This is a genomic window from Arthrobacter burdickii (assembly GCF_030433645.1).
Taxonomy (GTDB): domain Bacteria; phylum Actinomycetota; class Actinomycetes; order Actinomycetales; family Micrococcaceae; genus Arthrobacter_D; species Arthrobacter_D burdickii.
This window is the reverse complement of record NZ_JAROCG010000001.1, coordinates 2899428-3013396: the sequence shown is the minus strand read 5'-3', so window position 1 is coordinate 3013396 and position 113969 is coordinate 2899428. Positions and strand designations below refer to the sequence as shown.

The window sequence follows — 113969 nt, the reverse complement described above, 5'->3', positions numbered from 1 at the left end:
CGCCGCTCCCTCCACCGAGTACCAGGATGTCGAATTCTTGCGCAGTTGCCGATCCGGCCACTTGAACGCTCCCTCGCGTGGTCTGTTGACGCGCAGGGCGCGTCGGTTGATAAATCGATTGCTGATGCGGTCGCGGTGCGGTCGCAGGTGCTTGCTGGAATCTCGTTTTTCACCCTATCCCCAGAAGAAGCCTGCATCCACTTGAAGTGGATGTGGGACGCGCCATAGCACCCGGATGTGCTCAGTCTCACGCGGGGCCCTGCGGGACGCGGAACGGCCGGGGCGGAGGCAGCGGGGGAGGGGCGGAGTCGAGGGGAGCCGCGGGATGAAGGGGCGGGACGAAGGGTCGGCACGAAAGAGCAAGGGGCGCCGTGCCGGGTGGCACGGCGCCCCGTGCCCGGAGAACCTAGGCCGTGCGGGCCAGGACGTCCTCGACGTAGGCCAGCAGCGTGCGGACGCCGACGCCGGTTCCGGCCTTCGGCGTGTAGCCGTAGGGACCGCCCTCGTTGAAGGCCGGTCCGGCGATGTCGAGGTGGGCCCACGGGATCTTCTCGCCGTCGACCTGGCCGACGAATTCGCGGAGGAACACGGCGGCGGTCATCATGCCGCCGTGCCGTTCGCCGATGTTCGCGATATCGGCGACCTGGGAGTCGAGGCTCGGGCGGAGCTCCTCCGGCAGGGGCATGGGCCAGAACTGCTCGCCCGCGCGGTCGGCTGCGGCCTTGACGGCGTCGCGCACCCCGTCGTCGCCCATGACACCCGAGACGCGCGTGCCCAGGGCGACCATCTGGGCGCCCGTGAGGGTCGCGATGTCGATGATGGCGTCCGGCGATTCCTCGCTTGCGGCGGCGAGGCCGTCCGCCATCACCAGGCGGCCTTCGGCGTCGGTGTTGAGGACCTCGACAGTGCGTCCGCCGTAGATGGTGAGGACGTCCTCGGGGCGCTGCGCGGTGCCCGACGGCATGTTCTCGGCGAGGCAGAGCCACGCCGTGACCCTGGCGGGAAGGCCGAGTTCGGCGACGGCGAGGAGCGTGGTCAGGACGACGGCGGCGCCCGCCATGTCGAGCTTCATGGTCTGCATGCCGGCGGCGGGCTTGAGGGAGAGGCCGCCGGAGTCGAAGGTGATGCCCTTGCCCACGAGGGCGAGGTGGACGGCGGACCTGGCGGGCGTGTACTCGACCTTCACCATGCGCGGAGGCCGGGAGGATCCCTTGCCGACGCCGAGGATGCCGCCGTAGCCGTCACGCTCGAGGCGCTTTTCGTCCATCACCGTCACCTTGACGGGGAGCCCGCGGGAGAGATCCTTCGCGGCCTGCGCGAAGGTCTCCGGGTACAGGTGGCTGGGCGGCTGGTTCACGAGCGAGCGCGTGGCGTTGACGTTCTTCCCCAGGATGACGGCGCGCCGGAAGGCCGGTGCGAGGTCGGCGTCGTCGGCCGCGGACGTGTGGACGACGACGTTGCGGACGGCGGCCTTCTCCTTGGCCGGTGCGACGGTGCCATCGGCCCGAATGCCCGACTTGTGGCCCTCGTAGCTGTACGCGCCGAAGGCGGCACCCTCGGCGACCGCCGTGGCTGATGCGACCGAGGCGGCCGGGAAGGCGAGCACGACGGTCTCGAGGCCGGTCAGCTGGCGCACTGCGGCACCGGCAGCGCGGCGCAGGGTCTCCGGGTCGAGGACATCCCCGTCCGGCGCCGCTCCCACGCCGGAGAGCACGAGGGAGTCGGCTCCGGTCTCGGGCAGCCCCGGCAGGCGGCGCACTTCGTCGGCGGCACCGGTGATCCCGAGCACCTGGAGCGAATCCCCCAGGGCGCGTGCGGCCTTCGCCGGCAGCGGACTGTCGAGGAGGACCGGTCCGTCCGTCCCCTTGGCGACCGCGATCACGAGCGCGTCGCTCGGAATCTTCTTGAGGTCCTTCCCGGAAGCTGTCAGGTGTAGTTCGGTCGTCTTGATCACAGAATCTGTCTCCTCGTGTCCGGATGGGTTGTCCAGGTGCAGCAGTATTCGTGGTCCCGGTAGCTGGTGGTCCGGGAACCGTCCTGACGATCGTAGTCTCTGCCCTGCCGCCGACGGCGCGCGGCCGGGCCGTGCGGGTGCCATGCCGGAACAGGGCTGGTGCAAGGTCGGAGCAGTGCCGGTGTCCCACGGAACAGGGCTGGTGCCGGACCCGCAGGGGCCGGAGTACGGCTGCCGAACGGTGGGAGCGCCCGGAATGAAGCGGGCCCGGGCGGTGTTGATACCAGCAGACCCGACCGCGAGGAGAGAGCCATGCTGGATCCACGAACCCTGTACAACACGGACGCCGAGGTGTTCGGCGACCCGGAGACCAAGGGGCTTCCCCTGCTCGTGAGCCTCACCGGCTTCATGGACGCCGGGCACGTCGTCTCCCAGGTGAGCGAGGAACTGCTGGAGATCCTCGACCACGACCTGGTTGCCGAGTTCGACGCCGACCAGCTCATGGACTACCGCGGACGGCGCCCGAAGATCACCTTCTCCGAGGACCACCTCACGGACTACCAGCCGCACCGGCTCGAGCTGCACCGGCTGTACGACGGCCTGGGCGAGCCTTTCCTGCTCCTGACCGGCGTCGAGCCCGACCTGCAGTGGGAGCGCTTCGCGAGCGCCGTCGTCGGACTCGTGGAGAACCTCGAGGTGCCCCTCATCTCGTGGATCCACGCCATCCCGATGCCGGTGCCGCACACCCGTCCGATCGGTGTGACGCTCCACGGCAACCGCTCCGACCTGATCGACGGCATGAACGCCTGGCGGCCGACCGCCGAACTGCAGGCGTCCATCGGCCACGTGCTGGAACTTCGGCTCATCGAGGCCGGGCACGACGTCGTGGGCCACGTCATCCACGTTCCCCACTACCTCTCGGAGGCCGAGTACCCGCCCGCCGCGGTGGCCGGGCTGGAGTACCTGGGGGCCACGGCGCGCCTGGTGCTGCCGACGGACCGGCTGCGCGAGACGGGACGCGACGTCGAGCGCCAGATCGCACGGCAGGTCGGCAACTCGGCGGAGGTGCAGTCCGTCGTCGCCTCGCTGGAGAAGCGGTACGACGAGTACGCGGAGGGAGCCGAACGCAGGTCACTGCTGGTCAAGGAGAACAGCGAACTGGCCAGCGCCGAGGAGCTGGGTGCCGCGGTCGAGGCGTACCTGGCGAGCCCGCAGGCGGAGGAGGAGTCCACCCTGCTGTGGGACACGGAGTTCCTCGGCACGAGCCCGATCGACTACGGCAGCCGCAGCGACCGCGAGGAGCCCACGACGCCCGAGGGACACGACGACGACGGACCGTCCGGGCCGGAGCCGCGCTCCCTGGCCTAGTGCACCCGGACCCGTAGCCAGGACGCACTCCCCAGGACGCGCTCCCGCCGCGTAGAGCGAGCAGGCAGTATCGAGCCCGCCCACCGCACCGGTGGGCGGGCTTTCGCATAACCGGGCTTTCCCGTAACCGGGCTTTCCCGTAACCGGGCTTTCCCGTAACCGGGCTTTCCCGTAACCGGGCTTTCCCGTAACCGGGCTTTCCCGTAACCGGGCTTTCCCGTAACCGGGCTTTCCCGTAACCGGGCTTTCCCGTAACCGGGCTTTCCCGTAACCGGGCTTTCCCGTAACCGGGCTTTCCCGTAACCGGGCGAAGCGGGAGCAGGGCGCCCGGTGCGCCGCGCAATAATGGGGGAGTGAATTCTTCGAGGGCGCTTCTGGTCTGGGCAGCAGGTGTGGCGGCCTATCTCGTCGCAGTCACCCAGCGGACCACCTTCGGGGTGGCCGGACTCGAGGCGACAGATCGTTTCGAAGCCTCCGCGTCGCAGTTGTCGGTCTTCACCGTGGTGCAGCTGCTCGTCTACGCGGGCCTGCAGGTGCCCGTCGGTGTCCTCGTGGACCGTTGGGGTCCCCGTGTCCTCATCGTCGCGGGCGGAGTGCTCATGGCGCTGGGCCAGGCACAGTTGGCCTTCGCGGACTCCGTCGCTGCCGGCATCGTCGGGCGCCTGTTCGTGGGCGCCGGCGACGCCACCACCTTCATCAGTGTCATTCGGCTGCTGCCCGCCTGGTTCGAGCCCCGGCGGATCCCGGTCCTCACCCAGTGGACGGGCATCATCGGCCAGCTGGGCCAGGTGGTCTCCGTCCTGCCGTTCGTGGCACTGCTGTCGACGTTCGGGTGGCAGACAGCCTTCCTCTCGGCCGCGGCCTTCTCCGCGCTCGCCGTCGTCCTCTCCGTCACCGTGATCCGCGACTCGCCGCACGCCAGCGAGCGCTCTCCGCAGACGCTCAGGCAGACCGGCATCTCGCTCGCGGAGGCGTGGAGGCAACCGGGTACGCGCCTGGGGCTGTGGTCGCACTTCACCGTCCAGTTCCCCGGGACCGTCTTCGTCCTCATGTGGGGGTACCCCTACCTTGTGCGCGCCGAGAAGGTCGGGGAGGGCGTTGCCTCCGCCCTCATGACGCTGTTCGTCGCCGTGGGTATCGCCTGCGGGCCGCTCCTCGGACGCTACGTGGGCAGGCACCCCCTGCGGCGGTCCACGATGGTGCTCGCGATCGTCGCCCTGATGGCCGGAGTCTGGCTCACAGTGCTGCTCTACCCCGGACCGGCGCCCCTGCCTCTCCTGGCGCTGCTGGTGATCGCCCTGGCGATCGGCGGGCCCGGCTCCATGATCGCCTTCGACTTCGCCCGCACCTTCAATCCCGCAGGCAGGATGGGAACGGCGACCGGCATCGTCAACATCGGCGGATTCATGGCGTCACTCCTGTCCATGTTCGTCATCGGGATCATTCTCGACGTCCTCCTCGGAACCGGTTTCTCGCAGGGCGACCTCTACGCCCTCCCGTCCTTCCGGCTGGCGATGTCCGTGCAACTCGTCATCCTCGCGGCCGGGACCGCCGCCCTGCTCATCGCGCGGCGGCGGGTGCGGCGGCAGATGGCCCAGCAGGGCGTGGTCGTCCCGCCCATCCGCGACGCCCTCGCCCGCGAGCGCCGGCGCCGCCGCGACCAGAAGGCCGCACGGAAGCCCCAGGGCGGCTGAACTCGTCCCTGGGCCTGCCGGCGACCACTTGTCCACATAGGGCCCGAAGGCCGACCGCGCGCAACCCAGGACCAGCAGGCTGGCGGTATGTCTTCTCCCATGAGCCCCGCGCCGGGCCGGTCCCCGTCCTTCGCCGTCACCTCGCCGGCGGACATCCTGTCCTATGTACCCCATGCGCTCGGCTTCATGCCCGACGAGAGCCTTGTGGTGCTCACGACCACGGGCAGGAGGCTGGGGGCGACCCTGCGGGTGGACCTGCCCGCGGACGAAGCGGATCCCCTCGCGTTCGCGGAGGGTGTGCTTTCCTTCCTGGAGGGCGACACCGGCGCCGACGGAACACTCCTGGTGATCTATACGAAGGAAAGCTGGCAGCGCCTGGAGCCTCCGCCGCGTAACGGACTCGTGGGGACCATCGACGCCGTGCTCCTGGCCGCCGGGTTGCCGGTCCGAGCAGGGTGGTGCGTCTCGCCGACCGGGTGGCGCGACTTCTTCTGTACCGACGAGGAATGCTGCCCGTGGCCCGGGCAGCCGCTGGACGCCGTCCTCTCGAGCCCCCTCGCGGCCGAGTTGATCTTCGGTGGAAGCGCATTCGATGCATCCCCCTCCGAGGCCGTCCTCCGGATGGCGCCCGCCGTCGGGGGAGAGGAAGCCGCAGTGGCGCCAGGGATACCGGCCGTCGAGGACGCCCAGGCACACTACGCCGCCTGTTGCGCCGGCCGATGGACCGCACCGGCTCAGTTCCGGGCGACCTCCGCCGTGTGGGATGCCGTGATCCTGCGGCAGGAGGTGTTCGAGGTGGAGGCCGAGCCCGGGATCGCAGGGTTCCTCCTGGCCAGTATCGAGTCCCGGGCGGTCCGCGACTTCCTCCTGGTGAGTGCGTGCCTCGGGTCTTCCGCAGCACTGGAGGGGGCGGCTGCCTGCGGGCTTCTGGGCTCGGCTGATGCCGCTGCCGTGCCGTCGGGTAGCGCGGCCGCACCTGCCGGATGGATCCTCCCCGACGCGCGGCGTGCAGGGGCACTCCGGACCGCGCTGGCAGGAGTAGCAACGTCGATGGGTGACCCGGCCACCACGACGACGACTGCGGCGTCCAGGGCGCCGGCGACAGGGGCAGTCGCCGCACTGCTCTATGCCGACGTTCTCGCCGGCCGGCACACCGGTGCCGTGGCGTGGAGCCGTGTCGACGCGATGGCATGCATCCTGGCGCGGCTCGCCGCGGTGTCCGACGGCGAATCCCGTGCGGCTGCCCTCACCATGTCCGCCTGGTTCGAATACGCGCGAGGACGCGGTTCCAGGGCGGCGGTCTACCTGGAGGCTGCCGAGCGTGCGGTACCCGGTTACCGGCTGGCCCGCCTGCTGCATGAACTCCTCCGCCGCGGAGGCCTGCCCGCCTGGGCCCGGAAGCGGTCGACCGCGTGGACGCCGGGCCCGCCCCCTGCACCACCGGGCACAGCGTGACGGGAGATCCGGGCCTTCCCTGCGGCAGGGAGGAGGAGCAACGACGCTCGTCGCGCATTTCCGGCGTGCGCCCACCACGTGAGACAATCGAGGTTGAGACCCGGTTGGGTCCGTGCATCAGAGAATCACCGAGCATTCCAGAACGGGCGTCGCAGGCGAGCGATTTCCGGGGGAATAGCAAGGGCGGCAGGACCGTTCCCTAGGGAGTCGGTTCGGCCGGATTCGTCTGGAGATCAGCGCGGACTTGACAGGGTCATAGTGGTGTTGTCCCTCTGGTTGCACCACACACCGCCGTACGAAAGGTTCTCTGTGCCGGTCAAGAAGACAGCAGTACCCGCGTCGACAGACGCTGGTACCACCACTACCAAGCGCCGGGTAGCGGCCAAGAAGCCTGCCACCAAGGCCGCCTCGTCCGCTGCGGCAGCAAAGGCCTCGACCTCGGACGCACAGGCTGCAGTGGACGCGCTCGATGGAGCGGACCCCGCCCTGGATGTCGCCGTCGACGTCGACCCCGAGGACCTCAAGCCCGAAGCGGCGGAGGTCGGCACGACGACAGGCTTCGTCTACTCGGATGCCGATGACGACGACGCCCCGGCGCAGCAGGTCGTCTCGGCAGGCGCCACCGCCGACCCCGTCAAGGACTACCTCAAGCAGATCGGCAAGGTCGCACTGCTCAACGCCGAGCAGGAAGTGGACCTGGCTCTCCGCATCGAGGCCGGCCTCTTCGCGGAAGAGAAGATCGCCGCCGACCCGGACATGGATCCGAAGCTGAAGCGTGAGCTCGAATTCGTCATCCACGACGGCAAGCGGGCGAAGAACCACCTGCTCGAGGCGAACCTCCGCCTCGTGGTGTCCCTGGCCAAGCGGTACACCGGGCGCGGCATGCTCTTCCTCGACCTGATCCAGGAAGGCAACCTCGGCCTCATCCGTGCCGTCGAGAAGTTCGACTACACCAAGGGCTTCAAGTTCTCGACCTACGCCACCTGGTGGATCCGCCAGGCCATCACGCGTGCCATGGCGGACCAGGCCCGGACCATCCGCATCCCGGTCCACATGGTGGAGGTCATTAACAAGCTGGCCCGCGTGCAGCGCCAGATGCTGCAGGACCTCGGCCGCGAGCCCACCCCCGAGGAGCTCGCCCTCGAACTCGACATGACCCCCGAGAAGGTCGTCGAGGTGCAGAAGTACGGCCGCGAGCCCATCTCCCTCCACACCCCCCTGGGCGAGGACGGCGACTCGGAGTTCGGCGACCTCATCGAGGACTCCGAGGCGGTCGTGCCGGCGGATGCCGTGAGCTTCACTCTCCTGCAGGAGCAGCTGCACTCGGTCCTGGACACCCTGTCGGAGCGTGAGGCGGGCGTCGTGGCCATGCGCTTCGGCCTGACCGATGGCCAGCCGAAGACGCTGGACGAGATCGGCAAGGTCTACGGCGTGACGCGTGAGCGCATCCGCCAGATCGAATCGAAGACGATGTCCAAGCTGCGTCACCCGTCGCGTTCGCAGGTGCTGCGGGACTACCTCGACTGATTCGGCAGGATCCGTGAAAAGGGCCCTTTCCTCCGGGAAGGGCCCTTTTCCGTGGCCGGAGGGGTTCGAGCAGGCGTGGCGCGGAGCGCTCGGAGCGGCCCGGGCATGATCGGCGCCGGGCGCGACGCCGCGGCAGGAATGGAAAGCCCCGGACGCAGGAAGGGCCCCCTCCTGCTGGAGGGGGCCCTTCCTTGTGCTTCAGCGCCTGTACACGGAGCGCTTGTTCGTCAGGTAGTGGGTGCGTCTATCGACGGTCAGTCGCCGACGACGGCCGGCTTCTCGTGAAGCCGCTTCGTCTCGTCCTGCCACTCAGAGGTGAGCGGCTTCAGGTTTGCTTCGACGGCGCGCGCGTGGTGGCCGCAGAACAGAAGCTCTCCACCGGAGGACTGAAGGACTGCTCGAACGTAGGCCTGGGCGCCGCATCGGTCACAGCGGTCCAGGGCAGTGAGTTCGCGAGTTGCTACTGCAGTGGTCATGAATGCCTCCTCATGTGGATCGTGTACTCATATAACCACTATTCGTTGCCGGGCCTTCGCAGGTTGGGCCTCCTTTCGCTCCCGGCGTACCAGGGGTATGCGTTCTCCTCGGAGTGGGGGAATGCGCGTCAGGACGCGCCGTCCGCTCGATGTCAGTCGTGCGTAATAAACTGAAGGCACTCTTTCCCCGCCATCACCCTCCTGACGCCTGTCCTGGATCGTGCCGTTCCGCCAAGGAGACCATCCCACCGTGACACCCCCCACTTCGGACTACACAGCCCGGCACCTCTCCGTCCTCGAGGGCCTCGAAGCAGTCCGCAAGCGTCCCGGAATGTACATCGGGTCCACGGATTCACGCGGCCTGATGCACTGCCTCTGGGAGATCATCGACAACTCCGTCGACGAGGCGCTGGCGGGATACGGCCAGAGCATCACGGTGATCCTGCACGCCGACGGCTCCGTGGAGATCCACGACGACGGCCGCGGCATCCCTGTGGACATCGAACCCAAGACGGGCCTGAGCGGCGTCGAGGTCGTCTTCACGAAGCTCCATGCCGGAGGCAAGTTCGGCGGCGGATCCTACACGGCATCCGGCGGCCTCCACGGCGTCGGAGCGAGTGTCGTCAACGCCCTGTCCTCCCGGCTGGACGTCTTCGTCGACCGCGGCAGCAAGACCTATGCGATGTCCTTCCGGCGCGGTGAGCCGGGGATCTTCAAGGATGCCCGGACGCCGTCGCCCACGTCCGTCTTCGAACCCTTCCTCGACGGCTCGCGCCTCGAGGTCGTGGGAACGGCCAAGCGCGGCGTCACGGGCACGCGCATCCGGTACTGGGCCGACCGCCAGATCTTCACCCCCGACGCGACCTTCTCCTACGAGGAGCTGCAGACGCGCGCGCGGCAGACCTCGTTCCTGGTGCCGGGCCTCCGCATCGCGCTGAGGGACGAGCGGAAGCTCCCGGGCACGCCGGGCGAGTCGGGTCCGGTGGAGGAGGTCTTCCAGCACGACGGCGGCATCTCCGAGTACGCCGAGTTCCTGGCACTCGACGCGCCGGTCACGGACGTGTGGCGCTTCCAGGGATCGGGACGCTTCAAGGAGTCCGTGCCCGTGCTCGACGAGCGTGGACACAGCCAGATGGCGGAGGTGGAGCGTGACTGCGACGTCGACATCGCCCTGCGCTGGGGCATCGGCTACGAGACCACGGTCCGGAGCTACGTGAACATCATCGCCACCCCCAAGGGCGGCACGCACCAAAGCGGCTTCGAGCAGGCGCTGCTGAAGACCTTCCGGAAGGTCATCGAGGCCAACGCCCGCAAACTGAAGGCCGGTACCGACAAGATCGAGAAGGACGACGTCTTCGCCGGCCTGACCGCCGTTCTGACGGTGCGCCTCGCCGAGCCCCAGTTCGAGGGCCAGACCAAGGAGATCCTCGGAACGTCCGCCGTCAAGGCCATCGTGGCGCGCGTGGTCGAGAAGGAACTGCAGGCCCGCCTGTCCTCCTCGGCGCGCAACGACAAGGCACAGTCGGCGCTGCTGCTCGAGAAGGTCGTCGCCGAGATGAAGTCCCGGATCTCGGCCCGGGTCCACAAGGAGACCCAGCGGCGCAAGAACGCCCTCGAGACCTCGACCATGCCGGCCAAGCTCGCGGACTGCAGGATCGACGACCAGGAGCGGTCCGAGCTCTTCATCGTCGAGGGCGACAGCGCGCTCGGCACCGCCAAGCTTGCGCGGTCCTCCGACTACCAGGCGCTGCTTCCCATCCGGGGGAAGATCCTCAACGTGCAGAAGGCATCGGTGGGGGACATGCTGTCCAACGCGGAGTGCGCCGCCCTCATCCAGGTCGTCGGCGCCGGCTCGGGGCGGAGCTTCCAGCTCGATGCGCGGCGGTACGGCAAGGTGATCCTGATGACGGATGCGGATGTCGACGGCGCCCACATCCGCACACTGCTCCTGACGCTGTTCTTCCGGTACATGCGTCCGCTGGTCGAGGCCGGGCGGGTCTACGCCGCCGTCCCGCCCCTGCACCGTGTGGAGGTGATCAACGGTGGTTCGAAGGCCAACGAGATGATCTACACGTATTCGGAAGCGGAACTCACACGCCTCCTGGCCGCCATGGAGAAGAAGGGCAAGCGGTACAAGTCACCTATTCAGCGCTACAAGGGCCTCGGCGAGATGGACGCGGGACAACTCGCGGAGACCACCATGGATCCGCGGCATCGCACCCTGCGGCGCGTGCGGATCCAGGAGGCCGAATCGGCCGAGCGGGTGTTCAACCTGCTGATGGGAAGCGACGTCGCTCCCCGCAAGGACTTCATCGTCGCGGGAGCCTCATCCCTGGACCGAGACCGCATCGACGCCTGATCAAATTCGCCTGATGATCCCTGATCGACCCGTGATCGACCCGTGATCGACTCCTGAGCGACGACGCCGGGCCGGTGGGAAAGCCTCACTGCCTTGGCGGAGCGCTTCCTGGAGATTCCCGTCCGTACCTTCGGCGCTCCGTACCTTCAGCGATGCGCACCGCCATGGCCGGCCCCGAGACCGAGGGCCGGCGTGGCAGTCCGTCACGGAACTTCTGAGCCGGGGGGCGGGGGGAAAGGGGACCTGTGCCCATTGCACGCTACTCCCGGGCTGGGAAAATCGGCCTTGAGCCCGGCCCTCACCAGCTGGCCGTAGGACTGGACGCGGCCGCCTTCAGGGCCCTCGAGTTTGGGCGTGTCATTCAGGCCCGAGTACGAACAGACGGAGTTGGCGTGAGCCGGGCCTCGCTCCACCTGGCCCGCCGCGAATGCCGGGGATGTACTCAGACCTGCCAGTGCCAGGGCGCAGACTGCAGCGCCGAGTAGTGATGTCTTGCGCATGTAGTGCCTCGATCTCTAGAAGTGCTCTTGCTTCCAGGTTGCCGACGCACGCGCGCGGTAGTGGTTGCAAACCACGACACTGCCCAGCGCAGGTCTGCTCCCTACGAACCCACCGAGGCCCGTGCCGCGAAGTCTACGCATGAGGCTGCACAGGTGGAAGAGGGGTGAGAAGGGGGTTTTTGCCCCCTCCGACCACCCGACGCCCACGATCGACGAGGAAAGGGCGGCGCCTGGCCTCCGAAAGGGAGGGCGGTCAGCCGAGGAGTTCGGGAGCCACCAGCAGGACGGGCGGAACCACCAGCAGCAGGCCCGCGGCGGACAGGGCTGCGGCCTGCTGGATCCTGCTGAGGGGCGGCAGGGGAGTGAGTAGCCGCCGCAGCCGGTGGGCTGTCGACTGCGCATCCGTGGTGCCGCCGGTCACGGCCGTCGTCCCGGGTGCCGAGCCCGGTCGGCCCTCCTCGCCGAGCGGATCCTCGAGCGCGTCCTGCGCCGAGGAGGACGTCGGCAGGGCACCGGAGCCGACGATGGCGATGGCCCGTACGAGCGTCGGCTCGTCCACGGTACGGAGGGCCTCGTCGTCGGCCAGCATCTCGATGAGTTCGCTCACCGCCCGCTGTGCCAGCTGCGACGTCGGCAGCCACGGCAGGGCCGACCGCCACGCGGCGAACGCCCACAGCAGCAGGTGGTGGCGTTGGTGCAGGTGCGCGCTCTCGTGGAGGAGGACCGCGTCGAGCTCGGCACGGGACAGGAGGCCCATGAGGCCGTCGGACATGACGGTGACCGACCGGGCCCCGCCGGGGAGGCAGTAGGCCACGGGCGCGGGATGACTGATCACGAGCGTCGCGGGCTGATCGGCGGCGGGAGAGCTCAGCAGGTTGAGCATGTCCCGGTGACGTCTGCGCTGTCGTCGGATCCGGATGAAGGTCAGGACCAGGGTGAAGACGAGGTGCCCGAACAACAGGGTGGCAGCACTGATCGCGAAGACGTGGATCACGCCGAGCGTCTGGGCCGACTCGTCATCGATCAGGATGTTGAAGAACCCCGCCGATGCCGACACGAGGTTGTCGCCCAGCGGCTGGAGGCCCCAGACGAGCATCGCCCCGATCATGGACAGGCCGCCGGCGAGCGCGATCGACTGCCAGAGCACCATGGCGGTGAAGGGTGCGCGTGCGGGCCAGGAGGCGCGTGACAGGGCGATCGGGGCGGGCCACGCGAGGATGATCGCGAGTGCCGCGAGCAGGTACGAGGCCCAGAACACGGACGGGTCAGCTGCCGCCGAGCAGCTTGCGGAGGGTCTCTGCTTCTGCCTCGGAGACGCTGCCGATGAAGCGGGCCAGGACGGCTTCGCGGTCCGGCGCCGTCACGAGTACTTCGTGCATGAGTTCGGCCGTGTGGTCCTCGCGGCTCGTGACGGACCTGTACCGGTGCGGGCGGCTGTCGCGCTCCCGCTCCACCAGGCCCTTCTTCTCCAGGCGCGACAGCACCGTGAGTACCGTGGTGACGGCGAGTTCCCGTCCCACTTCTCCCGTCGGCGCCTCGGCGATGGCGTCGCGCAGTTCGTTTGCCGTCAATGCCTCCGGCGCAGCCCACAGCAGGTCCATCACTGTGCGTTCGAGGTCTCCGAGCGTTGCCATGTTCTTCCTTCAATCAAAACGCGATCCCGGTCCGTCTCGGACCCGGATCCGCTCCCCACCGGGAGCTAGAAGCGTGGTGCATCTAACGTACAACGTCGCGGTCAACATTTCTACTCCACGTAGAAATGAGGGCGGATTTGTTCTACGATGTGTAGAAGAAGTTCTTCTACGGCGTGTAGAAGTCTCGCCGTCGCCGACGCCAGGCGCTGCTGAAAGGGCCCGATGGAAGCCTTGGAAATTGCCAGGTGGCAATTCGGAATCACGACTGTCTACCACTTCCTCATGGTCCCCCTGACCATCGGGCTGGGGCTCCTGGTCGCCGGGATGCAGACCGTGTGGCACCGCACCGGCAAGGAGCACTACCTCCGCATGACGAAGTTCTGGGGGAAGCTCTTCCTCATCAACTTCATCATGGGCGTGGCTACGGGACTGGTGCAGGAGTTCCAGTTCGGTATGGCGTGGAGCGAGTACAGCCGCTTCGTGGGCGACGTGTTCGGGGCGCCCCTGGCCATGGAGGCGCTGCTCGCCTTCTTCGTCGAGTCGACCTTCCTCGGCCTATGGATCTTCGGGTGGGGCCGGTTGCCCCGGCTCATCCACCTGCTGTGCCTCTGGGCGGCCGTCCTGGCCTCGGTCCTCTCCGCCTACTTCATCCTCGTGGCCAACTCCTGGATGCAGCACCCCGTGGGCGTCGAGATGGTCGACGGCCGGCCCGTGATGGTGGATGCGTGGGCGGTCTTCACCAACAACACGGCCCTCGTCGCCTTCCCACACACCGTCTTCGGCGCCCTTGCGGTCGCAGGGGCCTTCCTTCTCGGCATCAGCTGGTACCACCTGTGGAAGCGGCGCCGCGACGGCCTCGACACCCTCGGCGAGGACGGGACCGTCGTCGTCGGCGACCCGGGCGGTGCCCGGGGTGCGGTGGACCACAGGGTATGGCTCCGCTCGGCCCGGGCCGGCGCCGTCGTCGCCATGATCGCCTTCGCGGGCACCGGGATCACGGGCGACCTGCAGGGCAAGCTCATGTTCGACCAGCAGCCCATGAAGATGGCCGCCGCGGAGGCCGCCTGCCACGACGGCACGGGCTTCTCGATCCTGTCCGTCGGTAACCTCGGTGCGCAGAGCTGCGACGACATCACCGCGGTCATCGAGGTTCCCGGGGTGCTGTCCTTCCTCGCCAACGGCGACTTCACCACCGAGGTCAAGGGCGTCAACACCCTTCTGCCCGAGTACCAGGAGAAGTACGGCACCACGCTCCCGGACGACCCGATGTACGGCGAGCGTGCCGGTACCGCGATCGACTACCTGCCCGTCATGGAGGTCACCTACTGGGGCTTCCGCATCATGATCGGTTTCGGCGCGATCGCAGCAGCGGCCGCCGCCGCAGCCCTCTGGGTCCTCCGCCGGGGGACCGTGCCGGAGTCCCGGTGGCTCATGAGGCTCGCGGTGTTCGGCATCCTCGCTCCCTTCGGGGCGAACTCGGCGGGCTGGATCTTCACCGAGATGGGACGGCAGCCGTTCGTCGTCGCGCCCAACCCGGATCCCTCCGGTATCGACAGCGTGTTCATGTTCACCGCGGCAGCCGTATCACCCGGCGTGTCGCTGGCCGAACTGGTCGCCTCACTCGTCGCCCTGACGGCCGTGTATGCCGTCCTCCTCGTGGTCGAGGTCCGGCTCCTCTTCACCTACGTGCGCGGCGGCACGGCGTCGGCCATGCCCGAGTTGGCGCACGCCGCCGGCCCGCACGACGAGGCGTCGCACCCCGACAGGAAGGACGACGGCGATGTGCTGGCCTTTGCCTACTGACCCGGCCGCCGGCGCAACCGCCGCAACCGTTCCTGCTCCCGCATCCCCGACGTCCCCGAACGCCTGGAAGGTTCTCCGATGACCGAGGCACTGCCTACCGTCTGGTTCGTCCTGATCGCCGTGCTGTGGGCCGGCTATCTCTTCCTCGAAGGCTTCGACCTCGGAGTGGGGATGCTGATGAAGCTGATGGCCCGCAACGACACCCAGCGCCGCGTCCTCCTCAACACGGTCGGCCCCGTGTGGGACGGCAACGAGGTGTGGCTCGTGACGGCCATCGGCGCGATGTTCGCCGCATTCCCGCACTGGTACGCCTCCCTCCTATCGGCGCTGTACCTGCCCTTCCTGCTCGTGCTCCTCGGCCTGATCTTCCGGGCTGTCGCCTTCGAATACCGCGGCAAGCGGGACAGCGACGCCTGGCGCGACCGCTGGGACTGGGCGATCGCCCTCGGCTCCTTCACGGCTGCCGCGGGCATCGGTGCGGCCCTCGCGCTGACGACGACGGGACTGCCGCTCGACGCCGACGGCAACCGCGTGGGCGGAACCTTCGCCTGGGCCACCGGCTCCGCGCTCCTCGGAGCGGCCGGCGTCGTCCTGTTCTGCCTCGTCCATGCTGCGGCCTTCGTCGCGCTCAAGACCGAGGGGGGAGTACGGGTGCAGGCGGACCGCCTGTTCCGCCGCCTGCTGCCGGTCGCGATGATCCCGTTCCTGGGGTGGGCGCTCCTCGTCCAGCTCGACACCGGGTCGGCGGTGACCTGGCTCGTCGTCGTGCTCGCCGTCGGATCCCTGGCAGCCGCCTACCGCTCCTCCGTCGCGGGCCGCGACGGGCGCGCGTTCGCCGCTCTGGGAGTCGGGATGCTCGCGCTCGTGGGATCGATCTTCGGTGCGGTGTTCCCCGTGGTCCTGCCCTCGACCCTCGACCCGGCATTCGACCTGACGGTGCAGAACGCATCCTCCTCGCCCTATACGCTCGGTCTGATGAGCGTGGTCGCGTGCTTCGGGGTTCCGCTCGTCCTTGCCTACCAGGCCTGGACGTACTGGGTCTTCCGGCAGCGTGTCTCCGAGGCGAGCATTCCCGCGGCGCACCCCGTGACAGCCCTGTGAGCGGAGCCACCAGGACGCCCGTGCCCGACCTCCCGAGCCCCATTCAGGCCGTCGCCGGGACCAGCGGACCAGGCGCCGGGACCAGCGGACACGAGGCCGGACAGGAGGCCGGACAGGAGGCCCGACCGGAGGCCCGCCGGGTGTCGCCGATGGCCGTGCTGAGGTCCGGGGGGCCGGCGGGAGCCGCTGGTTCGGCGTCGGCGGTCTACCTTCTCGGAGTCCTCGCCGCCGCCCGGGCCGGAGGGCTGGTGCTCCTGGCCCAGGCCCTCGCGCTCGGGATCGCGTCCGTCGCCGCCGGAACCCTGGACGTCCGCGCCGTCCTGCTGCAGGGAGTCCTCGGTGCCGCGTTGCGGACCGTCGCGGCGTGGGGCCAGGACGCCACCGCCGCCCGCCTCGCGCTCGGAGTCAAGGAGCGGCTGCGCGAGGCCGCCCTGCTCCGTGTGCTCGATGACGGCGGCACCACGCAGGCAGCGCCGGCCGGCAGCGGGCAGGGTTCCCTCGCCGTGCTCCTCACCCGGGGGATCGACGGCCTCGACAAGTACTACACGCAGTACCTCCCTGCGCTCATCACCTGCGCGGTGGTCCCGCTCCTCGTCGGTGCGCGGATCCTGGCAGCCGACTGGATCAGCGCCCTCATCATCGTCCTCACGGTGCCACTCGTGCCCGTCTTCATGGCACTGATCGGCCTGCACACCCAGGAACGCACGCAGGAGGCCGCAGCCGCCCTGGGGCGCCTGTCCGACCACCTGCTCGAACTCGCGAAGGGTCTGCCCGTCCTCGTGGGACTGGGCCGCGCCGCCGAGCAGACTCGCGCACTGCGCGACATCGCCGGCACCTACACATCGCGCACGATGACGACGCTCCGCACGGTCTTCCTCTCCTCGCTCGCGCTCGAACTCATCAGCACGATCTCGGTCGCCGTCGTCGCGGTGTTCGCGGGCGTGCGCCTCATCCACGGGGATCTCGGCCTGGAGACGGCTCTTGTCGCGCTGATCCTGGCACCCGAGTGCTATGGGCCTCTGCGCGACGTCGGCGCCGCCCACCACGCCAGCGAGGACGGCGAGGAGGCCGGCGCCCGGGTCCACGCCGTCATCGACGCCCCTGCCCGCCCGGCGGCACTCCCCGCTGAACAGCTCCCGGCCGTCCCGGGCAGCATCCGCATCGAGCGGCTCTCGGCCCGCTACGACGGCGTGCTCGCGCCCGTCTTCGAGGACGTCTCCTTCGTGCTCGAACCCGGCTCCGTCACCGCCCTCCGGGGCCCGAGCGGCTCCGGCAAGTCCACCCTCGTGCGGGCGCTCGCCGGGGGAGCGGCCGTCCCGGCAGGGCTCCGACTGGAGGGACGCGTCACCGGGCTCGATGACGGCATCGCCTGGGTCCCGCAGCACCCGCAGCTCCTGATGGGGACGGTCCGCGACGAGCTCGCCCTGTACGGCGGGCTGCCCGCGGATTCCCCGGCCATCGAGGAACACCTGGCCGCCGTCGGCGGTGCGGCCCTAGCATTCCGGCGCAGCGCGGAGTTGAGCCCTGGTGAGTTGCGGCGGGTCGCCGTCGCGCGCGCACTGCTCAGCGCCCAGGACCCGTCGGTCCGGCTCCTGCTGATGGACGAGCCGACGGCGCACGTGGACGCCGAGGCATCCCGTGCCATCCGCGAGGCCATCCTCTCGCGCCGGCCCGGCCTCACCGTCCTCCTGATCGCGCACGACGACGGGACGGCGGGCGTCGCGTCCGCCGAGATCCGCCTTGGGAACGGTTCCGCCGGACAGGCGGCCCCGCGCCTTCCTGCCCCGCAGGCTTCCCCGTCCATCGTCGCGGCACAGCCGGTGTCGCCCGACCAGCCCGCGCCGCACCGGCGCTCCCGCGACACGACCTCATGGCTCTGCTCGGCCAGGGAGGTGCTGGCCCTCGTCCGACCCTGGGACCGGCGATTCCTCGCGGCGGCCGCCCTGGGCCTCGGTGCCTCGGTGTTCGCCGTCGCGCTCACCGCACTGAGCGGGTGGCTGATCGTCCGGGCCGCCGAGCAGCCGCCGATCCTGTACCTCCTCACCGCCATCGTCGGGGTGCGCTTCTTCGGCATCGGGCGTTCCCTCCTGCGGTACGAGGAGCGCCTCTGGCTGCATCGGGCCGTGTTCTCCCGGGCCGACGACACCCGGCTGAGGCTCTGGACCGGGCTCCTCCAGGCTGGCCGCTCCTGGCGCACGATCGCCCGCGGATCCGGCGGGATCGAGCGGCTCGTCGGAGATGTCGACGAACTGCGCGACCTGTCGTCACGCGCCGTCCTGCCGGTCGTCACGGCCGTCCTCACGGGAGTGGCGGCGCTGGCCACCACCGCCGTGCTGCACCCCGCGTCCCTCGGATGGCAGCTCGTGTCCGTCGGCGGTGCGCTCGTGCTGGCCCCGGCTTTGGCCGTGGCGCGTGAGCAGGCCGCCGGGGCTGCCGGCGTGCAGGTGCGCGCGGAGGCCCTCGAACGGGTCACCAGCCTCCTGAGGGCAGCGCCCGACCTGAGGGTGAACGGCGCCCACCGCACAGCACTCGACGCGACGCGGCGCCTGGACGGCCGCGCCGCAGCGGCTTCCCGCCGTTCGGCGGCCGCTGCCGGCGCCTCGACCGCGGTCATCGTCGCTGTCTGCTGCGCCGCGTCGCTCGGGATCCTTCTCGGTGCCACGGGCCTGCCCGCCGATCTCACGGCCGTGCTGGTGCTCATGCAGCTCGCCCTGATCGAACCGTTCGTCGCGGGGACGTCGGCTGTCCAGCACTGGGGTCCGCTGTCGGCCGTGGCCCGTCGCATCACGCCCTGGCTCGGCGCGTCCGACGACGGGCAGGCGGGCGGGCAGGCGGGCGGCAGGAGTGGTGCGGCGCACACCGCACCGCCGGTGCGGACGGTCTCCCTCGAGGACGCCAGCGTCGGCTACGAGCCGGGCCGCCCCGTGGTGAGCGACGTCGCCCTCGAACTCCGCCCAGGACGCTGGACCGGACTCACCGGACCCTCGGGCAGTGGCAAGTCGACCCTGATCGGGGCCCTGCTGGGGTTCCTTCCGCTTGACAGCGGCAGGCTCGTCGTGGACGGACAGCCTGCCACCCCCGGCGAGGCGCCGCGCATCGCCTGGTGCCCCCAGGAAAGCCATCTCTTCAATTCCAGCCTGCGCTCGAACCTGCAGCTCGCGCGCCCGTCCGGGAACCCTGCGACGGACGAGGAACTGCACGCGGCGATCCGCGCCGTCGGGCTGGCGGACATGGTGGCGGGCCTCGCGGAGGGGCTGGACGCACAGGCGGGAGCAGGCGGCTCGCGTCTGTCCGGCGGCCAGCGCCAGCGGCTCGCGGTGGCTCGGGCCCTGCTGACCCGGTCCGGCGTCGTCCTCCTCGATGAGCCGACGGCCCACCTCGATGCCGACGGCGCCCGCTCGCTGCTGGCCGACCTCCGGAGTGGACTCCCCGGCACGGCGGTCCTCCTCGTGACCCACGACCGCAACGAGGCGGCTCTGTGCGACGAGGTGGTGGCGCTGGGTGCCCGGACTTCCGCGTCCCTGCCGATCGAAGCAGTGCAGCGGCCCTGAGGGCACGCCGTCCGACCCGCGGACGGATTCACGCCCCTGCGCCCGCCCTGCCCTACGCTGGCGTCATGAGTACGCGCGAGATCCCCGGACAGGACGCCGACGCCGGCATGCAGCCGCCCGCGGCGCCAGCCCTTCCCGAGATCCTGCAGTGGCGGCCGCTGGGTTACGCGGACATCGAATCCTGGCTGGCGCTGATCCGGCGCATCGCCGCGGTGGACGAGCCGGACTGGGTGGAGCAGCGAGCCGACCTCGAGCAGGCCCTGAGGGCGTCGAAAAACGACCCCCGCCGCGACACCATCGCCGGCTTCGACGGTGACGGCGTGCCACGGGCCTTCGGGCGTCTCTCCATGAACCCCGGCTCCTCGCTCGTGCATGGAGCCGGCGGTGTCGACCCGGCGTGGCGAGGCCGTGGCGTCGGCCGGGCCGTCCTCGCCTGGCAGACCTGGCGCGCCGGCATGCGCCTGCGGGAGACGGGCCAGGCGACGGGAGTCTTCCGGAACTACGTCGAGGAACGCAACAGCTCGCACCTGGCACTGCTCCGGGCGAGCGGCAGCACGATCGTCCGGTACTTCACCGAGATGACCAGGCCGCTCGACCAGCCGATCCCCGACCTGCCGTTCCCTGCGGAACTGGAACTCGTGAGCTTCGCGGAAGGCGCAGGCCGGAACATCGCCGAACTCGTCCGGCTCGCGCACAACGACGCCTTCCAGGACCACTGGGGCAGCGAACCCCGTGACCAGGAGTCGTGGCAGTTCACCGTCAGCCACCCCGAGTTCCGGCCGGACTGGAGCCTGGCGCTCGTCGACCCGGCGAAGGGCGAGGTCGCGGCGTACCAGCTGGCGAGTTACGACCCCGACTCGAAGGAACTCCTCGGCCACTCCGAGGGATACACGGACCTGCTGGGAGTCCGGAGGGCGTGGCGCGGTCGCGGACTCGCACCGGCCCTCCTCGCCGAGGCGATGAGGCGCTACCGGGCCGCGGGCATGGACAACGCGGGGCTCGGCGTCGACACCGAGAATCCTTCCGGTGCCCTCGGGCTCTACGAGCGGATGGGCTACGTGCCCACCCAGCGTTCCATCGTCTTCGACCTCCCGCTTCCGGGCTGATCCAGCCGGACCTCCCGCTCGCGGGCCCTGAAACGGACTCCTCCGGAACCTGCTAGGAGACCGCGTAGTCAAGCAGGAGGCCGTCGACTGCGTCCGGGGCGAAGACCTTGCGCATCACCAAGGTGGTCAGTCCCTGCAACGCGGCATCGTCGCCTCCTGCTCCGCCTTCGACGGTCAGTCCGCGGGCAATCCTGTCGACGACATCGGCGAGCACCTGGTCGCGGACCTGCTCGACGAACGAGGGAAGGACGCCGATCGTCCCGCCCAGCACGAGGCGGTCGGGATTGATCGTTGTGACGGTCGTTGCCAGGGCCCGGCCGAGGACGAGGGCGGCCACCGTCAGGGCCTGGGCCACCTCGGGCACATTCCTGCTGGCGGCCTCGCTGATGCCCTGAAGGGTCGAATATCCGGAGGCGGCAAGCTGACCGACCAGCGAGCGCCCCGAGCTGAACGTCGCAAGACACCCGTGCCGACCGCAGCTGCACACCGGTCCATCGGAGGCGACGCGGATATGCCCGATGTCCCCCGCTGCCCCGTGGGCGCCGTGAAGGATCGAACCGTCAACGACGATGCCGCACCCGATGCCGGTCGCGATCTTGATATAGACGATTGTTTCGTTGTCCGTCCGGCGTTCGCCCAGCGCGGCGGCACGCGCGTCGTTCTCCACGACGAGGGGCACGGGCCAACGCCCGGACATGGCCGCGACGACCGCGTCCGGAGGCCAATCGGGGATGGTCGTGGAGTGGACGACATGGCCGGTAGCTGCCTCGACCGAGGAGGGGAGGCTCACCCCGACGCCCGTCAGCACCTCGTCCGGCTCCTGACCCAGCAGTTCGGTGCCGAGTGCCAGGAGAGGTGCAAGGACGGTGCTGGCCGGCTCCGTAATCCGGTGCGAGATCGTCCGGCTGCGCAGCTGGCACCCTTCGGTGTTAGTCACGCTGACAGTGGCATGGGTCTGCCCGAGGGCGAAGGCGAGGACGACCCGTCCTCGATCATCGAACCGGATCTTGCGTGAGCGCCGGCCTCCGGTCGCCTCCAGGGCTTCGGCTTCGTAGACGAACCGGTGCCGCACCAGGGCCTCCAACCGCTCGTACAACGTAGCCCGGGACATCCCGGTCTCGGTCAGCAGCTGCTGGCGTGAGAGGCCGCCCGTGGATCGGATCAGGTCAAGGAGGCTTCCGTGGGAAGCAACTCCACTGAGCCCTGCGGGCACCCGCTCACTTGCCATTCGATCCTCCCGTGCCGGTACGGTCGTCAACCCTACCCCAGTGCCCCGAGCGCCCGGTGCCCACTTGCGGGGATAGGGACGGTCCTCAGATCCGGGTTCTCCCGTCGGTCCCGTCCGCCGCACCGATCCATTCGAGCGCCGCGGCAGCGGTCCATGCTTGCGCAAAGCTGCCGAGCGGCCGACCGGTGAGCGGGTCGTAGTATTCGGCGAACTTCAGGTCGGAGAGCTGCTCCAGCGAGGCAGACCGCAGCTCACTGGACAGGGCCTCCTGCCCGTCGCGCATACTGGCCCACCCGAACAGCAGGTTGAGGAAGGGCCAGACAGGCCCTCGCCAGTAGGTACGCGGACGGAACGCTGGGCTGGTGGGTGAGGTGGACGGCGGCAGGGGGAAACGCAGATCGGGATGTCCCATCCACTGCGGCCCCCGAAGGAGCTGCCGCTGCCGATCCAGGAGGATACGATCCCCGCCGGCCACCAGCGGAGCGAAGCCTGAAACCGTGTCTGTCGAAATCCATTCTTCTGCCAGCACGTCGTAGTCCCGTGCCAGACCTGTGCCCGGGTCGACCGTCGAGGCGACACCGTCCCGGAAACGCACTGCGAGCTGCCGGAGTTCGGCAGCCTCGTCATGGCGGCCGAGTTCTTCGCCGAGCCCGGCGAGCACGTCACTGGAGGCAGCAAGGATTCCGGAGAAGAACACGTCGCGGACGCGGAACCCGATGACCTCCTGGACCGCCCTGTCCTCGAAGCCGACCGAGGCCATCTGTTGCACCAGCCAGAGGTACTTCGTGTATTCCTCATCATCCGGGCGTTCGCTGGCGTCCGTCACATGCTGGGTGTCCCGGCGGGTGAAGGGCTCAACCGCTCCCGGGACGACGCGGGAGTAAGGCCCGTCCCAGCGCGGTGAGTTGTCGAAACCGGACTCCCACCCGTGGTGGATCTCCACAAGACCCACGCGGTCCGGGTCACGCACCGTAGCCAACCACCGGTGCCAGGCGAGCCAGCCGTCGAAGGACTCGGCGAGGAAGGACTCGGCAGCCTCCCTGTCGCTGCCCCCGTTTTCGCGGGCACGGTCGAGGATGTGGAGCAGGGCGATCGCGTGGACTGGCGGCTGGCAGATCCCGCTGCTCTTGATACCGGCAGGCAGGGCCGCTGCGCCGGCGGTACCCCAGCGCTCGAAGCCGGGGAAGTAGCCCGTGTCGTCATCCGTGAAGACGATATGCGGGATCATCCCCGTGGTCCATTGGGCAGCTAGGAGGGTTCGCAGTTCGGTGATAGCCCGGGGGACATCGAACCGCGCCAGACCGATGGCGACGAATGCGGCGTCCCAGCTCCACATGTGGGGATACAGATTGGGCGCAGCTGTTGTCATGGTGCCCAGATCGTTGAGGCGAAGGACCTCGATGGCCGAGGCACGCAGCTGCTCTGTGCTGAGTGTCTCCGGGCTCATCGAGCGACCAGCGCCATCGCAGTCTCGCGGTCGTAGAAGCGCATGCTGTTGGGCGAGAATGTCAGCCAGATTCGCGAGTCGGGAGTGGCGCGGAAGGTGGGCGGCGCCTGGACCTTGATGGTCTGACCTTCCACCTCCACCGTCAGCAGGATCGAGGACCCCATGGGTTCCACGACGAGCACCGTTCCCGGGACGTCGCCCGAGGAGCGCTGGGTATCAACAGCGACGTTCTCCGCCCGGACCCCCAGGACGACATCGGCGCTCGAGAAGGACCTCAGCAGGGATGGCGCGCGAAGTCGCTGGTCGCCCACCAACAGCACGTCGCCGTCCCCGGAGACCGCGGCGTTGATGAAGTTCATGGGCGGAGAGCCGATGAAACCTCCTACGAACCGATCTGCGGGAGCGTCATATACGTCCAGCGGATCGCCGAGTTGGGCGATCCGTCCCTTCCGCATGACGGCGACGCGGTCGCCGAGGGAGAGTGCCTCGCTCTGGTCGTGGGTCACGTACACGGTGGTGGTGCCGAGGTCCTTGACGATCTTCTTCAGCTCGGATCGGAAGTTCAGGCGCAGCAGCGCATCGAGGTTGGAGAGCGGTTCGTCCATCAGTAGGACGTCGGCGTCCATCACGATGGCGCGGGCGACGGCGACACGCTGGCGTTGGCCGCCGGAGAGCTGGGCGGGTAGCCGGTCCAGATAGGGGCCGAGCTGCAGCAGGTCGGCGGCCCATTCGACCTTGCGGTCGATCTCCTCCTTGGGTTTCTTGGCCATCGCAAGGCCGAAGCCTATGTTGTAGCGGACCTTGCGGTGCGGGAAGACGGCGTAGGACTGGAACACCATCGACATGTTCCGCTTGTTCGGTGGGAGGTAGGTCACGTCCCTGCCGCCGACGGCGACCGATCCGCCGTCGGGCAGTTCGAGACCTGCCAGCATGCGCAGGAGGGTGGTTTTGCCGCAGCCCGAGGGGCCGAGCAGGACGGTGAAGTCGCCGTCCTTGATGTCGAGCGACACATCGTCGGTCGCCCGCTCGGTGCCGCCGGGATAGGTCTTGACGAGGTGGGAGATGGTGATGTCCGCCATGATCGGCTCCTTCGAAGGGTGTGGGAAAGCTGGAGAGGGGGGTGCCGGGCCTAGCGGATCGTCGAGCCCCACATGTTGGTGAGGTAGCGGCGCATGAACGCGATGAAGAGGATCGACGGGATCACCAGTGCGAAACCGCCCGCGAACCGGTAGGCAAGGGGGGAGTCGGACAAGGAGGTGAGGACCTGGGCAGGGAGGGTGCGGTGGTCGAGCGTGAGGATCGACGCGCCGAGCACCTCGTTCCAGGACATGACGAAGGTGAAGATGGAGGCCGCGGCGAGACCCGGAAGGGCCATCGGCATGACCACCTTCAAGAAAGCTCCCGCCGGGGTGCAGCCGAAGACGCGGGCTGCCTCTTCGACGTCGAGGGGGACGCTGAGGAAGACGCTCGCGGAGATGAGGATCGTCGTCGGCAGCGCCAGCGCCGTGTGGAGCAGGATCACGGCGTACGTCGTGTCGTACAGGTCGACTGTGAGGAAGAGCCGGGCCAGGGGGACCGAGAGCACCACGATGGGCAGTGCGCGGGTGAACAGCAGGAACAGTTGGTACGGCTCCTTGGCGGGGAAGGCGAACCGTGCCAGGGCGTACCCTGCCGGAACTCCTATCAGGGCCGAGATCAGCAGCGTCCCGAGGCCGACGAGCAGCGAGTTGCCGAAGGCTCCGATGATTCCGGTCGAGCCGAGGAACGCGCCGAGGGTTTCGAAGGACAGGTTCGTGGGAAGCAGGCTCAGCGGGAATTCGTTGAGCGATTCCCGCGTGGAGAGTGCGGCGAGGGAGATCAGGTAGATCGGAACCAGCATGAACAGCGAGATGAGGATACAGGCCACCTGGAGCAGGGCCCGGTTCCGGCGCTGCCGTTTCAGCGGTGCTTCGTCGACCGCAGGTTGTGCCGGGGGCGTGTCGAGTATGCGTGTCGTTGTCATCGGGTGCCTTCCTGCCCTTTGTCGCGGAGAGCCCGCAGGTAAAAAATGGAGATGAGCATCGACGCTACGAGGATGACCAGTGCCAGTGCCGCCGCTACGTTGGGGTTTTGCAGCCCCGTGTACCAGCGGTAGGTCTCGCCCACGACGAGGGGGAAGTTCTGCCCAGTCAGTGCCTGAGCGACGGCGAATGTCTGGAACGCGAGGATCGTCCTCAGGATCAGGGCGACCTGGAGGCTGGGCTTGAGCAGGGGGAGGGTGACGTGGCGCAGGCGCTGCCAGAACCCGGCTCCGAAGACCTGGGCGGCTTCGTCGTAGTCCTTGGGGATTCCCTGGAGCCCGGAGACGACGATGACGAGCACCAGCGACGTCGACCTCCATACCTCGGCGACGAGGACGCAGAGGAACAGGGTAGTGGGGTTGTCGTAGGCCAGCCAGGGGATGGTGTCGATCCCGAGGGAGGCGAGGACCGAGTTGAGGTAGCCGCGGTCATTGAAGATGGAAAGCCAGACGAGGCCTGCAGCCAGGTCGCTCAGGGCCAGGGGGATGGCCCACACGAAGAAGTGGACCTTGTCCAGGCGTGGGCTCGACCGCAGGAGTAGCGCCATTGTGATGGCGAAGGCGAACTGAAGCGGGATCATCACCGCGATCAGCAGGAGCGTGTTGCGGACGGCGGGCCAGAAATAGGGATCCTGGACCATGCGGGTGACGAATTCGAGCGTGAACCCGTCATCACTGCGAAAGGCCTGGAGCACCCCCTGGATGACGGGCCAGCCCAGGAGAAGCGCCATGAAGACGATCGACGGGGCGATGAGCAGGACCGCCGGGGGAATGCGGCGGGGTCGGACGGGTGTGTCCAGCTGAGCTGGAGCCGGAGGTAAATCGACGGTCATTACGCTACCTCGCACTTTTCGCCGGGTGAGACGGGATCGGGGGCCCAGCACGGGACATTGAGTTCCTGCAGGATGGTGTTGAGCTGGCTGGCCTGGTCATCCAGCGTTGACTGGACTGCCGAGCCGTTGAGGCAGATCTCCTGGAAGCAGTTCTTGAATATCTGTGACACCTCGCCCTCCTTGGGGCCGAGGCCCACCGGCGGAAGAGCAAGGAGCGCGTCGGCGGACCGCTGCTGGAGCCGGACCGCTGCGGCTTCGAGCGCGATTGCGCCCGCGAGGTCCGTCGGAAGTTCCGTCTGGACAACGGGGAAGAAGGCATTGCTGCGCAGCGTCTCGATCTGGGTCGTCGGTTCGGCGAGCCCCCGAATGGCCTGTTCCGCCCGCTCGCGCTCCAGTCCGTTCTTCGGAAGCGCGACACCGGCGACGATCAGCATGTATCCACGACCCTTGGGCCCGCGCGGCGCGGGAACCATCAGCCACTCGTCCGGATTGTCGGCGGGGGCTCCGATGAGGCGGGCGACGTGGTCCCAGGCCACAAGTACCTCTCCGCGTGCCAGAGGCTCCTGCATCGCATCGAAGTTGGTGGAGGCCGGAGCCGTGGCGTCCCACAGGTCCTTCATGTACTCCCAGGCCATCACCGCGTCCTGATTGCGGAACGTGGTGATCTGGCCGCCGGTGAAGCTCGGCAGGAGGAACCCCTGGTAGAAGCGGTGGTGAAGCCCCTTGGGGCCGGCGGGCATCCCGAAGACGGGACGCCCGGCGCCCGTCTTGGCCGCCTGTGCCCATGCCAGGAAGCCCTCGTAGGTGAGGTCATTGACGTCGACGCCGCTGGGAAGCCATTCCAGGGCCTTCTTGTTGACCGCCACGACGTATGTCGCCTGCATCCAGGGGACGTACTTCGAGGTGGTGCCGCCGACCTTGGTGAGGTCGAGGATGTCCTGCGTGAAGCCGCTGCCGGAAAGGTCCCGCAGGATCTGGTCGACGTCTTCAAGGGAGTCGGCGAGGGGAGCCAGTTCCCCGTGGAGTCCGCCCAGCAAGGCTGTCTTCACGCTGCCGGCCTCGGTCTGAGTCTGGACGGTCGAGGTGAAGACGCCGGGGTCGACTGAGTTGTAGGCCACAGGAACACTCAGGGTCTTTTTCAGGACGCCTTCATAGCGTTGCTTCTCTTCGACCGGGGTGAATTGGGTTGAGAGGAATCCCACCGTTCCTTTACCTGCCGCGGCGCCGCTGGTATCGAACCCCGCGCAGGAAGAGAGGAAGGGAACGGAAAGCGCGGCACCCAGTCCTCCCAGGAGGGCGCTGCGCCGCGAGACGGAGCGCTGCGAGAGGAGAGGAGGTGTGTTTTTCACGGGTGTCTCCGATCAAGAGTGCGTCATTGCATCTTCTGTCTAATGCTCAGACGAAAGTCCCATCGTGTCAAGGGACCGACTCCCGGTGGTGGTACCACGCGCCCGACCTGGAGCAGGGGGCCTGAACCTCGAACGACCTCCCGCTCGCGGGCTGATCCAGCCGCCGAAACGGGACCTACGAGGCCAGCCGCTCGGGTGCGCCGGGGTTCGATGTCACCGGCACGGTTTCCCGGCGGGGCTGGTTGATCTCGGCCCACACCGCATCGAGGGAGAGTCCGAGCACGTCGGCGATCGCGGCGATGGTCGGGAAGGCGGGGGTCGCCACGCGCCCCGACTCGATCTTCCGGAGGGTCTCCGGTGAGACCTGGGCGTCGAGCGCTGTCCCGAGCATCGAGCGCTCCCCGCGGGCTCGCCGCAGCAGGGCGCCGAGGCGCTGTCCGCGCTCGACCTCGTCCGGAGTGAGCGGCAATCTGACCATGGCTCCGATTCTAGTACCGGGATAATATGGCCGGTATAGTTATTGGTCGCGTACGAAGGGCGCCGCACATGATCGAGATCCTGAACTCCTCCGAGCTGGCCCGGGCTCGGGATGCGGGCGCCCTGGTTGCCCACATCCTGCAGACCCTGAAGAGCCGCACCACGGTCGGTACGAGTCTCCTGGACATCGACGCATGGGCCGGGACCCTGATCGTGGAGGCCGGAGCGCAGTCCTGCTATGTCGACTACGAGCCGTCCTTCGGACGCGGGCCGTTCGGCCACTACATCTGCACGTCCGTCAACGACGCGGTGCTCCACGGCCTGCCACACGACTATTCGCTCGCCGACGGCGACCTGCTGACGCTCGACCTCGCCGTCTCGCTCCGCGGGATCGCTGCGGACTCCGCCATCAGCTTCGTGGTCGGTGCATCGAAGCCCGCGGAGAGCATGGCGATGATCGGCGCGACCGAACGGGCGCTGGCCGCAGGAATAGCCGCTGCACGACCCGGAGCCCGCATCGGCGATCTCTCCTCCGCCATCGGCGCGGTCCTCAGCGAGGCGGGGTACCCGATCAACACCGACTTCGGGGGTCATGGCATCGGATCGACGATGCACCAGGACCCGCACATCCCCAATACCGGACGGCCCGGCCGGGGCTACATCCTGCGCCCCGGGCTGCTGCTCGCACTGGAGCCGTGGATCATGGCGGACACGGCGAAACTGGTCACCGACGCCGACGGGTGGACGCTGCGCAGCGCGACAGGCAGCCGGTCGGCGCACAGCGAGCACACCATCGCCATCACCGACGAGGGAGCCGAGATCCTCACCCTGCCGCGACCGTAGCCGGATATCACGCACCGCTGCAGTGGCCACGCCGGCCGGCCCCGCACGATCGGCCTCGCGCTCGACAAGGAACCCGCTCCACCCGGACCCGATCTGTCTGGGGGCCCGGTATGCTCGGTCCGCCTAGAGCAGCGTCCCCTGCGCGTCGTCGTCCCCGGCGCCCTGCGCCTGACCCGAGATCGGCGCGTCAGGGCCCTGACCATCGGGCAGCGGACCGCCCGCCGCGGGAACCGACGGGCGGGACGCCTCGATGAGGCCGAGCAGGCTGGGCCCCACGGCGTCGATCTGCTGCGTCAGGGCAACACCGGAGCCGTCGCGCCGACCGTGCTCCGTGGGCAACGCCCGGGCGACCCCGTTCGCGGAAGCGGCACGCGCGGGACCATGGCCGGCCCACGCCAGCGAGAGCGCCTCCTCCCCGCGGAGGAAGCGGTGCGCCCGCACTCCCGCCGTGGCGCGTCCCTTCACCGGGTACTCGGAGAATTCCGTGACCTTCGCCGATCCCGCCGTCGTTCCGGGGAGTGCGTCTCCGGCTGCGGCCACCGTCACCACCACGCCCTGGTCGTCGTTCCGTGCGACGGCACCGAAGTGCAGCACGGCATCCCCGGCGGCGAGCTTGATGCCGGCCATGCCGCCCGCGGTGCGCCCCTGGGGCCGTACCGCCGAGGCCGGGAAGCGCAGCAGCTGTGCGAGGCGCGTGATGAAGACGAGGTCGTCGTCGTCCGCAGCGGAGGCGATGCCCACCACCGAGTCCTTCGGCTTGAGCGAGATGACCTCCCAGTCGTCCCGGTTCAGCGGATAGTCCGGCTGGACGCGCTTGACCACGCCCTGCGCGGTCCCTACCGCGACCACGCCGTTGAGCGGCGCCAGCCCCACGAGGGATTCGCCGCGTTCGAGCGTGATGAACTCCGACGACGGCACCCCACCCGCGAGGTTCGGCACACCGGCGGTGGGCGGGAGTGCGGGCATGTCCATCACCTGGAGGCGGATCATCCGGCCTGCGGAGGTCACTGCCCCGACCTCGCCGCGCGCCGTCGAGGGCAGCACGGAGCGGAACGCGTCGTGCTTGATGCGCTGCCCGTCGCCGAGCGGTTGGCGGTCCGAGGTACGCGCGAGCTGTCCGGACGCGGAGAGCAGCACCCAGCAGGGGTCGTCGGCGATCTCGAGCGGCACGATCGCCTTGGCGCCCTTGCCGGCCGGAGCGGGAAGTACGGAACCCTTGAGCGGCGCCGCGGCCTCCGACTCGAGCAGCACCGTGCGCCGGGGCGTGGCGAACTGCTCGGACAGTTCGGCGAGCTCGTCGGACACGAGGGTGCGGAGTCGCTCCTCGGACCCGAGGATCGCCTCGAGCTCCGCGATGTCGAGACGGAGCTGCTCCTGCTCCTTCTCCAGCTCGATCCGCGAGTACCGGGTCAGCTGGCGCAGCCTCAGTTCGAGGATGTAGTTGGCCTGGATCTCGGACAGGTCGTAGATGGACATGAGGCGCTCGCGTGCCGCGGACGCCTCGTCCGAGGAGCGGATGATCTGGATGACCTCGTCGATGTCGACGATCGCGATGAGCAGGCCCTCCACGAGGTGCAGGCGGTCCCGCTTGCGCTGCAGCCGGAAGGAGGTGCGGCGGCGCACCACCAGGATGCGGTGAGTGATGTAGACCTGCAGCAGCTCCACGAGCCCGAGTGTCCGGGGCTGTCCGTCGACGAGGGCCACGTTGTTGATGCCGAAGGAGTCCTCCATCGGCGTGAAGCGGTACAGCTGCGCGAGGACCGCGTTGGGGTTGAAGCCGTTCTTCAGCTCGATCACGAGCCGCAGGCCGTGCGTGCGGTCGGTCAGGTCGACGATGTCGGAGATGCCCTGCAGCTTCTTGGAGGTGACGGCGTCCTTGATCCGCTCGATGACCTTCTCGGGCCCCACGGTGTAGGGCAGTTCGGTGACCACGAGCCCCGTGCGCCGCGCCGACAGCTGCTCGACGGTCACGGTGGCGCGGGTCTTGAAGGACCCGCGGCCCGTGGCGTAGGCATCACGGACGCCCTCGAGCCCCACGATCTTGCCGCCGCTGGGAAGGTCCGGCCCGGGAACGAAGCGCATCAGGTCCTCGAGCGACGCATCGGGGTGCGCGATCAGATGCCGCGCGGCGGCGACGACCTCGCCCAGGTTGTGCGGGGCCATGTTCGTCGCCATGCCGACGGCGATCCCGCTGGCACCGTTGACCAGCAGGTTCGGGAAGGCGGCCGGCAGCACTTCCGGCTGCGTGAGCTGGTTGTCGTAGTTCGGGACGAAGTCGACGACGTCCTCGTCGAGGTGGTTCGTCATCGTCAGGGCGGCCGCGGCCAGGCGGGCCTCGGTGTAGCGTGCGGCCGCCGGTCCGTCGTCGAGCGAACCGAAGTTGCCGTGGCCGTCGATCAGGGGGAGCCGCAGGGAGAAGTCCTGGGCCATGCGCACCATGGCGTCGTAGATGGCGCTGTCCCCGTGCGGGTGCAGCTTGCCCATGACCTCGCCGACGACGCGCGCCGACTTCACGTGGCCGCGGTCGGGGCGCAGGCCCATGTCCGTCATCATGTACAGGATGCGGCGCTGGACGGGTTTCAGCCCGTCGCGTGCGTCGGGCAGCGCACGAGAGTAGATCACGGAGTACGCGTACTCCAGGAAGGACTCCTCCATCTCGGCTTCGACATCGATGTCGATGATCTTCTCGGTGAAATCCTCCGGCGGAGCGGAGCTCTGGCGCCTGGCCATATGCGTGGCGGTTCCTCAACAACTCGGGTGTGCGAAATCGGTGGTCGGCGGGCATCCGTGGTCCGCGGGGGCTGTTCCGGCAGCGGTCCGGCCCACGCCCGGGGGATGCCGACTACCCTGAGTCTATGGTGGCCGACGGACAATACCCGGAATATTGGGAAGCTGATGTCGTCCTGCGCGACGGCGGGACGGCGCACCTGAGGCCCATCTCGCCGTCCGACGCGGACGCGGTGCAGGCGTTCCACGTCCGCCAGTCCAAGAATTCGATCTACCTCCGGTTCTTCACCTACAAGGCATCCCTGAGCGACAAGGAGCTCAAGCGCTTCACCGAGGTGGACCACCGGGACCGCGTCGCCTTCGTCATCACCCGCGGTGCCGACATCATCGGCATCGGCCGCTACGACCGCCTCGACGATCCGCTCGAGGCCGAGGTGGCCTTCAACGTCTCGGACTACCACCAGGGCCGCGGGGTCGGTTCCATCCTGCTCGAGCACCTCGCCGCCGCCGCCCGCGAGAACGGCATCCGGCGCTTCGCGGCGGAGGTCCTCCCCGAGAACCGTAAGATGATCACCGTCTTCGCCGAAGCGGGGTACGAGGTGCAGCGGCATTTCGACGACGGCGTCGTCATGCTGAGCTTCGACATCGACCCCACCCGGAAGTCCCAGGCCGTCATGGAGGCCCGCGAGCACCGCGCCGAGGCGAGGAGCATGGCCGAGCTCCTGACGCCGTCGTCGGTCGCGGTGATCGGTGCGAGCCGCGAGGAGGGCGCTGTCGGGTATGCCCTGCTCGAACACGTGATCGACGGCGGGTTCACCGGAAGGGTCTACGCGGTCAATCCCGAAGCCTTCGAGCTGCACGGCATGGTCTCCCACGCCTCGGTCGCCGAGGTGCCGGAGCCCGTGGACCTGGCGGTCATCGCCGTACCGCACGAGCAGGTGGACGCCGTCGTGGACGAGTGCGCCCGCGCCGGAGTCCGTGGCCTGCTCGTGGCGACGGCCGGTTACGCGGACGACGACGAGGGGCTCACCCGCCAGCGCGCCCTCGTGCACAAGGCTCGGGCCCACGGCATGCGGGTGGTCGGCCCGGCCTCCCTGGGGCTCGTCAACACCGATCCCGAGGTCCGGCTCAACGCCTCGATGGCCCCCGACCTCCCGCAGCGCGGCGCCCTCTCGCTGTTCAGCCAGTCCGCGGGCCTCGGCGTGCTCCTGTACGCCAGCGCGCGGCGGCGGGGGCTCGGGGTGTCCTCGGTGATCTCCGCGGGGAACCGCGCCGACGTGTCCGGCAACGACGCCATGCAGTTCTGGGAGGACGATCCGAGCACGCGCGCTGTGGGCCTGTACTTCGAGTCGATCGGCAACCCGAGGAAGTTCTCCCGCATCGCCCGCCGCCTCGCGAGGACCAAGCCCGTCATCGTGGCGAAGTCCGACGTCACGGGGCTGCAGCTTCCGCCGGGACACGCCGTGCGGACCTCCCAGGCCCCGGCGGGGGCGCTCGACTCGATGCTGCGGCAGTCCGGCGTGATGCGGGTCGAGACGACGGAACAGCTGATGGACATCGCGCAGATCGTCGCGAGCCAGCCGCTGCCCCGGGGATCCGGCGTGGCCGTCTTCAGCAACTCCTCGGCCCTCGGCAAGGTGGTCGCGGACGGCGTCGTGTCGCAGGGGATGACGGTCGCGCGGCTGGAGACAAGACTGCAGCTCGACACCGGGCAGTCCGTCGCGCTGCCCGCCCTGGCCTCGGCGGTGGCCGACGCCCTGCGCGACGAGTCCGTCCACGCGGCGATCGTCACCACGCTTCCCGCCCGCGGCCTCACGGCAGAGGCCGTCGCGGCCCGTCTGCAGCAGTGCGCCGAGGACGCCGGAAAACCGGTCATCGCCTCGTTCACCGGCATCCTCGATGTGCGCCTGCAGCTCGACGGGCTGGTCACAGCGGCACCGTCGGCCTCGCGGGCACCCGCGGACCGGGCAGCGGACGACGGAGCCGATCCGGTCCGGGTGCCCCTCGAGGGCGCGGGCGCTGCGTCCCCGCCCGCGCAGGGTCCCGGCGCCGCCGCTGCGGTCGAGGCCGCTCCGCTGCCCCTGCAGCGCGGACTGCCGTGCTTCCCCAGCCCCGGGGCCGCGCTGGCCGCCCTCGGCGCCGTCGTGCGGTACTCGCTATGGCGTTCCCGTGACCACGGCGAGTTCCTGGACCCGGACGGCGTCGACGTCGACGAGGCCACGCGCGTCCTGGCCGGCGTCCGGGCACGGGTCGCCGACGTCGAACTCACGCGCCTCTCCCCGGACGAGTGCGCGGCCCTCCTGGGTGCCTACGGCATCGGGCTGCTGCCGTCGGCGCGGTTCGCATCCGCCGACGAAGCGGTGGAGGCAGCGGACCGCCTCGGCTGGCCGGTGGCACTCAAGACGATGGACGAGCACCTCAGGCATCGACTCGACCTCGGCGGGGTGCGGCTGGCCATCGACGACGCCGAGTCCCTGCGGCGCACCATCACCCAGATGGAGAGCGCCCTCGCGCCCTTCGGCAGCTTCGGCATGGAGGTGCAGTCGATGGCGCCCTCCGGCCAGGCGTGCAGCCTCCGCGCCATCGAGGACCCGCTCATGGGTCCGGTGGTGTCCTTCGGGCTCGCCGGCGACGCCGTCAACCTGCTGGACGACTGGGCCCACGCCGTGCCTCCGCTCAGCACGGGGGACATCGCGGATCTCGTCCGGGCGCCCCGGGCGTCCCGCAAGCTCTTCGGCTACCAGGGACTGCCGCCCGCCGACGTCGCCGCGATCGAGGACCTCGTGGCGCGCGTCGCCCTCATGAAGGACAACCACCCCGAGATCGCCCTGCTCGACCTCAACCCGGTCCTCGTCGCGACGACGGGCCTCTCGGTACTGAGCGCCGCCATCGACGTCGGCAACCCCCAGCGGCGCACCGACAGCGCACGCCGCGCCATGCGCGACTGACGCCCGCGGGTTAGGCACAACACGGCTCGGTGGGGGAAACTGGGGGCATGACCCCATCGCTTTCCGCCCCGTGGCGTGACCTCGATGCATCGCTCGAGCGGGCAGGCTTCTACCCACGGCTCGTCGCCGACGTCGTCCACGACGCCCTCGACGGGCGCGAGCCGCTGTCCCACGTCGCCCACCTGGAGACGCACTTCGAACGCACCGAGGTGCACCGGCACATCACCGTGCTCGTCCTCACCGAGGACATGCTGGTCATCACGCACGTGGACGACCAGCAGCTCGACGACGCGGGCGAGCAGGTCATGGCGCAGGTCTCGACCGAATCCGTTCCCGTCAGCCAGATCCGCTCGGTCGTGCTCAGCTACCTGTACGCACAGCCGCAGGACTACAAGCCCAGCGACCAGGTCCGCGAGATGACGCTCGCCATCGCCTGGTCGGGCGGGCAACGCCTCGACATCGGTCCTGCCAGCTGCGGCGACCCCCAGTGCGACGCCGACCACGGATTCACGGGCACGGTCGCGCAGGAGGACATCGTCCTGCGCGTCAGCGCCGAAGCCGACGGCGTCCAGGCGGTGCAGAACGCCAAGGGGTTCGCGCGTGCGCTGCGGAAGGTCAACACGGCGAGCCCGGTCGCCGGCGGGTACATCGCGGCGCCCGACGCCGTGCGGCGCCAGCCCGGCTTCGGCGGCCGGTTCAACCGGGCCCACCAGCGGTAGCGGTTGATGCCCCTCCCGCATCGAGAGCCCCTGCCCTCGCCCCCTGCCTACGGCGCCTCCACCCTGGCCGAGGTCATGACCAGTGCCGCCGCGGCACTCGGCGTCGACGGTTTTCGCAACGCGCTCGCGCTGCCCTCCTCGAAGCGGATCGCCGTCGTCATGGTGGACGGTCTCGGCATGGCGCTGCTCAGGAAGTACGCAGCCCACGCGCCCTTCCTGCGCGAGAGCCTGGACTCCGCGCGCGTGCTCTCCTCCGCGTTCCCGTCCACCACGGCGGCGTCGCTCGCCAGCCTGGGCACGGGCCTCCCCCCGGGGCAGCACGGCCTGGTGGGGTACGACGTCCTTGACCCCGCGCAGGGGAGGGTGGTCAACATGCTGGGGGGCTGGGACGACGGCGTCGACCCCCGTGCCTGGCAACCCCACGCCACCGTCTTCGAACGGGTGGCGGCGCACCTGCCGGTCGTGACGGTCAGCCAGCCCCGCTTCGCCGACTCACCCATGACGCGGGCGGCGCTGCGTGGAGGGACGTTCGTCGGAGCGGACACCATCCACGCACAGATCGAGGCGGCCGCGGAACACCTGGCGAAGGCGCCGCGCACGCTCATGTACTTCTACCTCAACGACCTGGACAAGGCGGGCCACCGGCACGGCGTCGACTCCCGGGAGTGGCTGCGGAGGCTGGAGGACCTGGACGCCGCGCTGAAGCTCCTCGCCCGCCGGGTGCCGCCCGACACGCTGCTGCTGCTGACCGCCGACCACGGGATGGTGGACGTCCCTCCCTCCCAGCGCATCGACTATTCGGAGCGCCCGGAGCTCGTCGAGGGCGTGGCCCACACGGGCGGCGAAGCCCGCATGCTCCACCTCTACCTCGACCCGGCGCTCACCAGCAGGAACCGCGACGCGCTGGCGCTGCGCTGGCACGAGGCTTTCGGGTCCCGCGCGTGGGTGCTGACCCGGGACGAGGCCATCGCAGGGGGATACTTCGGCGCCGTGGCGGATTCCGTGGTGCCGCGCATCGGGGACCTCCTCGTCCTGGCACGCGAGGGCATCGCCCTCATCGACGGGCGGCGCGTGCAGCCCGGCGCGTTCGAGATGGTGGGGCAGCACGGCTCGCTGACGCGGGCGGAGCGCGAGATCCCGCTGTTGACACTCAATAAACCTGCCGGCGGCGGTTCGCGCCGGGGGAGTAGCAAGGGGGCCGGCCGTGGCTGAGCTGTTGTTCTTCTCGGGCACCATGGACTGCGGGAAATCCACGCTCGCGCTCCAGATGGACCACAACCACAAGGCGCGCGGTCGCCGGGGAGTGTTGTTCAGTTCCCATGACCGTGCCGGCGAATCGATGATCTCGAGCCGCCTCGGCCTGCAGGTGCCGGCCGTGGAGGTCTTCCCGGAGACCGACTTCTGGGTCGAGCTGACCCTGCGGCAGACCATGGGGGCGCGGATCGACTACGTGATCTGCGACGAGGCCCAGTTCTACACGGTGGACCAGATCGACCAGCTCGCGCGCGTCGTCGACGAGATGGACATCGACGTCTTCAGCTTCGGCATTACCTCGGATTTCCGTACGCGCCTCTTCCCCGGGTCGCAGCGGCTCATCGAGCTCGCGGACCGTGTCCAGGTCCTGCAGGTCGAGGCGCTGTGCTGGTGCGGCAAGCGCGCCACGCACAACGCGCGCACGGTCGACGGCGTCATGGTGGTCGAGGGCGACCAGATGGTCGTGGGGGACGTCGACCAGCCCCTCGACCAGACCCTCGACCGACCCTTCGACCTGGATGCCGGTCCTGCGACCGGACACCAAGCGGGTGCGGGCCCGGCACCGACCGTCGGCTACGAGACCCTCTGCCGGCGGCACCACATGCGCCGGCAGACGTCACGGACGTCGCCGTCGCTCTTCTCCAACGAGGCGCCGCTGCCCTTCGACGCGAGTCCGGCCGGGCAGCTCGGGACCAGGGGAAACCAACTGCAGGACGCGGAGCCCGGCGTCCGCTCCTGAGCTCAGCCCACCAGTCAGGCGACGCGGTTGTCAGGGGGCGCGGTCCGGTGGCGCGGGCATCAGCCAGCGTCCGTTAGCGCGGGCGTGAGGCACCGGCAGGCGTGAGGCAGCGCCGCGTCCGCCAGACGGTTCCGCCGCCTGCCGGGCAGGTCCGTAGCCCGCTATTCGCCCTTGCGTCCGAAGACGATGTCGTCCCAGCTCGGGACGCTGGACCGCTTCGGCTTGACGCGGCGCTCCGGGCTGGCCTCAGCGCCCTTGCCGGTCTCGGTGCCGGAATCAGCACCCGTGTCCCTGCTGGAACTACCGCTCGTGTCCTTGCCGGAGTTCCTGCCCGCTGGGCGGCTCCCGCCGCCGGATACCCCGGCGTCGGCTCCTTGCCGTGCTGCCGCGGGGGGCTGCAGCCTGCGGGTGGGCTGCGCGAAGATGCTGATCTCGCGCGTCTCCGTGCTGACGCCGTCGTACAGCCTCGGCGTTCCGTCGTCGTGGTGGGTCTCATCAGGGGCGGCGCCCTCGAGCACGTCACCATCGGCTCCAGCGTCGAGCCCGCCGTCGCTGTCGTCGTTGCCGCTGTCGTCGTCCCTGCCGGCGCTTCCGATTGCCGAGGAAGGGGCGAGCGCCAAACCATGGACCGGGTCGTCCTGGTCCTCCGCTCCGTCCTGGCCCGTGGCGTCCTCGTCCCGGGGGTGCGCGGCAGGAATCCCGCCCCGCGACAACAGCGCCGCAAGGGCGTCGTCGCCTTCCTCGTCGGCGCCGAGGCGCTGTCCGCGCCGCGACCGGAGGACGTCCAGCAGGCCGTCCTGGTCGGCAGGAGTCCCGTCCGGCGCCTCGGCCGCCTTCTCCGCCTCGAAATCGAAGACGCGGTCGGCGACCGCGCTGAGCCGGCGGGACGGCAGGGGGGTGTCGAGCGGCTCGAGTTCGCTGAGCACCTGCGCCCACCGGTTGCCGTTGGTGACGGTCTTGCGGGTCGGGTTGTAGGTCCACTGGGCGGGCGGCTGCTCGCCCAGATCCACCTTGGAGCCTTCCGGCAGGTCGAAGGACGCCTCGACGTGCCATGAGCCGTCGGGACGGCGCCACGAGTCCCACTCGAGGGATCCGAGGTCCACCCCGTAGCTCTGCACCCGGAACGCGACCATGTCCCCGAGCAGTGCGGGGCTGTCACCGAAGGCGGATCGGTAGCCGTCGTGGCTCGGCAGGGGCGACGCCACCTCGACGCGCTGCGCGAGGTAGGCCACGTAGTCGCGCTCGGCGCGGACGGGACCCTCGTAGCGCTGCACGTGCGCCAGGTCGAGGCCGGATTCGGCAGCGACCTGTTCCGCCGTCGCACCGGAGCGGATGCGTGCCTGGATATCCCGGGGCGTCAGGTGGACCGGAGGTTTCGGGGGTTTCCGGCGAGGTTCCTCCGGGACTGCGGGGGCCGGCGCTTCCGGGCCGGCCGTGGTGCTCGCGGCCCGCAGTTCGTCGTCGATGGGCAGCCGGTAGGACGTGCCCTGCTCGCCGCTCAACAGCAGATGCTCGCCATCCACACCCACCAGGCGTAACTCCTGCATCTATTCCTCCAGCCGACAATGATTCCTAGGTGAAACTCTGCCACTGAATGGCACCCATTCCTACTACGAGGGAAGGTGTGGCGGCCGTCGCCGTGGCAGCGGGCACAAATTCCGGGCTCCCGGCGTTATGGGAGCCGTGGAGGCACCTTGCAGGATGCCCGCACATGTGGCCGAATAGATGGCCGGAGATCAGGGAGTGGAAGAGAACAGGTATGGCGACAGACTACGACGCGCCGCGCACGGCGGCGGGTGACGAGGGCGACACCCAGGTCGACGAGTTCAAGAGGCACCTTCCGGTCCTCCAGACGGCACTGATCGACGAGGACGAACTGGCAGCGGCCGACTCGTTCGACCTGCCGGGGGCGGATCTCTCCAGCGAGGAGATCTCGGTGGAGATCCTGGCGGCCCAGGCGGATGAGTTCACCTGCGCCTCGTGCTTCCTCGTACGCCACCGCTCGCAGATCGCCCTCGACAGGGGCGGGCAGCTGTACTGCATGGACTGCGAGGGCTGAGGGCCGAAACGCCGGGTGCCGTCCGATCCGGGGCGCCGGGGCGGCCGTCCGCGCGGCGTCAGGCCGCGAGTGCTGCGGCGAGCCGCTCAGGGTGCCGTGACGAGACCAGCCAGTAGGGCGTGCGGTCTTCGGGGTCCGTGACCTCGACGCGGACCACGGGCGAGATCCAGCCGCGGATGCAGAGGTAGGCGAGGCCGTTCAGTCCGGGGCCGCGCTGCTGGGTGGCATCCTCCCCGGTGAACCATTCGACGGACCCCAGGTACGCGCGTTCGATCGTCGCGCGGCCCACGGTCAGGGTTGTCGCGGTCACCGCGATGCGTGGCGTGGACAGGACCAGCAGCGTGAAGACGATCACCGCGACGACGGCGGCTGCCCCGTACCCGACGGCCATCGAGATCGGCGCGAACATCACGATCACCGCGGAGGAGAATCCCGCCGCAATGAGCCAGACCCAGAACGACGGCCAGAGGCGCTCCTCGTATAGGACGGCCTGGTCGGGTGTGTTCTGGGGGGCTTCCCCTGGAGCGCTGGACATGGAACCAGCATTCCACCATTTGCGGACCGTCTCATCCCGGAGGAGGCCGGAACGGGCCGGTCGAGGCCGGTCGAGGCCGGGTGGGACTGTCAGGTAGGGCACGGGCAAAGGCGCTAAAGTGGGGGGCTGGTAACCGGATAGCTTGCGTGGGAGATGCGGTCAATGGGTACACAGCAGGACCTCCCGGTCCAGATCTTGATGCTCGACGACGGTCTCGAGCCGCCCGCCTACGCCACCGAGGGTGACGCCGGTGCGGACCTGCGGACCGCCGTCGACCTCGTCCTCGGGCCCGGCGAGCGGGCACTCGTCCCCACGGGAGTGGCGATGGCCCTGCCGCACGGCTATGTGGGCCTCGTCCATCCGCGGTCGGGGCTCGCCGCGCGCCACGGCGTGACGATCGTCAACGCGCCGGGCACCGTCGACGCCGGCTACCGGGGCGAGATCAAGGTATGCCTCCTCAACACGGACCGGCACGAGGCCGCCACGTTCGCGCGGGGCGACCGGATCGCGCAGCTGGTCATCCAGCGCGTGGAGCGCGCCGCATTCGCCGTGGTGGACCACCTGCCGGAGAGCGTCAGGGGTACGGGCGGTTTCGGCTCGACCGGCGGGTTCGGCCCACTCGATGCCACGCCCGCGGCCACCGCAGCCGGCGGCTGACCCGCCCGGCGCTGCACGGCGCCACACGACTTTCCCCCTCAGGGATCGCAGAAACGTCAGACACCTCGGACACGCCAGAAGGAAAGGGACCCGCCATGGCTTTTGGGCGCCTCAGGAAGAAGAAGCAGGACGACGCCGACGCGTCGGTGCAGCAGGAACCGGAGGAAGCGGCAGGACCGGTCGACGGAGCCGTCGAATCCCCGGAGACTGAATCCCCGGAGACGCCGGCTCCCGCCGAAGCGGTGGCCGGCGGCCCTGCAACGGACAGCGCCGGAGAGGCCCCGGCCGTACCGTCCGGCCACGTGTCCAGCACCGACTACGACCGGGCCGGGCTGGGACCGTTCGACGTGTCGGAGAAGGACACCGACACCGGCTACATCGACCTCGGAGCCCTCCGCATCCACGCCGCCGAAGGACTGCAGCTGCGCCTCGAGGTCGAGGAACGCACCAAGCGCGTCATCGCCGTGACCCTGGATCTCGGCGGTTCCACGCTGCAGCTCCAGGCTTTCGCTGCGCCGAAGACCGAAGGACTCTGGGACGAGATCAGGGAGCAGATCGGCGCCTCCGTGGGGTCGCAGGGCGGAACGGTCGAGGAACGCCCGGGTCGCCTCGGCACCGAACTCCTCGCCAAGCTGCCCGCACAGACGCCCGACGGCCAGGCCGGGTTCCGGGTGGCCCGCTTCGTGGGGGTCAACGGACCGCGGTGGTTCCTCCGCGGCGTCTTCGGCGGCCCGGCCGCCCTGGAGCAGGGCGCTGCGGCGGCCGTCGAGAAGCTCTTCCGCAGCGTCGTCGTCGTCCGCGGAGACCACCCCCTCCCGCCGCGCGAACTGCTGCCGCTCCGGTTGCCGAAGGATGCGACCGCAGGCACGCCCTCCGCTCCCGCTCCCGTCCGTCCGGACCTGAACCCGCTGGAGCGCGGTCCCGAGATCACCGAGACCCGCTAGTCCGCCATGCCCGCCCGGCAGCACGCACCAGGTTCTGCCGACCCCTCGGGGCCGGCAGGCCGGTCCGTACCCGCGGCAGCCGCAGGACTGCCGGCCGGCCTGCCCGCCGGCAGTCCTGCCGCACTGCCCGAGCGCGGCAGGATCAAGGCACGCGGCGTCATCGACAGGATCACCATCGCGCCCGTGACGTCCTCGCCGTCCTTCACGGTCCTCGCGAGGATCGACTGGAACGGTGCGAAGGAGAGCGTACGCATCGTCTGGATGGGTCAGCGCCGCGTCCCCGGCATCGAAGCCGGCGTTTCCCTACGGTTCGAGGGCATGCTGAGCCGGGTCGATGGCACACCCACCGTCTACAACCCCCGCTACGAGATCATCGGCCGTCCCGAGGAGTACTAATGAGGAACCCCACATGAGCCACCCGGCGAACGACCCCGGTGCCCGCCCCGAGCCCGAGGACGACGGCGTCGGCCGCCCGGCCGCCGGCAAGGCGGCCCCGACGGCGGCGGACCTGGCGACGCAGTACGCTGCGAAGTCCGGTGTGCGGCGCAACGACGCCGGCCAGATCGACGTCCTGTCCTCGATCGGCGGCGTCCAGGGGCTGGCGGAGAGCATCGCGCCCGGGCTCGTCTTCACGATCCTCTTCACCATCACCACGGACCTTCAGGTGTCGCTCGTGGCGGCGCTGGCGGTGTCCGCAGTCTTCACCGTCATCCGGCTCGTCTCCCGGACGCCGGTCACCCAGGCCCTCGCCGGGCTCGTGGGCGTCGCCTTCTGCGCCTTCGTCGCGCTGCGGACGGGAAACGCGGAGGACTTCTTCCTCCCCGGCTTCTTCATCAACGGCGGCTACATCATCGCGATGACCGCATCAGTGGTCTTCCGCTGGCCCTTCGCCGGGCTGCTCTTCGGCTTCCTCCGGAACGAGGGCATCGAATGGCGCCGGGACGCCGCCCGCGTCCGCGCGTACTCGATCGCCACCTGGATCATCGTCTCGGTGCTGGCCCTGCGACTCGTGGTGCAGGTACCCCTCTACCTCATGGAGAACGTCGCGGCCCTCGGCTCGACGCGCGTGGCCATGGGGCTGCCGCTCTACGCGCTCGGCATGTGGCTCGCGTGGATCGTCTCGCGCCCGCGCGGCTAGCCGTCGGTGCCGTCGTTGCGGGCCGACAGCGCGACCCGCAGCTCGTCCTCGGCCGCGATCGCCGCGAGGAAGAACATCTCGTCGCCGCCTTCGACGACGTCGTCGGGACTCGGCGTGATGGGGGAGTCGTCCCGGAGCACGGCCACCACCGCGCAGTCCTCGGGCAGACGGATCGCCCCGATTGTCCCGCCGACGAGCGGTGAGTCCTGGGGCACGGTGAACTCGACGATCGAGGAGACTCCCGTCTGCAGCGTCAGCAGGCGCACCAGGTCGCCGATCTCCACGGCCTCCTCCACGAGGGCCGTCATGAGCCGCGGCGTATTGACGGCGACGTCCACGCCCCAGGAGTCGTCGAACATCCAGTCGTTCTTCGGATTGTTCACGCGACCGACGGTGCGGCCCACGCCGAACTCGCTCTTGGCGAGCAGCGAGACCACGAGGTTGACCTTGTCGTCGCCCGTCGCCGACACCACGACGTCGGCCTCGTCCAGGCGCGCGTCCTTGAGCGTCGTCAGCTCGCACGCATCGCCGATCAGCCATTTGGCTCCCTTGAGCCCGCTGCGCCCGATGACCTCGGGCTTCTCGTCGATGAGCAGGATCTCGTGCTTGTTGCCGAGCAGTTCCCGCGCGATCGAGGAGCCCACGCTCCCGGCACCTGCGATGACAACCCTCATTGGACTTCCTCTTTCGGTGCGGCGGCGAGGATGCGCCCGATCTCGTCGGTCGCCGTCGTCTTCATCATGGCGTGCAGGATATCCCCCTGCTGGTAGCTCGTCTCCGCCGTCGGCAGGATGCCTTCGCCGAAGCGGGTGAGGTACGCGATCCGGACGCCGCTCGCGGCCTCGATGCTTCGAAGGGACCTGCCGAGCCAGGCGTCGCTCAAGGCCAGTTCGCCGAGGATGAGCCGCCCGGAGGTCTCGCGGAAGTCGCCGTTGATGGCCTGCTCGGGCAGGATCCTGCGCAGCACCTGGTCGGCGCTCCAGCGCACGGCTGCGACGGTGGGGATGCCGAGTCGCTGGTAGATCTCGGCGCGTCCCGGGTCGTAGATGCGGGCGACGACGTGGGGCACGTGGAAGGTCTCACGAGCGACGCGGGTCGCGAGGATGTTGGAGTTGTCCCCGCTCGAGACGGCGGCGAAGGCGTAGGCGTTCCCGATCTCCGCGTATTTGAGCGTCTCGCGGTCGAAGCCCACACCGGTGACCTTGCGTCCGCCGAAGGAGGAGCGCAGGCGGCGGAAGGCGCGGTCGTCCTGGTCGATGATCGCCACCGAGTGGCCGGAATCGTCGAGCGTGTGCGCAAGGCTGACCCCCACCCTGCCGCATCCCATGATCACAAAATGAGCCACCGAGGGCACCCCTGATTCCTGCTGTAGATCCTGCTGTCCCGAGCCGTACCAGCATCAAGCCTAGTGGCTGGCGGGAGGCGTGGACGCGCTAGTCTGAGGGCTGTGCTGACTTTTCTCGAGGCCGTCAAGCGGGTGCTGGTGGGCAAGCCCTTCGCCAGCGACAGGCTGAGGAACAGGAGCCTGCAGAAGCGCCTCGCCCTGCCCGTCCTCTCCGCGAGCGCGCTCTCCTCGGTGGCGTACGCCCCGGACGAGATCCTGCTGACCCTCGCCCTGGCGGGAGTGGCGTCCGTCGCGATCTCGCCCTGGGTCGGACTCGCCGTCATCGCCGTGCTCCTCGTCGTCGTCGCGTCCTACCGGCAGGCCGTGCACGCGTACCCGTCCGGCGGCGGCGACTACGAGATCGCCAAGCGGAACATCGGCCCGATCGCAGGCACCACCGTGGCCTCGGCGCTCATGATCGACTACCTTCTCACCGTGGCCGTCTCGGTCTCCGCCGCTGCGCAGTATCTCGTCTCGCTCGCGCCGGCGCTGGAGGACGTGCGCATCGCCCTCGCCGTCGTGGGTGTCGTAGTGCTCGTGCTGCTGAACCTGCGCGGCATCACGCGTGGCGTCCGGGCCCGCGCCGTCGTCACCTACGCCTTCCTCGCCGGGATCCTCGTCCTGTGTGCCACCGGGACCGTCCAGGCCCTCACGGGGACGCTCGCGCAGGCGCCGAGTGCGCAGTTCGAGATCGTCCCGGACGCGGCCCTCGATGCCGGGCTGGTCGGGTTGGCCGGCGCACTCCTCATCCTCCGGGCGTTCTCGGCGGGCGCCGCGGCGCTGACCGGCCTGGAGGGGCCGGCGTCCAATGTGCCGCGCTTCGAGGCACCGCAGGGCCGGAACGCCGCGACGACGCTCCTGATCCTCGGCGTCGTCTCCTCGGCCATGCTCGCTGGCGTTCTCTACCTCGCGAACGCGACCCGTGTGCACGTGGTGCAGGACCCCGCCGCGCAGCTGCTGCTCGATGGTCGCCCCGTCCCCGACGACTACATCCAGGCGCCCGTGGTCAGCCAGCTGGCGAGGACCGTCTTCGACGTCGGCTCTCCCGCGTTCTACCTCGTGGTCGCGGCGACGGCGCTCATGCTGATGCTCGCCGGTCACGCCGCCTTCAACGCGTTCCCCGTGCTCGCATCCATCCTCGCCACCGACGGCTACCTGCCGCGCCAGCTCCGCACCCGCGGAGACCGGCTGACCTTCAGCAACGGGATCCTCGCCCTCGGCCTCGGAGCCGTCGTGCTCATCCTAGTGTTCCGCGCGGACGTCACCGCGCTCGTGCAGCTGTACATCGTGGGGGTCTTCGTGTCCTTCACCGGCGGCCAGCTCGGGCTGATCCGGCACTGGAACCGGATCCTCCACAGCACGGTCGGCAAGCAGGACCGCTGGAGGATCCACAAGTCCCGGGCCATCAACTCGCTCGGCTTCGGCCTCACCGCCGCGGTCCTCGTCGTCATCCTTGTCACGAAGTTCGGGCACGGCGCCTGGATCGCGGTCCTCGCGATGGCGATCCTGTTCGCCGTCATGCGCAGCATCAAGAAGCACTACGACACGGTGGCCGAGGAACTCGCGATCGACGACGCCGTCCGGCTGCGTGCCCTCCCCTCACGCGTGCACGCCGTGATCCTCGTCTCACATGTCCGGAAGCCGGTCCTGAGGGCACTGGCCTTCGCGCGCGCCTCGCGCCCGTCGCGCCTGGATGCCATCACGGTCGACGTCGACCCGGAGCAGACCCGCCAGACGCTCGCGGACTGGGAGAAGCACGAGATCCCGGTGCCGATCACCGTCCTCGCCTCTCCCTACCGCGACACGATCACCCCGATCCTCGAATACATCCGGACGATCCGCAGGGACGCTCCCCGGGACCTCATCGTGGTCTACATCCCCGAGTACGTGGTGGGAAAATGGTGGGAGCAACTGGTCCACAACCAGACCGCCCTCCGCATCAAGACACGCCTGCACTTCGTGCCCGGGGTGATGGTCGCCAGCGTGCCGTGGCAGCTCGCGTCCTCCGACGCGGCCCAGATCTACCAGGACCTGAAGTAGGAAGACACCCATGACCGACGCCGTACCAGCCGCCGCCCCCTCGACCACAGGGGCGGACGGGCCTGCAGCACCCGGCCCCGGCAGCACGGCCGAGCTGACCATCGGACGGCCGGCGCACGGCGGCCACTTCGTCGCCCGGCACGAGGGGCGCGTGGTCTTCGTCCGGCACGCACTGCCGGGCGAGGTGGTCCGGGTGCGCTTCACCGAGACGGACGACGACGCGAGCTTCTGGCGGGCCGACGCCGTCGAGGTGCTGCAGGCCTCGCCGCACCGCGTAACCCACCCGTGGCCCGTCGCCGACGCCCTCAAGGCCGCGGCCAGGGGCCGCGCGACAGTCGGTGGAGCCGAGTTCGGGCACATCGACCTTGCCGAGCAGCGCAGGCTCAAGGCGCAGATCTTCGAGGAGCAGCTGTCCCGCCTGGCGAAGACCGACCGGGCGGTGACCGTCGAAGCCGCGCCCGGTGAGGCGGCGGACGGGCTGGCCTGGCGCACCCGGGCGGCCTTCGCCGTCGACGCCGCCGGGCGCCTCGCGATGCACCTGCACCGCTCGCACGAGGTCGTCCCGGTCCGGGACATGCCGCTGGCCGTCGCGGCGATCAACGACCTCCGACTGTGGACGCTGGAACTCACCGGCATCGAACGGGTCGACGTCGCCGTGCCCTCGGGCGGAGGAGAGCCCCTCGTGCTGCTCGTCCCGGCCGCGGGCACGACGCCGCGCCGCGTCGCATCCGTCGCGTCCTCCATCGACAGCGCCTCGGTGGGCGTGCTCGATGCGGAGTCCGGCCAGGTCCAGCGGCTGAAGGGCCGGACATGGCTCCAGGAGAGCGTTCTCGGCATCGACTACCGCGTGACCGGAGCAGGCTTCTGGCAGATCCACCGGGGCGCGCCGGAGGCCCTGGTCACGGCCGTGCTCGACGGGGTGCAGCCCGCGGCGGGGGAGCGCATCGCGGACCTCTATGCCGGAGTGGGCCTGTTCACCGTGCCGCTCGCACGCGCCGTCGGACCGGACGGCGCGGTGCTGTCGGTGGAGGGTTCACCCGGGACCAGCCGGGACGCCCGGCGCAACCTCCACGGGCAGGACCACGTGTCCATCGTGCAGGGCCGGGTGGACGCCGTGCTCGGCCGATGGACCGAACCGCTCGACGTCGTCCTGCTCGATCCGCCGCGGGCGGGCGCAGGCAGGAAGGTCGTCCGGCAGATCGTGCAGGCCCGTCCCCGCGCCGTCGGCTACGTGTCCTGCGATCCGGCGTCGTTCGCCCGCGACCTCGGCTACTTCCTCGGCGCCGGGTGGTCGCTCGACGCGCTGCGCGTCTTCGACCTGTACCCGCACACGCACCATATGGAGTCCTTCGCGCGGCTCCTGCCGCCTCCGGCCTGAGCGCGCAACGGGTTCGGACTCCGCGGGAGCAAGCTGTCGATGGCACCGCTCCGAATCCCCGACGTTAGAGTTAACGGGATCGAGGGCGACGACCCGCCACACCGAACGAACCGAGGAGGCGCCGATGGGACTCTTGGAGACGATCCACGGCCCACAGGACCTGAGCAAGCTCAGCCATGCGCAGCTGACATCACTCGCGAAGGAGATCCGCGCCTTCCTGGTCAGTAACGTCTCACGCACGGGCGGGCACCTGGGTCCCAATCTCGGGGTGGTCGAGCTGACCCTCGGCATCCATCGCGTCTTCGACTCCCCGCGCGACAGCATCATCTTCGACACCGGCCACCAGTCCTACGTCCACAAGCTCGTCACCGGACGGCAGGACTTCAGCACGCTGCGCCAGCAGGGCGGGCTGTCCGGCTACCCGTCGCGGGCGGAGTCCGTGCACGACGTCGTCGAGAGTTCCCACGCCTCGTCCTCGCTCTCCTGGGCGGACGGCATCTCCCGGGCGCGCGTGCTGGGCGGCGAAGGTGACCGCTACACCGTCGTCCTGGTGGGCGACGGTGCGCTCACCGGGGGCATGGCCTGGGAGGCGCTGAACAACATCGCCGCGGACAAGCGGCGCAGGGTCGTGATCGTGGTCAACGACAACGGCCGCTCGTACGCGCCCACCATCGGCGGCGTCGCCGACTACCTCGCCTCGCTGCGTCCCACCCTCGACTCCGTGCGCACCCATCGCGTCTACGAGCGCACCCTCGACTGGTTCAAGCAGCGCATGCAGACCGGTGGCCCCGTGGGCGAGTTCAGCTACAAGAGCCTCCATGCCATGAAGAAGGGCATCAAGGACTGGTGGGCACCCCAGGGTCTCTTCGAGGACCTCGGCATGAAGTACGTCGGCCCCGTGGACGGCCACGACCAGTCCGCCGTCGAACAGGCGCTCCACCTCGCCAAGAACTACGAGGGCCCCGTGATCGTGCACGCGATCACGGAGAAGGGCCACGGCTACGCGCCCGCCCGTGCGCACGAGGCCGACCAGTTCCACGCCGTCGGCATCATCGACCCGGAGACGGGCGAGCCGGTGGACGCCGCGGGCCAGCAGTCCTGGACGTCCGTGTTCGCCAACGAGATCGCGGACATCGCGGACGAGCGGCCGGACATCGTCGGCATCACCGGGGCCATGCTGATCCCCGTCGGGCTGCACCGCTTCGCCGCACGGCATCCGGAGCGCGTGTTCGACGTCGGCATCGCCGAGCAGCACGCCCTCACGAGCGCCGCCGGCATGGCGTACGGCGGGCTGCACCCCGTCGTCGCCCTCTACGCGACCTTCCTGAACCGCGCGTTCGATCAGCTCCTGATGGACGTCGCCCTGCACAAGGCCGGCGTGACGATCGTCCTCGACCGGTCAGGGGTCACCGGGCCCGACGGCGCGAGCCACCACGGTATGTGGGACCTCGCGATGCTGCAGGCCGTTCCGGGGCTCCATCTCGCTGCGCCGCGCGACGCCACCCGGCTGCGGGAGGAACTGCGGGAAGCCGTCGCCATCTCGGACGCGCCGAGCGTCGTGCGCTACTCCAAGGGCTCCGTCGGGGCGGAGGTCGAGGCCGTCGAACGCCTGCAGGACGGGGTCGACGTCCTCTCCCGCAGGCCCGCCGGCTCACGCTCCAACGACGTCCTGATCATCAGCGTAGGCGCCATGAGCGAGCTGGCACTCGACGTGTCCAACCGGCTCGGCGCGCAGGGCATCAGCTCCACGGTCATCGATCCCCGCTGGCTCCTGCCGGTCCGCCGCTCGGTGATCGACCTCGCCTCCGAGCACCGCATCGTGATCGTCATCGAGGACGGGGTGCGCGCCGGTGGCGTCGGGTCGAGGATCCGGCAGGAGATGCGTTCGGCGGGTGTGGACACCGCCCTCAACGAGGTGGGTCTCCCCGTCGAGTTCCTCGACCACGGCTCACGGAGCCAGGTCCTCGAGCGGGTCGGCCTGACCGCCCAGAAGATCACGCACGACGTCGTTGCACAGGTCCTCGGAACGAAGGTGCCCGTCGCACGGCCCCTCGCCGGCGACCAGGCGCCCGCGACCGGTCAGCTCCCCAAGCTCTAGTCCCGAGCTGCCGTCCCGGGCCGTGGTCCCGAGCTGCCGTCCCGGGCCCTGGTCCCGAGCCTCCGTACCCGGCGGAGGCTCGGGTCCGGGCGCGTCCGGGGGCCTCTCCCGGGCGGGTCAGGTGCGGGTCGGGGGCCCCTTTCGAAGGGTGGTGTGAGACAATGGCGAAGGCTGGCGGGGGAACCACATTCCCACGCCGGTCCAGTGACAGGCTTCCGTTCCGAGAGCGATGCTTCCGTCCTACCGAGTCCGCCCCGTCGGCGGAAGTAGGCGGAATCCGCTGGCGGGACCCACCGTCGACAAGGGCGGCTGAGTTGGAAAAGCGCCACTGGTCTCCGAGTGATTCCGCACCCCAATGACGGTGTGACCCCGGACGACATGACAACGACTTCCGGTCAGCCGCCGGGCGAAGGGCCCGCGGCGGTCCGACATACCGCCCTGGAGGGCGCTGGAATGTGGCCGGTGCCGCAGGGGCTTGGAGCAGGCACCTATGGATCAGTCAGAACAGCTGGGGAACGAACAGAACGTAACGGAAGCATCAGCTGCCGGGCAGGACGCCCCGGAGCAGGCCGCACCGGTGAAGGCGCCGAGGAAGCGCCGCACCGCCAGCGCACCGGCCGGGGCGCCTCCCAAGGTGCCGGAGCCGTCACCCGAGGCGGCAGCGGCCGCCGAGCCCGTCCGCAAGAGGGCCACCCGGGTCCGTAAGCCGGTCGTCGTCACCGACGAGACCGCCGCCGAGGCTCCCACCCCATCCGGGTCCGACGACCTGCCGAAGGACAGCACGGCCGGTTCGCCGACCGCGTCCGACGCCGCGCCCGCCGCGCCCGCCCGCGCTCCCCGCACCCGCCGTCGTGCCGCGACGGCCGAAGCGGGCCCCGCCCGCCCGGTGGAGCAGCCAGCCCCCACGGAGACCACCGCCACCGATGCGCTCGCCCCCGCTACCGCATCCGCTCCGGACGAGGCGGCGTCCGGGACGGCCCCCGCCGAAGCACAGGCAGCACCAGCAGACGGCGCCGGGACTGCGGCCGGCACCGAGGCCGACTCGCCCGCCGAGGAGAAGCCGGCCCGCGCACGCCGTACCACCAGGACCCGCAGCCGCCGGGCCTCCGAGCCCGTGCAGGTCGACGAGCCCGTGCAGGTCGACGAGCCCGTACAGGCAGACGACGCGGAAGCAGCAGACGCGGTCGCAGCGACGACCCCCGCCGCAGGTTCCACCTCAGCTGCGGCCAAGGAGCCCCAGGAATCGCCCGGCGCCACGCCCGAGGACTCGGCGCAGGAGGACGAGCCGGCGGCCGAGAACCGGTTCGACCCCTTCGCCATCCCCGAATCACCGCTGTCCCTGCTCTTCCACGCCCCGGACCTCAGCACCGTCTCCGTGCCGTCCGTCAAGATCACCCCGCCCAGCGAGGAGGACAGCGAAGACGAGGATTCCGAGGAGTCCGGCCGCCGTTCACGCCGCAGCCGCCGCAGCCGGAACCGCACCCGGAGTGACGCCGCCCCGGCCGAGGCCGACACGGACGACGCCGGGACGGAGGACTCCGACGACCGGTCCAGCTCCAACGGACCCGAGGAGGGCGCAGGTGTCACCTCGCGCCGTCGTCGCCGTCGTCGCCGTGGCGACCAGGACCTCGAGCTGACCGGCGGCGAGGACGACGATCCGCCCAACACCGTCACGCGGGTCCGGGCTCCCCGGCAGGCCAGCGAGCCCGTCTCCGACCGCGTGACCAGCGTCCGCGGATCCACGCGCCTCGAGGCCAAGAAGCAGCGCCGTCGTGAGTCCCGCGACACGGGCCGTCGCCGCCAGGTCATCACCGAGGCCGAGTTCCTTGCACGCCGCGAATCCGTGGACCGCCAGATGATCGTGCGACAGCGCGACGACAGGATCCAGATCGGCGTGCTCGAGGACGGCATCCTGGCCGAGCACTTCGTCTCCAAGACGCAGCAGGACTCGCTGATCGGCAACGTGTACATCGGCAAGGTCCAGAACGTGCTGCCGAGCATGGAAGCCGCCTTCGTCGACATCGGACGCGGCCGCAACGCCGTCCTCTACGCAGGCGAGGTCAACTGGGACGCCGCCGGCCTGGACGGCCAGCCGCGCCGCATCGAACTCGCCCTGCAGTCCGGTGATCCCGTCCTGGTCCAGGTCACCAAGGATCCCGTGGGCCACAAGGGTGCGCGGCTCACGAGCCAGATCTCCCTGCCCGGCCGCTACCTCGTGTACGTCCCGGGCGGATCCATGACCGGCATCTCACGCAAACTGCCCGACGTCGAGCGCAACCGCCTCAAGCGCATCCTCAAGGACAGGCTCCCGGAGAACGCCGGCGTGATCGTACGGACAGCGGCCGAAGGCGCCAGCGAGGAAGAGCTGACGCACGACATCAACCGCCTGCGTGCCCAGTGGGAGGAGATCGAGCGCAAGGCCGGCTCCACGAAGACCCTCGCACCCGAGCTGCTGTACGGCGAGCCCGACCTCACCATCAAGGTGGTGCGTGACGTGTTCAACGAGGACTTCTCGAAGCTCGTCGTCTCGGGCGAGGAGGCCTGGGACACCATCGAGGCGTACGTCATGTACGTGGCACCGGACCTCGTCGGCAGGCTCGAGAAGTGGACGAGCGAGGAGGACATCTTCGCCGCCTCACGCATCGACGAGCAGATCTCGAAGGCCCTGGAGCGCAAGGTGTTCCTGCCGTCGGGCGGCTCGCTCGTGATCGACCGCACCGAGGCCATGACCGTGGTCGACGTCAACACGGGCAAGTTCACCGGCAGCGGCGGCAACCTCGAGGAGACCGTCACGAAGAACAACCTCGAGGCGGCCGAGGAGGTCGTGCGCCAGCTGAGGCTCCGCGACATCGGCGGGATCATCGTGATCGACTTCATCGACATGGTGCTCGAGGCGAACCGCGACCTCGTGCTGCGCCGTCTCGTCGAATGCCTCGGCCGTGACAGGACCAAGCACCAGGTCGCCGAGGTGACCTCGCTGGGGCTCGTCCAGATGACCCGCAAGCGCATGGGCACGGGTCTGCTCGAGGTCTTCGGAGAGGACTGCGAGCACTGCGCGGGCCGCGGCGTGGTCACCCACATGGAGCCCGTGGAGCACCGCAGCCACACGGCCGCGCCGGACACCCAGCAGCCGGCGCGCCAGGACAAGGTGTCCCGGAGCGAGCGCAAGCGGAACCGGGGCCGCGGCCAGCAGCAGGACGAGAACGTGGTCCAGCCGGTGGCTCCTGTCGCGGACAGCCCTGATCGCGCGGCGAAGGCGGAGGCCGCGCGCGCCGCCCTTGCCAGCATCGCTGCCGCCACGCACCACCACGAGGAGGAGCACCCGGCAGCGGTCGCCGACATCCAGGTGACGGAGGCGGTCCTGACGATCAACGGTGAGACGGTGACGCTGCCTCGCGCGGACAACCGCCGCCCGGCCGTCCAGGAGAGCCCGGAGGCACCGGCAACCCGCCTGACGCTCGACAGCCTGAGCGAGGCCTTCAACAGGAGGCCCGCGGGTGACGATGCTGCAGTCGGGGGAGCCGACGGATCGCAGGCGCCCGAGGGCGGCAGTGAGGGCGGCAGCGCAGACAGCGCAGACAGTGCGCCGGAGACACCCGTTCACACCGAGGTCCCCGTCGCGGAGGCACCGGCCCGGCGCACCCGCCCGCGCCGTCGTGTCGCCCGCAGCGCGCAGGGCGCAGCGGACACCACGATCGAGACGCAGTCCGCCGAGTCCGCCGCGCAGCCCTCCGGCACGCGGCACGTCGCCAAGGCGCAGGCGCCCGTACGGAGGCCGGAGGCCTCGGCGTCCGAGCCGCTCATCTTCGGCGTAGGGGTACCCGCCTCGGAGCTGTAGCAGCGAGGTGGCCGGTCCGTCCGGCGCACGGAAGGCCGGAGTCCCAGCGGACTCCGGCCTTCCGTGTTCCCGGGGACGACCGGCTGCCTGCGTCCGCCCCTGTCCGGACCTACCGGCTGCGATAGGCTTGACCGCGACACGGGGTGCCCTGCCGGATGCAGGGCTGAGATCAAACCCGTCGAACCTGATCTAGTGGGCGCCTGCGCCCGAGGCCTAGCGGAGGGATGTCACCCATGCGTACTGCGGTCACCACACCCACGTCCGGAATTCCCAACATCCTCAGCATCGCCGGCTCGGATCCGAGCGGTGGAGCCGGGATCCAGGCTGACATCAAGAGCATCAGCGCCAATGGCGGCTACGCGATGGCCGTCGTGACGGCCCTGACGGCGCAGAACACCCGGGGCGTCACCGGCGTGCACACCCCACCTGCGGAGTTCCTCCTGCAGCAGCTCGACGCCGTCGCCGAGGACGTGTCCATCAGTGCCGTGAAGATCGGGATGCTCGGCTCCGCCGACATGGCGCGCTGCGTCGCCCGATGGCTCGACGACGTCCGCCCGCCCGTCGTGGTGCTCGACCCGGTCATGGTGGCCACGAGTGGGGCCCGGCTTCTCGACGACGACGCAGTCCGCGCCGTCATCGACGTCGCCCGTCGCGCATCGCTCGTCACTCCCAATATCGCGGAACTCGCCGTACTCATCGGAGCCGAGCCGGCGACCTCCTGGGCGGAGGCCCTCGCCCAGGGGAGCGCCCTTGCAGCACAACTCGGTACGCGTGTCCTGGTGAAGGGCGGGCACCTGCCGGGGGAGCGGTGTCCCGACGCCCTCATCTCCCCGCAGGGAGGTCCCGAGGGCGCACTGATCCTCGACGGGCGGCGCGTGGCGACGGTGAACACGCACGGCACGGGCTGCTCGCTGTCATCGGCGATCGCCAGCCGGTACGCCGCCACCGCCGACTGGCCCACCGCCGTCCGCGAAGCGAAATCCTGGCTCGAGGGGGCGCTCGAGGCCGCGGATCTCCTGGACGTGGGAGCAGGCAGGGGGCCCGTCCACCACTTCCACTCCGCAGTCGACCCGCGCATGCACCAGCGCTTCACCGACTTCGCCTGGCGGGACACCACGGCGGTCCGGAACGAGATCCTCGCGCTTCCCTTCGTCGCCGGTCTGACTGAGGGGACCCTGCCCGCGGATGATTTCGCGTACTACCTGCAGCAGGACGCGCTCTACCTCCGCGAGTACTCCGGCGTGCTCGCCCGCGCCGCCGCCCTGGCTCCTTCCGAGGACGAGCAGCTGTTCTGGCTGTCGGCGGCGACGTCGTGCCTGCAGACCGAAGCGGAACTGCACCGCACCTGGCTGGCGAGGGAAGCCGGGAAGCGCTTCGGGGAGGGCGAGGCGGGCCCCGTCACGCGGGCGTACTGCGACCACCTCGCGGCGGCCGCCGGACGCGGCTCGTACGCGGAACTCGTGGCCGCCGCGCTGCCGTGCTTCTGGCTCTACGCCACCGTCGGGGACTACGTGCAGGAGCAGGTGGGCGATGGCGTCCCGTCCGGCTCCCACCCCTACGCGGACTGGATCGCCACCTACGCCGATCCTGGCTTCGCCGCAGCCACCGCGCGTGCGCAGCAGATCGCAGACGATGCGCACCGGCGTGCCTCGTCCGCGGAGCGGAACGCGATGCTCACGGCGTTCAGGTGGTCCACCACGTACGAACGGGACTTCTTCGACGCTCCGCGTGTCCACGGCGCTGGGCGGCACAGGCCCGCTGATTTGCAGGAAGATGCTGTTCTGGCGTAATCTAGACCCTCGGTGCACTCGCCTGTTAACCGGCATGTCCGGCAGCAACGGTGCGGGATTTCCGGCACGAAGAGCAACCTCCAGGTTTGCTGCCGAGGTGCACCCAGGTTTTTTCATCAGAAGTCAAGATTGTCGAGAGAAGTGAGTTCCCAAGTGGTGTACGCGATTGTCCGCGCAGGCGGCCGCCAAGAAAAGGTTTCTGTAGGAGACCTCGTTACCCTTGACCGCGTCACCGGTCAGGCAGGAAGCACGTTCAAGCTTCCCGCCCTCCTTCTGGTAGACGGCGCCAAGATCACCTCTGCAGCGGAGGACCTCGCGAAGGTCACCGTCACTGCCGAGATCGTCGAGAATCTTCGTGGACCGAAGATTGTCATCCAGAAGTTCAAGAACAAGACCGGCTACAAGAAGCGCCAGGGTCACCGTTCGGAACTGACCCGCGTCAAAATCACAGGCATCGCGTAGTCCCTTCGGGCTATCGATCGGTCACGTACGAAACTTCAGCGAAGGCAGGCATAACTCATGGCACATAAGAAGGGCGCAAGCTCCACTCGCAACGGCCGCGACTCGAACGCACAGTTCCTCGGCGTCAAGCGCTTCGGCGGCCAGGTCGTCAAGGCCGGCGAGATCATCGTCCGCCAGCGCGGCACCCACTTCCACCCGGGCGCCAATGTCGGCCGCGGCGGCGACGACACCCTGTTCGCACTCGAGGCAGGAGCCGTTGAATTCGGCACCCGTCGCGGACGCAAGGTCGTCAACATCGTAGGTGCGGCAGCAGAGTAAATCTGCCTGCACACGATGCACAAGCATTCGGGTGGGGTGAGCCTCTACGGCTCGCCCCACCTTCTTTTAAGCCGGTTAGACTCGGCACAGTGAAGCATTTGTAGAAGGAGACCAACGTGGCGAGCTTCGTTGACCGCGTAGTCCTGCACGTATCCGGAGGCACCGGTGGCCACGGCTGCGTCTCCGTCCACCGCGAGAAGTTCAAGCCCCTCGGCGGGCCCGACGGCGGCAACGGCGGCGACGGCGGCAACGTCATCCTCCGCGTCGACCACCAGACCACCACCCTCCTCGACTACCACCACGCCCCCCACCGGCATGCCACGAACGGCGGCAACGGCATGGGTGACTGGCGCGGCGGCAAGAGCGGGGAGACCCTGATCCTTCCCGTCCCGGACGGCACCGTCGTCAAGACGAAGGACGGCGAGGTCCTCGCCGACCTCGTCGGCGAGGGAACCGAATTCGTCGCGGCCGCCGGTGGCCAGGGCGGCCTCGGCAACGCCGCACTGTCCTCCCAGAAGCGCAAGGCTCCGGGCTTCGCCCTGCTCGGCATCCCGGGCGACGAGCGGGATGTCGTCCTCGAACTCAAGTCCATCGCGGACATCGCCCTCGTGGGGTTCCCCTCCGCCGGCAAGTCCAGCCTCATCGCCGCGATGTCGGCTGCCCGCCCGAAGATCGCCGACTACCCCTTCACCACCCTCGTGCCGAACCTGGGCGTCGTCGAAGCGGGTTCCACGCGGTTCACCATCGCGGACGTTCCCGGCCTCATCGAGGGTGCGAGCGAGGGCAAGGGCCTCGGCCACCACTTCCTGCGCCACGTGGAGCGCTGTGCCGCCCTCGTGCACGTGCTGGACTGCGCTGCCCTCGAGACCGACCGCGATCCGTTGAAGGACCTCGGCATCATCGAGCGCGAGCTCGAGAAGTACTCGGTCGACATGAGCTACGCCGGACCCGACGGCGACGTCGTCCCCCTGAACGAGCGCCCCCGCCTCGTCGCCCTCAACAAGGTGGACGTGCCGGACGGACGGGACATGGCGGACTTCGTCCGTCCCGAACTCGAAGCGCGCGGCTACCGTGTGTTCGAGGTGTCGGCCTCCAGCCACGAGGGGCTGCGCCAGCTGGGCTTCGCCATGGCGGAGATCGTCGAGAACGCGCGCAAGGCCGTCGCCAGCGCGCCCCCGAAGGTCGCTCCGCCGGTGCTGCGCCCCCGCGGCGTCAACGCCGCACCGTTCCGGATCCGCCTCGAGGAGAAGGACGCCCTGCCCCTCTTCCGCGTGCTCGGCGAGAAGCCGGAGCGCTGGGTCAAGCAGACCGACTTCACGAACGACGAGGCCGTCGGGTACCTCGCGGACCGCCTGGCCAAGGTCGGTGTCGAGGAGGAACTCTTCAAGGTCGGCGCCAAGCCCGGGGACACCGTGGTGATCGGCGAGGGCGACGGCGTCGTGTTCGACTGGGAACCGACGATGATGGGCGGCGCGGAGCTGCTCGCCGGGCCGCGAGGCTCCGACCTGCGCCTGGCGGAGTACGTCCGGCCCACGCGCGAGCAGAAGCGCGAGGAGTACCAGGAGCGCAAGGACGCGAAGGCTGCGGCCCGGGCCGACCTCGAGGCCGACCGCAAGGCCGGCGTCTGGACCGAGTCCGTGCAGAACCGCAAGCAGCCCGCTCCTGCCCAGCAGGAAGCAGACGCCGAGTCCCGGGACTAGGCGCGCGTGGCCCAGGAACAGTCGCAGCATCCGCTGGCGTCCCGTGCCGGCCTGCCCGCCGCGGGAAGGATCGTCGTCAAGGTCGGTTCGTCGTCCCTGACGTCGGTCTCCGGGGGGATCTCGAGTGAGGCCCTCGTCGGACTCGCCGATGTCCTCGCGGAGCGGCGGCTGGCCGGGACGGAGGTGATCCTGGTGTCCTCCGGCGCGATCGCCGCGGGGCTCGCGCCCCTGGGCCTTGCACGGCGGCCTGCGCAGCTGTCCACGCAGCAGGCGGCCGCGAGCGTGGGGCAGGGCCTGCTCATGGCCCAGTACTCGCAGGCCTTCGCCGCCCACGGTGTCACGGTGAGCCAGATCCTGCTGACCGCGGAGGACCTCGTCCGGCGATCCCACTACGCCAACGCCCACCGCGCGATGGAACGGCTCCTGAACTTCGGCGTCGTGCCCATCGTCAACGAGAACGACACGGTCGCCAGCCATGAGATCCGCTTCGGCGACAACGACCGGCTGGCCGCCCTCGTCGCCCACCTCGTCAAGGCGGAGGCACTCGTGCTCCTGTCCGACGTCGACGCCCTCTACGACGGACCGCCGAGCGCGGGGGCGAGCCGGATACCGCTCGTCACCTCACCCGCGGACCTCGAAGGGGTCACGATCGGGCGGGCGGGCAAGGCGGGTGTCGGCACGGGTGGCATGGTCACGAAGGTCGAGGCCGCCACCATCGCGGCGTCCTCCGGAATCCCGGCCCTCGTCACGTCGACGGCGAACGCCGCCGCCGCGCTGCGCGGGGAGGATGTCGGCACCTGGTTCACCGCGACCGGCAAGCGGCAGCCCATCCGCCTGCTCTGGCTTGCGCACCTCGCCCGGGTCCTCGGTACCCTCGTGCTCGACGACGGCGCCGTGCACGCCGTGGGAGAGCGGCGGCGTTCCCTGTTGCCGGCGGGAGTCGTCGGACTGTCGGGCGTCTTCGAGGCGGGCGATCCGGTGCAGCTCGTGAGCGGTGACGGAACCGTCGTGGCGCGGGGTCTCGTCAACTACAGCTCCGCGGAGCTTCCCCGGATGCTCGGACGCTCCACGCATGACCTCGCGGAGGAACTGGGCGCCGAGTACGAGCGCTCGGTGGTGCATGTGAACGACCTCGTGGTGCTGCAGGCCGCCGCAGCGTCATGAAGGACCGCGCCTGAGGCCCGGCGCCCAGCATCTCGCTAGAATGCTGGGATGACCGACCTCAAGGCTGAGACGACCACCGAGACGACTCCTGCCCGGAACGGCGCTGCTCCGGCGTTGTCCCCGGAGCAGCTCACGGAGGCCGTCCACGCGATCACGGACAGGGCGCGCGCCGCGTCCCGCATCCTCGGCAGGGCCAACCGCGCCCGCAAGGACCGCCTGCTCCTCGCCATCGCCGACGCACTGGTGGCCCGGCGCGACGTCGTCCTCGCCGCCAACCGGACCGACGTCGACCGCGGCCGCGCCGCCGGGACCTCCGACTACCTGCTGGACCGCCTGAGCCTCGACTCGGAGCGCGTCGACCGGCTCGCGGAAGCACTGGCGCAACTGGCCGCGCTCCCTGATCCCGTCGGCACCGCCGTGCGTGCCGAGACGCTTCCCAACGGACTCCGGATGCGGCAGGTCCGTGTGCCCCTCGGCGTCGTCGCGGCGATCTACGAGGCGCGCCCGAACGTCACGGTCGATATCGCCGGCCTCGCACTCAAGAGCGGCAACGCCGTCATCCTCCGGGGAGGCAGTGCGGCAGCCGCCACGAACGCCGCCCTCGTAGGCATCATCCGCGACACGCTGGACGCGCACGGACTGCCCGACGACGCCGTCCTCACCATCGACGAGTTCGGCCGGGAGGGTGCCCAGGTGCTCATGGCGGCCCGTGGGCGGATCGACGTCCTGATCCCGCGCGGCGGGCGTGACCTCATCCAGTCCGTCGTGACCACCGCACGGGTTCCCGTGATCGAGACGGGGGAGGGGAACGTGCACATCCTCCTCGACGAGAGCGCCGACGAGGAGATGGCCATCGACATCCTCCTCAACGCCAAGACCCAGCGTCCGAGCGTCTGCAACACGGTGGAGACGCTCCTCGTGCATGCCGACTCCCAGGCTGCCCGCGGTGTCCTCGCGGCGCTCGTCAGGGCCGGTGTGACACTCCACGTCGACGACCGGTCGCGCGCCCTCCTGCCCGAGGGCGCGGACGCGCTGCCCGCCACCGACGACGACTGGGGCCGCGAGTACATGCAGCTCGACCTCGCGGTGCGGACCGTCGACAGCGTCGAGGAGGCGCTTCGGCACATCCGCCGGTGGAGCACCGGCCACAGCGAGGCCATCATCACGAACAGCCTGGCGTCGTCGGAGGAGTTCGTGGCAGGAGTCGACTCCGCCGCCGTCCTGGTGAACGCCTCCACCCGGTTCGTCGACGGCGGCGAACTCGGTCTCGGTGCCGAGGTCGGGATCTCCACGCAGAAGATGCACGCGCGGGGACCGATGGGGCTGGCGGAGCTCACGACGACCAAATGGATCGTGCAGGGTGAGGGGCAGATCCGCCGCTGACCCCGGCCGGCAGGCTGGGAAGCGCGCGTCCCTTTGCGCGTACCATTGGAAGAAATGCCCGCGCCGGGCCGAGACGGACCGGCGGAACCTGACCTGACAGAGGAACCACGATGCTCTACTCCCTCGGCAGCGCGCTGCTGGCGAACGAAGCCCTGGAACACACCGAGCTGCCCATGCCGGCCATCGCGTACGCGCTCATCGCCATGGGAGCCCTGCTCACGCTCATGATCGTGACCCTGTCGTTCTCCAACGTGCGCAACCGCCACGAGGCCGTCGAAGAGCACATCGACCCGCACAAGCAGCACGTCAACAACCACGACCACGGCGAAGCGAACCGACACTAGCAGTACTGGTGGCGGACAGGATCGAGCGGGACGTAATGGGTGGCCTGCGGCATCGTGACGGATCGCCGTGGCGCCTCGGGGTCATGGGCGGTACCTTCGACCCGATCCACCACGGCCACCTCGTGGCAGCGAGTGAGGTCGCGTCGGTGTTCGATCTCGACGAGGTCGTCTTCGTCCCGACGGGCCAGCCCTGGCAGAAGGCGGACAAGGACGTCACGGCGGCCGAGCACCGGTACCTGATGACGGTCATCGCGACGGCGTCGAACCCGAGCTTCACGGTCAGCCGGGTGGACATCGAGCGCCCGGGCCCGACGTTCACGATCGACACCCTGCGCGACCTGAAGGTGCAGCGGCCCGACGCCCAGCTGTTCTTCATCACCGGTGCGGACGCCATGGCGCAGATCCTGACGTGGAAGAACGCGGAGGAACTCTGGTCCCTGGCGCACTTCATCGGGGTGACGCGGCCGGGGCACGAACTGAACGGCCGCGGGCGGGACGTCAGCCTGCTGGAGGTACCGGCAATGGCCATCTCCAGCACCGACTGCCGGCGCCGCGTGGGTGAGGGCAAGCCCGTCTGGTACCTCGTGCCGGACGGGGTCGTCCAGTACATCGCCAAGCACCGGCTGTACCGGGTGCGGCCGGAGGACGATCTGTCCTCGCGCGTCGAGGACGGGAACGTCCTGTCGACGGAAGGGGAGCACGGGGGAAACCCCAGCTCCGTACAACAACCAACTGGGTGAATCAGCAATGGGCAAGGCAGACGACAACGCACGGACTCCCGTGCCTTCGGACCGCGGCGACCGGGATCGAACGGGTCCGGTCGAAGGGGCGGTCCGCGTGGAGACCCCTACCCGCCGCCAGTTGCGGCTGCAGCAGCCGCAGGGCCGGGCAGCCGCACCACCGGCCGGTTCGCTCGGCGAGCCGCTGCCCGGCGGGCGCAGGGACCGTCGGCGCCAGCTGACGACGCAGCTGGCAGCTGTCGGAGCGGCAGCGACGCCATCCACAGGCGCCGTAGCCGAGACGAACGCAGGCGCCGTAGCCGAGACGAACGCAGGCGCCGTAGCCGAGACGAACGCAGGCGCCGCAATCGCGACGAACGCAGGCGCGACGGCCGAGACGAACGCAGGCGCGACGGCCGAGACGAACGCAGCGCGTACAGCCCATGACATGAGCATCGAAGAGGCCCTCGCGGCACGCACGGCGCTCGTGGGGGATGCAGGCGAACAGGCCGACGGCACGCCCAGAGATGGTGCCTTCGCTGTGGATCCGGCAGTGCTGGCGCAGCAAAAGGCGCTGGCCGAGCGGGCTGCTGCGCTCACCGCCCGCGCACGGCGTACACAGGAAGTGTCGGAGCAGCACCAGGAGCGGACGCCGGCGCCGCACAACCCGGCTGCGCCGGACAACCTGTCGATCGTCGCGCCGCCGGAGTTCGTCCAGCCTCCGGGTGCGATGTATGCCGTGCTGCGGGCGCCGTCGACCTCGCTCATACCCGTCGTCCTGCCGCAGGCCCAGCAGAGTTCGCCGGGGAGTGAGACCGAGGGCACGCCTCTGGGGGCACGGGATGCGTTCGGCCTGGAACCGCTCGACGCCATGACGGCTGGGCTCGGACGGCTCCGCCGCCTGCGCTACATCCAGTATTCGTTGCTCGGTGTGGGCGCGGCCGCGCTCGTAACCGGGATAATAATGACAGTCAGCTCCCTCAATGGGTGAAAATGCTGGCACCACACAAGGAGATCAGTGAGCGCTACCGAACAGTCCATTGGAATTGCCCGCACCGCGGCGCACGCCGCAGTGGACAAGATCGCCCAGGACATCGTCGCCATCGACGTGAGTGACCGCCTCGCCATCACGGACATCTTCGTGATCGCGTCCGCACCGAGCGAGCGGCAGGTCAACGCGATCGTCGACGGCATCGAGGAGGAACTGTCGAAGCAGGGCCTGAAGCCCGTGCGGCGCGAAGGTCGCAGTGAGGGCCGCTGGGTCCTCCTCGACTACGCCGAAGTGATCGTCCACGTCCAGCACGAAGAAGACCGCGTGTTCTACGCCCTCGACCGACTCTGGAAGGACTGCCCGTCCGTGGACCTCCAGCTCGAGGGCGCGCTGCAGACCTCACCTCGGACCGCAGCGTCCGACGACGTCGCGGAGTGACGCGGTACCCCCACGCCGACCCCGCTGCCCGCCGCATCATCTTCTGGCGCCACGGCCGCACGGAGTGGAACCGCTCCGGGCTGTTCCAGGGCCAGGAGGACATCGACCTCGATGAGACGGGCCGCGAGCAGGCGGTGCGGGCAGCGGAGGTGCTGGCGACGAAGCAGCCGTCGATCATCGTCTCCTCCGACCTGCGCCGTGCCGCTGATACGGCGGCGGCGCTGGGTGACCTCAGCGGCGTCGAGGTGTCCTTCGACGCACGGCTGCGCGAGACCGATGCGGGTGCGTGGCAGGGCCTGTCCTTCGCCGACATCGACGAGAAGTACGCCGACGACAACGCGGCCTGGCGCGGGGGAGACCCCGAGGTGCGGGCGGGCGGTGCCGAGAACCGGCTGGAGGTCGGTGAGCGCATGCTTGCGGCCGTGACCGACGCCGTCGCCCGTATCGAGCCGTCGGAGACCCTCGTGGTCGTCAGTCACGGTGGATCGATCAGGGCGGCCCTGGCGGCCCTCATGGGGTTGCCCCCGCAGCGCTGGGGTGCCCTCGCCGGCCTCTCGAACTGCCACTGGTCGGAAGTGCACGAGGTGGTGGGCAGGGCCGAGGCTCTCTTCTCCTGGCAACTGACCGAGCACAACGTCGGTCTGGGCTCGCTGCCGGTGGAGCCGCTGGAAGGGTGAGGGGACCGGGCGCCCGATTTGGCGAAGCTCCCAGAATTTACTACACTGATCAAGTTGCTTCGGCGGGGTGAAGAGCCCGGGAAGCTACGAAGTACGGGGCTATGGCGCAGCTGGTAGCGCACCTGCATGGCATGCAGGGGGTCAGGGGTTCGAATCCCCTTAGCTCCACAGTGTAAGGCCCGGGAAACCGGGCCTTTTCTGTTTCCTGTTCACAAAGCGCCAGGAGCTGTTCACAAAAGCGGGCCGGAAGGTCAGCGTGAACTCCTATCGTTGACCGCATGGCCAGCATCGTCGAACGCCCGCGCAAGAGCGGCGAGATCACCTACACCGTCCGGTGGCGGGACCCAATCACACGCAAGCAGGACTCCACGACGACTACCGACAAGAGCCACGCAAATACTTTGAAGCGGCTTCTCGACGCCAACGGGCAGTCCTTCGACACTGCCCACCGGATCCTCCTCGAGCAGAGCTCACTCGCGCCCACCCTGACGTCTGTCATCGAACGCCACGTCGGCCTGCTCACGAACATCAGTGTCGGCACAGAGAACAAGTACCGGACCTACCTGCGGCTCTACCTCGACGCCAAGCTAGGTGGCCGACCCGTGGACAGCATCGAGTACGATGACGTCGTCGCCTGGATCAAGTGGATGCAGTGGGAGGGGAAATCCGCGAAGACCATCGCGAACGTTCACGGGCTCTTGTCGGCGGCCATGAGTACTGCAGTCCGGTTGAAGCTGCGTCCGGAGAACCCGTGCAAGAGCATCATTCTCCCGAAGGCGGACCACATTGTTGAACCCGTGACGTTCCTGACGCACGAGGAGTTCAGGCTGCTCATGCGCTTCGCGCATCCGCATTACGTGCCGCTGTTCCAGTTCCTCGTCGGTACAGGGCTGCGTATGGGCGAGGCGACCGCGCTTGTCGCCTCAGACTTCGACCTGATCGGCTCGACGCCATCAGTGCGTGTGTCGAAGGCTTGGAAGCAGGACGGAGCTGGCGGGTATTACGTCGGGCCGCCGAAGACCCGTCGCTCGAGGCGAACCGTCGCCCTTGCCCCGGACACTGTCGCCGTGGTGTCGCCGTTGGTGAAACGCGCCCAGCTGACGAAGGGAGAGGTGTTCACGTCCCCGATGGGAAAGACGATGCGTTCCGGTACCGTGTACCGCCGGGCCTGGCACCCCGCGATCATTGCCGCGCAGGCTCACGGGCTCGAGAAGCAGCCCCGCCTCCATGACCTCCGGCACACCCACGCGTCGTGGATGCTGAACGCGGGCACCGATATTTTCAAGCTGTCACGGCGGCTGGGGCACGAGTCGACCACGACCACCACGGATCTATACAGCCATCTGCTACCAGAGGCGCTGGAGTCCACAGCCGTGAGCGCTCAACGAGCAATTGCGGGCGTGTAGACGCCCGCATGTAGCCCCGGAGCGGCTGACTCGGATGAGGGACTACTCCGCGGGGAGGTCCTCCATGTTCAGCTTCCCGCGCTGCTTCTCCGCCTGCTCGTACATACGGGCGATGTACTCCTCAAGCTTCACGCGCTCGACAATCCACTGTCCGCGGCCGCTCACCTAAATCGCAGGCAGGTCACCGGACTTCACCAGCGCGTACATCTGCGACTGGCTCACAGCGAGCTCTGCGGCGACATCGGGCAGGGTCATGAAACGGGGTTGATCGGGCATGAGTTGATCCTAGTAGCCGATAACTGGCTCTGATCGCAACGGCCTCACGCACTACCGCCAAGGCATGCTGTAGACATGACCCATGACACCAGTTACAGCCGATGTAGAGCGCGCCAAAGATCTGATGCAGCGTCTTGGCTCGGTTCTTCGTGTTCGCTCGAAGGAGTATCCGCAGCTTCGCGACCGCTTCGCTCGGATCGAGGAGACGGCGCAGGTGTGGACGGCATCGCTTCACATTGGACACCCATGGTCCGACGATAACTCGGTTCCCATCTTTTGGGATGATTCTGACAGAGTCTCCTTTGAAAAGAGTTATGAAACACTAGTTAACTTCGCTAAAAATCCGAGCGAAAATAGCCCTACCCACGCCTACCAAAACCTCGATTCTCTCCTCGACGAATACCTAACTCGCTTGAGTGACAGTCTTGACTCCATCCCCATACGAGGACTCTCAATTAAGGACATAGAGGCGAGAGAAGACTTGTATTCGAGCATCGCCCTCCAACGAGGGCGCCTCGCGAACCTGCGAGGTTCCGACCAACTAGCGGTGTTGCTGGCCGAAGCGAGGCGGTCAGCGGAGGAAGCGAAGTCTGCGAATGCGGAGACGAATGCATCAAAGTTGGACGCGCAAAAGGCCGCTAGCGTCGCCTCAGAGGCGTCCCTGTCCGGACATTTTGCAAGCTTGGCTACTGAAGAGTTTGCTGCAGCCGGAAAATACCGCGTAGCGACGATCTGTGCCATCGGCGTCGGTATTGTCGTTGGTGGAATAGTTCACTTCGCAGTCGGAATTTCTGATCTTCCATCGGCGATATACAACCTCGGTCTTGTCGCCGCCGTTTTCGCCTTAGCGGGGTATTTAGGTCGGCAATCAGCAAGTCATAGGAATGTAGCTCTCTGGGCTAAAACAATTCAGGTGCAACTGCTGACTTTCGATGCATTCCTTGGTCCGATTACGAATGAAGATTCCGCCGACGAGGTGCGGCGTTCGTTCGCGTCACGCGTTTTCGGGGCAGTGCCATCGGGAGGAAAGGAAGAGGGGGATGCAATCCCCTCGACTGTGGTCGAACAGTTGCTCTCCCTCGCAACCAAAGCCTCCGCCCCAAAATAGACGCCTTCATTCGTGAGGCCGCCGGTCCTCGAGCTTCCGCCGGCGGACCTTGTCCGATGCCACCCACGCTTCACGTGCCATCGAGTACTCAACCCATTGCACCTGCACGAGCTCGCGAGTCCACGCCATGGCGAAGCCCTTGACGGTCTGCACGACGCTCTCGGGGTAGGCGAGCTCCGCCCACACGGGTGGAGCCTTCTCCGTCGTCCAGTGCACACCCTCCGTGGGCTCCGGCAGGGACTCCGGCGAAACGAAGCGGTCCCGCGACGGGGGTATCCCATGCCAGCCAGGGCGCGGCGCTCTCTCCATGCCCGCCACCGTAGCGGGCGGCGACGACAACTGGGCCGGGCGTGGCAGCTGGGGTGGCGATACGCAGGACCCTTGCTCGCATGCCCTTACGGTGGCTCTATGCTTCCATCACCGGCTGACGCAATCGGCCGGCTTCGGTCTCCCGCTCCCATTGATTGGTCTCACTATGAAGGAATTTGCCGCCCTCGCTCAGGCACGCCTCGCGTCCTCGGAGCGAGACGAACTCGATCACAAGACAGGGCTCCTGCTGTTGCTGTCCGTTCCTCGCGCCACGGGAGAAGACGGCTGGCAAAACCAGCAATAAGATCCGTCAACGACAAAAGCACCCCCGCCACGTAAATGGCGGGGGCGCTTTCGCACGGAGCGGGATCGATGACGAGCCCAACTCTTACGGTGCAGGGAGGTCGGGCTAAAGTCATTGCAGGTCTCAACCATGGGGGAACAACAAGTGGATAGCACGACGGCGAAGCCGGTCAATCTCAGAAGCCTGACGGGCTTACGTTTCTACGCGGCTTTTATCGTCGTGATCTACCACGTATGGCGAATCTACGACGGTGCAGCGTGGATCGGGCCGCTCGCCGGCTACGGGTACACCGGCGTTACGTTCTTCTTCATCCTCTCGGGCTTCGTCCTGTGCTGGTCCCATAAACCAGGCATCACTACTGGCGCGTTCTACTGGCACCGGTTTGCCCGTGTGTGGCCGCTGCACGCACTCACCACGCTGTTCGCCATCATCCTGGGACTAGCAGCCGGCACGACACTGTCGTGGAAGTCCCTGCCTTTCGTCCTCACCCTCACCCACGCATGGCTGCCAGGAGAGGACCGCTTCGCCTTCAACGGGCCATCGTGGTCCCTGTCCAACGAGATGTTCTTCTACGCCTTGTTCCCCCTGATCTTCCTGCTGCTGGCGAAACAGGGTAAGCCCCTCGTCTGGGCTGGCGTGACGTTCACGGCGACGGCACTGGTTGGCCTCGCCGCCATGGGGGTCATCCTGCGCTACTCACCCGGGAACATTGGTTTCGCCCTCTACACAATGCCCGCCTTCCGCCTAGCCGAGTTCATTATGGGCATCTGTCTTGCCCTCGCCATGCAGCGAGGCTGGCGACCACGATTCGGGCTACACCACGCGGTTGCAGCCGCCATCACCGTCTATGCCCTCCTCGCGGTCACGACCGGCCTGCACTCGGGCAACCCACTGGAGCTCCCCAACTTCGTCGGCAACCTCGTGATGGGTGTGCCGTTTGCCATGATCATTACCGCTGGCGCGGCCGGGGATCTTCGCGGGAATGGCGGACTCGTGCGCTCCCCGCTGATGCTCAAACTCGGGAGTTGGTCATTCGCCCTGTACCTCATACACGAACTCGTCCTCCGTGCCACTGAGCCGCTGGCGGACACCTTGTCGGCGGTCCCCACCGTGCTGCTTGCAATCGCGGCGGTCGCACTGTCCATCCTTATCGCGGGTGGACTCTACAACTACTTCGAACGGCCGGTCGAAAAGCAACTCCGAGCACGCCTCAAGAATCGATCTGGCGTCACCCAGTCTGCGTAACCACCAGGGCTAAAGGGCGCTGATTGGCGTTATCCGACGAGGTCGCTGGGCGGGTCGTAGAGGACAGGCTGGGCTCGGTGCTTGCCCTCGGGGTCCTGCTGCGTGGGCCCGGCCGCAACTGCCGCCTGCTCTGCGGCTGAGGCTTGCTCGAGCTTGGCGTCCTGAACTGCCTGTTGGGCCCGGACCTGCTCGGCGAAGTTCTGTCGGAGCGGGTCCATCTTGTAGTAGGCGGTGACGGCCATCGCGATCAGCGTGACGAAGGCGTGGAGGATACCCGCCCACTGGCCAGCCCAGTCGAAATGCTCGACCGTGACCAGGCTTAGCGCGCCCGCGGCGGCGAACACCACGAAGCCGATGATGAGCGGCCACGTGAACTTTGGGGAGAGCTGTCTGGGGTCTGCGGATGCTGCCATGGGTCTACTTCCTTATTGCGAGGTAGGTGGGGATCTGCTGGAGGGTGAAGGTGGCGAAGTCTTCGAGGACAGCGCGAGTCTCATCGATGGGTAGGGACGCTGCTCCTCGAGTTGCGGCGACCATGCGGCCAATAAGGTCGAGGTCCACGTGCGTGCCGCAGGCGGTGCTCATGACCTCGCTGTGTCGGCGGAGCCGCAGCTGGCGGCCGGCCACGGCTTCGAGTTCCACGATGACCTGGGCGAGGGTGGCGAGGGTTTCGGGGTCCATCGCCCCGTACACCTCGACGCCCCACTGGCCGTTCGCTTTAGGGCCGCTGTGGTACGCCCGGTCCGTGAGAGCCACGTACCCGTCCACGGACCGCTTCTCCACGCTTATCTGCACGGAGGCGACTCGGTCGTCTTCCTGCCCGAATGTGTTCCGGAGCGACTCCTGGTGCACGGTGAATCGGTTGGTGACCGGATCATCGGAGGGCTCGTTGGCGCGGAACTGGTGGATGAACAGGGAGTCGATGATCGGGTCGAGGTTGCCACGCTCGAACTTGTTCGGGGCCGCCGGGTAGATCCCGGTCATGGAGGGGATCTGCTTCGGAAACGTGTATGCCTCCGTGGTGGATGGCGCGGGAGCCGGGCTAGGAACTGGCGCCGGCTTCGGTGTGGGCGCAAGTGCCTTGTGTTCGACGAGCCCCGCGGTGGACTGGGAGGTGAAAATGCCCGCCCATGCTTCGCCGATGCTGTCCTTGAACCACACGTCCGTGGTGATGCCGCCGAGGGTGAGTTTCTCGCCGCGCACCCAGTGGGTGAAGTTCTCGATCGTGTTCCCAGGGATGGTGCGGACGACCTTCGCCGACCGGGACGCGGAGGCACGCTGCGCGCCCCCGCCCGCCCCTGCGAGGCGCTGGTTCGGCTTGAGCGCCGGAGCTGCGGGCTTCGCTGGAGCGGGTGGGGGTGGTGTGAGGTTGGGCAAACCAGTGATCGCCTGGCTGGTGAAGCCGCCGGCCCACACCTTGCCCTTGGCGTCCAGGTACCAGATGTTCGAGCGGACGCCCCCGAGGTTGACCTCCTGCCCGATGACGTAGCCGGTGAACGTCTCGACGGTGTTCGCCTGGATTAGGCGGACCTGCTTGGACGACGTCAATGCGTCAGCCCGCTGCACGACGTTCGCGGGGCCGACCTTACGCTGGTTCGGCTTGAGGGCCCCGAGTGCGGCCGCCGCGATCGCCGCGACCTTGTCCTCGTGCGCGACCTGCAGTGCCGGGTTGTAGCGACCGAACGGAGCGATACCAGGGGAGGGCGCTAGGAACGTCTCGATGTGGGCGTGGGGGCCGGTGCTGTTGCCCGTGCTGCCGGTCTTACCTGCAGCGTCACCGCGTTTGATGCGTTGCCCAGCGTTGAGGTGGGTGCTATCCATATGGGCGATCATGGAGCGCCAGCCGTCGTGCTGAGCGATGACGACGATGCCGCTGGCGGGGCTGTTGCGGATCATCATCATCTCGTCGGCGAGCTTGCCGCCGAGCTTCGAACCCCAGTCAGCGAAAAGCACCACACCGTCCGCGATGAATCGAGCAGTCGTGCCGATGGCACAGGCTACGTCATAGCCGAGGTGGCCCCACGGTTGCCAGGCGAACTGGGGGTTCGCGCCGAACAACTGACTCTTGGGTCCGTCTACGAATTCCATGAGCGCCCCTTCCGGGCATAAGAAAAGCCCCGCGGTTGGCGGGGCTTTAGGGGTACAGGTGTGGCGGTTCGCCGATGTCGGTGTCTTTCAACCGGTGCCCTGCGTCGATGTCCCACGTGCGGTGTCGGGCGATCAGGTCGTCGCGGGTACGGATTTCCCGGCGGAGACCGTTGTTCTCGTCCCGCAGTTCGCGGGTGGTGATGCGCTCGGCCCGGAGATCTTCCTCGGCGATGCGCTTGCCCTCGGTCAGTTCTTCCCAATCTTGCTCGCGGGTGGCGAGCTCGTTGGCGGCCTTCTGCTGCGCGATGGTGTCCTTACGGCCGCGCTTGGCTTGGATAATGCTCCAAACCAAGGCGGCGAGACCCGTGAGGGACACGATGAGGGCGGCAATGTCGATCTGCATGTGTGTCCCCTATTTGTCGCGCCGTGTCAGATCGGCCGTCACCTTCTGGATGAGTGGTTCGAATGGGTTGCGGAGCGGCTGGCGAAGCATGGTTGCGTCCTTCAGGAACACCGCGGTCCAGATGACGGCTCCGGTGTAGCCGGCGGAGGTGCCGCCGTAAATGGACGCGAAGAACCCACCAGCCCAGCACGCCGTTGTGACGACGGAGAACAGAAGACCGGCCCTGGCGGCTGTTTCCTTGCCGACGATTGCTGCGAAGAGGCAGGCGGCACCCGTGACCAGGAAGAGGTATCCCCACAACACGATCGCGGGGCCAAGGGGAATGCCTGCGAGGGCATCAATGACCCCTTGGTAGGAGCCGGATGAAAACGACGCGGGGTCGAAGACGCATAGTAGGCCGATGATGATGTGCCGCCCCGCTGCGACGAGAAGGTAGAACCTCGCTCGTCGCGACATGAACTGCTCGTTGATCAGATCAGCTCGCGACATACGGGCCTCCGGTGCGGTTGCTTCATGGTGGCTCTCTCTCGACGGTTAGGCTTGGGGCAGTCTTGGTCTCACTACCTAGGGGTGTTCATGCGCAGCAGTGCCAGCGTGAAAGCGCTAGTCGTTGCTGGGTTAGTGCTCGTCGCAACTTCCGCCGTGTTGTCGCTGGCCGTCGACTGGGCAGGCGTTGTGCCCCGTCCCGTTACGGGCGCGGGCATGCTCGGAGCCGTACTGCTGCTAGCAGCGCTGCTCGTGTCCGCCAACGCTGGGGTGCGACGCCGTGACAAGGATGCACAGCTGCATGGCGAGTTCTTCTATGACGAGGCCGAATCAGGCACGTGCCCCATGTGTTGCCACGGAAACGTGCCAGAGCGAGGCAAGTCCTGCAACGAACGCGACGACATGTACCCGGACATGGCGTGCGGCTGCAAGCATCGGTTCCACCTGGCCGCGTGACGATCGTCGCCGTCCGAGCAAGGCGAGTTATTCCGTCAGCAGGAAGTCATCCCACCGAGCAGGGTTCGCAAGGGTAGCGAGCCGGGTGTGCACACCGACCCTTGTCCCCGTGGCGTACGTCGTGTCCGTGACGTCGTGGCTCACGACCCCGTCAACTGAGCAAATGATGCGGGACCCGGTGAATTCGACCCGCAACTTTTCACCCGAGGTGAATGCCCGAGCCGTGCCCGTCTGAGCGATGACGGTGTAGTTGCTGCCGGCCCGCTTGGCTAGGACGTGGTCGGTGCCTCGGGCGTAGTACACGTAGCCGGTACCGTCAGCGAGTCCACGGAAGTAGAGCCCGGCCAAGCTTGCGGCGCCGATCGCCAGCACTTTCGCAGAGACAACACCGTTGAGCTTTCCGGGGTCGATCGTGCAGTCCGCGGGGCTGAAGGTGGTGGTGTCTCCGGAGTCCAACGCTGCTCCTTTGACGTTCCACGCGCCGGCACGGTAGTTCCACGCATACCCTCCAATATCCGTATTGGGGAGAGTAGCGGAGTCTGCACCGTTGAACAGCGCTTTGGCGATGGTGAGCCTTGTTACGGGCGCCGCGGTGTCGGTTGTCTTGAACTCACTCTTGATGAAGTTTCCCAATGGACTGTCTCCTAGTACCCGGTGTCGGCAATGGACCATTGCCCGAAGGTGAGGACGCGGATGTGCCCGGCGTCCTGTTCTGCTTTGAGGAAGTCCAGGAGGTCTGTGAGCTCAGCGGTGGTGATGAGTGTGGAGCCCCCGTCAATGGACTTCGGGTGATGCCGGAGGATGATTCCCCGATGCGCGGTCGCTGCTGCTGTGATCTGTGTCTTGATCGTGGCAACTGAGCTGGCTGCGTCGAGCCAGACCCCGTAGGCGCCTTGGACAATGTTTCCGTCCCGGGGGATTTGTGGCTGGTTGACGGCTCGCATCGTTCCCGTAGCGGCGGCGTGGTGCTGGTAGATGAGCTTGCCCGACTCGGTGTCAGTCCAGTTCGCCGTGGTGGCTCCGTTGTTGAACCCGGGGTACTCGATGGCGGGCTGCACCCAGGTCAGGATCCGTTTTGACGGGAGCGCGGCCTGCAGCTCCTTGAGCCCGTTGACGATGTCGTCCTGTGCTTCGGCCTCCGTGAGCGTTCCTGCCCGGTGGGTGGCGCCGTGGTTCGCGATTTCGACCTTGTCGGCCACGGTCCAAGCGTCGATTTCCGCGAACGTCGTCTCCCGGTTCTCGAACGTGTTCGCAGCTCCGGCCGCATACATCCGCGAGTTGATGGCCAGCGTGGAAGCCAGCCCTCGGGCGCGCAGCAGGGGTAGGACGATGTTCTTGAAGTTGTAGAGGCCGTGATCGAAGATCATGCACACCGGGGCGGCGCCGGCGGTCCGGATTGTCCCGCCATGGAGGAGGCGCAGCTCGTTTTCCAGCATGGCGTGCCTGTTCGTCGGCGCGCCCGTCGGGGTCGTCGGGGTGGAGGGTGACCCAGTAGGGAGCGCCAGTGACTTTTGGAGCCGGTCAAGAGCGTAGGGGGTGGGGCCTCCAGACTCGTCGTGCGTCAGCCATGTAAGCCGGTTGTCTTTGTCGAGGAAGCCCCCTGTTGCGGTCTCCGTCTCAATCGTGGGGAGCCCGAGTTTCTGCTTCGCGTAGGGGGTCGGGCCCCCAGACTCGTCGTGCGTCAGCCATGTAAGCCGGTTGTCCTGGTCCACGATCCCGCCCACGGCGTCCTTCGACGGCTCCGCAGTGGACACCCGCGCCAGCGGCGCTGCCGCAATCGCGTCGCCGGCTTTCTTAACGCTCTGGTTCAGGATCTCCACGCCGAGAACGTTGATGGACGTTCTGAGCGTCGCAAACCATCGGGCGAAACCCTCACCAGCTGGGACGTTGAAACGCGACGTCGCATCAGGAACCGTGACTTCTGGTAGCGGTTGCGTCATTGTGGTGCCCCCTTCAAGGGTTGAGCGTCGAACTGGGCGAGCGTTTCGTTCGCTCGAGCAGTATCAAGGGCGGAGAGGAGTTGACCGGCCCAGACGGTGTCGAGATCGCCGAGCGTCGTCGACACGAGGGTGTAGTCGAGGACCCGGAACGAGCACGACTGTTCCCACTGAAGCGGGCCGGAGCGGAAGGTGTCGTCGATGCCGACAACGAGGCACCGGAATTCGATTCCGGTCACGTCCGGGTCGGAAAGGGTAACGATGTCGCCGCGCTCAAGCCGTGCGTCGGGAACGATCGACACCCCGTTCAGGACCGGGCGGGGCGTGGTGGTCTCCGACGCGAGCAGGTCCGCTATGGCTTGGCATGCGCCAGGGTCCTGCACCCACCAGCCGACGTCGTGCGTGAGTACCGGAGCGTCCCACACGCCGGCTGTCGCCTTGTACGTTCGGTCGGTCCACATCACTTTGGCGAAGGACCTGATGACGGGGAAGTTCATGCCGCCCAGGTTCGCCGCCCACCCTCCACCACTGGGGCTTTGGTGTTCGCTCGGGATCTTCAAGCTGAACTCGTACTGATCCCACGCTGCAGCGCTGACCGCGTACACAGTGGTGGTCAGCTTGTAGGTGCGGTGGTCGATGAACTGGAGTGTGGCGCCAGCCCAGGCGCGATCGTACCCTTCAACAGCAGAGTAGGTTCCTTCTGACTGGTCGCCCTTTTCCATGAAGTAGTAGAGGGCGACGTCGGACCCGCGCATGTCGTGCGCATCGGCGTAGTCGTTGTTGAACGAGGCGTCGACCATGATCCAGTCCTCGTCGGCGTCCGGATGGAGGAGTTCCTCGAAGACCTCTGTCCCGTTGGCGTCAGCCTTGCTGTAGTTGCTCCGCCACACTTCCTGACGGGGGTACTTGAACTGGTTGATGGCTTCGGCCTGCCGGCTTGTCACCTCGACCATCGACGCTACGGCCGCGAAGTCCTCCTCCCAGGGCAGGGACTTCAGGTGATCCTTTGAGGTGAGCGTGGTGGCAGGGCTGCCCGAGAGGAGCTTGTTCCTGTTCACCCAGTGCAGGTACCCGTCGCCATCGATCCATAGTGCTGCGAGTTCGGCGGTGGACTGCTCGTCGAGGAGTTTCCTCGCGGGCACGTCCTGGATGGGCGGCGAGGCCCGCAGGGAGGCGTAGTGCGCTGGCGGGGTAATGAACGCGGACCGGGTGTAGCTGACCGCGGACCACGCCGTGGAGGGGAAGCTGACCTGCGCCCCGCCGATCATTGCGTTGGGTTCCTCGGACACGACCCACACCTCGCCCAGCGGGCTGGTGGCGCCCGCGGGCATGGCGGTAGTGGCGCTGACCTCCCGGCCTGTCGAGTCCCGAAGGATGAGGGTGACGGAGCTGCCGCTGGGGACCACACGGAGCGTGTGCACGCCGCCCTCGGGTAGCACCGCTATTTCGCAGACGACAGAGCCGTTGACCATTCCGTAGGCGCGGCTGCCGTTGTAGTTGAGGCGGATTTCGCTTTCGCCCCACCGGGCTGCCACGTATGTGCGCCCGATGAACGGCGGGGCCGTGGCCAAGGCGCTGATTTCCATGGGCACGTCGAGCCCGCTGTTGCTCCACGGCGTGTAGGTGAGCAGGCAGTCCGAGACTGCCATGCCCCATGGGGATTCGTGCCAGCGTGCGTTGGCGTTATTCCTGTCGGTGAACCTCAGTCCCGTGAACAGGGTGCCGCGCTCGGGCCACGCGGATCCCATGAGCGGCGCGGAGAACACGCACCCGCTGGTCATCCCAGGGGTGGAGTTGAAGCCGCCCGCCCGGGCTGCCTTGTCGGTGAAGAACGTGGGGTAGAGCCCGACGCCGCGCCATGGGCCACCCTCGGTGAGAGGCGGCATGTTGTTGAGCAACGGCGGCAGGTTGACGGTCCGCGAGAGCCTCGCGATCGGGTCGACGAGCTTCGACGACGTCGGCTCCTGCGGGTCTCCGCTGCTGCCCGAGATGAACCCCGTCAGCTGCTTCGCGAGCAGGTCACCGGTCGCGGTCCGGTACCCGGCGTACACGCCGACCGCGCCGCGGACCTTCGGTGGCCAGTTCCCGATGCGTCCGAACGCTGTGGGCTGCGCCTCGGCGACGTCGGACCGCGCCGACCACGTTACGGAACCGGTCGTCTGAGTGATGCCACCGACACCGCGGACCTGTGCGTGCATCGAGGAGGGAAGCTCACGGCTCAGGGACAGGGACTCGACTTCCCGGTCGAGCCCGCCGTGCACGACGCGCACCACGGGTTCGAGCACATCAGTGTTCGTGGGCCAGCCGGGGATGCTACGCATTGCCTACCTCTTCGAGTACGAATGATGCGGAGGACCGGCGCAAGTAGGCTTCGTCGCGGACCGCGAGCTGCACGGCCTCGGACAGCCCCCGGGCGACGACCTTTGGGGCGCCCCCTCCGGCAGCCCATGCGGCCATGTCAGGTGTCCATGTCACTGCGGGCTGGGCGGCCCGCAGTGCGCCAGTGACCCGAAGAACGGCGTCAACCGATTCCGCCGGGGGGGTGCCTGTCACGGACCGGCGGGGCAAGGGTCCGCCGACAGCTGCAGCGTGGCTGGCCGACGCGGTGCTGAGGGTGGCGCCGGTCGCGTTGCGGAAGTCGAGGTGGATAGAGCACCCGGAGGAGCCAGCACCCCAGACACTGCCCGTGACCGGGACGCCGGCCACCACAGGGACCGCAGGGAGCCGCAGTTCGGCGCCCGTGTCACTAAGCACCGAGTACGACGGGCGGGTCCCACCCTCGAGCGTCACCGTTCCGCCGGACACGCCGGCCCCGGACCAGGAACCGGGCAGGAGCATCGACGCCGCGGGTGGGAGCAGGTTGGTGACCTGCGCCCACGGGCCCACGTACACCCACGGCGGCGGTCCGTACAGTCCATGCATCAGCCCCATGAGCTGCCCGAGCTCCGCGGGTGTGGCGGTGCCGATGCCGACCTGCCATGCCCGCGGTGCCCGCCGCCCGTGCTGGGCCTTCTGCACGCCCGCTAGCGTCCGAGTCAGCGACACGGAGTCTTCCCGTGTTATTTGCTCATCGGAGGGGCACTTGAACGCCACGAGGTTGCCCGCAGGCCCGAGGTAAGCAGTCACAGGGCAGCTCCTAGCTGTATTCGATGGTGGCGCGGACGGTCGCTTCGTGGAGCTTGCGGCCGTCGATGGTCAGCCGGACAGGGACGACGGCGTGGGTGGGAAGTGACGCGGCGACTGCTGCCGCCGTGTCTGCCGTACTCGGGCCCGCGTAGCTCATCGACGGGGCGTACTCCCGCCCTGACGTCCTGCCCCCGCCGACTAGGGCGGGAAGGCTGGCGAGGCGCGGGTCATCACGATTCACTGCGGCGATGAGGTTGTGGTGCTTGTCCGAGGACTTCGCGTTCACGATCCACTCGCCGCCGTCCAGCCACGACACCGGCTGCCCGGTCTTCGAGCTGATGCCGAGAATGCCGTCCTCGCGCTCCGTGCCGGGCCCGGTGGACGGCAGCTTCCCGCCGCCGGCGTGCCGGGGAATCCGGCCACCGTGGGCCCGGCTGAGGCCGACCTGGCCCAGCCCGACGCGTCCGCCGGCGTCCGTGTCGATCGTGGATGGGGAGCCCACAACCGAGTACACGGTCACGATGTCGACCTGCTTGTACCCGGGGATGCCGTTGACCGCTGCCGCCGTCTGGTTCGCCATGTCGCGGGCGTAGGCGTCCATGAACGAGGACACCGAAGCGCCGGGCGGGATCTTGAGGATCTGCGCCGTCGTGCTGTCGGCCTCGTTCCGGGCAGCGGACGACATGAAACTGTCGATCGCCTCGGACTCAGGGATCCCTAGGGCCGCCGCACGCGTGCGCAGCGCCTCCTTAAACGCCGCGTCGGACATCCACGAGTCGATCGTTGCCTGGTCGGGCACGTCGTCGACGGCCTGCTTCGTCATCCCCGCGGTCTCGAACGCAGCCGCGTCCATCGAAGACTCGACGTAGACGCTCTTCGGGATCTCACCGATGGCCTCACCCGTTGTGTCGGCCCGCATTTCTGCGGCTTCCGACATCCATGTCTCGATGGATACCCCGGGTGGGATGCCCATCAGTTCGCGGGTCAGGGCGATTGCCTGGTCCTTGCCGAGGCCGAGGCCCATGGCCGTCTGCACGCCAGCGTCGTACGTCGACTGCAGCTGCTGATTCACATCAGCAGCCGACTTCGACAAGTCACCGGAGAACGTCGATGCGACGTTCAGGCCCTCCGTGACGATGCCCGACAGGACGTCGTTCGCGTTCTTGCCGGCGGTCGTCATCTCGTTGAAGTCGGTGCCGGTCGCGTTGAGCACGGCGCCGAGCTCGCCCTGCGAGTTCAGGATATCCTGCACAGCCGTGCCCATGCCGCGGAGGGACTCTTCCCACCCGAAGACGGCCTCCCGGCTGGACATGGTTGCGAGGCCCATCGAGAACAGCATGTCCGTGAACTTTTGCAGGTCGATGATGGTGCCCTCAGCGGAGAGCCCGATCTCGGCGAGTGCGTCGACCATTTCCTCCGACGCTGCGGCTGCCTCTTGGGCGGCTGCCGCCTCGAGGTCGAGGGAAGCCGCCGTGCCCTCAGCTCCGGCCGCCGCACCCTCCTGCTGTGCTGCAGTTGATGCGAGGGCGTCCGCGTACTGCGGGAAAAGGGCGGCGACTTCCTCAGTCATCGCCCCCTGCGAGAGCATCTGGTCCTCGAGCTTCTTGAACGCGGCAGCCGCCCCGTCCATATCTCCGGATGAGACAAGGTCGGAGAGGGCTGTGTCGACGCGGTCGAATGCCTCCTCCTGGACGGCGAGGGACCCCTTGATTCCGGTTGTCGCCGTGACCAGGCGCTGACCCCAGTCGTCGAACTTTTGAGTTGCGGTCGGGTTGAACATCCGGTCGATCGCCGACTCGAGGCCGTCGACCTCCTTGCTGATTCCATCGCCGTTCCGGTCCTTGAAGAGGTCGTCGAGGGCTGCGGAAGCGTCGGGGCTGTTGTTGGCGACCTTGGTGATGGCCAGTGCGACTTTGCCCATGCCGGTGTCGATGTCGTCCATGTAGGAGGCTTCGGCGATTTTCGCGATGGTGAACCCGAAGGATGCGATGGCGCCTGCCGCGCCTGCTGCTTTGCCAACCTTAGAGAGGCCAGAGGCCGCACCTGGGGCGCTGGTGGAGAGCTTCGTGAACGCATCGACTGTTTCCAGTGCCCGCGGGACGACGAGGAGCAGCCCGCCCGCGACCAGGGAGGCCACGCCGACGACACCGGTCAGCCCGGCGATGGCGCCCTGCACGGGGGCGGGGAGATTCCCCCACATCTCCGCCATGTCAGCGACGGACTCGGCGACCTGCTGAATGACAGGAAGCATGACCGCGCCGGCATCGATCGCGGCGTCCTTGATGCCGTTCCACGCGATCTTGACCTGCGACTCGGTGGTCGCGTACCGCTTGTTCGCTTCCTCGAGGAGGGCGGTGTTCTCTGCCCATGCGGCGTTGCCCTGTGACAGGCCGTCGGCGAGGAGGGTGCCGGAGTTGGCGAGGGCGAGCATGACCTGCGTGCTCTCGGTGCCCTTGATGCCCATGTCGGCGAGGGACGCGACGACGTTCCCGCCTTCGTCCTTCACCCGGCCGAGGCCCTGAGCCACCATGGACAGCGCCTGCACAGGGGAGGACTCGAACGCTGCCGCGAACTCGGATGCGCTGACCCCGGCGGTCTTGGCGAATGCCTCGAGCTTCGGCCCGCCGTCCTTGATCGACGTGTACATGCCGAGCAGGACGCGGGTGGCGACGCCGCCGCCGAGCTCCGCTTTGACGCCCATGGACGCGAGGGCGTTGGACAGGGCGAGGACTTCGACCTCGGACCCGCCGACGGTCGCCATGGCGCCGGCGATGCGCTGCGCCATGGACAGGATCTCGGCCTCGGTGGAGGCGCCGTTGTTGCCGAGCTCGACGAGGGTCGCTCCGAAGCGGCTGACGCCTTCCGCTCCCTCGCGCTTGAGGGTGCCCATGACGTTGCTGATCTGGGCGATCTGGGTTGCTGCTTCGTCCGCGGTGAGGTTCGTCGACTCGCCGAGGTCGATCATGGTCTTCGTGAAGCCGAGGACGTCCTCACGGGCGACGCCGAGCTGGCCTGCCGCCTCAGCAACGGCGGCGATCTCCGTGTGCGCGAGGGGCAGGGACTTCGCGAGGCCGCGGATCCCCTGCTCCAGTTCGGCCATCTGCTCGGGTGTGCCGTTGACGGTCTTCGTCACGCCGGCCCAGGATGACTCCCAGTCCATGGCGGCCTTCGCCGCGAAGCCGAGAGCCCCGACGGACACGGCACCGAACGCGGTGAGGGAGGCGCCCGCCTGGTCCCATGCCTCGCGGTTGTTCTTCGCGGACTGGGCGACCTCGTCGAGGGTTTGCCCTGCACGCTTGAACGGTCCCGCTGCTGCGGCCGCCGCCTGCCCTGCTTTCTCAGATGCCTGCGTGGCGTCGACGACGGCCCTCGAGTACCGGTCGAGCCCGGCCTCAGCGGCACCAGCCGAGGAGACGAACTTGCCGTTCGCGTCGACAAGCTTGCCCGCCGAGTCGTAGTACATGCCGTGCGCCTTCGCGGCGTCCTGCGAGGCCTGCGCTTCCTTGCCGAGCGCGGCGGCTACCTGAGCTGCAGCTGCGGCGGCTTCCTTTGCGCCCTGCTTGGACTGCTGGCCCGCTTTGTCCGCGGCCCGCCCAACGTCGTCCGTGGCCTTCTTCGCCTGACCCATCGACGACACGTAAGAGGAGACTCGTGCTGCCAGCCGGACGACGACGGAACGCTCGGCCATGGTGCCTCCGGTATGTAGTTATGCTTGCCGCATGAGTGATGGTGGGGGAATTACACGGAAGTCAGGCACACGCACGATGACGACCGGACTCGTGGTCGCGGTCGTCGCGCTGGTGCTGATCATTGCGGCCTACGGATCCGGCGGCGCACCGACGATTTACACGCTCGGCGCGTTCGCGATCGGTTTGGTCGTCGCCTTCGCAGGTTTCGGACGGCGGCTCCTAGCTGCCCTCGAAGCCCGGTAGCGGCTTGAGCGGTTTGTCCGCCGGACGCGTGTACTCGGTGTAAATCAGCTCGCCCGGCGAGGGCTTGTAGTCCTTCGCCTGCGTGATCTGATCCACGGCCTGCTTGCTGTGGCAAGTCTTCCGTTTCGCGTCGAACCAGCCGTCGTTGTCGGGGTTCTGGCAGATGTGCCGAGGCCACCCGCAGTCGCACAGCCCGTCCTCGTACAGGGTGTACGCGTACTCGAGGAGCCGGTCCTTGGCCTCGTCTCGGTAGCCGAGGTACTCGGACGGGGCTCGCGTGTAGCGGGCCGCCGTCTTCAGTGCTGCTACGACTCCGGGCCAGCGGCGGGTCCAGAGAGCTTGCGCAAAAAATCGGCGTCCACGGTGGGGACCCCGTTGGTGGCGGTGAGCTGCGCGTCGTGGATGGCGCCGATCTGCGCATCGCCGATCCTGGCGTGCAGCTGCGTGACCTGGTCGAGGGTGAGGGTGACGGGCTGGCGTTCCCCGGCGTGCTTCTTCATGCCGACGATGGACGCGGCGAGGCAGCGGAGGACGAAGCCGCTGTTTTCCTCGCCGTCGTTCTTCTGGGCGAGGTCGTGTGCTTCCCGAATTGCCTTGCGCTCGGCACCGGTGAGGGCCCGCACGTAGACGGTGATCTTCGAAGCCTCGAACTGCTTCGCGAGGGCGACCCACTGGTCCTCGAGGCGGTCCTTCGCAGGGGACGCGGCGGTGCGCTCGGCGTCCTGAACACGGACCTCGACGTCGATGCGGCGCTGCAGGTCGGCCATCTCACCGAGGAGGGCAGCGTTCGTGAAGATGTCAGCGGACTGCTCGGGCAGGTTCGCGTCGGCGAACCAGTCGGCGAAGTCGAACTCTTCGGGGGTGGTCATGGGGTTCAGCCTCCATAGGTCGGGGCAGCCTCAGGTGGGTGGTACAGCGGGCGCGTGGAGGCTTAGACACACGCGCCCGCCGGTCAAGCAGGTCAGGCCCCGGCGACAGGGACTTCGCTGACCATGTTCTGCGCGAGGAACTCGATGCGGCGCTTGATGTTGCCGTCGTTGTTCACTCGCATCGGGGCGTCGGACACGAGCTCGCCGCCGAGGTGGATCTCGTCGCCGGACGCCCAGTCCTCGGTGGAGGCCTTGTCCGTTTCGCGGAGGTAGATCCACACGGTCGTGCCGCGGGTCTTCACCGCCTGGTAGCCGAGGTCCTCGCCCGTCTTGTCCGCGCCGCCGGCCTCGAGGTACTCGCGCAGGAACGTGAGCGCGGTGTCGTAGTTCGCGGCGCCAAGTGCCTGGGAGTTGCCCATCTGGCAGGCGGCCTTCTCGTTGAACCGGTCCGAGGCCGTGTTGGTGAAGTTCGCGTCGGAGTCGAGGACGGCGCAGGAGATGTCCTGGCCGGCGTTCAGCTCGGCGGCGGTGGGGATCCGGGCCGCGGGGGCTTCGGTGAGTAGGGTGAATTTCTTGCGTCCGTCAGCTGCTACTTTCATCAGCTAACCTCCTCTGCGTTCTCCGGCCGGGCCGGTTCGGTGACGGTGGTGGTGCTGGCCGGAGTGGCCCTTCCCCGGGTTTTCGGGGGAAGCTTGTAGTTGAACGGTTCCTCCAGGTAGTGGAGGGGGACGCGGCGTTTCTTGCCGCCGCCGGGGGGTCGTGCTGTGACGAATCCGTCATCTGCCATGGGGTGCTCCTAGTTGGTGATGAGCCGCCACTGTTGGGGCAGCATGTACCGGACAGGGGTGACGCCTTCCTCGCGGACGGGCGTGGGCTGGTCGAAGCCGTCGGGGTTCTTCCGGACGGTGCCCCGGCCGATGCGCAGGTTGAGCAGCGCTGTCCGGACGTCGCGGGCGACCCCGGCGGACTGGCCGGTGCCGGGGCCGACGCAGGTCGTCTGGAAGTCGAAGACCAGCGCACCGGTGGGCGTATCGCCGCGGGCTGTGGTTTCCTGCGGGTTGTCGCCGATCCCGGCGAAGAGGACCACGTAGGGCAGGACGTACCCGGCACTGTCGGTCGCTGCGGCCTTCGTGAGCGCGCCGTCGTGCACCCGCCCGCCGAGGCCCGGGATGGCCGTGAGTGCGTCGATGACGGCCTGTTTCAGGAGTACCGGGTCAGCCACCGAACACCGCCTCCCCAAGGGAGCCCATAGCTTCCTCGAACGGGCCTTGGTTGCGGTCCGTGGCGGGGCCCATAAACGGGCGTGCCGGCATCCTGCTCGTGCCCAGTTCGTTGAAGATGGAGTAGCTCGCGTCGGGGGAGATCGTCGCCCCCAGCCCGTCGATGTAGGTGTGGATCTCGTTGATCAGGGTGCCCGTGTCGCGGACGCCCTTCTGGTCGGCGATGACCTTGGCGTCCTTTTGGATGTCGATCGCGGTCTTCGCGACGATGATCTTGGCCTTCGGCTCGGCGTTCCTCGCGGCCCGTCCGATGTCGGCGGACAACCGCCGGAGTTCGAGCCCGTCCATCGCGCACCGCCTATCAGTCGGGGTTCTGCTGGGTGAGGTTGTCGATGCAGGTGAAGTCGCGCTCCCACAGGTAGGTGCCGAACGACTCGTTGACGATGCGGAGGCGCCGGCCTTCGACGTCGATGACGTCGCCCTGCTCGCCGGAGCGGATCGGCGGCCCGTCGACGGGCGCGGTGACGAGGTACTGGTGGATGCTGGTCGGCTGCTCGCCAGCGCTTGTGACGGCTTGCCGGTTGAGCTGCTGCACCCGCACGAGGACCGGAGCCTCAGAGGTACCCCACAGGATCTCCGTGCCGTCCCAGCCCTCGGGGACCGGGTACGGGGCGGGGCCGTCGCTGATGCGCCGGAACACGGCGGGGGACTGCATGGTAGCCGCAGCCGCCGGCCGGTGCCGTTCGGCCCAGCCGGGCGGAATGACGTGGGAGTTCGGGAGCGGGCTCATGGGTACCGGTACTCCGCACCCTCGGGCTTGAACTGTGAGGCGAACGGGACGATGTCGAAGAACGCACCCTCCGCTGCGTCGGCGGCGTCGGCTTCCGCCAGGCAGTCATCTGCCAGCGCCCGGAGAGCGGCCGCCACGGCGGGCCCGTCCGTGGACAGGTCCTGCGTGCGGATCTTCTTCGAGACGAGGACCTCGGAAGCGGCGATCGTGCGGAGCGCCTTCGCTGCCGCCCGGTGCACGTTCCCCGCGTAGAGGCCGAGGAACGCGCCGATCTGGTCGTCGGTGAACAGCTGGGCGTCTCCGGTGCTGGTGTCGCTGATGAGGAGACGGACGACGTCGGTCGGGGTGAGGTCGGCCATAGTGCCTCCTAGGAAGAGTGGGGGTGCCCCCGGTGGGCGCGTACTGGGATTGATGCCAGCGAGTCAGTCGCGGTCATCCCACCGGGGGCTGGTGGTGCTAGGCGCCGGCCGAGGCCCAGACGCCGGTGGTGAAGCCTGGGTCGATGCCGTAGACGTCGCGTCCTCGGAACCAGATCGTGTCGTCGTTGAACGAGCCCGCCTCGACGGGCAGGTCACCGCCGCCGACGCTCGCGCCCTGGTCGCGCTTGACCCGGATGTCGACCGTCTCCTCACCCGAGAGGAGGGTGCGGATGATCGAGGGCAGGTCCGAGGACTTGCCCTGCACGAGCGCCCACGCCGTGTTCTGGCCGGAGCCGAGGCGCTGGCCGACGGTGCGGGACTCGAGCGGGGTGACGACGTTGCTGAACGGGTTCTGCACGCGGGTCTTCGTGACCTTGCTGCCGTCGGTGACCTGCATCTCCAGCTCGGTCGAGCGCAGGACCCGGTTGACCTCGGTGCGCAGCGCGGGGCCGTGCACGAGGACGAGGTCGGACACGTCGACGAGCTCGCCGCGGTGGTTCTCGCGGACGGCGAGTTCCTTGATCGCGGCGTCGAGGTTCTCCGGCGTGAACGCCAGCGTCTTCACGGCACCGAAGAGTGCCGTGTTCCAGCCGTTGTCCTTGACCAGGAGGTCAGCGACCTTGTTGTTCTGGCCCTTGATGGAGCCGTTGCCGAGGAACTTCGGGAAGTTCGCGAGGGCGCTGAAGTCGCGGCTGCGGCGCAGCTCCCACGTGAGGCCGTAGGACTTGCCGTGTTTGCCGTTGCCGTGCGTCAGCTCGGTCTCGGACAGCGTGCCGCCCTTGTACTCCTCGCCCTGCTTCACCGTCTCGAACGCGTCGCCGGACCACAGGTCGACGAGCTTGTGGCGGTTGAAGTCGTCGACGGTGATGTCGACGAGGAGGGGCTCGAACTCCTTGACGGCGTCCTTCTGCGCGGTGACGGCCTGCTTTGAGAAGGCCTGGCCGAGGAGGACGGGGAAGTCGGAGGTGCTCAGTGCTTCGAGCAGGGTGGCCTGCTTGAAGTAGTCGGCACCGGACTTGCCGGCCTTGAACAGGCGGGCGGCTTCGAAGACGCGCTCCTGGTGGGTGGGTGCCTTGCGGAACCCTTCGTTGACGAGTGTGTCCATGGTGGTCTCCTTACACGCCAGCGGCGGTCTGGGTGGTGTAGCCGATCGGGGCTACTTCGAGTGGGCCGGTGCCGGTTCCCTTGGTCCCCAGCGCGGTGCCGAAGAGGTAGTTGCCGGTCGCCGTGGCGGTGAGGGTGCGGTCGGCCTTGATGTAGACCGGGTCGCCGACGTTGGCCACTGCGCCGGTGACCTGGAGGTCGTAGGAGCCGTCGAGCCACAGGGTGGCTTTGCCGTCGGTCTCGCGGTCGATCTGGGCGACGCCGCAGATCTGGCCGACCTTGACCGGCTCGCCGGACTTCACCCCGGCGGGGACGGGGACGCTGATGTGCAGGGCATTGGTGTACCGCTGGTTCTTTGCCATGGGGTGCCTCCTTAGAGCGCGTTGACGATGTCGTCGTCGGTGATTGTCTTGGACTCGCCGACGGGCGTGGTGTCGCCGACGCCGTCGACCTTGCCGGCGCCCTGAAGGACCTTGAGTTCCGCGGCGGACTCGGTGGCCTCGGTGCGCAGGGCGTCCGTGGTCATGGGCGAGCCCTTGGCGGTGAAGGACTCGAAGATTCGAGCCTTTGTGCGGGGCGCCTCGAGGCCTGCGAACGCCTCGGCGATCACGGCCTCGGCTACGGACTTGCGGAGGTCGGCGTTGTCGGCTTCCAGCGCGGTGACCCGGCCGGCGTCCTGCTTGAGGGTCGCCAGTTCGGCTTCCTCAATCTGGGTTGTAGTCATTGCTGACTCCTTCCTTTCGGTTACCCCAGCCGGGATCGGTGGGGAATTCTTGGACTCCTGTGCGGCGTCGTCGGCCGGGGGAGTGATGGGGGTGTAGGTCGTGACGCGGCGGACTTCGATGAGGTCGCCGCTCAGGGTGGCTGTCGTGTCGGTCATCGTGTAGGCCTGCTGCCAGGTGTGGGACTCGTCCTCGGATTCCTGGGTGAACCACACGTTCGCTTCGTCGTAGTCGAGGACCCACAGCCACACGCCGTCGGCGCCGTACGCTTCCTTCACGGCGGCGCTGAGGGCGTCGCGGGTGTCGTTCGCTGTGGCCTCGGCAATGCGGTGCACGGCGGCTTCGAGGACGTCGCTGATGCGCCCGCCCCTGCCCGCGACTGTCACGAAGTCCACCCGGTTCAGCGGGTTCGGGTGGAGCTTCTCGACGATGTGGCCCTTGCGTCCCTCGGCCTCACCGATGGTGACGTCGGCGCCGGCGCTGATCGAGGTGCCGATGTACTCGGCGAACTCGGTGATGGTCTCCCGATACTGGGACCCGAGGAGCGCTTCGGACTTGAGGCGACCCTTCACACCTGTCTTCGGGTCCGTCCAGTCGGGCTCCCACTCGGCGTCCTCGGTGAGCACAGCAGCGAGGGTGCGGAGCGAGCCCGCGGAGTTCTCGATGCGCTCGGAGGCGCCCATGTGGTCGATGTGCTGCTGCGTCCCGCGGGGGAACACGCGATCGGCGGCTGCCTGCTCCAGCATCTCCGCCGAGTAGTAGCCGGAGGACCCCCAGCCGGGAGTGATGAGCGTGATCTCGAGTCGACCGGTCTTCGTCGGGGCGAGGGTGCCCGCCTCGGTGATGAGTGTCGGCATTGACCGGCCTCCTATGCTGGTGGTGTGGGAATGGACGATGCGAATGATGGTGGTGGGCCGGGTGAGTGCCGCGGTCACGTCTTCGTGTTGCGGGGGATCAGCTTGGCCTCGAATGGCGCCCGCATGGAGTCCGTGTGCCGTTACTGCGGGACGTTTAGCTACACGGCGTCACGCCAGGACTGACGCCCGCAGGTCCCGGACCGGGGTGATGGTGACGCTGTCTCGCCACCCGTCGTTCTGCTGGACGCGGGAGAGGTCCGACCAGGACGCTGCGCCGGACTTGTAGAGCTCGAGGCGGCCGGGGCCCATGATCTGCAACTGCGTCTTGTCGGTGAGCGACCCGAACCATTCCTCGCTGGACTTTGTGAGCGACGGCGGCTCCTCGATGTCGAAGCCGAGTTCCCTCCACGTCTTCGTCACCGGGATCCGGTCGCACCGGCAGTTTTGGTGCCCGTTGGGGCCTTCGACGTCGGGCGGGTACTCGGTGCCGTGCTTGGACAGGCAGGCGATGCAGGTGCGGGCGGACAGTTGTGAGCCCCATGACCAGCCGGCCACGACGTCGGGGTTCGCGATGTCCGCGGCGCGGCCGCCACTTCGGTGGGCGTCGAGTGTTTCGGTCCTCGCTATGGTGAGTGCCCGGTTGAGCCCACCGTTGAAGTGCCCCTCTGTCTCCCGGATCATCCGCCGTGCGGTGACCCGGGGGTTGTCGCCGACGGCGACGCCGCGGACGAGGTTGCGGCGCATGGCCAGCTGAGCGTCCTCGGAGAGCGGCAGCGTGTCCTTGGTGATCTGCTGGGTGATCCTCGTGACGATCGCGTCCATGGCCGGGGTGGAGACCTGCGTGAACGTTGGCAGGACGGCCACCTGCCCCTCCGGTGGGAGCTGGGAGGCGATGGTGTCGATCTGCGACTGCGCGGCGGCCAGGGCGGCCCGTGCGACGTCGGCCTGCACCGTGACCTGCGTCAGTTCGGCGAGCTCATCCAACCGTTCCGCAGCGAGGCTGAGTGCCTTCCGGAGCCGGATGTTCCGTGCCACTTGCGATCCGGTGAGGCGCCCGTCCTTCGCCGACGCGAGTAGCTCGGTGAGAGCGGCGTCGAAGTCAGGTGCGAGGGTGTCCCATGCTTCGACCCACGCTTTCGTCAGGGCGAGGGTCTGCGCGTCCAGTGTCGCGTTCAGGTCGTCGCGCCGGTCCGCGAGGAGTGCGAGTGTGCGGGCGTTGATACTCATCGTCACCTTCCAGCACGTCGTACTCGTCTTCGACTAGGCGGCCGAGCTTCCCGAACTGCACCACCCTCACGACTTGCGCCACCCTTGAGCGACGAGCCGGTCGGCGATGTGCTCAGGGAACAGGCGGCCAAGCTCCGTCTTGAAGCCGCAGGTGCACCTGTCGTTTGGGCCCATCGGATCGAGGCGGTGATGCTGCCCAAGTTCCAACGTCAGCTCCCACGCGGGATCGTATGGTGGCCTCACCGCAGCCCCTCGCTTGGGTCTTGCCCGGCGCGGAAGCGGCGGGCCGCGTCGTCACCGGCAGTGACCAGCGGGTCGATGAGGTTGCCGTCGGCGTCGGTGACCCGGTCGATGATCTCGTCGGCTTCGTCCACATCGAGTGCGTGGAGGATGAGCTTGAGGATCTCGACCTTCGGGACCGTGCCGGTGCCGTCGGCGATCTCGATGGCCTTCATGATGATGTCCAGTGGGACTTCGTCGAGGGCGGGCCACGCGAACTCGATGGTGTTCTCGGCGTCACCGGCTGGTGTCGCGTACAGGCGGTCGCCGTCGCGAACCACGGTCCCTTTGAGGGGGCCCCGGGGAGCGATGATGGCCTGCTCGATCACGTAGTCGAGGGTGGCGCGGTCGGTCTGCTCGCACAATTCCTGCCGGCCCCGCATCTCGAGGCGCTTGACGAGGTCCATGGTGACCGCGGTCGCCCTGTTCCCTGCCTGACCCGGATCCGCGAGAAGGTCGATCACGCTGACGCCCAGGGCGGCGGCGACGAGGGCCGCAACAGGGCGCCCGGACTCAGAGTCGATGGTCGCCCCGGTCTTCGGGACCGCTTCGATCTTCGTGCCCTCAGAGCCCACCGCCCAGGACCCGGCGGGCGCACCCTGCCCCACCTGCACGGCCTGCCGCATCTTCTGCGACTCAAGGCCCTTCTTCGGCACCGCCTGGTAGGCGATCTTCGACAGGGACTTCACCAGCAGGACCCAGTCCTCGATGAACTCCTTGTACGCCCTCGCGTAGGGCAGTGCAGCGTAGGTGTCGCCGATGCCCCACAGCCAGCCTTCGAGGTCGTTGACCTTCTCGTGAAGGACGGGTGCGTCCCACCGGATCTCGACGTCGCCGAGCCGCTTGGGTTTGGTGAGGGGCTGGTAGGTGAGGGCCGGGTAGTAGGCCTTCTGCTCCCGCGTGAGCCCCGTTCCAAACGTGGCGGTCGGGGTGGTTTCCTGCCAGACACGCAGGTAGTACCACGCCTCCGTCTTATCCCCGGGGGCGGTGACGATCTCGGTGATCTCGTCGAAGGGCAGGTTCCGGACGCGGACGGTCCCGTCGAGGGGGTTGGTGAAGTGGGCGCGGAAGATGTTCCCATCCGTGCCCTGCGCCTTCGTCCTGCGCTCCCGGGCTTGGGCGCCGGTGAACGTGGCCTTCGTGTCCTCACGGTCGAGGAATGCCTGCACAACGGCGTTGACGCCCTCGTCCCGTGCGCTGATCTGCACGCCCTGCCCCCACACGTAGGCGTGGCGGATGCCGAGGCCGCGCTTGATGAGCGGGTTCGCGATCGCCATGAGCCGGCCATTCGTCGCGATGCGCTTTAGTCCCTCGCGGGAAAACTCGTTGACGAGGTCCGCGTTGATCTTCGCCCACCCGGAGTCCTCGGCCGCCATCTGCAGCTGCGCCATGGACTCCTCGAGGCGGTACAGGACGGTGTCCCACTGGCCGGCGGGGACTTCCACGACGTCGCCCGAGGTCTCGGCCACGGCGGCCTCTTGGAGGCCCAGGGCTTGCAGGAACTTACTCACGGGGCCTCCTCTGTTTGGGCGTGCGTGTCAGGGGTACAGGATCAGTACGGGCTGATGCCCGACCATTCCTCGAACTGTGGTTCCACCGGTTCGAACATGCCCGCTTCGAGGGGCATGAGCAGCAGCCGGTTGATGGCCTGCGACAGGGCGTCGATCGTGTCGTCGTGGGCGCTGTTCGGGAAGTTCTTCGCTTCCTCGATGAGCTCCTCCACGTTGGGGAGCAGCTCGGCCTGGGGGAGGATGACGTTGCCCGCCTCGGTCAGCGGTGAGATGGCCGAGGCGCGGGCGTACTTGGAGCCCTCGGGCTCGATGGGGATGAGCCCCATGACCGTCTTGCCGAGCACGTTCATCACGGCAGGCCCGTTGGCTTTGTCCTCGACGAACTTCGCGACCGCTTGCGGCCACTTCGCGCTCATGGCTTCGATGGCCTTGCAGGTGGCGGTGAAGTTTAGGCGTTCCCGCACCATGTCGAGCAGGAACGCTTGCATTCCGACGCGGAGCCACACCTGGCCGACGACGTAGTCGCTGCTCTTGGTGTCCTTGAAGGCGAGGTCCCACGACTGGACGAGCTCGGTGTCCTCGCGGCCCACGCCGGGGACGGTGCGGCGCCCGTCCGGGTGCTCAATCCACATCTTCTCGGAGTAACGGGCCCATTCCTGCGGGAAGACGCCGCCCGTGTCGGGGGAGGGCCTGCCTTGGTAGAGGCTGGCCCAGGTTCGGGCGCCGGCGGTGGCCCTGCGTTGCAGCCACTGCTTGAGGGTGCGGCCGCGGGCGGACACCATGAACTCGCCTGGCTTGCGCCCGAGGGGGTCCGTCTCGCCCTTCTCCGGCCGGTGATCGGCCTGCGCGGGAATGTTGAGGACCTTCCAGCCCGCCTCTTTGTCCTGCTCCAGCAGGCGGCCGGCGAGGTCGTCCTGGTGCCAGCGGGTGAGGATGACGATGACGGGGGCGCCGGGGGCGAGGCGAGCCGACGCGGCGTCGGTCCACCAGTCCCACACGTTGTTCCGGTACGTCTCGGAGTCTGCTTCTTTGCGGTCCTTGATGGGGTCGTCGATGATCAGCATGTCCGCTGGCCGGCCGGTCACACCGGCGCCGATGCCCACGCTGAGGACGCCGCCCTGGTGGCCGTCGAGGGTCCATTCGTGCACGGCACCGTTGTCGGAGGCGATTTTCAGGTCGATGTCGTCGCTGGTGGTGATTCGGTTGCGGATGACCCGCCCGTTCCTGTTCGCGAGGTTCTGCGCGTACGAGGCGGTGACGATGCGGAGATCCGGGTTCTGGGTGAGGCACCAAATGGGGAAGTCGTTCGCGACGCGGACGCTCTTGCCCTCCTGCGGCGCCATGCAGATGATGAGCCGCGAGTCCGGGGTGTTGAACGCTTCCACGAGGGCTGCGTCGATCAGGTCGAGCGCCGGCGTCTGCACCGTCTTCGGGTTTGTCGCCAACGCCATCGCGCCCGGGAACGCCCACTTCGGTTTCCGTGGCTCGAAATGCATTGCTGCACGCTCAAACAAGTCGGTGGTCACGCGAGTCATCCTTCCGAATCGGAGGCGAACCATTCTGCTCACTCGGCACGATCTGAGGGGATACGATTGCCCATGACCAGTCGGAAACCATCAGGCAGTCAGACCAAGCAACGATCCAAACCAGCGGTTGGCGCTTCTCCGCAGGTAGTCATTCGCGACTCCAAAACATCGTTAGTAGTGGCGATTGCCGCGTTCATGGTGTCGCTACTGGCTTGGGCGTGGCCCTTCTTTGGGTGGCCCTCCGCGGGAACATCCGCGGCTAGGGAGGAAGCAGCCGAAGGCTATTGGAAAGCACTCACTCGACAATCGGAGGGTGACGACGCTCGAATCAGTCAAAGCATTAGTATGGCGCTCACCTATGCGGCCCCTGATTCCCCTGCAGCATCATATGCACGGGTAGCGCAGAACGAGTGGCTTGCTTGGCAGATCGTGGAGGAGCTACCTGAGCCGGGGACCTTAGAAGACGTCGGCTCGGGTTTTCGCTTCTGTTCCACCGCTACTACCGATAGATGTCTTGAGGTTGATAACTTCCGCTTCGATCAGAACAACCAATTACAAGACTTCACCATCAATGATATTCCTGTCTCATCCGTCACAATGCTTCCACGCGAAACCGATTATGGCGGCGCTAACATCGACCTAATCTTCAACGGGGGAATGCTCTTCACATCCTCAGATCAAATTGAGTTTGCGGTTCAGATCTACAATCGTGGCCCGGACATCGAACTCGATATGACGAGGGCTACCTACAAAGACGCAAACGGAGAATTTCGCGACGTCATGCAATACACAGGAAATGAAACGATCACGACGAATCAGCGGATGAACCTATTCGTTCGGACGCGAGGGCCCGCTGGAGGGTCTTTTGGAGTACCGTCCGGCACGGGGGCCGGTGAGGCCTGGCATTGGGTCCCAATCCGATGATGTGATTGCGGGTATAGCTCATTGAAGCCAGTTCTCGCACTATGAGAAGAGTATGGGGACACGTACCGCCTGTCAAGCGTTTAAGCGTGCCCTGTTGGTAGTGGCGGTGCGGACGCTTTCGAGGATGCCGGCGGCTGTGTACCTGTGTTCTCGGGTGGCGACGTCGCAGGTGCCGTACAGCTTCCCGCGCTGCGCCCACTTTTTGACGGTCTCGTAGCTGGTGGTGATTTGCTGTGACGCCCGGAGCGCGGAGACGATGAGGCGGAGGGACCCTTCGGCGTGCCATGCCTGGCTGATTGCCCACTGCTGCCGCTCGGCGACGTTCCAGACTGCGCCGCATTCCCGGCAGCGGCCGGTGTGTCCGCCGACCACGGCGGTGACTGCGCCGGGACAATCCCCGAAGCCGCAGACGCCGAGGCTGAGGATTTCGAGGGCCCTGTCGGTGGTCCGCCGGCACTCAGCAAGGGACTCGGCGAGTTCTTGTGCGAGGTCGCCCGCCCAGTCCTCTTTCACGATGAGGCGCAGGTGGTCGGAAAGGAACTTCGCGGCGCCTGCTGCCGGACGCTGCCGGTAGTCGAGGGCGAGGGATCCGGCCCAACCGTTGAGGAGGGACGCCAAGGTCTCGCCCTTGTCGAGGGCGTCGAGATTGATGCACGGCCTCGAGCCTGTCGACCCACCACCGATCGCCGAGCTGGTGGCGTCCTGTCGGCGGATGGTGACCTGCAGGTTCGCCCACACCTCCCGCACGGCAGCGAGATCACGAGCGAGCTGGCTGGTGTGGGTGGCGCAGAGGGTGAACCCGTCGTGCAGGGCGACGTCGCACCGGCCGTCACCGCAGAGGGTCGCCGCGGCTACCGGGGTCAGCGTTTCAGTCATCGGCGTGCCGCTCACCCAGCTTGAACAGCTGGTAGTTCATCGCCTTGCCTTCGATCACGCGCTGCAGGTCTTCGCGGTACAGGGCATGCCAGCGGGCTTGCGCGGTCCAGTTGAGGATGCAGGCGCATGCGAGGGCCACCCAGAGGCTGAGGATCACCCAGTCGAACGTGCTCACCGTTCGCCTCGGAGCCATACGCTGGCCCCGTCGGCGCCATGGAGGGTGTCGATTGGCATGAGGTTCGCGGCGACGGTGAGGATGCCTCGGACTTCTTCGCGGTACTCGGCGCGGCCAACCTGCTCGGGTACGTCAGCCCAGGGGGTGGAGCCGGGGAGTGCTTCCCATGCCCGCCGGCAGAGCTCCTCGAACGTGTCCGGCCCCATGGACTGGTCCGGGCGGGGAGTGTTGAGCCGCTCGAGGAGTGCCTCGTACTTCGGGGCCGCCACGTTCGCGGTGGCGACTCTTTCCCCTGGCTGCAGTGTGGTTTGTCCCATGCCCTAATTCTACCCTTGCCGGTGGTTATTCTGCCGCTTATCGGGGGTTTTCTACGGCGCTAGTTCGCCCAATGATCGGAGTGCGGTCGGCACCACGGTGGGCACGAGTTCCCACTGTTCCGATGACAGGTTGAGGGCGTCGAGGATGGACCGGATGGCCTGCGCCACGAGGTCGCCCTGCTGCTCGGCCAACCTGACCCGGCGTTCCTCGATGCCGGCCTTCAGCGCGGCGGTGGTGACAGCCACGAGGTGCTTCCGTTCCCCGAGGTACAGCTGGTACCAGGCGTTGAACTCGGCCCGCTCCATCGTCGTGTCGACGGGGCCCTGCGGTCCGATGCCCTGCTGCGTCTCCACTTGACCCCACACGAGCTGGTCGGGCTCGAGCTCCCGCACCTTCCCCTGCAACCACAGCACCGTCCCGTACGTCCGGCTGATCTCGTCGAGAAGGGCTTTCGCGGGGTCGATGTCCTGGGGGAGCCCAAGGGTGACGATCGCCTTTTCCATGGTGTCCTTCGCCTCCTGCTCCGCTACTCGCTTCGCGGCCGCCTTCTGCGCCTGCGGGGACTTGCCACCATGCCTGGCGCACCGCTTCTGCCCCTTCATCGGCGGGGCGCCGCACGACTCGCCGTCACGCTTCTTCGCTCCACACTCAGTTTTCATTCTCACTCCGTAAGGTAAAGGGATGGGGAACAGTGTCTTCACAGAGGAATGGATTTGGGCTGCAGCGGCCGCTCTTGTGGCTCTCGCTGGTTCCATTGGGGCTCTGACATCGTGGGCTGTAGCCGTTTACTTCAGACATAGAAATCGACCGGATCCTGAGTGGATCTTTCACATGACCGCGACCGCCTCGGAAAATTCTAGGTACGGGCTGCCGGACAGCGCGATTGTGAGCGGCAGAATAGCAAATGCCGGTGATGGTCTCGCCTTCAACTGCCATCTTGTGGGCGCTAGTTGCGAGGTCGAAATCGGGCGCCAGGACTCTGACGTTCACAACCGAGTCGGGCTGATGCGGTCCGGCGATAGCGCGCAGTTTTCGGCGTCCTGTGACCTCGAGGATTGGGACCGTGCAGTGATCGAACTGGTCTGGACTGAACCGCCCACGCGGTTGAACCGCACCAAGAATCTTTCCCTGCAGGTTGCTGAGCACTGCGAACGGCCAACAGTGCGTGTGTTCAACACGAGAACCGGTCATTACGACGAGAGGACAATCTGACGCTCGGCTGCGCTGGCGCACTGTTCTTTCCAGTGGTCACGGGGACGCAAATCGTCGCCGCTTATCTTCTTCGCACCACGCTCAGCCATTTCGTTACCGCCCTAAGTTACTTATATTGCCAGCGATCACCGCGAGCATCTTGTGAAGGTTCTTCTCGGGCTTGGTGAGATCCGTCGGAACCTCGTGTCCGCTGGCCCCAACTGGGGTCATCGCGTACACCCCGATGTTGATGGGAAACGTGTCCTCATAGTGCCCATCCGGTCCGTCGTACGAGACTTGGATGTCCGCGACAGGAGGAAGCCCCATGTCCCCTTCGCCATCGGACCAATTACGATCATCTCCGCTGAAGTGCCAATACGTCCTGATGCGGCCTTGGGGTGGCAGTACGTGTTCGATGTCGAAGAGCTTGCCTATGGCGACGGCGAGTCGATCAGGCTCGGATGGGAATTGAGGGCAGGCAATCGTCAGGTTGCGGGCAGTCGACTGGCCCGTGTTTTGTATGACCAGATCGTAAATCGACGACCCAGCGATGCTCGGCACGACTTGGGCGAAGACGTACGGGCGAGTTTGGTCGATGCTGTTTTGTCTGGTCTGGTTCAGCGTCTTCACTGCTGTCCAACCAGCCCATCCCGCCAACACCACAAGTGCGAGCGTCAGGAGTGCTGTGGCGACGTCACCGATAGTTGACCACAGGTCGAGGTATTCGAGTGGTGGGACTGAGCAGGACAACTCATCATTCTTCACAGCATTTGGAGCAAGCTCGCACGTCAACGTATCTCTGGGGATCCTTGCCATCTACACCTTCTATTGTCGAACGCTTCAGTTAATTCTGCGGTACCTGAACGGTTACCTAAGCATCGGGTTCGCGTCCTGTTGAGCCAGGGAAAAATATGCGAAAAAGATCCAATTCACTGTCGACGGTGACTTCATTACCCTCGCCGTCGATGGCGGTGCACCTGACGAAGGAGAATTTCCGATCGGCGCGTCGCTTCAACGCGAAACCGCCCATCGGGGGAGCAGTGAAGTGACAATTCAAGAAGAGAACACTAGTGGGCTTCGTAGGGCTAATCTGAATGACACCACCACTGAACTCGCTCGATTCGAAAGAGAACTTGCGATTCGCACCGGGGCGAGTTGAGGACACCACCACGGTGCCGCCGGTGAACTTGCATTTCACAAAAGCGGTGACCGGGTTTTCTGATGTGGATACTATGTTGAGGCGGCCACCCTGCACGCTAATTCTCTCCAGCGTGTTCACGCTATCGTTCTCTAGCGAGTCGGGCAGGTAGTCGGATAAGCGAACCGAGCCGGCTAATAAAGTCACGCCCGAAGCGCCCACCGGCCCCTCATTTCGGGGCGATGCCACGATGTCCCCTCCATCGATCACCCAATTACGCAGACCGGTCTTGCTTATACATCGGGTAGCATCGAAGCTGAGTTCGCCCCATGATAGTTGCCCTGCTGCGATCTGCATGTGACGCTCGACGATGCTTTGAGCGGTTCTTAGGAATTCAGTGGCGGCGGCGGACGCCTCAGATCGCGATAGCCTCATCGTAGACAGTAGTAGCCCGAGGCACGCGCTGGCTTCGCGGTCATCCCCAGCCTGCCTCCAAGAAATGATGAGGCTTTCCAAAGCGTGGAGTGCTGTGATGCGGTTGAAATCCGTCGCACTATTCAAAAGTGTGGCGATGTCAAGGTAGCGCTTTCGTAACGTGTCCAAGCTTTCAATCCTGAGGCGCTCCTCGGCTAAGGATTGTGCTTCTACGGCCAAGCGCTGCGTTTTCGCGGTGTAGTTCAGAGTCCTCTCTGAGGTCTGCTGACGCCGATAGGAGAAGAACAGGGTGACGCCAACGCCGAGAGCCGCCGCAGCGGTAACGCCATTGCGGATGACTCCAAACGTCTCGTCAGGAGTCATTCGTCGTTCCGCGGTCCACGGCATGGCGTCGCCCGTTTCGTATGCCGCGGCGACCCAGACTAGGCCTAGGACGACGAGCACGGAGAACGCAAAGCCCCAGAAAAATATGTAGGACAGATGGATCGGTTCTTGTTCATCATTCGCTGCCTCTGCTCTCGCCTTCCGGCGGGCAGCGAGGATGGTGAAGTCAGAAGTTGTGTACCCCATCCGCTGAGCATATTCGGTCGGCAGTAGCTCCATCGTCCAATGATGGTGGTGTGCGCAGTTGGCGGCGATGAGGTGGGCGGCGGCCCGCGGCGTCGGCGCCACGGGCTCACCCTCCCCAGGGAAGCCGCACCCTTCGATGAACGGGCGTGGCTGATCTTGTGAGGGGGCCACGAATCGTCCCCACTTCGAGTATTGGTTGCGGTCCAACCATGAAAGAGTCCTAGTTGACGAATAGAGCCCGAGAGTACGAAGAGGTGATCGCGAATGGGGAGTAGCGGCTGGGAGGCGCTTTGGTCGGGTCTCCTTGGGGGCATACCCGGAGCAATTCTCGCGGCGCTTGTAGCCGTATACGTCTTGAATCGCTCGAATAGACAACAGCGACATCTAGCGGCTGATGCCGTCGAAGCGCAGCGGCAACGGGATGAGATTCTTCGAGCGGACCAGGAATCTGCCTTGAGGACACAGTTGCAGGAGCAAAGACGGGAGGCAAGCAAGGCCCGGGAGTACGCTGCTGCCGCAGACTTTGCTGCCGCAGTGGAGCACATGATTCACAATGAGCTTGCGGGGGATACCCGAGTTCCTGTGTTCGAGCAGTTGCAGTCTGCTCGGATCCGTTGGGGCTTCGAAGTTGAAGATCGCAACTTCATGGAGGAGCTCAAAACCTGGCCCTATCTCCTTCAGGTCGCACACCTCAAGAGCGTCAAGGAGGATGCGTCGGCGGAGGACCAGCACCATTGGGATGAGCTGGCGCGCATAGCGCGAGCGGCTTGTGCGACCTACCCGAAAAACCCGCAGATTGGTGCGGCCCTTACGAGACGCATGAAAGCGGCCCGAAACGCTTTTGATCCGGAATGGTATCAAGAGGTAGAGGAGGAGTAGATCAAACCGACCATGCGTCATGGCGATGTCCTCGAGTCTTGCCGCGGCCGACAGCGCGGTGCGGAGTTTCTTGTGTCCCTCTAACAATCTACCTTTCACCAGGCGGTACTTCTACTACCGGTGGGGGTAGTTCTACGCAAGGGCGCGCCGGGCTGTTTCGGTGTCGCGGGGCCGCCACACGTATGCTTCGGCGCCGGCCGCCTCGAAGTTCTGCATCCACTCAACCTGCTCGGATGCGATCCGACCCGTCTCGGTCTTCAGCTCGATGACGACGAGCCGCGGGCCGCGCACGGCGAGCAGGTCAGGAAAGCCGGGCCGGATTTTCTGCACCCTGCCGTTCGCCGGGCGGTTGTCCGGGGCGTGGAACCAGCGCCAACCGTACGCCGTGAGGATTCCTTCGACCTGCCGCTGCAGCTGCCGTTCGGTGACCAGGCGCAGCAACTTGTCCCGGTCTGTCAGGCGGGAGATCACGCGCTCCACCTGGTGGTCGTAGCTTCCACGCCTACCGGGAGTGCTGGCAGGCGCTCAGAAGCCCTAGGAACGACCGAGACGCCCGAATACCCATGCGGGGCGCTCTGATCGCTCCTGAGCCCCGCCACCGGCCACCCAGCCGCCAACGAACGCTCATGCTCCCACACCCCAAACACCCGATCCTCATACGCCCGAGCATCAGTTAGTTCCAGCTTCGTCACCTGCACCCGCCGCTCCACCAAAAGCCGGTCCTCCTCAGGAGCCCCAGCCAACGCCGAACGCTCACGCGACAACCGGACCACCAGGGCGTCCGTGATGGCCTTCGCCTCGACGAAACGAGCCTCTGCCACATCCACCTCGGTGGGTCGGTGCCCGGGACTGTCGTATAAACGGTGTGTGGGTCCGGCATTTCATTAGTGGTTGGTTTTCTCGAATCGGCCCGCGAAGGTGATCGCGAACGCGTTGAGTGCGGGTTTCCACCTGATCACCCAGCGTGCTCTGCCGCCGCCGGTCGGGTCAAGGGACCTGGTGACGAGGTAGAGACACTTCAGGGCTGCGGCCTCGTTCGGGAAATGACCCCTGGCCCGCACCGCTCGGCGGTAGCGCGCGTTGATCGACTCGATCGCGTTCGTCGTGCAGATCACCCGACGAATCTCCACGTCGTACTCAAGGAAGGGTACGAACTCCGCCCAAGAGCTTTCCCAGAGCTTCACGATCGCCGGATACCGTGAGCCCCACTCGGCGGCGAACTCCGTGAACCGGTCCTTTGCCGCAGCCTCACTCGGGGCCGTATAGACGGGTTTGAGGGCTTTGACGATGCCGTCACGGTGTTGGCGGCCGGCGTAACGGAAGCTGTTGCGGATCAGGTGCACGACGCACTGCTGCACCACGGTCCGCTCCCAGGTGGTCGTGATCGCTTCCGGCAGGCCCTTGAGACCGTCACAGACGGCGATGAGCACATCGGTGACGCCACGGTTCTTCAGCTCGGAGAAGACCTGCAGCCAGAACCTCGCGCCTTCACCTCCGTCGCCGGCCCAGATGCCCAGGATCTCGCGTTCCCCGTTTGTGGTGACGCCCATGACCACATAGAACGGAGTGTTCCGCACTTGTCCATCGCGGACTTTTACGACGATCGCGTCGACGAAGAGCACCGGGTAGAGCGGATCCAGGGGACGGGAGGACCACTCGGACAGCTCCCCGGCGACTTTCTCCGTGATTCGGCTGATGGTGTCCTTGGAGACCTTCGCCCCGTAGACCTCCTCGAAGTGCGCCGCGATTTCCCCGGTGGTCAGCCCGCGGGCGGAGAGGGAGAGCACAATCTGATCGATCCCGTCCAAGCGCCGTTTCCGCTTGGGCACGATCACCGGTTCGAACGACCCGTCGCGATCCCGGGGCACCTCGATCTCGACTGGGCCGATCTCGGTCAACACGGTCTTCGACCTCGTGCCGTTGCGCATATTCGCTGCGATCGGCATCCCGCCGTGCTCGTGCCCGAGGTGCTCCGTCAACTCGGCGTCCAACGCCGTCTCGAGGACGTTCTTCGTGAGTTGGTTCAACAGCCCACCAGGGCCGACCAAGCTCACGCCTTGCTCCTTCGCTTGGGCAAGCAGGCGTTCGGCAAGGTCCTTTTGATCGATGAATTCTCCCGTCACAGGATCGATCATCGTCTCTGATACTTCGGTCGTGAAGTCGTTCACGGCCATCTCCTTCCGGATCAGGCCGGCCCCTCACACACCGTTTTTCTTACAGTCCCCGGTGCCCAGCGTGGGTGGTCGCCCTACGGGAGGGTCCGCTGATCGTGGTCATTGGGTGGCCTCCGTCGTCAGGTCGTGGATCTCCGTAATGCGGTGCGCTGCGGCGGTCGGGATGGAGCAGAGGCGGAGTGTGCCTCTCGGGTTGAAGTGCTCTTTCCGCTGGCTCCACGCTTCTCGGATCTCCTCGAGTTTGGTGGTCGGGTCTTCACTCATGGTGTGTCTCCTGGGTTCCAGTGTTTGCCTTGGTGGGTGGGTGGTCTGTCTCCGACGAGGATGTCGGCTTTGCAGCAGTGGCAGGTGTGTGCGGGTTCGGTGGGGTGGTCTTCGCAGGGTGGGCCGGGTGGTGGTGCTTCGCGTGGTTGGTCTGGTCGTTCCCAGTGCCGGCCGTCGAGGAAGATGATCGCCGGGGTGTTCTTGGTGGGGTCGTTCGCTACTCGGATGGCGGCTTCTGCGAGGGCGGGGAAGCTGGGGATCGTGGCGAGGTTCTTCCCGACCAGGGACACGATGGCTTCGATTGACCAGCGGGGCCGGATCTCGTGCAGCAACTTGGCGAGGATGACGGCCTGTTCGCGGGTCACGGGATGAGGATTTTCAGCAGGCAAGTGTCTTCTCCCTCGCGCCTAATGTCCCGAACGATTGCTTGCTTGTCTTGGACTTCATCTTGAAAACCCATCCATGCTGGGAGGTGAGTTAAGTACTTGGTATTGGTCTTGGTATTGGGGAAGCGTTAGTAACGGCGTCTGTCACGCGTTACGTCACGCGTTACCCGTCGGGCTTGTCACGTCTCTTGTCGCGCCACGCCTTCTGTCGTGCGCGGGCCTTCGCCCGGTCCTCCTCGACCTGTTCCTTCGTGCGCTGGTACTCCGTCCAGGACAGGAACTGCCAGTCCGTACCGGCGGGCTCCCAGAACCTCGCGGTGACCAGTTGCTGCGCGAGGCGGTGGCCGCGGGGCCACGAGTCCACATACCAGCCAGGCACCAACCCCTCGGTCAGGTAGTCAGAGCAGTAGGTTCCTGCCATCAACCACAGCCCCATCGCCTCGAGGCCTGCCTGCCTTGGCTTCGGGTGGGAGTGCATCTTGTCGTCCGCGTTGAACCATGCCATGGGTGCTACCTCCGTTTAGAGTGAGGGGATGCTTTGGGGTATTGATACAAATTCGTGGGCACAGCTGTGGAGCGGAGTCATCGGTTCATTCATCGCGGCTATAGTCGGCGGACTCGTCGCGCTCCTGGTTGTTCGACTCACGAATAGCCACCAGAGCAAGATCGCTGCGGTCGGCCGGGAGCGTGCTGCCGCCGCTGACCTACTTGCGGCAACCAACGGCATCCTCAAGATGTATGACGAGGGCAAGCACAAGGTCCGCGAACTTGTGGTGGAGGCACAGGCGGCCGCTTTCCGATGGGCTATGGACACCACTCACAAAGGCCTTGCAGAAGAAATAAGGAGGTGGCCTCACCACGTCGGCTTCCTCGGCCTAGATCTCGTGAAAGCGCATGCACGCCAGGATGAGCACGAGATTGAAGATGCTTTCGATCGGCTGAGCTTGAATGTGGTCGTATTGAGGAGCATGGCGATCGAGTGGTCGGGAGCTCGAGGAAAGCATCGCGATCGACTAGTCGCGGAACTATTAGAAGAACGACTTGCCTCAACCACCGATAGGGAAGAGCGCGACGGCGGCTGAGTAGCAGTTCGACCGCTCGATGTGTTGGAGCGGCAGTGCCGATAGGCTTCACGACATGGCCAATGAGTGGGGAATACCTGTCGGCTGGACGGGCACGCGTAAAGAGATTGCTGCCATGTACGGCGGCACGAGGTTCGGTGGGATGGAGACGCCAAGCACCTCGCCGAATGTATTGCTGTTCTCGGATCCGAAGGTGGGCCGCGAGAACGGTTACGAGTTTGACGGCTGGTCCGCCGACGGCGAGGTGTTTTCGTACACCGGCATGGATCGTGTCGGGCCGCAGAAGATGCACAAGGGCAACCTCGCGCTGCGTGACCATAAGCTGAACGGCAAAGCCGTCCGCCTCTTTGGAGTGAGCGGAAAGGCCGCCGTCGGAAACGGGCAGGACCGCATCTACTTGGGCGAGTTTGCGATCGACGACGACTACCCTTACTCCACAGAGGATGCCCCCGGCGTAGACGGGGTCTTGCGAACGGTCTTCGTGTTCCACCTGCGCCCAGTCGGGGAGATCCTCCGACGCGAAGAGGATCTGAGCTCGAAGGCTGCAGCCCCGACGGACTCCGGCAGCGCAAGCCAGGTACCGCTCGAAAACCACGCCGTTGAAGAGTTTGAGCGCGCCGGCACTGAAGCGGGTACCGGCAAGAAACGCGAACAGGACCTTGTCAACGTCTTCCAGACGATCCTGGAGAGCAGGGGCCACAAGCTCGACCGATTCAAGGTCTACCCAAAGGGCAGCACCATGCCGCTCTTCACCGACATCCATGACGCAACCGAAGGAATCCTCTACGAAGCCAAGGCCGACGCGACCCGGAACAGTGTGCGCGCCGGGCTTGGCCAACTGCTCGACTACCGGCGATACGTAGACGGTCGACCCTGCCGGCTGCTGCTCCCCGCCGCACCCAACGGCGACCTGCTCGAGCTTCTCGCCGAGCACGACATCGCAGCCGTGTGGCGCGTAGGGGATACTAGCTCCTTCCAGTTGCACGAGTCCGGGTCGACGCGGGCTTTCTGATCGTCGCCGTTCCTGATTCGAAGTAGGCATCAGTCATCAGCCCCCGACCGGCAAGAGAATGGGCTGCAGCCAGCCAGAGAGCTGTCATCCTCGAGGGACTCCTCGAACTCGGCGGCCGCAATGGCGTGCAGGAGGTTTCCCTGCCTGCTGGCCCACTCGTGGTAGCTGACACGGTCAATGGGGGCATCAGAGAGCGCCATGCGAGACCGGTGGAGAAATGCCTGCCCGAGCAGTGGCTGGCCCTGAGCGTTTGCTTTCGCTGAGCCGGCTCTGATCGAGGCGTCGAAGTCAACAGCGTCCTGCCATTCCACTGGGTTGTTGTCCCGGAGGTCCCGCCATTGGCGGTTCGTGTGGAATGGGCACCCGATGCACGCCGACTTTGGTGTCGAGCCGAAGCCCTGCGAGGTCAGGAGGATGATGCACTGCTCCCGGCTCATGCCCAGCTCGAGCAGTGGATACCGGTTCCTCGAGTAGGAGACGTCCCCTGTCTTGAGGTTTCCGTCCTGATCGAGCGCCCGGTCCCGCTCATCGGTGCTTATGCCGATCCACTGGTCGACAGAGCGTCCTCTGGATACGCGCCCTGGCTTGCCGTCCTCGCGTGGTTCGGCACCAAGGATCCGCCGTACCTGCTCCTTGATCGGCTTGAGCTTGTACTCGCTGGTGCACTGGCGCCTGGTCATGCCGTCCCCACCATCCCTGTTCTTGATGTAGAGCGGCATGGACGCGAATCGGTGGGCTGGGTCGAGAGCATCGTTCCGGATGTTCCCGGAGGAGACCCGATAGATCGGGATGCCGGCGGGCCGCGCAATCTCCTCCTCAATCCGGTTGAGATGCGCGTACACGGAGGCTGGTTCCCACCCGGTGTCCGAAAAGATGGCGCCATCGAGCTTAGGCAGGCGCCCCATCGCGGACAGGAGAAGTAGGGCGGTCGACTGAACGCCGGCGCCCAGCGAGAGGATCTGAGGGCTCAATCTGAGCACCTGCATTCGCCGGTAGATCGGATGGGGGATCCGCAGGAGGTGCAGATCTCGGGTGCGGGGGTGGTGGTGTTCATGGTGCTTCCTCTGCTGGTGGTAGTGCTGCCGCCCGATGGGGGTATCTGACGGCAGCACGAAGGGAGGTGGGTCAGAATGCGGGTTCGTTGCTTGCTGGTGCGCCCCAAGCGTCGGCTGCAGGCTGCTGCCCCCAGCTGCCTGAGGTGCCTCCGCCGTTCCCGCCGGCGGCTCGCTGGGTGCGGGTGATCTTCGCGCTCGCGGACTTCAGGCTGGGACCGATCTCGTCTACCTCAAGTTCCATCACGGTGCGCTTCTCGCCTTCCTTGGTGTCATAGGACCGGGACTTGAGGCGCCCCTGGGCGATGACCCGTGTGCCCTTGGTGAGGGACTCGGCGACGTTCTCCGCAGCCTCACGCCAAACGGACGTCCGGAGGAACAATGTGTCGCCGTCCTTCCAGTCGTTGGTTTGCCGGTCGAAGGTCCGCGGCGTGGACGCGATCGTGAAGTTCGCTACTGCGGAGCCGGACGGGGTGAAGCACAGCTCGGGATCGTTGGTCAGGTTCCCGATGATCGTGATGACCGTCTCGCCTGCCATCAGTTGGTACCTGCCAGCCATGCGGCGTCAGCCTCGGCGTCGACGGCCGCGGGTTCGGTGACCACGCCGTCCGCATCGACAACATCCTCTGCTGCCTGGTTCTTCTCGGCCGCTTCGGCGAGGAGTTCCTCGGTGAGCTGCTTTGCTTCGCCGACGGTGAGGTCCCTCGACCCGCTGATCTCGCGGCCGACCCACGCCGACACGACTCCGAGCATCTCGTCCTTCGTCGTGTGGCCGAGGGCCTTGAGGGCGTTGCCGAGGTCTGTCTGCTGCTTGCGGGAGCAGAGCGGCTCGGCCGTCGGTTCGGCAGGCTCGGGCGGCGCCGCTTCGGCTGCCGCTGCCGCGAGGCGTGCAGAGGCGGAGAGCGGCTGCTCCTTCGCTGGCGCCTGCTGCCGCTCGCCCATGTCCTCGAGCTCGACCTCCTCGACGGAGTAAGCAGCGACGCCGGTGAGGACGTCGGGCGCGATGACCCTGCATGCTTCGGCGAGGGCCTTCGCCGTGAGCATCTCGATCGGGTTGGTCCGGTACTTCTCGTTGGTCATGTACTTTGCCTGCGTGGCCCGGGCGATGTCCCAGGTGAACTCCTGCCAGTCCCTGGTCCCCTTGCGGCGGGCCTTGACGGTGACCGAATCGTTGGTGGCCGCGGTCCGGATTACTTCGTGGCCTTCGCGGAGTATGAGGGCGGCCATGGTGCGGGCGTAGAGGGCGGGCTTGCCGTGGACGACGAAGATGTTCGCGAGGGCGTTCATCGGGTCGAGGCCGAGGGACTTGCCTGCGAGGATCGCGGCGGCCGCGGCTTCGGGCTTGCCCTTGAATGCGGCGGGCACGAAGTCGGTCTGGCAGAGCGCGGTGCCGAGCTGGTGGGCTGCGGTGAGTTCCATGGCCCACTCGGCGAGCTGGATGGTGCCGGCGCCGGGTGTACCGAGGACGTTGGCGGGGGAGAGGTCGAGCGCCGCGGTATTGCGGTTCGCTACTTCGGTCATGGTCGGTTTCCTATGCTTCTCGGGTTGCCCAGGTGGGCAGGCTGATGGGGTCGGCTTGTGGATAACCGGGCCACGTGTTGGTGGCGCGGCAGTGGTTGTAGGTGTTGATGGCGCGGGCGTTGGCTGCCCGGCCGAGGTCGATCGCTTCGGCGTCGAGTTCGACGACGGAAACGAGGTAGGGGGGCGCCTTCTCGACGAGGATGAACAGGAAGTCTGGGCGGACTCCGGTGACCTGGTGGACGCCGTCCCGGTAGTGGGGGTCCTGCTGGAAATACCCGAGGTCGAAGGCGGTCTTCCCGAACTTCCTTGGATCCGCGTTCACGGTGGACTTCAGGTCGCTGACGATGGGGCCGATCGGGGATTCGAGGTCGAGCTTGTCCGGCCGGCACCGCAGCGCAGCCCCGGACTCGTGCTGCCAGAAGAGGGACTGCTCGGCTTTCCCTCCGGTGAGGGCGAGGCGGGCGACGGGGTGACCTGCGACACTGTCCCGCATCGCGAGGACCACCTGGTAGTCCTTCTCGAGCAGTGGGACCATGCCCTTCGCGTATGCGGCGTCCCTCTCCTCGCGGGCGGCCTTCGTCTTCCAGTCGGGGAAGTCGAGGCGCTGGATCTTCGAGTGGTCATCCTCGAGGACGAGGGAGTGGGTGGCAGTGCCGACGTCGAAGATGGCCTTGTGCTCCGGGTTGTCCATGCGGTGCCGGTAGTGCGCCGGTGTCTGCATGGCGAGGATCTTCAGCCCCGTCGCGGACAGGCTGTCGTGCGAGTGGTACGCCTCGTTCGACAGACCATCGATCAGGCCTGTCTCGGCGATCGTCGCGGTCATGCCGCCACCGTCTCTTCTGCCTCGAGCGCGAGAAAGTAATCGGACAGCTTGGCCTTGGTCCAGATGGTCGTGTCCACTTCCTTCAGCTCGCCGTCCTCGGTGAAGTTGGTGCTGCCGAACGCTGTTACATCGTGCTTGAGGGGCACCGTCGTGTAGGCGTACCAGCGACCGCCGAGCTTGCGGGCGATCATCGGGCCGACATAGCCGAGGCCCCAGACGCGATCCGGCAGCCCGGGTGCGGCGGCGTACCTGACCTGAAGCTCGGCCAGGCGCTTCTCAGCTGCCTTGCCCTCCTTGGTGCGGAGCGCCGGGACGCAGAAGTCCTCGTTCTCGCGGGTGCGGCGCCAGCCCTTTAGGGGCGGGATGGCGAGGTTCTTGTCCTCATAGCCCGTGATGAAGCGGTGGCCCACGCGCTGGATGCCGACTGCCTCCTCCTTGCCGATCTCCGCGAACCACGCCTTGATCTTGGCGTTGTACTCGGCGATCAGCCTCTCGGCTTCGGCTTCCCATGCGTCGAGGCGGTCGGTTTGGTCGGTCGTGTAGAGGGCGGTGGGGGTCTTGTTCACGGGAGGTCCTTCGGGGTGGTGACTTCCCAGCGTTCGGCTGGGGTCGGGTCTTGAAAGCAGGGGCGGCGGTCGTCGCGGCCGCACTCGTACGATTCGGCGTCGTTGCCGCAGTGCCGGCAGACGTTCACATCGAGTCCAAGATGACGAAGACGCACACGAGGAACGCGAGGCCCGACATGAGGCAGGCGAACGAGTCCATGTACTGGCGGGCAGTGACGGACATACGGCGGCTCATGCCGGGATCCCAAACGTGAGGTTCTGGATCGCCACAGTGAGGTTCTGCCGCTCGCAGTCGAGCCATCCATCCCGGCCCTCCTCCGTGTTCGGGCGCCCATACATGTCGACCAGGCAGTTCCCGGCCTGCAGTCGGCTGATCGCGGCGCAGGCCTCCATGGCGTGGATGACTTCGTACCGGTTCACGTCCCGATGCAGTGCCTGGCTGACGGCGTGCACCTGCGGCCGGTAGTTCTCGTCGCCGTCCCGCTCGGTCGCTTCGTCCCACAGCTTCGGGAGGAGGCCCGTGAGGATCGCGACTGCTTCGGCGCGGGTAGGATCGGTGGTGGATGCTGTGCCCTGAGAAGTGCTGGATCCGTGGAGAGTCGCAGCCTGGCCGCTGCGGCTCTCTGTTGTTGGGGCGGTCATGCTGCTGCCACCTTCGCGGCGCCGAGGACGTCCTGGTGGTTCCGCCGGCGGGTGAACTCGGAGACGTTCGTGTCCGAGGCCTTGATGTTCAGGTCTGCGACGTCGAGGCGCTTGCTGGTCGCGTCGTCGGCGACGAGCCCGAGCTTCTCCGCCCAACCTTCGAGGGCTTTCCATACGTGGTCCATGTGGTTCTCCTAGCTGGCGTTGGCGAGTAGTGCGCGGAGGCGCTTGTTGCGCTCGCGAGGGGTTTCCGTCTGCTGTGGGGCTTTGTGCTCGGTCAGCTCGACGATCTGCTGGTAGTGGCTTTCGGTGAAGCGGATGGTGCGGGGCCCGAGCTTCAAGCACGGCCACTCACCGGAGTGACCCTTTGCCTTCACCATCGAGGCGGAGACATGGAGCTTCTCCGCGAGGACCGCCGGCGTGTAGTGGTCCTGAATCACGGCTTCTTTTTCCACAGGGCGCAGAGGCCGCGTGCCCTGTTGGGTCGCTCGGACCGGTGGTAGTCGTGAAGCTCGATCAGGCCTTTGGCTTTCGCGGAGGTGAACAGGGCGCCCCACTGGTTGTGGTGTGGGGGAGCGGGGAGTCCGCGCTGCGACAGCGTGTATGCGTCGAACGGGCGGCCCTCGGAGGCGACACGCTCAATGAGTTCGAGGCCCTGCTGACGCCAAGTCTTTTCCTCGAGCACTGCTGCCTGGCTCATGCCGCCACCACCTGACGGTTTGACGCCTGCCGGGGGCCGTTCTGCCGCGTAGCAGTGGGTTCGATGGGGTCGAAAAGGACAGTCACGTCGACGCCGAGTACCTCCGCGATGCGCTCGGCGGTCTCCGGGGTGCAGGTGCGGTTGCGGCCGCTGGTCAGCTGATAGATCAGGGAGTGGCTGGCTCCGATGCGCCTGGACAGTTCGCGCTGTGGGATTTTACGGGGGTCGATCGGGCGTCCCTTGCGGGATGCTTCGACGTCCTCCTGGGTGATGACGAACGTCTTGAGGCGCTCGGGGCTGGTCAGCTTCATGTAGGTTCCTTTCCTCCAACGCTTCGGTCTGCGATAGAACAACGCACTCTCCTATTCTCCCTTGGTAGTCGCCTATTGGCAACCGCTAGTTGTAGAAGCTACGCCTACCAGTAGGCGGGCGTCAACTGCCTGTGCACCTCTTCTTCCTAATAACGGTGCGGAAGTGCGCTGGAGCTTCCCAAAATCGGTAGGCACAAACCGTACGATGGGGCTACGCCTACCAGTAGGCGGCACGGAAAGTAGTGGATTGCGCCCACGCCACATGGAACGAAAGCATCTGCCCCATGACTAAAACATTCCCCGCCGACGGTATTCAGAACCTGATCCTGAACCACAAAGGCGACCGCTCCTACGGCCGCCTCGAGCGGGACGCCGGCGGCTACCCCAGCTCTCGCGCACTCCAGAAGGCTGCTACCAGCCCCGCCTCCGGGTTCCCGGACCCACGTACCATCAGCGGTCTGTCCAGGGCGCTCAACGTTCCGATCGCTGACGTCATCCGGGCTTACGCGGTCAGCCTGGGTCTGCCCATGGAGGGGGAGGACAAGGGCGTGCTGCGCATCGTCGGCGCCGGCACTCTCCCGAAGCAGTCGCAGGACCTCCTCATCAGCCTTGCCCGCGAGCTCCGCACTGCGTACGAAACCCCCTGGGGCGAGCAGCCCGAAGTGCCCGCGCCAGCGAAGCCCGAGCTGGCCGCCGCGGAGCTCACGAAGGACGACGTCGAACTTGCAGCACGTGTTGGCGACCACGGCATCGACCCCGAGGAAAACCAACCCTGACCCGATAATGTCAGGTGGCCTCCGTAGGGTCGGAGGCCTTATGGATTTCGAGAAGATCATCGCTGAGACTGGGGTCAAGGTGGTCACGGGGGACTTGCCGCGAGGCTGGTGGGGCGCGTACGACTGGCGCGACCACCGGATCGTCTTGCGGCCGAGACTTGGTGTGGTCCAGTACGACTCGACGCTGGCCCACGAGCTAGGCCACGCTTGGCACATGCACAGGGGCACGACACCGCGGCAGGAGCGTGAAGCCTCTGTGTGGGCGGCCCGCCGCCTCATCCGGGCATCCGATTTCATCGATGCACTGCGCGTCAGTGAGCACCGTACTGGTATCGCTCAGATCCTCGGCGTCATGCCATCGGACGTCGACACCTACATCTCGACGCTCACGCCGAACGAGATCCTCTTCGTGAGCAACCTCCTGCGGAAGGAGGAGGTCTGTTGACCGGCAGCCGACCGATGAGCCGAATAGGCCTGTTCACGTTGTGAACACCATGGGCATCTATGAGCAGTCAAAGGGGTACGAATGGCCTCGTAATGACGCGCCATTCCGAGGGACACGCCCAAGCGTGCACCTCAAAAAGGGGTTCGAATCCCCTTAGCTCCACAACGAACCGCTGGACGACAGGGCAAACGCCCTGGTCCGGCGGTTTTTTGTTGCATTAAGAGCGCCCTACTCGCTCCCGGGTCCACACTGGTACCACGAGGAGTCGAGCCGAGGCAGGCGTGTCATGGTGATCGAGTGCGCAGTGATCGGAGCCGGTCCCGCCGGGCTTGCCGCAAGTGTCTCGCTGTCGGGGTCCGGCATCGAGCATGTTGTCCTGGAGCGGGCCCGACCGGGCGAGACATGGCGGACCCAGCGGTGGGATTCGCTGCACCTCAACAACCCAGGGTTCATGAACACGATGTTGGGCGAGCAGGATCCGGACACGTACCTGACCCGGCTTGACGTAGTCCAGCGACTGGAGACGCTGGCTTCGAAGGCACCGGTGATCACGGGGACCGCCGTGATCGGGCTGTCGCGGCTCAGCGGATGGTGGCTTCTGCACACCAGTGACGGCCCGGTCGAAGCCCGCACCATCGTGGTGGCAACCGGGGGTGAGAACGTGCCTAGGGTGCCTGCCCTGGCGAGCCGGCTGCCGGATCGGATCGTCCAGCGCCACGCGGCCACGTACAGGAATCCGGGCGAGCTGCCTGACGGGGGCGTACTCGTCGTCGGCAGCGCCCAGTCCGGGACGCAGATCACCCAGGAGCTGCTGGCGGCCGGCAGGTCTGTGTGGCTGGCGACCAGTCCGGTGGGCCGCGTATGGGCTGAGTACCGCGGCAGAAATATCCTCAGGTGGCTGGACGAGACAGGGTTCTTCGAGGACCGGCCCGAGAGCCTGCCGGACCCTCGAGCAATCCTGGCCGTGCCGGCCCTGCTCGCACCGGGTGGGCACAGCATGAGCCTCCAACTGCTCGCTCAGGCTGGAGCAACACTTACCGGTCGCCTCGTAGCAGCCGACGGCGAGGCGCTCACCTTCGACGACAGCACAGCAGCCAATGTCGCTTACGGAGATGGTGCCGCAGCCACCATCCGCACCCGGATCGACGCACACATCCGCACCCACCACATCGGCGCCCCTGCGGCAGGATCGGACGAAACGGAACAGCCGATCGAGGGCGACCCACCGCGACAACTTCGCCTCTCGAGTACGGGGATTGCCAGTGTTGTCTGGTGCATGGGATACACGGGCGCCTTCCGCTGGCTCGGGGATGACCTGACCGATGCGAACGGAGCGCCGTTGCGCCGGGGGACGGCTTCGCCTGCTCCGGGGATCTGGTTCATCGGCCTGCGGTGGCTTGTCCGCCGCACGTCAGGAAACTTCATCGGCTTCCCCAAGGATGCCGACCTCATCGCGGATTCGGTGCGGACCTACCTGGGGGCGACGAGTCACTGAGCGTGGGCCGGGCCGCAGGGGCGAGGATATTGTGCATGACCGGGAGCACCGGCGGTGCCCGGGCCCTCCACGCGCGTAGGGTGCCGGACTGCTGTTACTCTGGCGCCACCGGACCAAGGAGCACAGTGGCACCGACCATCGACCCGCAGGACCTGACACCGAAGCAAATCGAGCTGATCAACGAAGGCCGGAAGCTCGAGGGCATCGATCTCACCATGTTCGGCTACTTCGGGGGCCCCGAATTGCAGGGTGCGTGCATCGGCCGGATGCAGCTCGACGAGGACGGCCAGCTCCCGGCGTCCAACTACGACTCACCCGAGGATCGGCTGGAAGCCCTGGTGATCGCGCAGCTCCTGCGCGGAGCCTTGCGCCAGGCGATTCCGATCGTGCTCGACGGGCTCTTCGACGACGTCTTCGCGCTGCGTACGATCGAGGCTGCCGGCGGGAACCTGCAGGAGTACATCTCTTCGGCCGGGGCGAAGGTGGTCGACATGCTGCCGCCGGCATACCGGCGCCACTACACCGCGGCATTCCTGCAGCGCTTTGCCGTCGCCGCGGCCGAGGTCGCTTCCGAGTTCGAACTGGGCTGGCACAGCGCCCGCACCTTCGCGCACGAGCTCGCCGTCTACTGCATCGCGAAGAAAGGTGTCCGGAACGCTGACACCGAGTACGGCGCGAACCTCGGAGCGGTCAACCTCGACCGGGCGACGGTCGGCCTTCTCGAGGACCGCACCGTCCTCGAACAGGCCTACCACCGGGCACCCGACGGCGAGGAGCCCGAAGCGCCGGCCTGGTTCGTTCCCTACGATCCGGCGTCCCGCGTCAACGCCTACCTCTACCCGCAGGGCATGCCCACCACGGAACAGGTCGATCTGCTCGAGCACCAGGTCACGAGCGAGGTGCCGGAGAAGTATCCCGGCCCTGCACGCCAGCGGGCGCTTCGTACAGGTGACCTGGTCGACATCAGCCCGTACGCCTCCCGCCAGTACTTCCTGTGCCCGGTCGCCGTCGAGAAGGAAGTTCTGGAAGTCCTCGGGTTCACGGACCTGCCGGACGAGGCCGAGTGGGAGGACCTGCTGCTGCAGATCGCCTGGCACGGTGCCGCAGAGCACCCGACCTGGAAGAGCTACGACTACATCGCTCCGGGCTTCGACGGCGAGCACGCGTACGTCGCCCTGGTCGCCGGCACCGATGAGATGCACAGCCCGGTCCTGACCATCCAGTACCTCGGTGAGGTCGGCGACGAGCCGGAATCCGAGGAATGACCGCGCGCTAGCAAATCTGGCACCGAAGGCGGAGCGGCCCGGTCGATTGGGTGTCATTACCTTGCCGCTGACCTGCGGAAACACTGCGGTTACTTGCTGGTAGAACCACGTCGTCTCTCGGATACGCTTCGGCAGGGGACAGCATCAGGGCTTCCCCGCCGCTGCCCACCATGGTGGGACGACCACCGAGGACGCGCATGTTCACCCGCCCCCGCCGTATCACCCGAGGAGCGGCGGCAGCCACCATCGCAGCCCTGCTCGCCAGTCCGCTGTTGGCCGTCCCGGCGTCCGCCGCGGAAGCACCACCGGAGCCGGGCGCCAACCCGGAGGTCCGCGGCACCGCGGCGCAGCAGCCGACCGACCGCTTCATCGTCAAGTTCCAGGACCAGGGGCAGGCGAGCTCCAGAACTCGCGGCAATGCCTATGGGGTGAAGGCCAGGGAGCTCGGCATCTCGGTCAAGGAGCTCAAGGTCATGGGCACCGGGGCTACCGTCGTGGAGACGAGCCGTGAGCTCGAGGCAGGCGAGGCCGAGGCATTCGTCGAGTCGCTCGAGGCGACCACCGCCGTCGAGTACGCCGAGCCGGACCAGATCCTGCAGGTCACCTCGCTGTCGCCGCAAGACGAGTTCTACCACTACCAGTGGCCGATCTTCGGCGAGAACGGCATCGATGCCAACGCTGCCTGGGACACCACGACCGGAGACGGGATCACGGTCGCCGTCGTCGATACCGGCATCACCCGCCACGCAGACCTCGACGCCAACGTCCTCCCGGGCTACGACATGATCGGTGATCCCGCGGAGGGCCGCGACGGTGACGGGCGGGACCCGGACGCGTCCGATGAAGGCGACTACGGCGAATCGGGGGAGTGCGGTACAGCGCCATCGTCCTGGCATGGCACCCATGTCGCGGGAACCATCGCGGCCGCCGCCAATGACCAGGGCGTCGTGGGCATCGCACCGGGGGCGAAGATCCTCCCCGTACGGGCCCTCGCCGAATGCGGTGGCTGGATGTCCGACATCATGGACGGGGTGATCTGGGCCTCCGGAGGAGCCGTACCGGGCGTCCCGGCGAACCCGAACCCCGCCCAGGTCGTCAACCTCAGTGTCGGCGGCAGCGGCGGGTGCACCACCAGCTGGCAGAGCGCGATCAACGGGGCTCTCGGCCGTGGATCGATCGTCGTCGCGGCCGCCGGCAACGACAACGAGAACGCAGCCTTCGTCAGCCCGGCCAACTGCGAGCACGTCATCGCCGTCGCTGCTTCCGGCCGCGACGGGGGACTGGCGCCCTACTCGAACTACGGCGACATCGTCGACGTCGTCGCCCCCGGCGGCAACATGGACATCGATCCGCTCGGCGGCATCCTGTCCACGATCAACATGGGTTCCAGCGGTCCGGTCGAGGACTTCACCGGGCAGGACTACGCGTTCTACCAGGGCACCTCGATGGCAGCACCGCACGTCTCAGCGACCGCCGCCCTCATGCTCTCCGCCAACCGCACCCTGACCCCGGCGACGGTCGAGGACATCCTCAAGGGCACGACCAGGCCGCTGCCGATCCCGTGCGGAGGGGGTTGCGGCACCGGACTCATCGACGCCCGAGCAGCCGTCGATGCAGCAGTTGCCGGCGGGTTGCCTACTCCGCCCGGGCCTGGCACGGTCATCGTCCCCGGCTCCGTGGCCATCACGGGGAACCCGCGCGTCGGCCAGGCTCTCACCGCTCATCCGGGAACGTGGTCGCCGGCACCGGAGACGCTCACCTACCAGTGGCTGCGCAACGGGGAGCCCATCACCGTCGACGGCACCGGCAAGGTTTACGTGCTCGAGTCGGCCGACCACGACAAGCGCATCAGCGTCGTCGTCACCGGCACCAGGACCGGTTCGGCATCCGTCTCTGCGGCCTCCGCGCAGACCGGTCCGATCGCACCGGGTGAGCTCACCGGCTCGACCCCGCTCATCAGGGGCGCAGCATCCTACGGCCAGACCCTCACGGTTGATGCAGGAATCTGGACCACAGGCACGGCGTTCGAGTACCGGTGGTTCCGCGACGACGGCCTCCTGGCCGACAAAACCGGACCGACCTATGCGATCACCCTCGAGGACATCGGACACAGGATCTCCGTCCAGGCAATCGGGACCAAG

The 113969-nt window shown here is 67.5% G+C and carries 110 protein-coding genes, 1 tRNA gene and 1 pseudogene (2 of these 112 cut by a window edge); 50 read left to right on the top strand and 62 right to left on the bottom strand.

The window, feature by feature from the left end; all coding sequences use genetic code 11:
- Both lpdA and P5G52_RS14215 read right to left on the bottom strand, forming a co-directional pair.
- Positions 1-61: the beginning of a dihydrolipoyl dehydrogenase gene (lpdA, locus tag P5G52_RS14220; RefSeq protein ID WP_301228420.1), read on the bottom strand. It extends 1322 nt beyond the left edge of the window; the window shows 61 of its 1383 coding nt (coding positions 1-61); its start codon is at positions 59-61; the stop codon falls past the left edge of the window.
- Between the two features lie 345 nt (positions 62-406).
- Positions 407-1954 (bottom strand): leucyl aminopeptidase, encoded by a 1548-nt coding sequence (locus P5G52_RS14215; RefSeq protein ID WP_301228418.1) that lies wholly within the window; start codon positions 1952-1954, stop codon positions 407-409.
- Positions 1955-2266: 312 nt separating this feature from the next.
- Between P5G52_RS14215 and P5G52_RS14210 the strand changes: the two genes are divergently transcribed.
- The 4 genes from P5G52_RS14210 (at position 2267) to P5G52_RS14195 (ending at position 7998) form a co-directional block, all read left to right on the top strand.
- Positions 2267-3322, top strand: coding sequence for a proteasome assembly chaperone family protein (locus tag P5G52_RS14210; protein ID WP_301228416.1), 1056 nt, complete (start codon positions 2267-2269; stop codon positions 3320-3322).
- Positions 3323-3675: 353 nt separating this feature from the next.
- The gene (locus P5G52_RS14205) at positions 3676-5016 is read left to right on the top strand and encodes an MFS transporter (protein WP_301228414.1); all 1341 of its coding nucleotides are present in this window, start codon (positions 3676-3678) and stop codon (positions 5014-5016) included.
- 87 nt (positions 5017-5103) lie between these two features.
- A complete protein-coding gene (locus tag P5G52_RS14200; RefSeq protein ID WP_301228412.1) occupies positions 5104-6471 on the top strand; it encodes a DUF4192 domain-containing protein in 1368 nt (455 codons plus the stop codon).
- 309 nt (positions 6472-6780) lie between these two features.
- The gene (locus tag P5G52_RS14195; RefSeq protein ID WP_301228411.1) at positions 6781-7998 is read left to right on the top strand and encodes an RNA polymerase sigma factor; all 1218 of its coding nucleotides are present in this window, start codon (positions 6781-6783) and stop codon (positions 7996-7998) included.
- A gap of 254 nt (positions 7999-8252) precedes the next feature.
- Here the strand turns inward: P5G52_RS14195 and P5G52_RS14190 are convergent, their stop codons facing one another.
- Positions 8253-8474: a DUF7455 domain-containing protein gene (locus P5G52_RS14190; RefSeq protein WP_087073639.1), complete on the bottom strand. Its 222-nt coding sequence runs from the start codon at positions 8472-8474 to the stop codon at positions 8253-8255.
- Between the two features lie 250 nt (positions 8475-8724).
- Between P5G52_RS14190 and P5G52_RS14185 the strand changes: the two genes are divergently transcribed.
- Positions 8725-10833, top strand: coding sequence for a DNA gyrase/topoisomerase IV subunit B (locus tag P5G52_RS14185; protein ID WP_301228410.1), 2109 nt, complete (start codon positions 8725-8727; stop codon positions 10831-10833).
- Between the two features lie 753 nt (positions 10834-11586).
- Here P5G52_RS14185 and P5G52_RS14180 read toward each other — a convergent pair.
- Positions 11587-12591, bottom strand: coding sequence for a M56 family metallopeptidase (locus tag P5G52_RS14180; RefSeq protein ID WP_301228408.1), 1005 nt, complete (start codon positions 12589-12591; stop codon positions 11587-11589).
- Between the two features lie 7 nt (positions 12592-12598).
- Positions 12599-12967 carry a BlaI/MecI/CopY family transcriptional regulator gene (locus P5G52_RS14175; protein ID WP_301228406.1) on the bottom strand — a complete coding sequence of 123 codons (369 nt, stop codon included), beginning with the start codon at positions 12965-12967 and terminating at the stop codon, positions 12599-12601.
- 222 nt (positions 12968-13189) lie between these two features.
- Here P5G52_RS14175 and P5G52_RS14170 point away from each other — a divergent pair, with 222 nt between their 5' ends.
- The 4 genes from P5G52_RS14170 to P5G52_RS14155 all read left to right on the top strand — a co-directional run bounded on the left by P5G52_RS14170 (position 13190) and on the right by P5G52_RS14155 (position 20528).
- Positions 13190-14770, top strand: a complete 1581-nt coding sequence (locus P5G52_RS14170) for a cytochrome ubiquinol oxidase subunit I (RefSeq protein ID WP_301228404.1) — start codon at positions 13190-13192, stop codon at positions 14768-14770.
- 78 nt (positions 14771-14848) lie between these two features.
- A complete protein-coding gene (gene cydB, locus P5G52_RS14165) occupies positions 14849-15871 on the top strand; it encodes a cytochrome d ubiquinol oxidase subunit II (protein ID WP_301228402.1) in 1023 nt (340 codons plus the stop codon).
- Positions 15872-15891: 20 nt separating this feature from the next.
- Positions 15892-19422 carry a thiol reductant ABC exporter subunit CydD gene (cydD, locus tag P5G52_RS14160; protein WP_301228400.1) on the top strand — a complete coding sequence of 1177 codons (3531 nt, stop codon included), beginning with the start codon at positions 15892-15894 and terminating at the stop codon, positions 19420-19422.
- Between the two features lie 65 nt (positions 19423-19487).
- On the top strand, positions 19488-20528 hold the full coding sequence (locus P5G52_RS14155; RefSeq protein ID WP_301228398.1) for a GNAT family N-acetyltransferase: 1041 nt from the start codon (positions 19488-19490) through the stop codon (positions 20526-20528).
- Between the two features lie 52 nt (positions 20529-20580).
- On the opposite strand, the gene P5G52_RS14150 is transcribed toward P5G52_RS14155, so the two are convergent.
- The 7 genes from P5G52_RS14150 to P5G52_RS14120 all read right to left on the bottom strand — a co-directional run bounded on the left by P5G52_RS14150 (position 20581) and on the right by P5G52_RS14120 (position 27922).
- A complete protein-coding gene (locus tag P5G52_RS14150) occupies positions 20581-21756 on the bottom strand; it encodes an ROK family protein (protein WP_301228396.1) in 1176 nt (391 codons plus the stop codon).
- A gap of 85 nt (positions 21757-21841) precedes the next feature.
- Positions 21842-23203, bottom strand: coding sequence for a glucosylglycerate hydrolase (gene ggh, locus P5G52_RS14145; protein ID WP_301228394.1), 1362 nt, complete (start codon positions 23201-23203; stop codon positions 21842-21844).
- A complete protein-coding gene (locus P5G52_RS14140) occupies positions 23200-24282 on the bottom strand; it encodes an ABC transporter ATP-binding protein (RefSeq protein WP_301228392.1) in 1083 nt (360 codons plus the stop codon). Before P5G52_RS14140 ends, ggh begins: the two co-directional genes overlap by 4 nt.
- A gap of 50 nt (positions 24283-24332) precedes the next feature.
- Positions 24333-25205: a carbohydrate ABC transporter permease gene (locus P5G52_RS14135; RefSeq protein ID WP_301228389.1), complete on the bottom strand. Its 873-nt coding sequence runs from the start codon at positions 25203-25205 to the stop codon at positions 24333-24335.
- Positions 25202-26095 carry a carbohydrate ABC transporter permease gene (locus P5G52_RS14130; protein ID WP_301228387.1) on the bottom strand — a complete coding sequence of 298 codons (894 nt, stop codon included), beginning with the start codon at positions 26093-26095 and terminating at the stop codon, positions 25202-25204. The genes P5G52_RS14135 and P5G52_RS14130 overlap by 4 nt, the downstream gene beginning before the upstream one ends.
- Positions 26095-27297 carry an ABC transporter substrate-binding protein gene (locus tag P5G52_RS14125; RefSeq protein WP_301228385.1) on the bottom strand — a complete coding sequence of 401 codons (1203 nt, stop codon included), beginning with the start codon at positions 27295-27297 and terminating at the stop codon, positions 26095-26097. Before P5G52_RS14125 ends, P5G52_RS14130 begins: the two co-directional genes overlap by 1 nt.
- A gap of 322 nt (positions 27298-27619) precedes the next feature.
- On the bottom strand, positions 27620-27922 hold the full coding sequence (locus P5G52_RS14120; protein ID WP_301228383.1) for a helix-turn-helix domain-containing protein: 303 nt from the start codon (positions 27920-27922) through the stop codon (positions 27620-27622).
- A 68-nt stretch (positions 27923-27990) separates the two neighbouring features.
- On the opposite strand from P5G52_RS14120, the gene map reads away from it, so the two are divergent.
- Positions 27991-28764, top strand: a complete 774-nt coding sequence (gene map / locus P5G52_RS14115; RefSeq protein WP_301228381.1) for a type I methionyl aminopeptidase — start codon at positions 27991-27993, stop codon at positions 28762-28764.
- 123 nt (positions 28765-28887) lie between these two features.
- On the opposite strand, the gene P5G52_RS14110 is transcribed toward map, so the two are convergent.
- On the bottom strand, positions 28888-31494 hold the full coding sequence (locus tag P5G52_RS14110; RefSeq protein WP_301228380.1) for a DNA gyrase/topoisomerase IV subunit A: 2607 nt from the start codon (positions 31492-31494) through the stop codon (positions 28888-28890).
- A 125-nt stretch (positions 31495-31619) separates the two neighbouring features.
- Between P5G52_RS14110 and P5G52_RS14105 the strand changes: the two genes are divergently transcribed.
- From P5G52_RS14105 to P5G52_RS14090, 4 genes are read left to right on the top strand one after another with little or no spacing between them, the layout of a single operon-like run.
- Positions 31620-34439, top strand: coding sequence for a bifunctional acetate--CoA ligase family protein/GNAT family N-acetyltransferase (locus tag P5G52_RS14105; RefSeq protein WP_301228378.1), 2820 nt, complete (start codon positions 31620-31622; stop codon positions 34437-34439).
- Between the two features lie 47 nt (positions 34440-34486).
- A complete protein-coding gene (locus P5G52_RS14100; RefSeq protein ID WP_301228376.1) occupies positions 34487-35158 on the top strand; it encodes a DUF5998 family protein in 672 nt (223 codons plus the stop codon).
- Positions 35159-35164: 6 nt separating this feature from the next.
- A complete protein-coding gene (locus tag P5G52_RS14095) occupies positions 35165-36370 on the top strand; it encodes an alkaline phosphatase family protein (RefSeq protein WP_301228374.1) in 1206 nt (401 codons plus the stop codon).
- Complete coding sequence (locus P5G52_RS14090; protein WP_301228372.1) at positions 36363-37151, top strand: thymidine kinase; 789 nt, start codon at positions 36363-36365, stop codon at positions 37149-37151. The genes P5G52_RS14095 and P5G52_RS14090 overlap by 8 nt, the downstream gene beginning before the upstream one ends.
- Positions 37152-37312: 161 nt before the next feature.
- On the opposite strand, the gene sepH is transcribed toward P5G52_RS14090, so the two are convergent.
- The gene (gene sepH / locus P5G52_RS14085) at positions 37313-38698 is read right to left on the bottom strand and encodes a septation protein SepH (RefSeq protein ID WP_301228370.1); all 1386 of its coding nucleotides are present in this window, start codon (positions 38696-38698) and stop codon (positions 37313-37315) included.
- Between the two features lie 212 nt (positions 38699-38910).
- Here sepH and P5G52_RS14080 point away from each other — a divergent pair, with 212 nt between their 5' ends.
- On the top strand, positions 38911-39210 hold the full coding sequence (locus P5G52_RS14080; RefSeq protein WP_301228368.1) for a DUF4193 domain-containing protein: 300 nt from the start codon (positions 38911-38913) through the stop codon (positions 39208-39210).
- Between the two features lie 58 nt (positions 39211-39268).
- Here the strand turns inward: P5G52_RS14080 and P5G52_RS14075 are convergent, their stop codons facing one another.
- The gene (locus tag P5G52_RS14075; RefSeq protein ID WP_301228367.1) at positions 39269-39745 is read right to left on the bottom strand and encodes a DUF3093 domain-containing protein; all 477 of its coding nucleotides are present in this window, start codon (positions 39743-39745) and stop codon (positions 39269-39271) included.
- Positions 39746-39907: 162 nt separating this feature from the next.
- On the opposite strand from P5G52_RS14075, the gene dut reads away from it, so the two are divergent.
- The 4 genes from dut (at position 39908) to P5G52_RS14055 (ending at position 42484) form a co-directional block, all read left to right on the top strand.
- Entirely contained in the window at positions 39908-40402 is a 495-nt protein-coding gene (dut, locus tag P5G52_RS14070) for a dUTP diphosphatase (protein WP_301228366.1), read from the top strand.
- A gap of 95 nt (positions 40403-40497) precedes the next feature.
- Positions 40498-41346: a DUF3710 domain-containing protein gene (locus tag P5G52_RS14065; RefSeq protein WP_301228364.1), complete on the top strand. Its 849-nt coding sequence runs from the start codon at positions 40498-40500 to the stop codon at positions 41344-41346.
- A 6-nt stretch (positions 41347-41352) separates the two neighbouring features.
- Positions 41353-41742 carry a single stranded DNA-binding domain-containing protein gene (locus tag P5G52_RS14060; protein ID WP_301228362.1) on the top strand — a complete coding sequence of 130 codons (390 nt, stop codon included), beginning with the start codon at positions 41353-41355 and terminating at the stop codon, positions 41740-41742.
- Positions 41681-42484, top strand: a complete 804-nt coding sequence (locus tag P5G52_RS14055; protein ID WP_435868680.1) for a DUF3159 domain-containing protein — start codon at positions 41681-41683, stop codon at positions 42482-42484. Before P5G52_RS14060 ends, P5G52_RS14055 begins: the two co-directional genes overlap by 62 nt.
- On the opposite strand, the gene P5G52_RS14050 is transcribed toward P5G52_RS14055, so the two are convergent.
- Complete coding sequence (locus P5G52_RS14050; protein ID WP_301228358.1) at positions 42481-43158, bottom strand: potassium channel family protein; 678 nt, start codon at positions 43156-43158, stop codon at positions 42481-42483. The two genes, P5G52_RS14055 and P5G52_RS14050, sit on opposite strands and share 4 nt — an antisense overlap.
- Positions 43155-43829: a potassium channel family protein gene (locus P5G52_RS14045; protein ID WP_301228356.1), complete on the bottom strand. Its 675-nt coding sequence runs from the start codon at positions 43827-43829 to the stop codon at positions 43155-43157. The genes P5G52_RS14050 and P5G52_RS14045 overlap by 4 nt, the downstream gene beginning before the upstream one ends.
- A 102-nt stretch (positions 43830-43931) precedes the next feature.
- Here P5G52_RS14045 and P5G52_RS14040 point away from each other — a divergent pair, with 102 nt between their 5' ends.
- The 17 genes from P5G52_RS14040 to P5G52_RS13960 all read left to right on the top strand — a co-directional run bounded on the left by P5G52_RS14040 (position 43932) and on the right by P5G52_RS13960 (position 64614).
- Entirely contained in the window at positions 43932-45908 is a 1977-nt protein-coding gene (locus tag P5G52_RS14040) for an APC family permease (RefSeq protein WP_301228354.1), read from the top strand.
- 10 nt (positions 45909-45918) lie between these two features.
- A complete protein-coding gene (locus P5G52_RS14035; RefSeq protein ID WP_301228352.1) occupies positions 45919-47286 on the top strand; it encodes a class I SAM-dependent RNA methyltransferase in 1368 nt (455 codons plus the stop codon).
- Positions 47287-47410: 124 nt separating this feature from the next.
- Positions 47411-49384 (top strand): 1-deoxy-D-xylulose-5-phosphate synthase, encoded by a 1974-nt coding sequence (dxs, locus tag P5G52_RS14030; RefSeq protein ID WP_301228350.1) that lies wholly within the window; start codon positions 47411-47413, stop codon positions 49382-49384.
- Between the two features lie 490 nt (positions 49385-49874).
- Complete coding sequence (locus P5G52_RS14025) at positions 49875-53222, top strand: ribonuclease E/G (protein ID WP_301228348.1); 3348 nt, start codon at positions 49875-49877, stop codon at positions 53220-53222.
- A gap of 233 nt (positions 53223-53455) precedes the next feature.
- Entirely contained in the window at positions 53456-55012 is a 1557-nt protein-coding gene (gene thiD / locus P5G52_RS14020) for a bifunctional hydroxymethylpyrimidine kinase/phosphomethylpyrimidine kinase (RefSeq protein ID WP_301228346.1), read from the top strand.
- A 153-nt stretch (positions 55013-55165) separates the two neighbouring features.
- Positions 55166-55474, top strand: a complete 309-nt coding sequence (rplU, locus tag P5G52_RS14015; RefSeq protein ID WP_087073581.1) for a 50S ribosomal protein L21 — start codon at positions 55166-55168, stop codon at positions 55472-55474.
- Between the two features lie 57 nt (positions 55475-55531).
- Positions 55532-55792: a 50S ribosomal protein L27 gene (gene rpmA / locus P5G52_RS14010; RefSeq protein WP_087073579.1), complete on the top strand. Its 261-nt coding sequence runs from the start codon at positions 55532-55534 to the stop codon at positions 55790-55792.
- A gap of 116 nt (positions 55793-55908) precedes the next feature.
- A complete protein-coding gene (gene obgE, locus P5G52_RS14005) occupies positions 55909-57492 on the top strand; it encodes a GTPase ObgE (protein ID WP_301228344.1) in 1584 nt (527 codons plus the stop codon).
- Positions 57493-57498: 6 nt separating this feature from the next.
- The gene (gene proB / locus P5G52_RS14000; protein ID WP_301228342.1) at positions 57499-58656 is read left to right on the top strand and encodes a glutamate 5-kinase; all 1158 of its coding nucleotides are present in this window, start codon (positions 57499-57501) and stop codon (positions 58654-58656) included.
- 48 nt (positions 58657-58704) lie between these two features.
- Positions 58705-60039 carry a glutamate-5-semialdehyde dehydrogenase gene (locus tag P5G52_RS13995; protein WP_301228340.1) on the top strand — a complete coding sequence of 445 codons (1335 nt, stop codon included), beginning with the start codon at positions 58705-58707 and terminating at the stop codon, positions 60037-60039.
- A 110-nt stretch (positions 60040-60149) separates the two neighbouring features.
- Positions 60150-60383, top strand: a complete 234-nt coding sequence (locus P5G52_RS13990) for a hypothetical protein (RefSeq protein ID WP_301228338.1) — start codon at positions 60150-60152, stop codon at positions 60381-60383.
- A gap of 83 nt (positions 60384-60466) precedes the next feature.
- Complete coding sequence (gene nadD / locus P5G52_RS13985; protein WP_435868701.1) at positions 60467-61123, top strand: nicotinate-nucleotide adenylyltransferase; 657 nt, start codon at positions 60467-60469, stop codon at positions 61121-61123.
- 97 nt (positions 61124-61220) lie between these two features.
- Positions 61221-62093, top strand: a complete 873-nt coding sequence (locus tag P5G52_RS13980) for a hypothetical protein (RefSeq protein ID WP_301228336.1) — start codon at positions 61221-61223, stop codon at positions 62091-62093.
- Between the two features lie 27 nt (positions 62094-62120).
- Positions 62121-62531: a ribosome silencing factor gene (gene rsfS / locus P5G52_RS13975; RefSeq protein WP_087073567.1), complete on the top strand. Its 411-nt coding sequence runs from the start codon at positions 62121-62123 to the stop codon at positions 62529-62531.
- Entirely contained in the window at positions 62528-63208 is a 681-nt protein-coding gene (locus tag P5G52_RS13970; protein ID WP_301228335.1) for a histidine phosphatase family protein, read from the top strand. Before rsfS ends, P5G52_RS13970 begins: the two co-directional genes overlap by 4 nt.
- A 95-nt stretch (positions 63209-63303) precedes the next feature.
- Positions 63304-63376, top strand: a tRNA-Ala gene (locus P5G52_RS13965).
- Between the two features lie 110 nt (positions 63377-63486).
- Entirely contained in the window at positions 63487-64614 is a 1128-nt protein-coding gene (locus P5G52_RS13960; RefSeq protein ID WP_301228333.1) for a tyrosine-type recombinase/integrase, read from the top strand.
- Positions 64615-64656: 42 nt separating this feature from the next.
- Here P5G52_RS13960 and P5G52_RS13955 read toward each other — a convergent pair.
- A pseudogene (locus tag P5G52_RS13955) lies at positions 64657-64890 on the bottom strand (helix-turn-helix transcriptional regulator).
- A gap of 82 nt (positions 64891-64972) precedes the next feature.
- On the opposite strand from P5G52_RS13955, the gene P5G52_RS13950 reads away from it, so the two are divergent.
- Complete coding sequence (locus tag P5G52_RS13950; RefSeq protein ID WP_301228331.1) at positions 64973-65998, top strand: hypothetical protein; 1026 nt, start codon at positions 64973-64975, stop codon at positions 65996-65998.
- A 6-nt stretch (positions 65999-66004) separates the two neighbouring features.
- Here the strand turns inward: P5G52_RS13950 and P5G52_RS13945 are convergent, their stop codons facing one another.
- A complete protein-coding gene (locus P5G52_RS13945; protein ID WP_301228329.1) occupies positions 66005-66307 on the bottom strand; it encodes a hypothetical protein in 303 nt (100 codons plus the stop codon).
- 448 nt (positions 66308-66755) lie between these two features.
- Here P5G52_RS13945 and P5G52_RS13940 point away from each other — a divergent pair, with 448 nt between their 5' ends.
- Positions 66756-67856, top strand: a complete 1101-nt coding sequence (locus P5G52_RS13940; protein ID WP_301228327.1) for an acyltransferase family protein — start codon at positions 66756-66758, stop codon at positions 67854-67856.
- A gap of 29 nt (positions 67857-67885) precedes the next feature.
- Here P5G52_RS13940 and P5G52_RS13935 read toward each other — a convergent pair whose 3' ends face one another.
- Genes P5G52_RS13935 through P5G52_RS13920 form a run of 4 tightly spaced genes read right to left on the bottom strand, consistent with a single transcriptional unit; the run spans position 67886 to position 70836 of the window.
- Entirely contained in the window at positions 67886-68269 is a 384-nt protein-coding gene (locus tag P5G52_RS13935; RefSeq protein WP_301228325.1) for a hypothetical protein, read from the bottom strand.
- Between the two features lie 4 nt (positions 68270-68273).
- On the bottom strand, positions 68274-69944 hold the full coding sequence (locus P5G52_RS13930; RefSeq protein ID WP_301228323.1) for a M23 family metallopeptidase: 1671 nt from the start codon (positions 69942-69944) through the stop codon (positions 68274-68276).
- Between the two features lie 46 nt (positions 69945-69990).
- Positions 69991-70347, bottom strand: coding sequence for a hypothetical protein (locus P5G52_RS13925; RefSeq protein ID WP_301228321.1), 357 nt, complete (start codon positions 70345-70347; stop codon positions 69991-69993).
- Between the two features lie 9 nt (positions 70348-70356).
- Complete coding sequence (locus P5G52_RS13920) at positions 70357-70836, bottom strand: hypothetical protein (RefSeq protein ID WP_301228319.1); 480 nt, start codon at positions 70834-70836, stop codon at positions 70357-70359.
- Between the two features lie 87 nt (positions 70837-70923).
- On the opposite strand from P5G52_RS13920, the gene P5G52_RS13915 reads away from it, so the two are divergent.
- Complete coding sequence (locus tag P5G52_RS13915; protein WP_301228317.1) at positions 70924-71289, top strand: hypothetical protein; 366 nt, start codon at positions 70924-70926, stop codon at positions 71287-71289.
- A gap of 27 nt (positions 71290-71316) precedes the next feature.
- On the opposite strand, the gene P5G52_RS13910 is transcribed toward P5G52_RS13915, so the two are convergent.
- The 5 genes from P5G52_RS13910 to P5G52_RS13890 all read right to left on the bottom strand — a co-directional run bounded on the left by P5G52_RS13910 (position 71317) and on the right by P5G52_RS13890 (position 80040).
- The gene (locus P5G52_RS13910) at positions 71317-71922 is read right to left on the bottom strand and encodes a hypothetical protein (protein ID WP_301228315.1); all 606 of its coding nucleotides are present in this window, start codon (positions 71920-71922) and stop codon (positions 71317-71319) included.
- Between the two features lie 11 nt (positions 71923-71933).
- Complete coding sequence (locus P5G52_RS13905) at positions 71934-73109, bottom strand: polysaccharide deacetylase family protein (RefSeq protein ID WP_301228313.1); 1176 nt, start codon at positions 73107-73109, stop codon at positions 71934-71936.
- A 116-nt stretch (positions 73110-73225) separates the two neighbouring features.
- On the bottom strand, positions 73226-75547 hold the full coding sequence (locus P5G52_RS13900) for a hypothetical protein (RefSeq protein WP_301228311.1): 2322 nt from the start codon (positions 75545-75547) through the stop codon (positions 73226-73228).
- Positions 75540-76244 (bottom strand): hypothetical protein, encoded by a 705-nt coding sequence (locus P5G52_RS13895; protein ID WP_301228309.1) that lies wholly within the window; start codon positions 76242-76244, stop codon positions 75540-75542. The genes P5G52_RS13900 and P5G52_RS13895 overlap by 8 nt, the downstream gene beginning before the upstream one ends.
- Positions 76245-76362: 118 nt before the next feature.
- Positions 76363-80040, bottom strand: a complete 3678-nt coding sequence (locus P5G52_RS13890) for a phage tail tape measure protein (protein WP_301228307.1) — start codon at positions 80038-80040, stop codon at positions 76363-76365.
- 76 nt (positions 80041-80116) lie between these two features.
- On the opposite strand from P5G52_RS13890, the gene P5G52_RS13885 reads away from it, so the two are divergent.
- Positions 80117-80284, top strand: a complete 168-nt coding sequence (locus tag P5G52_RS13885) for a hypothetical protein (RefSeq protein WP_301228305.1) — start codon at positions 80117-80119, stop codon at positions 80282-80284.
- A 305-nt stretch (positions 80285-80589) separates the two neighbouring features.
- Here the strand turns inward: P5G52_RS13885 and P5G52_RS13880 are convergent, their stop codons facing one another.
- The 13 genes from P5G52_RS13880 to terL form a co-directional block, all read right to left on the bottom strand.
- A complete protein-coding gene (locus P5G52_RS13880; protein WP_301228303.1) occupies positions 80590-81153 on the bottom strand; it encodes a hypothetical protein in 564 nt (187 codons plus the stop codon).
- 92 nt (positions 81154-81245) lie between these two features.
- Positions 81246-81752: a phage tail tube protein gene (locus P5G52_RS13875; protein WP_301228301.1), complete on the bottom strand. Its 507-nt coding sequence runs from the start codon at positions 81750-81752 to the stop codon at positions 81246-81248.
- A complete protein-coding gene (locus tag P5G52_RS13870; protein WP_301228299.1) occupies positions 81752-81940 on the bottom strand; it encodes a hypothetical protein in 189 nt (62 codons plus the stop codon). The genes P5G52_RS13875 and P5G52_RS13870 overlap by 1 nt, the downstream gene beginning before the upstream one ends.
- Positions 81941-81949: 9 nt before the next feature.
- Positions 81950-82375, bottom strand: a complete 426-nt coding sequence (locus tag P5G52_RS13865; protein ID WP_301228297.1) for a hypothetical protein — start codon at positions 82373-82375, stop codon at positions 81950-81952.
- Complete coding sequence (locus tag P5G52_RS13860) at positions 82368-82721, bottom strand: HK97-gp10 family putative phage morphogenesis protein (protein WP_301228295.1); 354 nt, start codon at positions 82719-82721, stop codon at positions 82368-82370. Before P5G52_RS13860 ends, P5G52_RS13865 begins: the two co-directional genes overlap by 8 nt.
- 13 nt (positions 82722-82734) lie before the next feature.
- On the bottom strand, positions 82735-83163 hold the full coding sequence (locus P5G52_RS13855) for a DUF6093 family protein (RefSeq protein WP_301228293.1): 429 nt from the start codon (positions 83161-83163) through the stop codon (positions 82735-82737).
- Positions 83160-83522 carry a hypothetical protein gene (locus tag P5G52_RS13850; RefSeq protein ID WP_301228291.1) on the bottom strand — a complete coding sequence of 121 codons (363 nt, stop codon included), beginning with the start codon at positions 83520-83522 and terminating at the stop codon, positions 83160-83162. Before P5G52_RS13850 ends, P5G52_RS13855 begins: the two co-directional genes overlap by 4 nt.
- A 97-nt stretch (positions 83523-83619) precedes the next feature.
- Complete coding sequence (locus P5G52_RS13845; protein WP_301228289.1) at positions 83620-84687, bottom strand: phage major capsid protein; 1068 nt, start codon at positions 84685-84687, stop codon at positions 83620-83622.
- Between the two features lie 10 nt (positions 84688-84697).
- Positions 84698-85048 carry a DUF2190 family protein gene (locus P5G52_RS13840; protein ID WP_301228287.1) on the bottom strand — a complete coding sequence of 117 codons (351 nt, stop codon included), beginning with the start codon at positions 85046-85048 and terminating at the stop codon, positions 84698-84700.
- Positions 85049-85059: 11 nt separating this feature from the next.
- Positions 85060-86265 carry a hypothetical protein gene (locus P5G52_RS13835; RefSeq protein ID WP_301228285.1) on the bottom strand — a complete coding sequence of 402 codons (1206 nt, stop codon included), beginning with the start codon at positions 86263-86265 and terminating at the stop codon, positions 85060-85062.
- 168 nt (positions 86266-86433) lie between these two features.
- Entirely contained in the window at positions 86434-87492 is a 1059-nt protein-coding gene (locus tag P5G52_RS13830) for a phage minor head protein (protein ID WP_301228283.1), read from the bottom strand.
- A 239-nt stretch (positions 87493-87731) separates the two neighbouring features.
- The gene (locus tag P5G52_RS13825; protein WP_301228281.1) at positions 87732-89282 is read right to left on the bottom strand and encodes a hypothetical protein; all 1551 of its coding nucleotides are present in this window, start codon (positions 89280-89282) and stop codon (positions 87732-87734) included.
- Positions 89283-89323: 41 nt separating this feature from the next.
- Positions 89324-90808 carry a phage terminase large subunit gene (terL, locus tag P5G52_RS13820; protein ID WP_301228279.1) on the bottom strand — a complete coding sequence of 495 codons (1485 nt, stop codon included), beginning with the start codon at positions 90806-90808 and terminating at the stop codon, positions 89324-89326.
- A 345-nt stretch (positions 90809-91153) separates the two neighbouring features.
- On the opposite strand from terL, the gene P5G52_RS13815 reads away from it, so the two are divergent.
- Complete coding sequence (locus P5G52_RS13815; RefSeq protein WP_301228277.1) at positions 91154-91732, top strand: hypothetical protein; 579 nt, start codon at positions 91154-91156, stop codon at positions 91730-91732.
- Positions 91733-91804: 72 nt separating this feature from the next.
- On the opposite strand, the gene P5G52_RS13810 is transcribed toward P5G52_RS13815, so the two are convergent.
- The 4 genes from P5G52_RS13810 to P5G52_RS13795 are packed head-to-tail and all read right to left on the bottom strand — an operon-like array spanning position 91805 to position 93760.
- On the bottom strand, positions 91805-92608 hold the full coding sequence (locus tag P5G52_RS13810; protein WP_301228276.1) for a hypothetical protein: 804 nt from the start codon (positions 92606-92608) through the stop codon (positions 91805-91807).
- Complete coding sequence (locus P5G52_RS13805) at positions 92601-92783, bottom strand: hypothetical protein (protein WP_301228274.1); 183 nt, start codon at positions 92781-92783, stop codon at positions 92601-92603. Before P5G52_RS13805 ends, P5G52_RS13810 begins: the two co-directional genes overlap by 8 nt.
- Complete coding sequence (locus tag P5G52_RS13800; RefSeq protein WP_301228272.1) at positions 92780-93100, bottom strand: hypothetical protein; 321 nt, start codon at positions 93098-93100, stop codon at positions 92780-92782. Before P5G52_RS13800 ends, P5G52_RS13805 begins: the two co-directional genes overlap by 4 nt.
- Positions 93101-93151: 51 nt before the next feature.
- Entirely contained in the window at positions 93152-93760 is a 609-nt protein-coding gene (locus tag P5G52_RS13795; protein WP_301228270.1) for an HGGxSTG domain-containing protein, read from the bottom strand.
- 172 nt (positions 93761-93932) lie between these two features.
- On the opposite strand from P5G52_RS13795, the gene P5G52_RS13790 reads away from it, so the two are divergent.
- Complete coding sequence (locus P5G52_RS13790; protein ID WP_301228268.1) at positions 93933-94313, top strand: hypothetical protein; 381 nt, start codon at positions 93933-93935, stop codon at positions 94311-94313.
- A 93-nt stretch (positions 94314-94406) separates the two neighbouring features.
- On the opposite strand, the gene P5G52_RS13785 is transcribed toward P5G52_RS13790, so the two are convergent.
- Positions 94407-95108, bottom strand: a complete 702-nt coding sequence (locus P5G52_RS13785) for a hypothetical protein (RefSeq protein WP_301228266.1) — start codon at positions 95106-95108, stop codon at positions 94407-94409.
- Positions 95109-95163: 55 nt separating this feature from the next.
- Positions 95164-96537, bottom strand: coding sequence for a hypothetical protein (locus tag P5G52_RS13780; RefSeq protein WP_301228264.1), 1374 nt, complete (start codon positions 96535-96537; stop codon positions 95164-95166).
- Positions 96538-96888: 351 nt separating this feature from the next.
- Here P5G52_RS13780 and P5G52_RS13775 point away from each other — a divergent pair, with 351 nt between their 5' ends.
- Complete coding sequence (locus tag P5G52_RS13775; RefSeq protein WP_301228262.1) at positions 96889-97314, top strand: hypothetical protein; 426 nt, start codon at positions 96889-96891, stop codon at positions 97312-97314.
- Positions 97315-97446: 132 nt separating this feature from the next.
- Here the strand turns inward: P5G52_RS13775 and P5G52_RS13770 are convergent, their stop codons facing one another.
- From P5G52_RS13770 to P5G52_RS13750, 5 genes are all read right to left on the bottom strand, one after another.
- Positions 97447-97785, bottom strand: a complete 339-nt coding sequence (locus P5G52_RS13770) for a VRR-NUC domain-containing protein (RefSeq protein ID WP_301228260.1) — start codon at positions 97783-97785, stop codon at positions 97447-97449.
- Positions 97786-98198: 413 nt separating this feature from the next.
- A complete protein-coding gene (locus P5G52_RS13765; RefSeq protein ID WP_301228747.1) occupies positions 98199-99449 on the bottom strand; it encodes an IS256 family transposase in 1251 nt (416 codons plus the stop codon).
- Positions 99450-99587: 138 nt separating this feature from the next.
- Positions 99588-99752: a hypothetical protein gene (locus tag P5G52_RS13760; RefSeq protein ID WP_301228259.1), complete on the bottom strand. Its 165-nt coding sequence runs from the start codon at positions 99750-99752 to the stop codon at positions 99588-99590.
- Positions 99749-100117 (bottom strand): hypothetical protein, encoded by a 369-nt coding sequence (locus P5G52_RS13755; RefSeq protein WP_301228257.1) that lies wholly within the window; start codon positions 100115-100117, stop codon positions 99749-99751. Before P5G52_RS13755 ends, P5G52_RS13760 begins: the two co-directional genes overlap by 4 nt.
- Before the next feature lie 184 nt (positions 100118-100301).
- Positions 100302-100643 carry a hypothetical protein gene (locus P5G52_RS13750; RefSeq protein ID WP_301228256.1) on the bottom strand — a complete coding sequence of 114 codons (342 nt, stop codon included), beginning with the start codon at positions 100641-100643 and terminating at the stop codon, positions 100302-100304.
- Between the two features lie 28 nt (positions 100644-100671).
- Between P5G52_RS13750 and P5G52_RS13745 the strand changes: the two genes are divergently transcribed.
- Together P5G52_RS13745 and P5G52_RS13740 are read left to right on the top strand one after the other, a co-directional pair.
- The gene (locus tag P5G52_RS13745; protein ID WP_301228255.1) at positions 100672-101220 is read left to right on the top strand and encodes a hypothetical protein; all 549 of its coding nucleotides are present in this window, start codon (positions 100672-100674) and stop codon (positions 101218-101220) included.
- 55 nt (positions 101221-101275) lie between these two features.
- Positions 101276-102232 (top strand): SRA domain-containing endonuclease, encoded by a 957-nt coding sequence (locus tag P5G52_RS13740; protein WP_301228253.1) that lies wholly within the window; start codon positions 101276-101278, stop codon positions 102230-102232.
- Positions 102233-102261: 29 nt separating this feature from the next.
- Here P5G52_RS13740 and P5G52_RS13735 read toward each other — a convergent pair whose 3' ends face one another.
- The 10 genes from P5G52_RS13735 to P5G52_RS13690 form a co-directional block, all read right to left on the bottom strand.
- Positions 102262-103203 (bottom strand): adenine nucleotide alpha hydrolase family protein, encoded by a 942-nt coding sequence (locus P5G52_RS13735; protein ID WP_301228251.1) that lies wholly within the window; start codon positions 103201-103203, stop codon positions 102262-102264.
- Between the two features lie 154 nt (positions 103204-103357).
- Positions 103358-103822 (bottom strand): single-stranded DNA-binding protein, encoded by a 465-nt coding sequence (locus P5G52_RS13730; RefSeq protein WP_301228249.1) that lies wholly within the window; start codon positions 103820-103822, stop codon positions 103358-103360.
- On the bottom strand, positions 103822-104805 hold the full coding sequence (locus P5G52_RS13725) for a hypothetical protein (protein WP_301228247.1): 984 nt from the start codon (positions 104803-104805) through the stop codon (positions 103822-103824). The genes P5G52_RS13730 and P5G52_RS13725 overlap by 1 nt, the downstream gene beginning before the upstream one ends.
- 10 nt (positions 104806-104815) lie before the next feature.
- Positions 104816-105628 carry a PD-(D/E)XK nuclease-like domain-containing protein gene (locus P5G52_RS13720; protein ID WP_301228245.1) on the bottom strand — a complete coding sequence of 271 codons (813 nt, stop codon included), beginning with the start codon at positions 105626-105628 and terminating at the stop codon, positions 104816-104818.
- Positions 105625-106194 carry a hypothetical protein gene (locus P5G52_RS13715; RefSeq protein ID WP_301228243.1) on the bottom strand — a complete coding sequence of 190 codons (570 nt, stop codon included), beginning with the start codon at positions 106192-106194 and terminating at the stop codon, positions 105625-105627. Before P5G52_RS13715 ends, P5G52_RS13720 begins: the two co-directional genes overlap by 4 nt.
- Before the next feature lie 231 nt (positions 106195-106425).
- A complete protein-coding gene (locus P5G52_RS13710) occupies positions 106426-106836 on the bottom strand; it encodes a hypothetical protein (protein ID WP_301228241.1) in 411 nt (136 codons plus the stop codon).
- Positions 106833-107021 carry a hypothetical protein gene (locus tag P5G52_RS13705; RefSeq protein ID WP_301228239.1) on the bottom strand — a complete coding sequence of 63 codons (189 nt, stop codon included), beginning with the start codon at positions 107019-107021 and terminating at the stop codon, positions 106833-106835. The genes P5G52_RS13710 and P5G52_RS13705 overlap by 4 nt, the downstream gene beginning before the upstream one ends.
- 9 nt (positions 107022-107030) lie before the next feature.
- Positions 107031-107276 carry a hypothetical protein gene (locus P5G52_RS13700; protein ID WP_301228237.1) on the bottom strand — a complete coding sequence of 82 codons (246 nt, stop codon included), beginning with the start codon at positions 107274-107276 and terminating at the stop codon, positions 107031-107033.
- A complete protein-coding gene (locus tag P5G52_RS13695) occupies positions 107273-107536 on the bottom strand; it encodes a hypothetical protein (protein WP_301228235.1) in 264 nt (87 codons plus the stop codon). The genes P5G52_RS13700 and P5G52_RS13695 overlap by 4 nt, the downstream gene beginning before the upstream one ends.
- Complete coding sequence (locus P5G52_RS13690) at positions 107533-107847, bottom strand: helix-turn-helix domain-containing protein (protein WP_301228233.1); 315 nt, start codon at positions 107845-107847, stop codon at positions 107533-107535. The genes P5G52_RS13695 and P5G52_RS13690 overlap by 4 nt, the downstream gene beginning before the upstream one ends.
- Before the next feature lie 284 nt (positions 107848-108131).
- Here P5G52_RS13690 and P5G52_RS13685 point away from each other — a divergent pair, with 284 nt between their 5' ends.
- The 5 genes from P5G52_RS13685 to P5G52_RS13665 form a co-directional block, all read left to right on the top strand.
- Complete coding sequence (locus tag P5G52_RS13685; RefSeq protein WP_301228231.1) at positions 108132-108623, top strand: hypothetical protein; 492 nt, start codon at positions 108132-108134, stop codon at positions 108621-108623.
- A 40-nt stretch (positions 108624-108663) separates the two neighbouring features.
- Positions 108664-109068 (top strand): ImmA/IrrE family metallo-endopeptidase, encoded by a 405-nt coding sequence (locus P5G52_RS13680; RefSeq protein ID WP_301228229.1) that lies wholly within the window; start codon positions 108664-108666, stop codon positions 109066-109068.
- 286 nt (positions 109069-109354) lie between these two features.
- The gene (locus tag P5G52_RS13675; RefSeq protein WP_301228227.1) at positions 109355-110563 is read left to right on the top strand and encodes an NAD(P)-binding domain-containing protein; all 1209 of its coding nucleotides are present in this window, start codon (positions 109355-109357) and stop codon (positions 110561-110563) included.
- Between the two features lie 125 nt (positions 110564-110688).
- Positions 110689-111828 carry a hypothetical protein gene (locus P5G52_RS13670; RefSeq protein ID WP_301228225.1) on the top strand — a complete coding sequence of 380 codons (1140 nt, stop codon included), beginning with the start codon at positions 110689-110691 and terminating at the stop codon, positions 111826-111828.
- Positions 111829-112025: 197 nt separating this feature from the next.
- Positions 112026-113969, top strand: partial view of a S8 family serine peptidase gene (locus tag P5G52_RS13665; protein ID WP_301228224.1) — the 5' portion only. Its footprint extends 858 nt past the window's final position; 1944 of the gene's 2802 nt are visible here — the first part of the coding sequence; it begins with the start codon at positions 112026-112028; its stop codon lies off the right edge, out of view.

Bases quoted from the DNA above. Each gene is read 5' to 3' on its own strand.
- nadD (WP_435868701.1), top strand. From the start codon at position 60,467: ATGGGCGGTACCTTCGACCCGATCCACCACGGCCACCTCGTGGCAGCG.
- P5G52_RS14140 (WP_301228392.1), bottom strand. From the start codon at position 24,282: ATGGCGGACATCACCATCTCCCACCTCGTCAAGACCTATCCCGGCGGC.
- P5G52_RS13680 (WP_301228229.1), top strand. From the start codon at position 108,664: ATGGATTTCGAGAAGATCATCGCTGAGACTGGGGTCAAGGTGGTCACG.
- P5G52_RS14105 (WP_301228378.1), top strand. From the start codon at position 31,620: ATGGTGGCCGACGGACAATACCCGGAATATTGGGAAGCTGATGTCGTC.
- P5G52_RS13790 (WP_301228268.1), top strand. From the start codon at position 93,933: ATGACCGCGACCGCCTCGGAAAATTCTAGGTACGGGCTGCCGGACAGC.
- P5G52_RS13840 (WP_301228287.1), bottom strand. From the start codon at position 85,048: ATGGCAAAGAACCAGCGGTACACCAATGCCCTGCACATCAGCGTCCCC.
- P5G52_RS13740 (WP_301228253.1), top strand. From the start codon at position 101,276: ATGGCCAATGAGTGGGGAATACCTGTCGGCTGGACGGGCACGCGTAAA.
- P5G52_RS13855 (WP_301228293.1), bottom strand. From the start codon at position 83,163: ATGAGCCCGCTCCCGAACTCCCACGTCATTCCGCCCGGCTGGGCCGAA.
- P5G52_RS13815 (WP_301228277.1), top strand. From the start codon at position 91,154: ATGGCGCTCACCTATGCGGCCCCTGATTCCCCTGCAGCATCATATGCA.
- P5G52_RS13725 (WP_301228247.1), bottom strand. From the start codon at position 104,805: ATGACCGAAGTAGCGAACCGCAATACCGCGGCGCTCGACCTCTCCCCC.
- P5G52_RS14050 (WP_301228358.1), bottom strand. From the start codon at position 43,158: ATGAGGGTTGTCATCGCAGGTGCCGGGAGCGTGGGCTCCTCGATCGCG.
- P5G52_RS14075 (WP_301228367.1), bottom strand. From the start codon at position 39,745: ATGTCCAGCGCTCCAGGGGAAGCCCCCCAGAACACACCCGACCAGGCC.
- P5G52_RS13935 (WP_301228325.1), bottom strand. From the start codon at position 68,269: ATGGCAGCATCCGCAGACCCCAGACAGCTCTCCCCAAAGTTCACGTGG.
- P5G52_RS13835 (WP_301228285.1), bottom strand. From the start codon at position 86,265: ATGCCGACACTCATCACCGAGGCGGGCACCCTCGCCCCGACGAAGACC.
- P5G52_RS13915 (WP_301228317.1), top strand. From the start codon at position 70,924: ATGCGCAGCAGTGCCAGCGTGAAAGCGCTAGTCGTTGCTGGGTTAGTG.
- map (WP_301228381.1), top strand. From the start codon at position 27,991: ATGATCGAGATCCTGAACTCCTCCGAGCTGGCCCGGGCTCGGGATGCG.
- P5G52_RS13870 (WP_301228299.1), bottom strand. From the start codon at position 81,940: ATGGCAGATGACGGATTCGTCACAGCACGACCCCCCGGCGGCGGCAAG.
- cydB (WP_301228402.1), top strand. From the start codon at position 14,849: ATGACCGAGGCACTGCCTACCGTCTGGTTCGTCCTGATCGCCGTGCTG.
- P5G52_RS13925 (WP_301228321.1), bottom strand. From the start codon at position 70,347: ATGCAGATCGACATTGCCGCCCTCATCGTGTCCCTCACGGGTCTCGCC.
- P5G52_RS14065 (WP_301228364.1), top strand. From the start codon at position 40,498: ATGGCTTTTGGGCGCCTCAGGAAGAAGAAGCAGGACGACGCCGACGCG.
- P5G52_RS14175 (WP_301228406.1), bottom strand. From the start codon at position 12,967: ATGGCAACGCTCGGAGACCTCGAACGCACAGTGATGGACCTGCTGTGG.
- P5G52_RS14120 (WP_301228383.1), bottom strand. From the start codon at position 27,922: ATGGTCAGATTGCCGCTCACTCCGGACGAGGTCGAGCGCGGACAGCGC.
- P5G52_RS14190 (WP_087073639.1), bottom strand. From the start codon at position 8,474: ATGACCACTGCAGTAGCAACTCGCGAACTCACTGCCCTGGACCGCTGT.
- thiD (WP_301228346.1), top strand. From the start codon at position 53,456: ATGCGTACTGCGGTCACCACACCCACGTCCGGAATTCCCAACATCCTC.
- P5G52_RS13710 (WP_301228241.1), bottom strand. From the start codon at position 106,836: ATGACCGCCCCAACAACAGAGAGCCGCAGCGGCCAGGCTGCGACTCTC.
- P5G52_RS13800 (WP_301228272.1), bottom strand. From the start codon at position 93,100: ATGGGACAAACCACACTGCAGCCAGGGGAAAGAGTCGCCACCGCGAAC.
- P5G52_RS14055 (WP_435868680.1), top strand. From the start codon at position 41,681: ATGGCACACCCACCGTCTACAACCCCCGCTACGAGATCATCGGCCGTC.
- P5G52_RS13950 (WP_301228331.1), top strand. From the start codon at position 64,973: ATGACACCAGTTACAGCCGATGTAGAGCGCGCCAAAGATCTGATGCAG.
- P5G52_RS13920 (WP_301228319.1), bottom strand. From the start codon at position 70,836: ATGTCGCGAGCTGATCTGATCAACGAGCAGTTCATGTCGCGACGAGCG.
- P5G52_RS13785 (WP_301228266.1), bottom strand. From the start codon at position 95,108: ATGGCAAGGATCCCCAGAGATACGTTGACGTGCGAGCTTGCTCCAAAT.
- P5G52_RS13930 (WP_301228323.1), bottom strand. From the start codon at position 69,944: ATGGAATTCGTAGACGGACCCAAGAGTCAGTTGTTCGGCGCGAACCCC.
- P5G52_RS13890 (WP_301228307.1), bottom strand. From the start codon at position 80,040: ATGGCCGAGCGTTCCGTCGTCGTCCGGCTGGCAGCACGAGTCTCCTCT.
- P5G52_RS13675 (WP_301228227.1), top strand. From the start codon at position 109,355: ATGGTGATCGAGTGCGCAGTGATCGGAGCCGGTCCCGCCGGGCTTGCC.
- P5G52_RS14095 (WP_301228374.1), top strand. From the start codon at position 35,165: ATGCCCCTCCCGCATCGAGAGCCCCTGCCCTCGCCCCCTGCCTACGGC.
- P5G52_RS13765 (WP_301228747.1), bottom strand. From the start codon at position 99,449: ATGATCGATCCTGTGACGGGAGAATTCATCGATCAAAAGGACCTTGCC.
- P5G52_RS14080 (WP_301228368.1), top strand. From the start codon at position 38,911: ATGGCGACAGACTACGACGCGCCGCGCACGGCGGCGGGTGACGAGGGC.
- P5G52_RS14110 (WP_301228380.1), bottom strand. From the start codon at position 31,494: ATGGCCAGGCGCCAGAGCTCCGCTCCGCCGGAGGATTTCACCGAGAAG.
- P5G52_RS13900 (WP_301228311.1), bottom strand. From the start codon at position 75,547: ATGCGTAGCATCCCCGGCTGGCCCACGAACACTGATGTGCTCGAACCC.
- P5G52_RS13945 (WP_301228329.1), bottom strand. From the start codon at position 66,307: ATGGAGAGAGCGCCGCGCCCTGGCTGGCATGGGATACCCCCGTCGCGG.
- P5G52_RS13795 (WP_301228270.1), bottom strand. From the start codon at position 93,760: ATGAAAACTGAGTGTGGAGCGAAGAAGCGTGACGGCGAGTCGTGCGGC.
- P5G52_RS14025 (WP_301228348.1), top strand. From the start codon at position 49,875: ATGGATCAGTCAGAACAGCTGGGGAACGAACAGAACGTAACGGAAGCA.
- P5G52_RS14150 (WP_301228396.1), bottom strand. From the start codon at position 21,756: ATGGCAAGTGAGCGGGTGCCCGCAGGGCTCAGTGGAGTTGCTTCCCAC.
- P5G52_RS13810 (WP_301228276.1), bottom strand. From the start codon at position 92,608: ATGACTGAAACGCTGACCCCGGTAGCCGCGGCGACCCTCTGCGGTGAC.
- P5G52_RS14170 (WP_301228404.1), top strand. From the start codon at position 13,190: ATGGAAGCCTTGGAAATTGCCAGGTGGCAATTCGGAATCACGACTGTC.
- P5G52_RS13760 (WP_301228259.1), bottom strand. From the start codon at position 99,752: ATGAGTGAAGACCCGACCACCAAACTCGAGGAGATCCGAGAAGCGTGG.
- P5G52_RS13695 (WP_301228235.1), bottom strand. From the start codon at position 107,536: ATGAGCCAGGCAGCAGTGCTCGAGGAAAAGACTTGGCGTCAGCAGGGC.
- P5G52_RS13745 (WP_301228255.1), top strand. From the start codon at position 100,672: ATGCTTTGGGGTATTGATACAAATTCGTGGGCACAGCTGTGGAGCGGA.
- dxs (WP_301228350.1), top strand. From the start codon at position 47,411: ATGGGACTCTTGGAGACGATCCACGGCCCACAGGACCTGAGCAAGCTC.
- P5G52_RS13880 (WP_301228303.1), bottom strand. From the start codon at position 81,153: ATGACCACCCCCGAAGAGTTCGACTTCGCCGACTGGTTCGCCGACGCG.
- P5G52_RS13705 (WP_301228239.1), bottom strand. From the start codon at position 107,021: ATGGACCACGTATGGAAAGCCCTCGAAGGTTGGGCGGAGAAGCTCGGG.
- P5G52_RS13730 (WP_301228249.1), bottom strand. From the start codon at position 103,822: ATGGCAGGCGAGACGGTCATCACGATCATCGGGAACCTGACCAACGAT.
- rpmA (WP_087073579.1), top strand. From the start codon at position 55,532: ATGGCACATAAGAAGGGCGCAAGCTCCACTCGCAACGGCCGCGACTCG.
- P5G52_RS13885 (WP_301228305.1), top strand. From the start codon at position 80,117: ATGACGACCGGACTCGTGGTCGCGGTCGTCGCGCTGGTGCTGATCATT.
- P5G52_RS14200 (WP_301228412.1), top strand. From the start codon at position 5,104: ATGTCTTCTCCCATGAGCCCCGCGCCGGGCCGGTCCCCGTCCTTCGCC.
- sepH (WP_301228370.1), bottom strand. From the start codon at position 38,698: ATGCAGGAGTTACGCCTGGTGGGTGTGGATGGCGAGCATCTGCTGTTG.
- P5G52_RS13995 (WP_301228340.1), top strand. From the start codon at position 58,705: ATGACCGACCTCAAGGCTGAGACGACCACCGAGACGACTCCTGCCCGG.
- P5G52_RS13875 (WP_301228301.1), bottom strand. From the start codon at position 81,752: ATGAAAGTAGCAGCTGACGGACGCAAGAAATTCACCCTACTCACCGAA.
- P5G52_RS14155 (WP_301228398.1), top strand. From the start codon at position 19,488: ATGAGTACGCGCGAGATCCCCGGACAGGACGCCGACGCCGGCATGCAG.
- P5G52_RS14060 (WP_301228362.1), top strand. From the start codon at position 41,353: ATGCCCGCCCGGCAGCACGCACCAGGTTCTGCCGACCCCTCGGGGCCG.
- P5G52_RS14210 (WP_301228416.1), top strand. From the start codon at position 2,267: ATGCTGGATCCACGAACCCTGTACAACACGGACGCCGAGGTGTTCGGC.
- P5G52_RS14100 (WP_301228376.1), top strand. From the start codon at position 34,487: ATGACCCCATCGCTTTCCGCCCCGTGGCGTGACCTCGATGCATCGCTC.
- P5G52_RS13850 (WP_301228291.1), bottom strand. From the start codon at position 83,522: ATGGCCGACCTCACCCCGACCGACGTCGTCCGTCTCCTCATCAGCGAC.
- P5G52_RS13720 (WP_301228245.1), bottom strand. From the start codon at position 105,628: ATGACCGCGACGATCGCCGAGACAGGCCTGATCGATGGTCTGTCGAAC.
- P5G52_RS13750 (WP_301228256.1), bottom strand. From the start codon at position 100,643: ATGGCATGGTTCAACGCGGACGACAAGATGCACTCCCACCCGAAGCCA.
- P5G52_RS14035 (WP_301228352.1), top strand. From the start codon at position 45,919: ATGACCGACGCCGTACCAGCCGCCGCCCCCTCGACCACAGGGGCGGAC.
- P5G52_RS14135 (WP_301228389.1), bottom strand. From the start codon at position 25,205: ATGACAACGACACGCATACTCGACACGCCCCCGGCACAACCTGCGGTC.
- dut (WP_301228366.1), top strand. From the start codon at position 39,908: ATGGGTACACAGCAGGACCTCCCGGTCCAGATCTTGATGCTCGACGAC.
- P5G52_RS13960 (WP_301228333.1), top strand. From the start codon at position 63,487: ATGGCCAGCATCGTCGAACGCCCGCGCAAGAGCGGCGAGATCACCTAC.
- ggh (WP_301228394.1), bottom strand. From the start codon at position 23,203: ATGAGCCCGGAGACACTCAGCACAGAGCAGCTGCGTGCCTCGGCCATC.
- P5G52_RS13845 (WP_301228289.1), bottom strand. From the start codon at position 84,687: ATGGACACACTCGTCAACGAAGGGTTCCGCAAGGCACCCACCCACCAG.
- P5G52_RS13830 (WP_301228283.1), bottom strand. From the start codon at position 87,492: ATGAGTATCAACGCCCGCACACTCGCACTCCTCGCGGACCGGCGCGAC.
- P5G52_RS13685 (WP_301228231.1), top strand. From the start codon at position 108,132: ATGACTAAAACATTCCCCGCCGACGGTATTCAGAACCTGATCCTGAAC.
- P5G52_RS13990 (WP_301228338.1), top strand. From the start codon at position 60,150: ATGCTCTACTCCCTCGGCAGCGCGCTGCTGGCGAACGAAGCCCTGGAA.
- P5G52_RS14130 (WP_301228387.1), bottom strand. From the start codon at position 26,095: ATGACCGTCGATTTACCTCCGGCTCCAGCTCAGCTGGACACACCCGTC.
- P5G52_RS13690 (WP_301228233.1), bottom strand. From the start codon at position 107,847: ATGAAGCTGACCAGCCCCGAGCGCCTCAAGACGTTCGTCATCACCCAG.
- P5G52_RS13860 (WP_301228295.1), bottom strand. From the start codon at position 82,721: ATGGACGGGCTCGAACTCCGGCGGTTGTCCGCCGACATCGGACGGGCC.